The organism is Amycolatopsis sp. FU40, assembly GCF_021903635.1.
Taxonomy (GTDB): domain Bacteria; phylum Actinomycetota; class Actinomycetes; order Mycobacteriales; family Pseudonocardiaceae; genus Amycolatopsis; species Amycolatopsis dendrobii.
Window position 1 is genome coordinate 1,818,278 of the sequence record NZ_CP091381.1, and the last position, 115,343, is coordinate 1,933,620.

At 71.3% G+C, this 115,343-nt stretch carries 89 protein-coding genes (2 of these 89 running past the window's edge); 57 read left to right on the plus strand and 32 right to left on the minus strand.

The window, feature by feature from the left end; translation table 11 throughout:
• The 8 genes from L3Q65_RS09360 to L3Q65_RS09395 form a co-directional block, all read left to right on the plus strand.
• Positions 1–2,834, plus strand: the 3' portion of a protein-coding gene (locus tag L3Q65_RS09360; RefSeq protein WP_237599355.1) for a non-ribosomal peptide synthetase. The gene continues 5,167 nt to the left of window position 1, outside the view; 2,834 of the gene's 8,001 nt are visible here — the last part of the coding sequence; the start codon falls outside the window, past its left edge; the stop codon is at positions 2,832–2,834.
• Positions 2,831–4,384 (plus strand): formyltransferase family protein, encoded by a 1,554-nt coding sequence (locus L3Q65_RS09365; protein WP_237599356.1) that lies wholly within the window; start codon positions 2,831–2,833, stop codon positions 4,382–4,384. The genes L3Q65_RS09360 and L3Q65_RS09365 overlap by 4 nt, the downstream gene beginning before the upstream one ends.
• 20 nt (positions 4,385–4,404) lie before the next feature.
• A complete protein-coding gene (locus tag L3Q65_RS09370) occupies positions 4,405–4,647 on the plus strand; it encodes an MbtH family protein (protein ID WP_370648180.1) in 243 nt (80 codons plus the stop codon).
• Positions 4,648–4,660: 13 nt separating this feature from the next.
• Complete coding sequence (locus L3Q65_RS09375) at positions 4,661–10,957, plus strand: non-ribosomal peptide synthetase (protein ID WP_237599357.1); 6,297 nt, start codon at positions 4,661–4,663, stop codon at positions 10,955–10,957.
• A gap of 229 nt (positions 10,958–11,186) precedes the next feature.
• Positions 11,187–12,674 carry an MFS transporter gene (locus tag L3Q65_RS09380; protein WP_237599358.1) on the plus strand — a complete coding sequence of 496 codons (1,488 nt, stop codon included), beginning with the start codon at positions 11,187–11,189 and terminating at the stop codon, positions 12,672–12,674.
• Positions 12,671–13,498, plus strand: a complete 828-nt coding sequence (locus L3Q65_RS09385; protein ID WP_237599359.1) for an SDR family NAD(P)-dependent oxidoreductase — start codon at positions 12,671–12,673, stop codon at positions 13,496–13,498. The genes L3Q65_RS09380 and L3Q65_RS09385 overlap by 4 nt, the downstream gene beginning before the upstream one ends.
• Before the next feature lie 116 nt (positions 13,499–13,614).
• Complete coding sequence (locus tag L3Q65_RS09390) at positions 13,615–14,586, plus strand: 3-oxoacyl-ACP synthase III family protein (protein WP_182895166.1); 972 nt, start codon at positions 13,615–13,617, stop codon at positions 14,584–14,586.
• 34 nt (positions 14,587–14,620) lie between these two features.
• The gene (locus L3Q65_RS09395) at positions 14,621–15,046 is read left to right on the plus strand and encodes a gamma-glutamylcyclotransferase family protein (RefSeq protein ID WP_182895167.1); all 426 of its coding nucleotides are present in this window, start codon (positions 14,621–14,623) and stop codon (positions 15,044–15,046) included.
• A 336-nt stretch (positions 15,047–15,382) separates the two neighbouring features.
• Here the strand turns inward: L3Q65_RS09395 and L3Q65_RS09400 are convergent, their stop codons facing one another.
• Genes L3Q65_RS09400 through L3Q65_RS09410 form a run of 3 tightly spaced genes read right to left on the minus strand, consistent with a single transcriptional unit; the run spans position 15,383 to position 18,579 of the window.
• A complete protein-coding gene (locus tag L3Q65_RS09400; protein WP_182895168.1) occupies positions 15,383–16,234 on the minus strand; it encodes a fumarylacetoacetate hydrolase family protein in 852 nt (283 codons plus the stop codon).
• Entirely contained in the window at positions 16,231–17,118 is an 888-nt protein-coding gene (locus L3Q65_RS09405; protein ID WP_237599360.1) for a catechol 1,2-dioxygenase, read from the minus strand. Before L3Q65_RS09405 ends, L3Q65_RS09400 begins: the two co-directional genes overlap by 4 nt.
• Positions 17,119–18,579: an aldehyde dehydrogenase gene (locus L3Q65_RS09410; protein WP_182895170.1), complete on the minus strand. Its 1,461-nt coding sequence runs from the start codon at positions 18,577–18,579 to the stop codon at positions 17,119–17,121.
• 230 nt (positions 18,580–18,809) lie between these two features.
• On the opposite strand from L3Q65_RS09410, the gene L3Q65_RS09415 reads away from it, so the two are divergent.
• The 5 genes from L3Q65_RS09415 to L3Q65_RS09435 are packed head-to-tail and all read left to right on the plus strand — an operon-like array spanning position 18,810 to position 24,383.
• The gene (locus tag L3Q65_RS09415; protein ID WP_182895171.1) at positions 18,810–20,102 is read left to right on the plus strand and encodes a glutamine synthetase family protein; all 1,293 of its coding nucleotides are present in this window, start codon (positions 18,810–18,812) and stop codon (positions 20,100–20,102) included.
• A gap of 35 nt (positions 20,103–20,137) precedes the next feature.
• Complete coding sequence (locus L3Q65_RS09420) at positions 20,138–21,388, plus strand: cytochrome P450 (RefSeq protein ID WP_237599361.1); 1,251 nt, start codon at positions 20,138–20,140, stop codon at positions 21,386–21,388.
• 23 nt (positions 21,389–21,411) lie between these two features.
• Positions 21,412–22,782 (plus strand): aminotransferase class I/II-fold pyridoxal phosphate-dependent enzyme, encoded by a 1,371-nt coding sequence (locus L3Q65_RS09425; RefSeq protein ID WP_237600871.1) that lies wholly within the window; start codon positions 21,412–21,414, stop codon positions 22,780–22,782.
• A gap of 1 nt (position 22,783) precedes the next feature.
• Positions 22,784–23,992 carry a cytochrome P450 gene (locus tag L3Q65_RS09430; protein WP_237599362.1) on the plus strand — a complete coding sequence of 403 codons (1,209 nt, stop codon included), beginning with the start codon at positions 22,784–22,786 and terminating at the stop codon, positions 23,990–23,992.
• Positions 23,993–24,035: 43 nt separating this feature from the next.
• A complete protein-coding gene (locus tag L3Q65_RS09435) occupies positions 24,036–24,383 on the plus strand; it encodes a hypothetical protein (RefSeq protein ID WP_182895174.1) in 348 nt (115 codons plus the stop codon).
• Between the two features lie 129 nt (positions 24,384–24,512).
• Here L3Q65_RS09435 and L3Q65_RS09440 read toward each other — a convergent pair whose 3' ends face one another.
• The 7 genes from L3Q65_RS09440 to L3Q65_RS09470 all read right to left on the minus strand — a co-directional run bounded on the left by L3Q65_RS09440 (position 24,513) and on the right by L3Q65_RS09470 (position 32,911).
• Positions 24,513–24,758 (minus strand): acyl carrier protein, encoded by a 246-nt coding sequence (locus L3Q65_RS09440; RefSeq protein WP_182895175.1) that lies wholly within the window; start codon positions 24,756–24,758, stop codon positions 24,513–24,515.
• Positions 24,759–24,775: 17 nt separating this feature from the next.
• On the minus strand, positions 24,776–25,654 hold the full coding sequence (locus L3Q65_RS09445) for a 3-hydroxyacyl-CoA dehydrogenase family protein (RefSeq protein WP_237599363.1): 879 nt from the start codon (positions 25,652–25,654) through the stop codon (positions 24,776–24,778).
• 5 nt (positions 25,655–25,659) lie between these two features.
• The gene (locus tag L3Q65_RS09450) at positions 25,660–26,874 is read right to left on the minus strand and encodes a hypothetical protein (protein ID WP_182895177.1); all 1,215 of its coding nucleotides are present in this window, start codon (positions 26,872–26,874) and stop codon (positions 25,660–25,662) included.
• A gap of 23 nt (positions 26,875–26,897) precedes the next feature.
• Positions 26,898–28,055, minus strand: a complete 1,158-nt coding sequence (locus tag L3Q65_RS09455) for an acyl-CoA dehydrogenase family protein (RefSeq protein ID WP_182895178.1) — start codon at positions 28,053–28,055, stop codon at positions 26,898–26,900.
• A gap of 46 nt (positions 28,056–28,101) precedes the next feature.
• Positions 28,102–30,654 carry an aminopeptidase N gene (gene pepN, locus L3Q65_RS09460; protein WP_237599364.1) on the minus strand — a complete coding sequence of 851 codons (2,553 nt, stop codon included), beginning with the start codon at positions 30,652–30,654 and terminating at the stop codon, positions 28,102–28,104.
• Positions 30,655–30,877: 223 nt separating this feature from the next.
• Positions 30,878–31,798, minus strand: a complete 921-nt coding sequence (locus L3Q65_RS09465; RefSeq protein ID WP_182895180.1) for an ornithine cyclodeaminase family protein — start codon at positions 31,796–31,798, stop codon at positions 30,878–30,880.
• A 12-nt stretch (positions 31,799–31,810) separates the two neighbouring features.
• Positions 31,811–32,911, minus strand: coding sequence for a CaiB/BaiF CoA-transferase family protein (locus L3Q65_RS09470; RefSeq protein ID WP_182895181.1), 1,101 nt, complete (start codon positions 32,909–32,911; stop codon positions 31,811–31,813).
• A 448-nt stretch (positions 32,912–33,359) separates the two neighbouring features.
• Here L3Q65_RS09470 and L3Q65_RS09475 point away from each other — a divergent pair, with 448 nt between their 5' ends.
• Positions 33,360–34,289, plus strand: a complete 930-nt coding sequence (locus tag L3Q65_RS09475) for a ParB N-terminal domain-containing protein (RefSeq protein WP_237599365.1) — start codon at positions 33,360–33,362, stop codon at positions 34,287–34,289.
• A gap of 62 nt (positions 34,290–34,351) precedes the next feature.
• Positions 34,352–34,567 (plus strand): MbtH family protein, encoded by a 216-nt coding sequence (locus L3Q65_RS09480; protein ID WP_182895182.1) that lies wholly within the window; start codon positions 34,352–34,354, stop codon positions 34,565–34,567.
• Positions 34,568–34,620: 53 nt separating this feature from the next.
• Here L3Q65_RS09480 and L3Q65_RS09485 read toward each other — a convergent pair whose 3' ends face one another.
• Positions 34,621–35,232, minus strand: a complete 612-nt coding sequence (locus L3Q65_RS09485; protein ID WP_182895183.1) for a transglycosylase SLT domain-containing protein — start codon at positions 35,230–35,232, stop codon at positions 34,621–34,623.
• Positions 35,233–35,404: 172 nt separating this feature from the next.
• On the opposite strand from L3Q65_RS09485, the gene L3Q65_RS09490 reads away from it, so the two are divergent.
• The 15 genes from L3Q65_RS09490 (at position 35,405) to L3Q65_RS09560 (ending at position 53,600) form a co-directional block, all read left to right on the plus strand.
• Positions 35,405–36,436, plus strand: coding sequence for an LLM class flavin-dependent oxidoreductase (locus tag L3Q65_RS09490; protein ID WP_182895184.1), 1,032 nt, complete (start codon positions 35,405–35,407; stop codon positions 36,434–36,436).
• Positions 36,426–36,863 (plus strand): nuclear transport factor 2 family protein, encoded by a 438-nt coding sequence (locus tag L3Q65_RS09495; RefSeq protein WP_237599366.1) that lies wholly within the window; start codon positions 36,426–36,428, stop codon positions 36,861–36,863. The genes L3Q65_RS09490 and L3Q65_RS09495 overlap by 11 nt, the downstream gene beginning before the upstream one ends.
• Complete coding sequence (locus L3Q65_RS09500; RefSeq protein ID WP_237599367.1) at positions 36,860–37,678, plus strand: alpha/beta fold hydrolase; 819 nt, start codon at positions 36,860–36,862, stop codon at positions 37,676–37,678. Before L3Q65_RS09495 ends, L3Q65_RS09500 begins: the two co-directional genes overlap by 4 nt.
• Positions 37,675–38,613: a DUF1028 domain-containing protein gene (locus L3Q65_RS09505; protein ID WP_237599368.1), complete on the plus strand. Its 939-nt coding sequence runs from the start codon at positions 37,675–37,677 to the stop codon at positions 38,611–38,613. The genes L3Q65_RS09500 and L3Q65_RS09505 overlap by 4 nt, the downstream gene beginning before the upstream one ends.
• Positions 38,610–39,755 carry a M20 family metallopeptidase gene (locus tag L3Q65_RS09510; protein WP_182895187.1) on the plus strand — a complete coding sequence of 382 codons (1,146 nt, stop codon included), beginning with the start codon at positions 38,610–38,612 and terminating at the stop codon, positions 39,753–39,755. The genes L3Q65_RS09505 and L3Q65_RS09510 overlap by 4 nt, the downstream gene beginning before the upstream one ends.
• Positions 39,756–39,784: 29 nt before the next feature.
• Positions 39,785–40,849 (plus strand): DUF917 domain-containing protein, encoded by a 1,065-nt coding sequence (locus tag L3Q65_RS09515; RefSeq protein ID WP_237599369.1) that lies wholly within the window; start codon positions 39,785–39,787, stop codon positions 40,847–40,849.
• Positions 40,846–42,135, plus strand: a complete 1,290-nt coding sequence (locus tag L3Q65_RS09520; protein WP_237599370.1) for a hydantoinase/oxoprolinase N-terminal domain-containing protein — start codon at positions 40,846–40,848, stop codon at positions 42,133–42,135. The genes L3Q65_RS09515 and L3Q65_RS09520 overlap by 4 nt, the downstream gene beginning before the upstream one ends.
• A complete protein-coding gene (locus L3Q65_RS09525) occupies positions 42,132–43,715 on the plus strand; it encodes a PucR family transcriptional regulator (RefSeq protein ID WP_182895190.1) in 1,584 nt (527 codons plus the stop codon). The genes L3Q65_RS09520 and L3Q65_RS09525 overlap by 4 nt, the downstream gene beginning before the upstream one ends.
• A gap of 80 nt (positions 43,716–43,795) precedes the next feature.
• Positions 43,796–44,815 (plus strand): glucose-6-phosphate dehydrogenase (coenzyme-F420), encoded by a 1,020-nt coding sequence (gene fgd / locus L3Q65_RS09530; protein WP_237599371.1) that lies wholly within the window; start codon positions 43,796–43,798, stop codon positions 44,813–44,815.
• Positions 44,816–44,922: 107 nt separating this feature from the next.
• Positions 44,923–46,476, plus strand: a complete 1,554-nt coding sequence (locus L3Q65_RS09535; RefSeq protein WP_237599372.1) for a helix-turn-helix domain-containing protein — start codon at positions 44,923–44,925, stop codon at positions 46,474–46,476.
• 51 nt (positions 46,477–46,527) lie between these two features.
• Positions 46,528–47,781: an activator-dependent family glycosyltransferase gene (locus L3Q65_RS09540; RefSeq protein WP_182895193.1), complete on the plus strand. Its 1,254-nt coding sequence runs from the start codon at positions 46,528–46,530 to the stop codon at positions 47,779–47,781.
• A gap of 103 nt (positions 47,782–47,884) precedes the next feature.
• Positions 47,885–48,496 (plus strand): TetR/AcrR family transcriptional regulator, encoded by a 612-nt coding sequence (locus L3Q65_RS09545; RefSeq protein ID WP_182895194.1) that lies wholly within the window; start codon positions 47,885–47,887, stop codon positions 48,494–48,496.
• Positions 48,497–48,652: 156 nt separating this feature from the next.
• A complete protein-coding gene (locus L3Q65_RS09550; protein ID WP_182895195.1) occupies positions 48,653–49,831 on the plus strand; it encodes a macrolide family glycosyltransferase in 1,179 nt (392 codons plus the stop codon).
• Between the two features lie 294 nt (positions 49,832–50,125).
• The gene (locus tag L3Q65_RS09555; RefSeq protein ID WP_237599373.1) at positions 50,126–52,909 is read left to right on the plus strand and encodes a BTAD domain-containing putative transcriptional regulator; all 2,784 of its coding nucleotides are present in this window, start codon (positions 50,126–50,128) and stop codon (positions 52,907–52,909) included.
• 187 nt (positions 52,910–53,096) lie between these two features.
• A complete protein-coding gene (locus L3Q65_RS09560) occupies positions 53,097–53,600 on the plus strand; it encodes a hypothetical protein (protein WP_182895197.1) in 504 nt (167 codons plus the stop codon).
• A 64-nt stretch (positions 53,601–53,664) separates the two neighbouring features.
• Here L3Q65_RS09560 and L3Q65_RS09565 read toward each other — a convergent pair whose 3' ends face one another.
• Together L3Q65_RS09565 and L3Q65_RS09570 are read right to left on the minus strand one after the other, a co-directional pair.
• A complete protein-coding gene (locus L3Q65_RS09565) occupies positions 53,665–54,129 on the minus strand; it encodes a hypothetical protein (protein ID WP_237599374.1) in 465 nt (154 codons plus the stop codon).
• Between the two features lie 21 nt (positions 54,130–54,150).
• The gene (locus tag L3Q65_RS09570; protein WP_182895199.1) at positions 54,151–54,717 is read right to left on the minus strand and encodes a hypothetical protein; all 567 of its coding nucleotides are present in this window, start codon (positions 54,715–54,717) and stop codon (positions 54,151–54,153) included.
• 321 nt (positions 54,718–55,038) lie between these two features.
• Between L3Q65_RS09570 and L3Q65_RS09575 the strand changes: the two genes are divergently transcribed.
• On the plus strand, positions 55,039–57,129 hold the full coding sequence (locus tag L3Q65_RS09575) for an AfsR/SARP family transcriptional regulator (RefSeq protein ID WP_237599375.1): 2,091 nt from the start codon (positions 55,039–55,041) through the stop codon (positions 57,127–57,129).
• Positions 57,130–57,664: 535 nt separating this feature from the next.
• On the opposite strand, the gene L3Q65_RS09580 is transcribed toward L3Q65_RS09575, so the two are convergent.
• Positions 57,665–59,407 (minus strand): AMP-binding protein, encoded by a 1,743-nt coding sequence (locus tag L3Q65_RS09580; RefSeq protein ID WP_237599376.1) that lies wholly within the window; start codon positions 59,405–59,407, stop codon positions 57,665–57,667.
• A complete protein-coding gene (locus tag L3Q65_RS09585; RefSeq protein WP_237599377.1) occupies positions 59,394–61,193 on the minus strand; it encodes a prenyltransferase/squalene oxidase repeat-containing protein in 1,800 nt (599 codons plus the stop codon). The genes L3Q65_RS09580 and L3Q65_RS09585 overlap by 14 nt, the downstream gene beginning before the upstream one ends.
• A 225-nt stretch (positions 61,194–61,418) precedes the next feature.
• Between L3Q65_RS09585 and L3Q65_RS09590 the strand changes: the two genes are divergently transcribed.
• The 4 genes from L3Q65_RS09590 to L3Q65_RS09605 are packed head-to-tail and all read left to right on the plus strand — an operon-like array spanning position 61,419 to position 65,591.
• Positions 61,419–62,726 carry an NAD(P)/FAD-dependent oxidoreductase gene (locus tag L3Q65_RS09590; RefSeq protein ID WP_237599378.1) on the plus strand — a complete coding sequence of 436 codons (1,308 nt, stop codon included), beginning with the start codon at positions 61,419–61,421 and terminating at the stop codon, positions 62,724–62,726.
• Positions 62,727–62,769: 43 nt separating this feature from the next.
• Complete coding sequence (locus L3Q65_RS09595) at positions 62,770–63,699, plus strand: 4-hydroxy-3-methylbut-2-enyl diphosphate reductase (RefSeq protein ID WP_182895203.1); 930 nt, start codon at positions 62,770–62,772, stop codon at positions 63,697–63,699.
• 33 nt (positions 63,700–63,732) lie between these two features.
• The gene (locus L3Q65_RS47465; protein ID WP_304504553.1) at positions 63,733–64,935 is read left to right on the plus strand and encodes a sensor histidine kinase; all 1,203 of its coding nucleotides are present in this window, start codon (positions 63,733–63,735) and stop codon (positions 64,933–64,935) included.
• Positions 64,935–65,591: a response regulator gene (locus L3Q65_RS09605; protein ID WP_182895205.1), complete on the plus strand. Its 657-nt coding sequence runs from the start codon at positions 64,935–64,937 to the stop codon at positions 65,589–65,591. Before L3Q65_RS47465 ends, L3Q65_RS09605 begins: the two co-directional genes overlap by 1 nt.
• Positions 65,592–65,594: 3 nt before the next feature.
• On the opposite strand, the gene L3Q65_RS09610 is transcribed toward L3Q65_RS09605, so the two are convergent.
• The gene (locus L3Q65_RS09610) at positions 65,595–69,032 is read right to left on the minus strand and encodes an ABC transporter ATP-binding protein (RefSeq protein WP_237599379.1); all 3,438 of its coding nucleotides are present in this window, start codon (positions 69,030–69,032) and stop codon (positions 65,595–65,597) included.
• Positions 69,033–69,058: 26 nt separating this feature from the next.
• A complete protein-coding gene (locus L3Q65_RS09615; protein ID WP_237599380.1) occupies positions 69,059–71,080 on the minus strand; it encodes a hypothetical protein in 2,022 nt (673 codons plus the stop codon).
• Positions 71,081–71,660: 580 nt separating this feature from the next.
• On the opposite strand from L3Q65_RS09615, the gene L3Q65_RS09620 reads away from it, so the two are divergent.
• Positions 71,661–72,413 (plus strand): AfsR/SARP family transcriptional regulator, encoded by a 753-nt coding sequence (locus L3Q65_RS09620; RefSeq protein WP_182895208.1) that lies wholly within the window; start codon positions 71,661–71,663, stop codon positions 72,411–72,413.
• 5 nt (positions 72,414–72,418) lie between these two features.
• Here L3Q65_RS09620 and ispG read toward each other — a convergent pair whose 3' ends face one another.
• Positions 72,419–73,543, minus strand: coding sequence for a flavodoxin-dependent (E)-4-hydroxy-3-methylbut-2-enyl-diphosphate synthase (gene ispG, locus L3Q65_RS09625; protein ID WP_237600873.1), 1,125 nt, complete (start codon positions 73,541–73,543; stop codon positions 72,419–72,421).
• 14 nt (positions 73,544–73,557) lie between these two features.
• Positions 73,558–75,318 (minus strand): 1-deoxy-D-xylulose-5-phosphate synthase, encoded by a 1,761-nt coding sequence (locus tag L3Q65_RS09630; protein WP_237599381.1) that lies wholly within the window; start codon positions 75,316–75,318, stop codon positions 73,558–73,560.
• A gap of 216 nt (positions 75,319–75,534) precedes the next feature.
• Here L3Q65_RS09630 and L3Q65_RS09635 point away from each other — a divergent pair, with 216 nt between their 5' ends.
• Positions 75,535–76,572 (plus strand): polyprenyl synthetase family protein, encoded by a 1,038-nt coding sequence (locus L3Q65_RS09635; RefSeq protein ID WP_182894939.1) that lies wholly within the window; start codon positions 75,535–75,537, stop codon positions 76,570–76,572.
• On the plus strand, positions 76,563–79,037 hold the full coding sequence (locus L3Q65_RS09640) for a UbiA family prenyltransferase (RefSeq protein WP_237599382.1): 2,475 nt from the start codon (positions 76,563–76,565) through the stop codon (positions 79,035–79,037). Before L3Q65_RS09635 ends, L3Q65_RS09640 begins: the two co-directional genes overlap by 10 nt.
• 146 nt (positions 79,038–79,183) lie before the next feature.
• Here L3Q65_RS09640 and L3Q65_RS09645 read toward each other — a convergent pair whose 3' ends face one another.
• Positions 79,184–79,735 carry a hypothetical protein gene (locus L3Q65_RS09645; protein ID WP_182894937.1) on the minus strand — a complete coding sequence of 184 codons (552 nt, stop codon included), beginning with the start codon at positions 79,733–79,735 and terminating at the stop codon, positions 79,184–79,186.
• Positions 79,736–79,844: 109 nt separating this feature from the next.
• Positions 79,845–81,017, minus strand: coding sequence for a cytochrome P450 (locus tag L3Q65_RS09650; RefSeq protein ID WP_182894936.1), 1,173 nt, complete (start codon positions 81,015–81,017; stop codon positions 79,845–79,847).
• A gap of 213 nt (positions 81,018–81,230) precedes the next feature.
• Here L3Q65_RS09650 and L3Q65_RS09655 point away from each other — a divergent pair, with 213 nt between their 5' ends.
• From L3Q65_RS09655 to L3Q65_RS09665, 3 genes are all read left to right on the plus strand, one after another.
• On the plus strand, positions 81,231–82,253 hold the full coding sequence (locus L3Q65_RS09655; RefSeq protein ID WP_237599383.1) for a ketoacyl-ACP synthase III family protein: 1,023 nt from the start codon (positions 81,231–81,233) through the stop codon (positions 82,251–82,253).
• Between the two features lie 2 nt (positions 82,254–82,255).
• Positions 82,256–83,173, plus strand: a complete 918-nt coding sequence (locus L3Q65_RS09660) for a helix-turn-helix domain-containing protein (RefSeq protein ID WP_237599384.1) — start codon at positions 82,256–82,258, stop codon at positions 83,171–83,173.
• 132 nt (positions 83,174–83,305) lie between these two features.
• Complete coding sequence (locus tag L3Q65_RS09665) at positions 83,306–85,096, plus strand: dihydroxy-acid dehydratase (protein ID WP_237599385.1); 1,791 nt, start codon at positions 83,306–83,308, stop codon at positions 85,094–85,096.
• Between the two features lie 12 nt (positions 85,097–85,108).
• Here L3Q65_RS09665 and L3Q65_RS09670 read toward each other — a convergent pair whose 3' ends face one another.
• Positions 85,109–85,654, minus strand: a complete 546-nt coding sequence (locus tag L3Q65_RS09670; protein WP_237599386.1) for a DUF2165 domain-containing protein — start codon at positions 85,652–85,654, stop codon at positions 85,109–85,111.
• A 157-nt stretch (positions 85,655–85,811) separates the two neighbouring features.
• The gene (locus L3Q65_RS09675) at positions 85,812–86,573 is read right to left on the minus strand and encodes a hypothetical protein (RefSeq protein WP_237599387.1); all 762 of its coding nucleotides are present in this window, start codon (positions 86,571–86,573) and stop codon (positions 85,812–85,814) included.
• Positions 86,574–86,817: 244 nt separating this feature from the next.
• Here L3Q65_RS09675 and L3Q65_RS09680 point away from each other — a divergent pair, with 244 nt between their 5' ends.
• A complete protein-coding gene (locus L3Q65_RS09680; protein ID WP_237599388.1) occupies positions 86,818–87,582 on the plus strand; it encodes an alpha/beta fold hydrolase in 765 nt (254 codons plus the stop codon).
• A gap of 12 nt (positions 87,583–87,594) precedes the next feature.
• Here the strand turns inward: L3Q65_RS09680 and L3Q65_RS09685 are convergent, their stop codons facing one another.
• Complete coding sequence (locus tag L3Q65_RS09685) at positions 87,595–87,780, minus strand: hypothetical protein (RefSeq protein ID WP_237599389.1); 186 nt, start codon at positions 87,778–87,780, stop codon at positions 87,595–87,597.
• Positions 87,781–88,058: 278 nt separating this feature from the next.
• Between L3Q65_RS09685 and L3Q65_RS09690 the strand changes: the two genes are divergently transcribed.
• Complete coding sequence (locus L3Q65_RS09690; protein WP_370648181.1) at positions 88,059–89,513, plus strand: trypsin-like serine protease; 1,455 nt, start codon at positions 88,059–88,061, stop codon at positions 89,511–89,513.
• A gap of 48 nt (positions 89,514–89,561) precedes the next feature.
• Here the strand turns inward: L3Q65_RS09690 and L3Q65_RS09695 are convergent, their stop codons facing one another.
• Positions 89,562–91,097 (minus strand): S8 family serine peptidase, encoded by a 1,536-nt coding sequence (locus L3Q65_RS09695; RefSeq protein WP_182894932.1) that lies wholly within the window; start codon positions 91,095–91,097, stop codon positions 89,562–89,564.
• A 258-nt stretch (positions 91,098–91,355) separates the two neighbouring features.
• Here L3Q65_RS09695 and L3Q65_RS09700 point away from each other — a divergent pair, with 258 nt between their 5' ends.
• Positions 91,356–94,217 (plus strand): AAA family ATPase, encoded by a 2,862-nt coding sequence (locus tag L3Q65_RS09700; RefSeq protein ID WP_237599390.1) that lies wholly within the window; start codon positions 91,356–91,358, stop codon positions 94,215–94,217.
• Between the two features lie 163 nt (positions 94,218–94,380).
• Here the strand turns inward: L3Q65_RS09700 and L3Q65_RS09705 are convergent, their stop codons facing one another.
• Positions 94,381–94,776, minus strand: a complete 396-nt coding sequence (locus tag L3Q65_RS09705) for a peptidase inhibitor family I36 protein (protein ID WP_182894931.1) — start codon at positions 94,774–94,776, stop codon at positions 94,381–94,383.
• Positions 94,777–95,334: 558 nt separating this feature from the next.
• On the opposite strand from L3Q65_RS09705, the gene L3Q65_RS09710 reads away from it, so the two are divergent.
• Both L3Q65_RS09710 and L3Q65_RS09715 read left to right on the plus strand, forming a co-directional pair.
• Entirely contained in the window at positions 95,335–95,844 is a 510-nt protein-coding gene (locus L3Q65_RS09710) for a hypothetical protein (RefSeq protein WP_182894930.1), read from the plus strand.
• A gap of 18 nt (positions 95,845–95,862) precedes the next feature.
• Positions 95,863–96,900 carry a PQQ-binding-like beta-propeller repeat protein gene (locus L3Q65_RS09715; RefSeq protein ID WP_182894929.1) on the plus strand — a complete coding sequence of 346 codons (1,038 nt, stop codon included), beginning with the start codon at positions 95,863–95,865 and terminating at the stop codon, positions 96,898–96,900.
• Here the strand turns inward: L3Q65_RS09715 and L3Q65_RS09720 are convergent.
• Positions 96,833–98,023 carry a hypothetical protein gene (locus tag L3Q65_RS09720; RefSeq protein ID WP_182894928.1) on the minus strand — a complete coding sequence of 397 codons (1,191 nt, stop codon included), beginning with the start codon at positions 98,021–98,023 and terminating at the stop codon, positions 96,833–96,835. The two genes, L3Q65_RS09715 and L3Q65_RS09720, sit on opposite strands and share 68 nt — an antisense overlap.
• A 98-nt stretch (positions 98,024–98,121) precedes the next feature.
• Positions 98,122–98,607, minus strand: a complete 486-nt coding sequence (locus L3Q65_RS09725; protein WP_182894927.1) for a GbsR/MarR family transcriptional regulator — start codon at positions 98,605–98,607, stop codon at positions 98,122–98,124.
• A 104-nt stretch (positions 98,608–98,711) separates the two neighbouring features.
• Here L3Q65_RS09725 and L3Q65_RS09730 point away from each other — a divergent pair, with 104 nt between their 5' ends.
• Positions 98,712–100,265, plus strand: a complete 1,554-nt coding sequence (locus L3Q65_RS09730; protein WP_237599391.1) for a GMC family oxidoreductase — start codon at positions 98,712–98,714, stop codon at positions 100,263–100,265.
• Between the two features lie 12 nt (positions 100,266–100,277).
• The gene (locus L3Q65_RS09735; RefSeq protein WP_237599392.1) at positions 100,278–101,696 is read left to right on the plus strand and encodes an aldehyde dehydrogenase; all 1,419 of its coding nucleotides are present in this window, start codon (positions 100,278–100,280) and stop codon (positions 101,694–101,696) included.
• A 78-nt stretch (positions 101,697–101,774) separates the two neighbouring features.
• On the opposite strand, the gene L3Q65_RS09740 is transcribed toward L3Q65_RS09735, so the two are convergent.
• Positions 101,775–102,488, minus strand: a complete 714-nt coding sequence (locus tag L3Q65_RS09740; protein ID WP_237599393.1) for an ankyrin repeat domain-containing protein — start codon at positions 102,486–102,488, stop codon at positions 101,775–101,777.
• A gap of 396 nt (positions 102,489–102,884) precedes the next feature.
• On the opposite strand from L3Q65_RS09740, the gene L3Q65_RS09745 reads away from it, so the two are divergent.
• Both L3Q65_RS09745 and L3Q65_RS09750 read left to right on the plus strand, forming a co-directional pair.
• Complete coding sequence (locus tag L3Q65_RS09745) at positions 102,885–103,868, plus strand: S1 family peptidase (protein ID WP_182894924.1); 984 nt, start codon at positions 102,885–102,887, stop codon at positions 103,866–103,868.
• Between the two features lie 239 nt (positions 103,869–104,107).
• Positions 104,108–104,386, plus strand: a complete 279-nt coding sequence (locus tag L3Q65_RS09750) for a hypothetical protein (protein WP_237599394.1) — start codon at positions 104,108–104,110, stop codon at positions 104,384–104,386.
• Positions 104,387–104,500: 114 nt separating this feature from the next.
• Here L3Q65_RS09750 and L3Q65_RS09755 read toward each other — a convergent pair whose 3' ends face one another.
• Positions 104,501–105,520, minus strand: coding sequence for a LysR family transcriptional regulator (locus tag L3Q65_RS09755; protein WP_237599395.1), 1,020 nt, complete (start codon positions 105,518–105,520; stop codon positions 104,501–104,503).
• Here L3Q65_RS09755 and L3Q65_RS09760 point away from each other — a divergent pair.
• The 5 genes from L3Q65_RS09760 to L3Q65_RS09780 all read left to right on the plus strand — a co-directional run bounded on the left by L3Q65_RS09760 (position 105,519) and on the right by L3Q65_RS09780 (position 111,336).
• On the plus strand, positions 105,519–106,286 hold the full coding sequence (locus tag L3Q65_RS09760) for an enoyl-CoA hydratase/isomerase family protein (RefSeq protein ID WP_182894922.1): 768 nt from the start codon (positions 105,519–105,521) through the stop codon (positions 106,284–106,286). The two genes, L3Q65_RS09755 and L3Q65_RS09760, sit on opposite strands and share 2 nt — an antisense overlap.
• A 10-nt stretch (positions 106,287–106,296) precedes the next feature.
• Positions 106,297–107,850, plus strand: a complete 1,554-nt coding sequence (locus L3Q65_RS09765; protein ID WP_182894921.1) for an acyl-CoA synthetase — start codon at positions 106,297–106,299, stop codon at positions 107,848–107,850.
• A 13-nt stretch (positions 107,851–107,863) separates the two neighbouring features.
• The gene (locus tag L3Q65_RS09770; RefSeq protein WP_182894920.1) at positions 107,864–109,165 is read left to right on the plus strand and encodes an MFS transporter; all 1,302 of its coding nucleotides are present in this window, start codon (positions 107,864–107,866) and stop codon (positions 109,163–109,165) included.
• A 96-nt stretch (positions 109,166–109,261) separates the two neighbouring features.
• Positions 109,262–109,954 (plus strand): helix-turn-helix transcriptional regulator, encoded by a 693-nt coding sequence (locus L3Q65_RS09775; protein ID WP_182894919.1) that lies wholly within the window; start codon positions 109,262–109,264, stop codon positions 109,952–109,954.
• A 68-nt stretch (positions 109,955–110,022) separates the two neighbouring features.
• Positions 110,023–111,336, plus strand: a complete 1,314-nt coding sequence (locus tag L3Q65_RS09780; RefSeq protein ID WP_182894918.1) for an amidase family protein — start codon at positions 110,023–110,025, stop codon at positions 111,334–111,336.
• 12 nt (positions 111,337–111,348) lie between these two features.
• Here the strand turns inward: L3Q65_RS09780 and L3Q65_RS09785 are convergent, their stop codons facing one another.
• Positions 111,349–112,347, minus strand: a complete 999-nt coding sequence (locus tag L3Q65_RS09785; protein ID WP_237599396.1) for a serine hydrolase — start codon at positions 112,345–112,347, stop codon at positions 111,349–111,351.
• The gene (locus L3Q65_RS09790; protein WP_182894916.1) at positions 112,337–113,146 is read right to left on the minus strand and encodes an IclR family transcriptional regulator; all 810 of its coding nucleotides are present in this window, start codon (positions 113,144–113,146) and stop codon (positions 112,337–112,339) included. The genes L3Q65_RS09785 and L3Q65_RS09790 overlap by 11 nt, the downstream gene beginning before the upstream one ends.
• A 70-nt stretch (positions 113,147–113,216) precedes the next feature.
• Between L3Q65_RS09790 and L3Q65_RS09795 the strand changes: the two genes are divergently transcribed.
• Entirely contained in the window at positions 113,217–114,761 is a 1,545-nt protein-coding gene (locus tag L3Q65_RS09795) for an ABC transporter substrate-binding protein (protein WP_237599397.1), read from the plus strand.
• A protein-coding gene (locus tag L3Q65_RS09800; RefSeq protein WP_182894914.1) for an ABC transporter permease crosses the window boundary here: on the plus strand, positions 114,758–115,343 show its 5' portion. 386 nt of this gene lie beyond the right edge of the window; the window shows 586 of its 972 coding nt (coding positions 1–586); it begins with the start codon at positions 114,758–114,760; the stop codon falls past the right edge of the window. Before L3Q65_RS09795 ends, L3Q65_RS09800 begins: the two co-directional genes overlap by 4 nt.

A 115,343-nucleotide genomic window follows, 5' to 3' on the forward strand; every position in this document is an offset into this window, starting at 1 on the left:
CGGAGTTCTGGACCAGCGGCATCTGGGCCGGCGGCGACTTCGGCGAGGTGCTCGAACCGCTGCTGGACGACCCCGCGCAGGTGCTGGTGGTGGCGGGAGCCACCGCCTGGGCGCCGGGCTGGGAACAGCCGGCCGGAGAGCTGGTCGAGGTGCTGCCGCAGGATTCGGCCGACGCCGAGTACGACTTCGCCGCGGCACTGGGCAGGTTGTGGCTTTCCGGCGCGACAGTGCGCTGGAAGTCGTTGTTCGAAGGACAGCGGCGGAAGCGGCTGCTGCTGCCGGCCTATCCGTTCGAGCGGAGCCGGTACTGGCTGGAACCGCCCGCGGACGCGAAGCCGTCGGCGATCGCGGTCCCGGCCGGGGAACGGGCCGCCGATCCGGCGGACTGGTTCTACGCGCCCTCGTGGAAACGCGCCGCCCGCCCGGTCGCGGCCGGCGCCGGAGGCACCTGGCTGGTCGCCGGGACGGACACGATCGCCGGGGAGGTCGCCGAACTCGGCGCCAGCCGGGTCATCCCGGTCCACTGGGGACGGTCGTTCGCCGACCTCGGCGAGGACGGCTACCTCGTGGACCCGGAATCGCCGGCGGACTGGGAAAGCCTCGTCCAGGCACTGCGGGACGCGGGCGAAACGCCGGACCGCATCGTGCACGGCGCCGGGGCACTGGACGAGGACGCCGCTCCCGGCGGCTACGACTCCTTCCTCGCCGTGCTGTTCCACGCCAGGGCGCTCGCGAAGGCCGGAATCGCCGCGAACCTTTCCGTGCTCGCCGTTTCCGGGCTCGCCATCGCCGACGAACCGCGCGTGGCGCCCGAACGGGGCATGATCTCCGGACTGTTGCGCGTGGTCGCGCAGGAAGCGCCGGGCCTGCGCTGCCGGTTCGTCGATGCCGCCCCGGCAGGGACCGGCAAACGGCGTTCGCGGCTGCTGGGCAGGCTTTCCGCGGAAGTGCTCGCGGGCGAGGAGCCGTGCGTCGCCTACCGCGGCGAGCACCGCTGGGTGCCCGGATACGCGGCGATTCCCCTGCCGGAAGCCGGGTCCTCGATGCTGCGGCCCGACGGCTGCTACCTGATCGTCGGCGGGCTCGGCCGGATGGGCTCCGAAATCGCGCGGGAGCTCGCCGGGGCGCGGATCGGCCTGATCCGGCGTTCGGCCCCGACCGCCGACGAGACCCGCGCGATCCGGGAGCTGGAGTCCGCCGGTTCGGAGGTGGCCGCGATCGCCGCGGACGTCGCCGACGAGGCCGCGTTCGGCGAAGCGGTCGCCCGGCTGGAGGAGCGGCTCGGCCGGTTCGACGGCGTTTTCCACGCCGCCGGGGTGGTTTCCGGCGACCGGCTGGTCCCGGTGGCCGGCGCGACCGCCGAATCGGTCCGCGCCGATCTCGCCGCCAAAGCGGACGGCGCCGCGGTGCTGGCCAGGGTGTTCGCCGGGCGGGAGCTGGACTTCGTGTTCCTGTGCTCGTCGATCTCCTCGGTGCTCGGCGGGGCGGGTTTCGGCGCCTACGCGGCCGCGGCGGTGTACGCCGAACTGTTCGCCGCGCAGCAGTCGATCGCGGGAGAGACGCCGTGGCTCGCGGTCGCCTGGGACAGCTGGCGCGCCGGCGGGAAGCTCGGCCTGGACGGCGGGGAGGCGCGGGAGGTGCTGCGCCGGGTGCTCGCCGCCGATCCGCTGCCGCAGCTGGTCGTGTCCACCGGGAACCTGCCCGCGCGGATCGCCGAGGCCGCGGGCGGTCCGGAAACCGGTGCGGCGGAACGGGAAACCGGCGAGACCGTCTATCCCCGGCCGGACCTCGCGACCGAGTACCTCGCCCCGCGCGACGAAACCGAACGCCGGATCGCCGGGCTCTGGCAGGGCCTGCTCGGCATCGACCGGGTCGGCGTCCGGGACAATTTCTTCGAACTGGGCGGGCATTCCCTGCTGGCGGTCCGGCTGGTGAGCGCGCTGCAGGCGGAGTTCGGCGACACCACGGTCTCGCTGGCCACCGTGCTCAAGGCGACCACGGTGGAACTGCTCGCCGGAGCGGTCGCGGGCGCCTCGCCCGGCGGGGACGCCTCGTGCGTCGTCCCGGTGCACACCACCGCGGGCGCCCTGAAGCTGTTCCTGGTGCATCCGCTCGGCGGCACGGTCCTCTGCTACCACGCGCTGGCCGCCCAGCTGGCCCCCGGCTGGTCGCTGTACGGGCTGCAGTCGCCGTCGGTGTCCGGCGGGGACGGCCCGGCCACTGTGCCCGAACTGGCCGCCCGGTACGTCTCGGATCTGCGCGCCGAACAGCCCGAAGGCCCGTACCACCTCGGCGGCTGGTCGCTCGGCGGCGCCATCGCCTACGAGATGGCCCGGCAGCTCGCCGCGGCCGGGCAGCGGGTCGCCGAAGTGGTGATCATGGACGTCGAACCGCCGGATCCGGACCAGCCGGTGCGCACCACCGAGGCCGAGATCGTGCTCGCGCTGCTCGACGCCCGCGACCTCGCCGCGTCCGACCTGCCCGAGCCGGGCGCCGGCCCGGTGGCCGAGCGGATGCGCGCCTACGCGGACTGGGCCGGCGAACGCGGGCTCGTGAAGCCCGGTCCGGACACCGACCGGCTGGTGCGGTTGTTCGTGGCCGCGCACCGCAATCTGACCGCCTGGCAGTCGTACCGGCCCGAGCCCTACTCCGGGCGCGTGGTCTTCCTCCAGGCCGAGGAAAGCGGCGCGGACGGCACGGACTGCTACGGCTGGCGGTCCTACGCGAGCACCATCGAACGGCACCAGGTGCCCGGCGGCCACGAGACGATGCTGCGCGAACCGCACGTCGCCACCGTCGCCAAGGTGCTGTCGGGATCGCTGGTCGAACCGTGACGGCATACGACTGCCAGCTGATCGGCTGGGGCGCGCTGCTGGTGGAGAGCGCGGAACTGCTCGCCGCCCGCGGGCACCGGGTGACCGGCGTGGTCACCCGGTATCCGCCCGCGCTCGACTGGGCTCGGGAGCACGGCGTGCCGGCCGCTGCCCGGCTCGGCGACCTGCCCGGCCGGCCGGACTACCTGTTCAGCATCACCAACGACGTGCTGCTGCGGGCCGAGGACCTGGCGCGGCCCCGGCGGATGGCGATCAACCTGCACAGTTCGCTGCTGCCCCGGTACGCGGGCGTGCACCAGACGACGTGGGCGCTGCTGCACGGCGCGACCGAGCACGGCGTGACCTGGCACGAGATGGTCGCCGAGATCGACGCGGGCCGGGTGCTCAAGCAGTCCAGGTTCCCGGTCGGGCCCGGCGACACCACGCTCGCGCTGGACGTGCGCTGTCACGAGCACGGGCTGCGTTCGCTGAAGGAACTGCTGGACGACCTGGAGGCGGACGCGCTCGTCCCGGTCGCGCAGAATCCGGGCGAACGCACGTACTTCCCGGCCCGGCGGCTGTTCCCGGACGGCGGCCTGGTCACCGGCCGGCAGACGGCGGCGGAACTGGACCGCTGGCGCCGGGCAGGCGAGTTCGGCCGGTTCGACAACCGGTTCGGCCGCCCCCGGATCGTCGCCGGCGGCGAGGCTTTCCTCGTGACCGGCCTGCGCCCGCGGCCTGGCCCGGTCGAGGCCGAGCCGGGCACGGTGCTGACCGGCCCGCAGGTGCGCGTGGGCACCGTGGACGGTTCCGTCGAGCTGACCGCCCTGTCCACAGTGGATGGCGAGCCGGTTTCCCCGGACGCGGTCCTGGCCGCGGGCGACCGCCTCGGTGCGCCGGAGTTCACCGGCTGGTTCGGGAAATGGGCGCACCGCGAAGGCTTCTGGCTCGAGCGGCTCGCCGCCTGCGCCGCCGCCCCGGACCCGCTGGTTCGTCCATTGTGGACTCCTTCGCCGGTGACCCGCGGAACCACGCTGGTCCCGCGCGCGCTGGTGGACCGGCTGCGCGACCCGGCGGCCGAACTGCTGACCGCGTGGCTGGTCTGCCTCGGCTCCCGGTACGGCACCGTCCGCTACAGCGACGACGACCGGCGGGCGTCGGTGGCCGGGCTGGAAGCGCTGGTCGCGAGGGACGTGCCGCTCCCGGTCGAACTGCCGCCGGAACTCGGCTTCGCGGGCGCGACCGCCGCGGTTTCGCGAGAGCTGGCCGGGCTGCGCGGCAGCTACCTGCGCGACCTTCCCGCGCGCTATCCCTTGCACGGCCTGGCGAACCGTCCGATGCCGGTCGCCCTCGCCGTGACCGAAACCGGGGCCCGGCTCGATCCGGCGCCCGGCACGGCCGCGGTGCTGGCGATCGACACGGCGACCCCGGCGTTCCACTGCGCGGCGACCGGGCATCTGGGCCCGCCGCGCGAGACGGTCCGGGAGTTCGCCGGGCTGGCGAAATCAGTGCTGACCCTGATCGAGGCGGTCGTGGAACGACCCGCCGTCCCGCTCGCCGCCGTGCGGTGAGCGGTTTATCCCGAGGAGAGATGGACATGGCTTTCGAGGACGACGATTCCGCTGCTGTTTACACGGTGGTGGTGAATGGCGAGGAGCAGTATTCGATCTGGCCGCGTGAGCGTGCTCTTCCCGCAGGTTGGCGGGACGCGGGTTTCCACGGCCCGAAGGCGGAGTGCCTTGCGCATGTCGAGAGCGTCTGGACCGACATGCGTCCGTTGAGCGTCCGGCGCCAGATGGACGGCGCGGCCTGGCTGACCGGTCTTCCCGAGTGAGGAGTGCCTTGCGATGAACCTGTCCTTCGGCCAGGAGCGCCTGTGGTTCACCCACCAGCTCGACGCCACCGGGCACGCGCAGAACGTGCCGGTGGCGGTGCGGGTCCGCGGCGAACTGGACGTCGCGGCGCTGGCCGCGGCGTGGGCCGAGGTGGTGGCCAGGCACGAGGTGCTGCGCACGGTCGTGCACGCGGAGCACGGCGATCCTCGTCCGGTCCTGCTGGACACGGCCGAGGTCGCCGCTGTCCGGATCGGCGATCCGGCGCGGGCGGAGGAGGAACTGCGCGCCGAGGCGGAGCACCGCTTCGACCTGGCGGCGGGACCGCTGGTGCGGGTGACCGTCTGGCGGCTGGGGGAGCGGGACCACCTGATCGGCGTCGTCCTGCACCACCTGGTGTGCGACGCGCACTCGCTGTCTTTGCTCTTCGACGACTGGGCCCGTGCCTACCGCGGCGAGGAACTGCCGCCGTCCGACACCGGGTACGCGGATTTCGCGGCCAGGCAACGAAAAGACGACGCGTTCGCGGAACAGCTGGAGTACTGGGCGGCGAACCTCGCGGACTCGCCGGCGGACACCGGGCTCCGGCCGGACCGGCGGCGCACCGGAGCGCCGTCCTTCCGCGGCGCGCAGCACCGCTTCACCGTGCCCGGCAAGGCGGCCGGGCGGGTGAAGGACCTCGCGCGCGCCCACCGGTGCACCCCGTTCATCGTGCTGCTGGCCGCTTTCCAAGCGACGCTGGGCGCGCGTACCGGCGTCGACGACGTAGTCGCGGGCACTCCGATGGCGGCTCGCTCCGATCCGGATTTCGAGCGGGTCGCGGGCTATTTCCTGAACACCCTGCCGATCCGGGTTTCGTTGGCGGGCGATCCGGATTTCGCCACCCTGCTCGGCCGTGTCCGCGAAGCCTGCTTCGGCGCTTACCGCCACCAGGACGTGCCGTTCGAGAAGCTGGTCGACCGGCTCCGGCCGGATCGCGCGCTCGGCGCGAACCCGTTCTTCCGCGCCATGCTCGTGGTCCGGGGCGAAGACGCCGAGCTGGCGCTGCCCGGAGCCGAGACCGAGGTTTCGTTCGTCCCGAACGGCACCGCCAAACTCGACCTGACCCTCTATCTGTCCGAAAAGGACGGTGAACTCGCCGGAGAACTCGAATACGACACCGATCTCTACGACGAGGCGACCGTGCGCGCCTTCGCGGCGCACTTCGGCAGGCTGCTCGACACGGTGACGGCGCACCCGGACGGCAGGCTCTCGGCAGTACCGGTGCTCGACGCCGCCGAAGCCCGGCAGGTGCTCGATTGGGGCACGGGTGAGCGGACCGATCCGGGTGCTGCCACGCTCGTCGAACGGTTCGCCGAAGCGGTGCGCCGCCAGCCCGACGCGATCGCGGTGGTCTCCGGCGAAAAACGGCTCACCTACGCCGAACTGGACCGGCGCGCGGACCGGGTGGCGAGCGTGCTGTCCGCCCGCGCGAGCGGCTCGGTGGTGGCCGTCGCGCTGCCGCGGTCGCCGGAGCTGATGGCCTCGCTCTGGGGCGTGCTGAAGGCGGGCCTCGCGTACCTGCCGGTGGATCCCGAACTCCCGGCCGAGCGGATCGCCGCCATGCTCGCCGACGCCGGCGCGGAGACCGGCCTGACCCTCGCGAAGCTCCGCGACGGCTTGCCCGGCGACGGCTGGCTCGCGGCCGACGACCTGCCCGAGGACGCGGCCGCCGCGGGCGGACGCCGGGACCGCGCGCTGTACGTCATGTTCACCTCCGGCTCGACGGGACGGCCGAAGGGCGTGGTCGTCGAGGAGCCCGGGGTGGTCAACCGCCTCGACTGGATGCAGCGCGCGTTCGAGCTGACCGCGGGCGACGTCGTGCTGCAGAAGACGCCGATCGGCTTCGACGTTTCGGTGTGGGAGCTGTTCTGGCCGCTGATCACCGGCGCCCGGCTGGTGCTGGCCGAACCCGGCGGGCACCGCGATCCCCGGTACCTCGCCGGGCTCATCCGGGCCGAAGGCGTTTCGGTGCTGCACTTCGTGCCGTCGATGCTGGGCGCGTTCGCCGAGGAACCGTCGGCCGCGGGCTGCACGAGCGTGCGCGACATCGTGTGCAGCGGCGAGGTCCTGCCGGGTGCGCTGCGGGACCGGGTGGCCGAGGTGCTGCCGGATGCCCGCCTGCACAACCTGTACGGGCCCACCGAAGCGTCGGTCGACGTCACCTGGTGGCCGTGCGACCGCGAGCGCGAACCCGACGTGCCGATCGGCTTCGCCGCGCCCAACACCCTGCTCTACGTCACCGACGCCGGGGGACGCCTGCTCCCGCCGGGCGTCGACGGCGAACTGTGGATCGGCGGGGTGCAGGTCGCCCGCGGCTACGCCGGACGGCCGGACCTGACCGCCGAGCGGTTCGCGCCGGACCCCTTCGGCCCGCCCGGAAGCCGGATGTACCGCACCGGCGACCGGTGCCGCTGGCGCGCGGACGGCAGCCTCGCCTACATCGGCCGCGGCGACCGGCAGGTGAAGATCCGCGGCCTGCGCGTCGAGCCCGGCGAGATCGAGGCGGTGCTGCGGGCCCATCCGTCGGTGCGCCAGGCCGTGGTGCTCGCCCGCGACGACGGGCAGGGTTCCCTGCGCCTGGACGCCTACGTGGTGCCCTCGGCCCCGGCCGGACTGCGCGAGTTCGCGCGTTCACGGCTGCCGGAGCAACTGGTGCCCGCGACCTGGACGCCGGTGGAAACCGTGCCGGTCACGGCGAACGGCAAGCTCGACGTCTCGGCGCTGCCCGGCCCGCGGCCGCCGGAGCCGGCTGCCGCGACCGGCGCGGCGACCCCGCTGCAGGAGACCCTGTGCGGCATTTTCGCCGGCGTGCTCGGGGTGCCCGAGGTGGGCGTGCACGACGACTTCTTCGCCCTCGGCGGGCATTCGCTGCTGGCCACCAAGCTGGTCAGCCGGATCCGTCCGGTGCTCGGCGCGGACGTGCCGATCCGGGCGCTGTTCGAAGCCCCGACGGTCGCCGCGCTCGCCCCGCGCATCGCCGAGCACCGCACGGAAGAGACCGGGCTGACCGCCCGGCCGCGACCGGGCCGCGTGCCGCTTTCCTCGGCGCAGCGCCGATTGTGGTTCCTGCACCACGCGTCCGGACCGAGCGCCGCCTACCACATGCCGCTCGCTTTCCGGCTCCGCGGCGAACTGGACACCGGCGCGCTGGAACAGGCATTGGCCGACCTCGCCGAACGGCACGAAAGCCTGCGCACGGTCTTCCCGGACACCGACGGGGAACCGGAACAACTCGTGCTCCCCGGCGCCCGGCCCCGGCTGCGCACGGCCGAGGTCGGCCCCGCCGACCTGACCGCGGCACTGGAAACCGCCGCCCGCGAGGGTTTCGACCTGGCGACCGAACCGCCACTGCGCGCCTACCTGTTCACCACCGCCCCCGGCGAGCACGCGTTGTTGCTGTCGCTGCACCACATCGCCGGAGACGGCTGGTCGCTCGCGCCGCTGAGCCGCGACCTGGCCACCGCCTACCGCGCGCGGCTCGACGGCCGGGCACCGGACTGGGAACCGCTCCCGGTGCAGTACGCCGACTACACGCTCTGGCAGACCGAACGGCTCGAGCGCGACGCGTCAGCCGAGGCGGAGATCGCGTACTGGCGCGAACGGCTGGCGGGCGCTCCCGAGCAGCTGACCCTGCCGATGGCCCGGCCGCGACCGGAACGGGCGAGCCAGCGCGGGCAGACCGTCGAATTCGCTTGGGACGCCGAACTGCACGCCGCGCTGGCGCGGGTGGCGCGGCAGCACCGGTGCACCATGTTCATGGTCCTGCACGCCGGGCTCGCCGCCCTGCTCACCCGGCTCGGCGCGGGAACCGACGTGCCGCTGGGCAGCCCGATCGCCGGCCGGACCGACGAGGTGCTCGACGAGCTGATCGGCTTCTTCGTCAACACCCTGGTCCTGCGCACCGACACCGCGGGCGACCCGACCTTCGCCGAACTGCTGGACCGGGTCCGCGAAACCGACCTCGCCGCTTACGAGCACCAGCGGGTGCCGTTCGAGCGGCTGGTCGAGGAGCTGAACCCGGTGCGCTCGACCGGGCACCACCCGCTGTTCCAGATCATGTTCGTGCTGCAGAACGCGGGCAGCCCGGAGCTTTCCCTGTCCGATGCGGACAGCGAGCCGATCGCCGTGGCCACCGGGACCTCCCGGTTCGACCTGGTGGTGAGCCTGACCGAACGGCCGGGCGAGGGCGGGATCGAGGGCGACATCGAGTTCAGCACGGACCTGTTCGACGACGAGGACATCGACCTGCTGATCCGGCGCTGGCGACGGCTGCTGAGCGCGCTGGCCGCCGACCCGGCGCAACGCATCGGCGCCCCGGACGTGCTGTCCGAGGAAGAACGACACCGGCTGCTCGTCGAATTCAACGACGTGGGCCGGGAAGCGACCACGGCGAGCGTCGCCGAGCTGTTCGAGGAACGGGCCGCCGCGTCTCCCGAGGCCACGGCGCTGATCCAAGACGACGCCTCGATGACCTTCGCCGGGCTCGAACGGACCGCGAACCGGTTCGCCCGCCACCTGATCGGGCAAGGGGTCGGCACCGAAGAGGTGGTGGCACTGCTGCTGCCGCGGTCCTTCGCACTGGTCGCCGGAATCCTGGGGGTGCTCAAAGCGGGCGCGGCCTACCTGCCCATCGACCCGGAATACCCGGCCGACCGCGTCCGCTACATGATCGCCGACAGCAAGCCCCGGCTGGTGCTGACCGCGCCCGGGCTGGAACACCTGGTGCCGGAAGGCGCTCCGCGGCTGGTGGTGACCGGAACGGAAACGCTCGACGCGCTGTCCGCAGCGGACACCGCGCCGACCGACGCGGACCGCGTGCGCCCGGCGCTGCCGGGCAACCCGGCTTACGTCATCTACACGTCGGGTTCCACCGGCAGGCCCAAGGGCGTGGTGATGCCGACCTCGGGCATCGTCAACGTGCTGGACTGGCACCGCGCGACCCTGCGCGGCGGCCCCGGCTGGCGGACCGCGCAGTTCACCGCGATCAGCTTCGACTTCTCGGTCCAGGAAACCCTGGTCACCCTGCTGATGGGCAAGGCGCTGGCGATTCCGGGGGAGCGGGTGCGCCGGGACCCGGACGAACTGGTCCGCTGGATCGACCGGCACCGGGTGAACGAGCTTTTCGCGCCGCGGCTGGCGATCGAGGCGATGATCGAGGCCGCGACCGCACAGGGCAGCGGACTGGACTCGCTGACCGACGTGCTCCAGGGCGGCGAGGCGTTCATGGTCACCGACGCGATCCGCGAGTTCTTCCTCGCCCGCCCCGACCGCCGCGCGTACAACTTCTACGGCCCCACCGAAACGCACGCCGCGACCGCGCACCTGCTGGACCCCGCGCCCGGCAGCTGGCCGCACCGCGTGCCGATCGGCCGGGGACTGGGCAACATGCGCATGTACGTGCTCGACACCGGGCTCCAGCTGACACCGCCCGGCGTGCCCGGCGAGCTGTTCATCGCCGGACCGCAGGTCGCGCGCGGCTACTTCGGCAGGCCGGCGCTGACCGGCGACCGGTTCGTGCCCGACCCGTTCGGCCCGCCCGGCTCCCGGATGTACCGCAGCGGCGACCTCGTGCGCTGGAGCGCGGACGGGTTCCTCGAATACCTCGACCGCATCGACGACCAGGTCAAGATCCGCGGCTTCCGGGTGGAGCTCGGCGAAATCCAGGCCGCGCTGACCTCGCACCCCGACGTCGGCGAAGCGGCGGTCACCGTGCACACCGACGAAGGCGGCACCAGGCTGGCGGGATTCGTGGTGCCCCGCAACGGAACCGCCGACCTGCCCGCGGTCCGCGCTTTCCTCGGCGAGCGCCTGCCGGAGTACATGGTGCCCGCGGTGCTGACCGAGGTGCCGTCCCTGCCGCGCACGCCGAGCGGAAAACTCGACCGCCGCGCACTGCCCGTGCCCGACCGCGCCCGCCCCGGCGGCGACAGCGGATACGTCGCGCCGGCCGACCGGCTGGAGCGGACGGTGAGCGAGGTGTGGGGCGACCTGCTCGGCATCGAACGCGTCGGCGTGCGCGACAACTTCTTCGACCTGGGCGGGCATTCGGTGGTGCTGCTGAAACTGCAGAGCCGCCTGAGCGCGGCCACCGGCGTCCGGCTCGGGGTGGTGGACCTGTTCCGGCACACGACGGTCGCCGCGCAGGCGCGGGCCATCGCTGCCGCCGGGCAGGAGGCCGAGCCCGCCGACTCCGGGCGGACGGCGGCGGATCTGGGCGCTCGGGCAGCGGCAGGGCGCGCCCGGCTGGCGCGGCGCCGGAGCCGGGCATGAGGACGGGCGGCGAGTCCTTGGCCGTCGGAGGGCGTTCGGTGGTGCCGGCGAAGGACTCCGGGCCGAGGAGCACGGCTGCCGAACCGAGTGCCCGCGCGACGGCGAACCCGGGCAGGCACGGCGATTTCCCCGGCCTCGGCGGGTATTCGGCTGTGCTGCTGAAGAACTGTCTCGACGCGGCGCCCCGCCAAGCCCCCGAAACCGCCCGTCCGCGGCGACGGAGCCGGCCATGACCCCCGCCGGACCCCGGCGCTGGTGGGTGCTGTCCGCCCTGTGCCTGACGCTCTTCATGACCGTGCTGGACAACACGGTGGTCAACGTCGCGATCCCGTCGATCGTCGAGCAACTCGGCGCGACCACGGCGGACGTCCAGTGGATGGTGAACGCCTACACCGTCGCGGTCGGCTCGCTGGCGGTGGCCGCGGGCGGGATCGGCGACCGGGTCGGCTACCGGGCGATGTGGCTGGCCGGGCTGGCGCTCTTCGCCGGGTTTTCCGTGCTCGCGGTGACCGCGGGCGAGCCGGTGCAGCTGATCGTGGCCAGGGCGGGCATGGGCGTCGGCGGCGCGTGCGTCGTCCCGGCCACGCTCGCCGTGCTCACCCGGGTGTTCTCCGAACGGGACCGGCCGCGCGCGATCGGGATCTGGACCGCGGTGGCGGCGGGCGGGCAGGCGCTCGGGCCGCTGCTCGGCGGCGCGCTGCTGGCGCGGTTCCCGTGGCAGGCGGTGTTCGCGCTGAACATCCCGATCGCGGTGCTGTGCCTGGTCTTCGCCCGCGCCTGGGTGCCCGAGTTCCGCGGGCCGGGCGGACGGCCCGACGTGGCGGGGGCGCTGCTTTCGGCCGCGGCCATGGTCGGGATCGGCTGGGCGGTCATCGCCGCGCCCGGCCGGGGCTGGACCGCCCCGGAGGTGCCGGCCTCGCTGGTGCTCGGGGCGGCGCTGCTCGCCGCCTTCGTCCGCCAGGAGAAACGCGCCCGGGAACCGATGCTGGACATGGCGTTGTTCCGGGTGCCCGCGTTCCGGCTGTCGGTGGTCACCAGCCTGCTCGCGGCCTTCGGGCTGGCCGGGTCGATCTTCCTGCTCACCCAGCATCTGCAGTTCGACTTCGGCTACTCGCCGCTGGACGCGGGGGTGCGCACGCTGCCGATGGCCGCCGGGCTGCTGGTCTGCGGCAGCCTCGTCAGCGCCCGCGTCGGCGCGCGGCTCGGGGCCGCGCGCGGGATCACCGCCGGGATGACGCTCGCCGCCGCCGGCCTGGCCGCCATCGCGCTGGTGCCCCTGTCGGCGGGTTATCCGGCGCTGGCTCCCGGGCTGCTCGCGGCGGGGTGCGGTCTCGGCATCGCCGGGCCGCTCGTGGCGAACGCGCTGCTCGGCTCGGTGCCGCCGGAGCAGACGGGGGCGGCGTCGGGAACCCAGGGCATGTTGCACGAAACGGGGGCGTCGCTCGGGGTGGCGGTGCTCGGCGCGGTGAGCGCGGCGCTGTTCACCGCGCGTCTCCCCGGCGACCTCGAGGCCGGCTCGCTGGCCGAGGCGCTCGCCCGCGCGCGGTCCGGCGGGCAGGCGGAGCACGCGCGCTCGGCTTTCGCCGGGGCGATCTCGGCGGCTCAGCTCACCGGGGCCGGGCTGGTGCTGCTCTGCGGAGCGGTGGCCTGGTTCCTGCCCCGGACCGAACCGGCCGTCGCGGCCGGGCAGACGACGAACACCGGAGGACAGCAGTGAGCACACCACTGGCGGGCAGGGCCGCGATCGTGTCGGGGTCCAGCCGGGGCATCGGCCGCGGCGTCGCGGAACGGCTGGCGGCCGAAGGAGCCGCGGTCGTGGTCAACGGCATGGACAAGCGGGCGGTGGACGACACCGTGGCCGCGATCGCCGCGGCGGGCGGCGCCGCGGCGGCGTGCGTCGGCGACGTGACCGCGGACGGGTTCGCGGAGCACTTCGTGCAGACCGCCGTCCGCGAGTTCGGCGGCCTCGACATCGTGGTGAACAACGCCGGGTTCCCGTGGGACAACGTGATCCAGAAAACCACCGACGAACAGTGGGACACGGTGCTCGACACGCACCTGAAAGCGCCGTTCCGCATTCTGCGCGCCGCCCAGCCGGTGCTGCGGGACCAAGCCCGCGCGGACGAGGAAAAAGGCCGCCGGGTGCACCGGAAAGTCGTGAACGTCTCCTCGATCGCCGGTGTTTTCGGCAATGTCGGGCAGGCCGGGTACGCCTCGGCCAAGGCGGGCGTCTTCGGGCTGACCAAAACGCTGGCCAAGGAATGGGGCCGCTATCGCGTGAACGTGAACTCGGTGGCGTTCGGGCTGATCGACACCCGGCTGATCCGCGCGGTCGGCGACAACGAGACGATCACCGTCGGCTCGCGGGAAATCCCCATCGGCATCAACGAAGATGTGCTCGAACGGATCCGCGCGACGGTGCCGCTGGGCCGCTTCGGCACGGTGGCCGAGGCCGCCGGCTCGATCTACCTTTTCTGCGGACCGGATTCCGATTACGTCACCGGGGAAGTGCTGACCTGCGGCGGCGGAGTCACCATTTGAAACACCCGATTACCGTCGTCGTGCGCGCATTTCCTTGAACCGTTCGCCGACCGGCTGGTAATTTTCCGGCTGAACCGGCCTATTCCCTCGCTCGCCTTGCCAGAAGGAGCTTCGCCATGTCCACAGGAATTCTCGGCGCCGCCGGCTACCTGCCGCCCCGGGTGGTCGGCAACGACCAGGTGGGCGCCTGGGTCGGGCAGGAGCCGGACTGGATCCTCGAACGCACCGGAGTCGTCGAACGGCACTACGCCGCAGACGACGTGTCCACTTCGGACATGGCGTGCATCGCGGTGGAGAAACTGTACGCGGACTGCCCGGAAAAGCGCGCCAGCGTCGGCGCGGTCATCCTCGGCACCAGCACGCCGGACCACAGCTTCCCGTCCACCGCGGCGATCGTGCAGGGCCGGATGGGACTGGGCCGGGCGTTCGCGTTCGACCTGAGCGCCGCCTGCTCCGGGTACGTGTTCTCGTTCGTGATGGCGCACTCGCTGCTTTCCGCCGACCCGAACCTCGACGAGGTGCTGGTGATCGGGTCGGACACCATCTCGAAGGTGCTCTACAAGCCCGACCGCAAGACCGTCACCGTGTTCGGCGACGGCGCGGCGGCCACCCGGGTCGGCCGCGTCCCCGACGGCTACGGCCTGCTCGCGCACACCCTGATCACCGACGGGTGCCACGCCGGTTTCGTCGGCCAGCCCGCCGGCGGGAGCCGCCGTCCGCTCGACGCGGAGACGGTGGACTCGCGCGAGCGGTACATGGTGATGAACGGGCGCCCGGTGCGGGAGTACTTCGAGGACGTGGTGCCGAAGCTGGTGCACGAGGTGGCCGAGCAGGCCGGGGTTTCCCTGGAGCAGATCGACCATTTCGTCTTCCACCAGGCCAATCCGCAGATGCTGGCCGACTGCGTCGAGACCATGGGGCTGGACCCGGCGAAGTGCCCGGTCCCCGGTGTCTACAGCGGCAACACCGGTTCGGCGTCGATCCCGCTGGTGCTCAGCGGCCTGGAGGCGAAGCGCGGCGACCTGGTGATGATGGCGGCGATCGGCTCCGGGATGACCGCGGGCGCGGCCGTGCTGCGCTGGTACTGACCGGGCGGGAACGGAGAGAAGGGCGGTGGCCGGGATGGAACAGCTTCCGGTGTTCGTGTACGGGACCCTGCGCAGCGGGCAGCGCAACCACGGGCTGATCGGCGACCGGGTGGCGCAGCGGTTCCCCGCCAGAGCGGCCGGGCTCGGCCTGTTCGGCGACCGGATCCCGTTCGCGCTGGACCGCCCGGGGCAGCAGGTGGTCGGCGAGCTGATGGTGCTCGCCGAGGCGCAGTACGAAGCGGCGATGGCCGACCTGGACCGGCTGGAGAAGTACCATCCGGACCGCCCCGGCGACTGCCTCTACCTCCGGGTGCGCAGGCCGGTCGACTACCTGGCCGAGAACGGGGAATGGGCCGAGACCCCCGCCTGGCTGTACCTGACCGGGCAGGCCGCGCGCGGGCGCTACGACGAGAACGTGCCGATTCTGGGCGGCGACTGGGTGGCTGTGCAGACGGGCTGAGAACCGGGCGAGGCGAAGGCGGCCGGCGAGACGATGAGGTCTCGCCGGCCGCCTTCGCGTCGGAGGTGTGCGCGGGGAGCCCCCGCGCACTCAGAGTCAATGTCAGGAACTCAAGGCTGTGGCTTGGACGTGCTTCCGGGGTGCTGCAGGCAGCGGAAGCCGGGTTGTGGTCCGTGAGGGACTCCTTGAGGGAATCAGATTCCCTCAAGGAGTCCCTCACGGACTTCAAGACACGGTCGCCTGGCGATAAATCGGGCAGTTCGGCACAGCTTGAGTCCTTTGTGGACGGTTAGTCTGCCGTGTTCCCCTCGCGTACGTTCGCCCGCGGCCCCGGAGTCAGGCGGGGTGCGGGGCCCGGATGCCGCGGAATTCCCAGTCTCCGCCCAGCGCGGTCGAAAGGACCTGCTCGGATTCCGTGGGCTGGGCCCCGATCGGGCCGGTCGCCGGGGTCGGGCCGGTCACCACGGTGTTGCGCAGCACGCCGAGGCCGTCCGCCTCGACCTCGACGGTGTCGCCCGGCTGGATCGGGCGGGAGTTCGCCGGGGTCCCGGTGAGCAGGACGTCCCCGGGATGCAGGGTGATCAGCCGCGCGATGTCGGCCACCAGGTAGTGCGCGTCCCAGGTCATCTCGTCCGTGCTGCCCTCCTGGACCACCTCGCCGTTCACCCGCGTCCGCAGCACGCGCCCGCGCGGATCCCAGCCCTCCACGATGCCCGGGCCCAGCGGGCACAGGGTGTCCGCTCCCTTGACCCGCAGCATCGAGCCTTCGTCGGTGTCGCGGAAATCGTGCAGCCCCAGGTCGTTGGCGAGCGTGTAGCCGCGGATGTGCGCGGGAGCCTCGCCGACGCTGATGTTGCGGGCGGTGCGGCCGATGACGACGGCGATCTCGCCCTCGTAGTTCAGCCATTTGCAGCCCTCCGGCCGCACCACGTGTCCCTGGTGCCCGGTCAAAGCGGACACCGGTTTGTGGAAGTAGGTGGGAGCCGAACGCGGTTTCGCGCGGAACTCCTCGAACCGGCTCCGGTGGTTGAGGTGCACGGCGATGATCTTGCTCGGCGTGACCGGCGGCAGGTGCACGGCGTCGTCCGCCGCGATCGTCCGGCCGTCCGGCGCGAGCAGGGTGTCCCCGTCGCGGCGGACCTCGACGGCGGCTCCGTCGAGCAGGATCCTGCGGTATTCGGTGGTCATCGGTTCGCTCCCGTCCATCCGCCGGCCGGCCGGTCGAACCACAGGTGGATCTGCCCGGTGCCGATCGCGTTCTCGTATTCGCTGCAGCGCCGCGCGGGGGCGGCGCAGTCCTGTCCGCCGAGCGCGCCGGCCAGCATCAGGTAGTGCGCGAAGCCGGCTTCCGGCTTGAACTGGCGGAAGTCCGCCATCGTGGCCAGCACCTTCGCGTGGTCCCCGGATTCGAGCCAGCCGATGCGCTCGGCGTCGGCGGTCACCGCCTCCTGGCTGAAAATGTGCTCTGCTCCCGCCGATTCGTGGGCGCGCAACGCGCGCAGCGAATGGAATCGGTGGCTGAGCGCGCCGGAGGCGATCAGCAGCACCCGGCGGTCGGCGGAGGCGATCGCGTCGGCGAGCGCGCGGCCGAGCCGGAGGTGGTCCTCGTCGTCGCCGGTCTGGCAGACGCTGACGCTGAGCCACCGCTTGCCCGGAACTCCGAGATAGGTCCACAGGTTCACGGTGGCGTACGAAACCGGCAGGCACGGGTCGTCGATCGGGGTGATCCACGTGCCGTGCGCCTCGGCGCGGTCCGCCAGCGCGTGCGCCAGCTCCGGGTCGCCGGGGAAGTCGTACGGGATGCGGCTCATCCCGCGCGGGAGTTCGTCCGAAGTGAACAACCCGGCGCGGCAGGCGTGCGAGGCGACCACGAATTCCACCGTGGTCGCCCAGTGCGAATCGAAGACGACGACCGTGTCGTAGTCGGCGGTGTCGAACACCTCCTCGCGCAGCCTGCGCAGTCCGGTGACCAAAGTGGACTCTTCGCCGTGGTTCAGTTCCCGCCGCGTCGCCTCCGGCAGCATGATCGTCGGCACGTGGGACAGCAGCCCGCCGCCGGCCGTCTCGCCCATCTACATCCATCCTTTCGGGCTGGTCACGGTGTTCTTGACGTCGCAGAAGAAGTCGAAGCTCCAGGTGCCGCCCTCCCGGCCGACGCCGGAGCGGCGGGACCCGCCGAACGGCGCGCGCAGGTCGCGCACGAAGAAGCAGTTCACCCAGACCGTGCCCGCGGTGAGCGCGGCGGACACCCGTTCCGCCCTGGCCGGGTCGCCGGTGACCACGGTCGCCGCCAAGCCGAACCGGGTGTTGTCGGCGAGTGCGACGCCCTCGTCCTCCGAGCCGAATTCCTCGAGCGTCAGCACCGGGCCGAATACTTCCTCGCGCAGGATTTCCGCGCCCGCGGGCGCGTTGGCGAGCAGCGTCGGCCGGTAGTAGGTCCCGCCGAGGTCGGCGTTCGGCCCGCCGCCTTCGAGAACCTCGGCGCCCTCGGCGACCGCTCGCCGGACGAAACCGTCGACCCGCGCGACGTGGTCGGGGTGGATGTTCGGGCCGAGGCCGGTCTCCGGCTGCCGGGGGTCGCCTTGGCGCAAGCCGCGGACGGCCGCCCGCAGCCGCTCGGTGAACTCCGCCGCGACGGGGGAGTGGACCAGGATCCGGGTGGCGGCCAGGCAGACCTGTCCCGCGTTGTCGAACTGCTCCGCGGCCAGGTCGACGGCGAGGTCGAGGTCGGCGTCGGAGAAGACCAGCAGCGGCGACTTCCCGCCCAGTTCCATCGACACCGGCGTGAGATTCCCGGCCGCGGCCGCCGCGATGCGCCGGGCGGTCGGCTCGGACCCGGTGAAGCTGATCCGCCGGACGTCCGGATGCGCGCACAGCGCCGCGCCCGCCTCGGGGCCGAGCCCCTGCACCACGTTGAAGACGCCGTCGGGCAATCCGGCCCCGGCGGTGATGTCGGCCAGCAGGGACGCGGTCATCGGCGACCACTCCGCCGGCTTCAGCACCACGGTGTTGCCCGCGGCGAGCGCCGGGGCGATCTTCCAGGACGCCAGCATCAGCGGCGCGTTCCACGGGGTGATCAGCGCGCAGACCCCGGCGGGGTCCCACGACACGCGGTTGCGGTGGCCGCGGGTGTCGAACTCGGGGTGGCGCAGTTCTCCGGTGAGCCAGTCGGCGAAGAACCGGAAATTGTGCGCCACCCGCGGCATCACGCCGCGCAGGTGCGAACGCAGCAGAGCGCCGTTGTCCTCGGTTTCGACCGCCGCGAGCTCCGGCGTCCGGCGTTCCACTTCGTCGGCGATCCGGTGCAGCAGCTCGGCCCGGCGCGCCGGGCTGGTGCGCCGCCACTGTCCGAACGCGGCGGCCGCGGCCCGCACCGCGCTGTCCGCTTCGGCCGGGCCGCCGCGGCAGAACTCGCCGAGCGCGCGTCCGTCGATCGGAGAGAACGACGTGAAGCGCCCGGCGGATTCGACTCGTTCACCGCCGATCCAGTGCCCGGTGTCGACCGGGGTCCCGGAAACTGTCGCAACGGGCATGCGGCTCCCTCGAGAGAATTGTGCGTGGACGTCCGCGACGGTAACCGGCGGATCCGCAGGGCGGCAATAAAGCGCGCGACCGCGCTCGCCATTCGAGACACCGGGGCGCCATCAGAGACAGTTTTTCCCATGGCTACGCGACTTCCCGGTCGCTACGCTGAACCGAGAGCGCAGGCGGCGCGGCTGTTTCTGTTCGTGTTTCCCCTTTCCCGGAAAGGCGATGGTTCATCGTGGAGAACGCCGGAACGGTGCGGATCCAGTATCCCGACCTGATCGGCACCGAACGCGGCCGCGATCTGCCCTCGGACGTATTCGCTTCCCTTTCCGGCGGGCTGCATTTCTGCCGCGCGGTCTACTACACCACCACCCAGGGCGAAACGCTCGACGGCGAGCATTCGCTGTCCGACGGCCTTCCGGACGTGCTGTTCCGGCCGGACCGCGCGACGCTGGCCCCGATGCCGTGGGAACCCGGCTACCAGTCCTGCCTCGGCGACATGCTCGACCCGGCGACCGGGCTGGCGATCGGGGAATGCCCGCGCGGTGCGGCGAAAGCGGCGGTCCACCGGCTGGCCGCGCTCGGCAGCCGCGCGGTGGTCGGGCCGGAACTGGAGTTCTTCCTGCTGTCCGAACGGGACGGAGCCTGGGCCCGGTACGGGGATTCTCCGGGCAACGTCTACCGCGTGGGCCGTCGCGGCGACCCGGACGGGCTCGCCCCGGCGCTGCTGGCGATGCTGCGCTCGGCCGAACTGGGCGTCACCGCGGTCAACCACGAGTTCGCCGCCGGGCAGTTCGAGGTGAACCTCGGCCACTCGGCCGCGCTCGACGCCGCCGACCGCGCGTTCCGGTTCAAGCACGCGGTGCGCGAGTTCGCCGCCCAGCGCGGCCTGAGCGCCACCTTCGTCGGCAAGCCGTTCAACGAGGAAGCCGGATCGGGCTTCCACCTGCACCTGTCCCTGCTCGACGAGAACGGCCGCAACCAGTTCGCCGCCGACGGCGCGCCCGCCGGACTCTCGGCCACCGCGCGGCACGCCGTCGGCGGCATCCTCCGCCACGCCCGCGCGCTGTGCGCGCTGCTGGCTCCGACGGTGAACGCCTACCGCAGGCTCGGCCCGGACACGCTCGCTCCCGCGCTGGCCGACTGGGGCCTGGACAACCGCTCCACCATGGTGCGGGTGCCGCCCGAACGCGGCGAGGCGACCCGGCTGGAGGTGCGCCTCGGCGACGCCGCGGCGAGCCCGTACCTGGCCGTGACCGGGGTGCTGGCGGCGGTGGCGCTGGGCATCGAGGGCCGGATCGAGCCGCCGGACCCGGTCCGCGGCTACGGCTACGACGGCGCCCGCGCACCGGCACTGCCGGAAACGCTCGACGCCGCCCTCGACGCGCTGGCCGCCGACGACGAGTTCGCCGACGCGGCGGGCAAGGACCTGGTGGCCGCCTTCGACCGGGTCAAACGCGACGAGACCGCCCGCTTCCGGCGCTGGGTGACCGACTGGGAGCTGCGCGAGTACCTGCCGCACCTGTGACGCCCTCCCGAGACCGAGCCGAACGAGGATTCCCGATGCGCCTGGACGAAGTGGACCTGTCCGACGTCGACCGGTTCCTGGACCCCGAGACCCCGTGGCGGATGTTCGACGTCCTGCGCGAGCGCAGCCCGGTGCACTGGCAGCCCGAGGCCGCGCCGAACAGCGGGTTCTGGGCCGTCACCCGGCACCGCGACCTGGTCGCGGTCAACCGCGATCCGGACACGTTCACCTCCGAGCAGTTCACCAACCTGGAGGAGGTCACCGACCCCGGGTTGCGGGACCGCAGGCGCTCGCTGATGGAGACCGACGGCGAACGGCACCGGGCGATGCGGCTGCTGCTCAGCCGGGAGTTCAGCCCGAAGCTGGTCTCCCGGTACGCGGTGTTCCTGCGCGGGCTGACCGCGTCCACTTTGGACACAGCGCTGGCCGAGGAATCGTTCGACCTGGTCGCCGGGATCGCCGCCGAGCTGCCGATCATGGTGCTGGCCCGGCTGATGCTCGACGTGCCCGCCGCCGACACCGGCAAGCTGATCGCCTGGGGCAACCGGATCATCGGCAACAACGACCCCGACTGCGCGGACGTGCTGCTGGAGAGCGCGGACAGCGAGCGCTACAAGCACGTCCCGTTCCGCAGCCTGGCCGCGCTGGAGATCTTCGAGTACGGCAGGGAACTGGCGGAAAAACGCCGCGGCGGCACCGGGACCGACCTGGTCAGCAGGCTGGTGAACACCGTGCCCCGGGACGGGGTCCCGCTCACGCCCACCGACTTCGACAACTACTTCCTGCTGCTGGTGGTCGCGGGCAACGAAACCACCCGGCACGCCATCTCGGCCGCGGTGCACGCGCTCGCGCGGAATCCGGCGCAATGGTGGCGGCTGAAGGAAAACCCGGCGCTCATCGGCACGGCGGTGGAGGAGTTCCTGCGCTGGGCGTCGCCGGTCTACCACTTCCGGCGCACCGCCACCCGGGACACCGAGATCAGCGGCCAGCGCGTGCGCGAGGGCGACAAGGTGGTGCTGTGGTTCGCCTCGGGCAACCGCGACGAGGCCGCCTTCGAGAAGCCGTACGAGTTCGACGTGGGCCGCGAACCCAACGACCACCTCGCTTTCGGGCTCGGCGGCCCGCACTTCTGCCTCGGCGCCGCGCTGGCCCGCCTCGAACTGCGGATCCTGTTCGAGGAATTGCTGGCCAGAGCGGAGCAGATCCGGCTCGCGGGCCCGGTGACCCGGCTGCGGTCCAACTTCGTCAACGGGATCAAGACGCTGCCGGTGACCGTCACCAGGTGAAGCTTCGCGAAAGGCTGGACACGGTGGATCTTCCCTACTGGATCGCGCGTGCGGTCGAAGGGCACGGGCAGTGGACGTCGACCTTCGCGCCGTACGAGCGGCATCCCTCGCTGGAGATCAGCGACGACCGCTTCGCGACGGTCTTCGAGAACTACGAGAAGCTGCTGCACGGCAACTACCCGTTCTTCCACCCGCGCTACATCGGGCAGATGCTCAAGCCGCCGCACGAGGCCGCCGTGGTCGCCTACCTCAGCGCGATGCTGATCAATCCCAACAACCATTCCTCCGACGGCGGCCCGGTCACCGACCGGATGGAGCGGGAGGTGATCGACCAGCTCGCCGCGATGTTCGGGTTCGGCAGCCACCTCGGGCACCTCACCTCGAGCGGCACGATGGCGAACCTGGAGGCGCTCTACGTCGCCCGCTGCCTGCACCCGGGCCGCGGCGTGGCCTACAGCTCGGCCAGCCACTACACGCACGAGCGGATGACCCGGCTGCTGGGCATGGACTCCCGCGCGGTGCCCGCCGACCGGTACGGCCGGATGGACCTGGACGCGCTGGAAGACGTGCTGCGCACCGGGAAAGTCGGCACCGTCGTGTTCACCCTCGGCACCACCGGCGTCGGCGCGCTCGACCCGCTGGCCGAGGCGATGGCACTGCGCGAACGCTACGACGTCCGGTTCCACGTCGACGCCGCCTACGGCGGGTTCTACTCGGTGCTCGCCGGCACGCTCGGGCTGGACCCCGCGCCGTGGCGGGCGGTCCGCGACTGCGATTCGGTGGTGGTCGACCCGCACAAGCAGGGCCTGCAGCCCTACGGCTGCGGTTCGGTGCTCTTCGCCGATCCGTCGGTGGCGAAGTTCTACGTGCACGATTCGCCCTACACCTACTTCACCCCGGCGGACCTGCACCTCGGCGAGATCAGCCTGGAGTGCTCGCGGGCCGGGGCCACCGCCGCCGCGCTGTGGTTCACCTTCCAGCTGCTGGCCCCGACCGCCGACGGGCTCGGCGAGGTGCTCGCGGCCAACCGGCGGGCCGCGCTGCGCCTCGCCGCGCTGACGGCGGACTCGGACCGGCTTCGGCTGCACCAGGAACCCGACCTGGACATCGTGACCTACTTCCCGCGCCGCGCGGGGGATTCGCTGTCCGGGATCGGCCGCGCGTGCGCGGCGATGCTGGAGGAGGGCATGCACGACGGGGCCGACCCGGTGTTCCTCAGCCTGATGCGGATCGAGCGCGACGCCTTCGCGCAGCTGCACCCGGACGTCCGGACGGACGCGGACTCGACCCGGATCCTGCGCAGCGTGCTGATGAAACCCGAATCCGAGACCTATGTGGACGAACTGCACCAGCGGCTGGAGCGGCTGAGTGCGAGCCAGGGGAAAGAGGGCTGAGATGACCGAAACCACAGCGGCCGCCACGCGGCCGGGGCCGCCCCCGCCGCTGACCGACGGCGGTGCGGCGCAACTGGAATGGCTGCGGCGGATGCGCGCCGAGGAACCGGTGCACCGCGACGAGCACGGCGTGTTCCACATCTTCCGGTACGACGACGTGCGGCGGGTGGCGAGCGATCCCGGGGTGTTCTCCTCCGGCCTCAACCGGGACGTGCTCGGCGCGGAGGACATCACCCGCGGCAACCCGGCGTGGACCGACCCGCCCGAGCACCGCAGGCTGCGCGCGCTGGTCGGGCAGGCGTTCACCAGGACCAATGTGCGCGAGTACGAACGGCGCACCTACGACCTCGGCAACGCGCTGCTCGACGAGGTCGACGGGCAGGACCGGTTCGACCTGGTGGAGAAGTTCGTCTGGCCGCTGCCGGCGATGCTGATCGCGGAACTGCTCGGCGTGCCGGTGTCGGACCGCCAGCTGTTCCTGAGCTACGCGGACAAGCTCGCGTCGCTGCAGGTCGGCGATCCGACCGATGACGAAGAGGGCTACGGCGGGATGATGAGCCGGGTCACCGGCGAGATCCGCGGCTACCTGACCGAGCAGTACCGGAGCAGGCTCGCCGCCCCCGCCGACGACCTGATCAGCAAGCTCGCCGCCGCCGAGGACGACGGAAGCGGGCTGGACGAGGACGAGGTCGTCAACATCTGCCTGGCGCTGCTGTTCGTCGGGCACTTCAGCACCAACGGGCTGATCGGCAACCTGCTGCTGTGCCTCGACGAGCACCCCGGGGTCGCCGCCCGGCTGCGCGCCGACCGGAGCCTGATCCCGGCCGCGGTCGAGGAAGTGCTGCGCTACCGGCCCTCGGGCACCCGGTTCATGCGGGTGACCAGCCAGGACACCGAGGTGGCCGGCACCCCGATCCCGGCGCGCTCGCTGGTGATGCTGTGGTTCTCCTCGGCCAACCGCGACGAGCGGCGCTTCCCGCGGCCCGACGAGTTCGACATCGGCCGCACGCCCAACGGGCACGTCAGTTTCGGGCACGGCATCCACTTCTGCGTGGGAGCCCCGCTGTCCCGGATGGAGGCGGCGGTCTCGGCGAACCTGCTGTTCGACCGCTTCGCCGACCTCCGCATCGAAAGCGAGGGCCCGCTGCCCTTCTACGAACAGGGCATGTGGGCGCCGCGGCGGATCCCGGTGGCGGTGCGCCGGGCTTGACGGGGCCGCGAGGGCGGCCCGGAAACCCAAGGAGAGGAAGAACATGGCCGAGACCGAAGAGAAGAAGCCCGCCGAGGGCAACTTCATCAAGAACTACATCAACGACATCCTCGACAGCACCAAGACCCTGGTCGAACGGGACAAGAACACGATTTTCCTGTACCTGGCCAGCATCGTGCGCAGCACCGAGGGCGTGATCGACCGCGTGCTGCGGGAGGTCGAACACGCCGAGAACGACATCTGGGGCTCGATCAAGGCTCCGGTCAGCAGCGGGGACAACACCTCGCACCTCAACGAGCTGACCGAGCTGAAGGCGTCGCTCGACGACCTGAACGCGAAGATCGACAAGCTTTCGTCGGCGAAGATGTACACCGACCGCGAGGCGAGCTGACCCGTTTTCCGCGCCAGGGCCCCGATCCCGAGCCTGGGATCGGGGCCCTTCGCTGTGCAAAAGGACTGCCTGGCGCCACGAAAAAAGCCCCCGCTTCCCAGGAAGCGGGGGCTTTGCGGCCGGACAGGCTCAGCCGACCGGCGCGTTGTTCGCCTCGACGAACGCGGCGATGGCCCCGATGGACCGGAAGTTGTCCAGCGTCAGGTCGCCGCCGCGGACGGCGATGCCGAACTCCTTTTCCAGCCACACCACGATCTGCACGGCGAACAGCGAGTTCAGGTGCCCGCCCGCGAACAGGTCCTCGTCGTCGGGCAGGGTCTTGCCGCCGAGGTGCGAGGTGATGTATTCACGCACCGTCGCCAGGTGGTTTTCCATGGATGGCAACCTTTCGCTCAGTCGTATGCGTAGAAACCGCGGCCGGTCTTCACCCCGTGCAGGCCGGCGTCGACCAGCCGGGTCAGCAGCGGGCACGGCCGGTACTTGCTGTCGCGCAGGCTGTCGTGGATCACCTCCAGCGACAGCAGGACGGTGTCGAGGCCGATCAGGTCGGCGGTGGCCAGCGGCCCCATCCGGTGCCCGAAGCAGTCCTTGAACAGCCGGTCGACGTCGGCGGCCGAATCGGCGACGCCCTCGTGCAGCAGGAAGATCGCCTCGTTGACGGTCAGCATCATCACGCGGTTGGTGACGAAGCCCGGCGCGTCGTTGACGACGATGCTGTCGCGGCCCGCCGAGCGGAACAGCGCCTGCGTGCGTTCCACGGTGGCGGCCGAGGTGTGCGTCCCGCGGATCACCTCGACCAGCGGCTTGAGCGGCGCGGGGTTCATGACGTGCGTGCCGATCACCCGGTCGGCCCGGCCGGTGCGCCCGGCCAGCCGGGTGATCGAGACGGCCGAGGTGTTCACGCCGAACACGCAGTGCGGCGGGCAGATCTCGTCCAGCAGCGGGTACAGCTCCTCCTTGAGCTCCCGTTTCTCGGTGACGTTCTCCACCACGAAGTCGCTGGTCTTCAGGTCCCCGTGGTCGGCGGAGAACACGATGCGGCCGGTCACCTCCGCCGGGTCCAGCCTCGGCAGCGAGGCGTCGACCAGCGGGTAGAACGCCACGTTGCGCTCGATCAGCCCGCGGGACTTCTCCAGCGCGGCTTCGGCGGTGTCGACCAGCACGACCTCGTGCCCCGCCGCGGCGAACAAGTGCGCCACCCCGGTGCCCATCGTGCCGGCGCCGACGACGCCGATCGTTTCCTTGTCCCGCGTCCCAGCCGTCTCGGCCATCCCGGTCATCCCAGCCTCGCCCTCGGATCGGTCTCGATGCGCACGTCCTGCGGCCAGCCGGCCGGGTCGGCGCCGTGGCGGCACAGGAACGCGTAGGTGAAGCGCTCCAGTCCGATGCCCGCGCAGCCGGTGATGACCGGCCCGGGCCCGCCGTCGTGCGGCCGGATGCCGAACGACCGGCCGAAGAAATCGTCGTGGAAGTTGAACGAGGCCGCGGCGAGGGTCTTTTCCGGGCCGATCGGCAGCCGCAGTTCGTACTTGAGCTCCAGCAGCCGCTGCGACCACGCCCGCTGCGGCGATTCGACGCTGCCGAAGAACGGGTCGTTGCCGACCTCGCAGTGCCCGCCCAGGCCCAGTTCCGCGGCGAACGCGGTGGTCAGCTCCAGCATCCGGCGGCGCTGGTCGAGCACCTCTTCCCGGCCGCCGAGGAAGACGATCTCGCGGATGGTGAAGTCCCACAGGCGTTCCAGCGACCGCCAGTACCGCGATTCGTGCCGGAAGGACTTGCCGCGCGCGGTGATCACCAGGCCCGGCGAAGGCAGCGGCTGGTCCTGCAGATGCCGGTAGGTGTGGTAGCACATGGTCGGCGGCAGGCAGTGCGAAGTGTCCCCGCAGTAGTCCAGCAGGCCGGGCAGCCCGCCGTCGGAGGCCTCGACGTCGGCGAGGAAGCCGCGGTAGTTGTCCGCGTCCGCGTGCAGCCGGGTGACCAGCATCAGGAAGTGCGGGAACGAGGAGAAGTACCCGCACCGGCGCATCGTCTCGGTCGCGATCAGCGTCGGGTACCGGTACTGCCGCGCGCCGAACTCGGCGGCGACCATGCCGGTCAGGCGCCGGTCGAAGTACTCCATCAGCGCGGTGACGGCCGGGCCGAGGGCGAACTGCCCCGGTCCCATGTGCACGAGTTCGCCCGAGCCGAGCAGTTCTCCGGCCACGTCGTGCACCTCGCCGGAGTGGGGCGAGGTCCAGACGATCTTCGGCGGCCCGGCGCGCTGCGGCCGGACCTCCTCGTCGGCCATCCGGTTGACCTTGGCCGCCAGGTCGGCGGCGTCGCCGGGGCTGCCGGGACCGTCGGTGCGGAGCACCACCTCGGTCAGCTCGCCGTCGCCGCCGGGCAGCGTGAAGTCCACAATGGACTCGGAAAGGAAGTAGATGCGCTGGGCCAGTTCGCCCGCCAGCTCGGCGGGGAGCGGTTCGGTCAGCGCGATGCGGTGCTGCGCCATGGTTGCCTCCTCGGCGGGTGCGCTCAGCTGGGGACGCCCAGCAGGCTGGCGACGATGTCGCGCTGGATTTCCGAGGTACCGCCGTAGATCGTGCCGCCGAGCGCGTCGCGCAGCTCGCGTTCGACGCCGAACTCGGCGAGGTACCCGCGGGCCCCGTGCAATTGGACCGCGTCGAGCATGGAGCTGAGGTGGCTCTCGCTGATCGCCAGCTTCGCGATCGCGGAGTCGAGCGGGGCCAGCTGGCCCTCGCGTTTGCGCCAGGCCGCCTTGTACAGGGCCAGCCGCGCGAGTTCCAGGCGGACCTTCATGTCGGCGATGCGGTGCCGCACCGCCTGGTTGACCCCGATCGGCCTGCCGAACTGCACGCGGTCGCGGGCGTGCGCGACGCAGTCGTCGAGCACCCGGTCCATCACCCCGATCTGGCTGGCGAACAGCAGGCTGCGCTCCCAGTCGATGGAGCTGGTGAACAGGTTGAACCCGTTGCCCTCCGCGCCGAGCAGGCAGGACGCGGGCACCCGGCAGCCCTCGAATTCGACCTGCCCCATCTCGGTCGAGCGCAGCCCGGCTTTGTCCCAGCTGCGGCTCACCGAAACCCCGGGCAGGTCCCGGGACACCACGAACGCGGTCAGGGCCGCGGCCGCCGGCGCGTCCGGGCCGCCGGTGCGGGCGAAGGTCAGGAACACGTCGGCGACCGGTGCGTTCGAGATGAAGGTTTTGGTGCCGTGCAGCACGTACTCGTCGCCCTCGCGGACCGCGGCGGTGCGCATGCCCAGCACGTCCGAGCCGGATCCGGGTTCGGTCAGCGCGTGCGCCCCGATCAGCGAACCGTCGGCCAGCCCGGGGAGGAAGCGCTGCTTCTGGTCTTCGGTGCCGTGCTCGACCAGGTAGACCGCGCACGCCCAGAGGTGGTTGTTGAGCGCGAACACCAGGCCGTTGTCCCGGCAGCCGTATCCGAGCGCCTCCAGGCCGACGGCGATGGTGACCGGGTCGAACCCGGAGCCGCCGTAGGCGGTCGGGACCGGCCAGCCGGTGATGCCGAGGCCGGCGCACTTCTTCCACGATTCCCGGTCGAGCCGGGCCAGCCGGTCGCTTTCGGCCGCCGCGTCGTTCAGTTCGGTCCTGGCGAACCGGATGACCGACCGGCGCAGCGCCGCTTGCTCGGCAGTGATGCTGAAGTCCACCGAAGGATGCCCTCTCGTCCGCAGGTTTCCGGGTAGTCAGGGGGAGTCACGCCGCTTCGCGGTCGCGTTCGCGGGCGGCGAGCGGCCGCGCCAGCATTTCCGTCCGCAGTTCGAGGATCAGGCGGTGCAGCGCGGGCGGACGCGTCCCGGCGAGCCAGCCGTCCGCGGCGGCCAGGTTTTCCGGGGTCAGCTCCCAGCCGGGGAAGAGATGGACCACCGCGGGCAGCGCGCGCTCGCTGGAGCGCCGTTCCCAGACCTCGCCGATTTCTGCGAAGTAGCGGGCGCCGTACCCGGTCAGCAGTTCGTGCTGCGCGGGGTGGCGGAAGCCGCTGACGATCGCGTCGCTGACCGCGTTGGGCAGCTCGTCGTCGGTCAGCGCTCGGCGCCACGCCTCGGCTTTAGCTTCCGGATCGGGCAGCAGAGCACGGGCTTTCTCGGCCTGACGACGGCCCGCGGCGGTGTCGTCGAGCTGGAGCGCTTCGCCGATTTCCTTTTCGCCGCGGCGGCCGTGGGCGACCAGGGCTTGCAGCAGCCGCCAGCGCAGATCGGTGTCCACGGTCAGCCCGGCCAGCGGCGCGGTCCCGTCCAGCCAGCCGGTCAGGAGGTCGAGCAGCGCGTCCTCCAGCGGAGCGGCGGCCAGCGCGTTGACGAAGGTGAGCTGGCGGTCCGAGCCGGGCTCGGCGCCGTCGGCCAGTTTCCGGAGCACACCGGCGAATTCCGGCCATCCTCGCTGCTGTGCCCATGCGGGGTCGGCGTAGGAGCCGAGCGCGGTCCGCGCCTGGGCGAGCAGGGTTTCCACCACGCTCAGCTCGGTTTCGGCGGCGATGCCCCCGGCCACCAGCTTGACGTAGTCCCTCGCGCGGAACTCGGCCGCGCGCGTCATCTCCCAGGCGGCCGACCAGCAAAGACTGCGGGGGAGCGGGTCGGCGAGGTCGGCGATGCGGTCGATCAGCGCGGTCAGCGAGCGCGGGTCCAGGCGCAGTCCGCAGTAGGTCAGGTCGTCGTCGTTGACCAGCACCAGGTCGCCCGCGGCCTGCCCCGCCAGCTCCGGGACCTCGGTGCGTTCGCCGCTGACGTCCAGTTCGATCCGCTTGGCGCGCACCAGTTTCCCGGCGTCGTCGGACCGGTAGACGCCGACGGCGATCCGGTGCGTCCGGTGCTCGCCCGCCCCGGGTTCGGCACCGCTCTGCTCGACGGCGAAGCTGGTGAACCGGCCCTCGCCGTCGACCTCGTATCGCGGCCGCAGGGTGTTCAGGCCGGTGGTTTCCAGCCATTCGGCACTCCACCGCGACAGGTCGCGGCCGGACGCTTCTTCCAGCGCCGCAAGCAGGTCGGCGAGGGTGGCGTTGCCCCACGCGTGCCTGGCGAAGTACCGGCGGAGGCCGTCGAGGAAATCGTCCTGGCCGACATAGGCGACCAGTTGCTTGAGCACGCTGGCGCCCTTGGCGTAGGTGATGCCGTCGAAGTTGACCTCGACCGCGTGCAGGTCCGCGATGTCCGCGGCGATCGGGTGCGTCGACGGCAGTTGGTCCTGCTGGTACGCCCAGGCCTTTTCGACATTGGCGAAGCTGGTCCACGCGTTCTTGTACTCGGTCGCCTCGGTCAGGGCGAACACGCTGGCGAAGGTCGCGAACGACTCGTTCAGCCACAGGTCGTCCCACCAGCGCATGGTGACCAGGTCGCCGAACCACATGTGCGCCATCTCGTGCAGGAGTGTTTCGGCGCGCCTTTCGTAGGCGTAGTGCGTGACGCGCGAGCGGAATACGAAATCTTCGAGGAAGGTGACCGCGCCGGCGTTCTCCATCGCGCCCGCGTTGAACTCCGGCACGAACAGCTGGTCGTACTTGGAGAACGGGTACGGGGTGCCGAATTTCTCGTGGTAGAAGGCGAAACCCTGTTTGGTCTCGGTGAACAGCCGCTCGGCGTCGAGGTGCTCGGCGAGCGAGGCGCGGCAGTAGAGGCCGAGCGGGATCTCTCCGTGCTGGTCGCGGTAAGTGTCGTGCCACGAGGCGAACGGACCCGCGACGAGCGCGACGAGGTAGGTCGGGAGGCGGCTGGTCGGGGTGAACACCGTGGTGACCGCGCCGTCCCCGGCTTCACGCGTGGTCGCGGGCCGGGTGTTGCCGATGACCGACCATTCGGCGGGCGCGGTCACTTCGAGGGTGAAGCTCGCCTTCAGATCAGGCTGGTCGAAGCACGCGAAGACGCGCTTGGCGTCGGCGGTTTCGAACTGGGTGTAGAGGTAGCCGGCGTCGTCGACCGGGTCGACGAACCGGTGCAGGCCCTCGCCGGTGTTCGTGTACCGGCATTCGGCGTGCACCACGAGCTCGTTGGCCTCCGCCAGTTCGGGCAGCGCGATGCCGTCCTCTTCGCGGTACCCGGACACATCGAGCGCGACGCCGTTGAGCGTGGCCGAACACACCCGGTCGGCGACCAGGTCGATCCAGGTCGGCTCGCGCCGCGCGCCGGAGAACCGGACCGTGGTGACCGACGAGAACGTCCCGCTCCCGGTCAAGTCGAGCACGACCCGGTAGGACTCGACGGCGAGCAAAGCCGCCCGCTGTTCGGCGGCGGCGCGGGACAGGTTGGGACTGGCCACGAAAACCCCTCGCTCGTGCGGTACCGGCACTCGTCAAACTAGCGAGGGAAATGCGTCCGGAAAACGGTTTCGATTGAACGCCAAATGAGACGCGGAAAACTGATAAGAATGCGAATCGGCGGCTTTTGCCCAGCGGGCTCGCTGTGTTGTCCGCCAAGCAGCACGGCAGCCAGGGGAGAGTCCCACGGGTCCGGCAACGCGGTGCCCGCTCGGCGGGTTTTGCTCAGTGGCGGGCGTGCTGTGCGAGCAACCGCGCGATGGCCCAGTCTTGTGCGGCGACGCCGACCGATTTGAACACCGTCCGCCCAGTCGCCTCCGGCGGCTCCGCCAGCGCGTTCCCGAGGTCGAGCACCCCTGAGCGTTCCAGCAACCCACGGTCCAGCGCATGCCGGATCTCCCCGGCGTCAGCGGCCGCGGCGAACTGGTCGACCAGCACCGTCGAAGCGGTGGCGAGCAATTCGGCGGGAAGTTCGCGCATGGACGCGCGGAACGAGCCGATCGCGTTGACGTGCACGCGTTCCGGCAACGCCGACAGCTCGAACAGCGGCTCCTCAGCCGACGTCGCGCAGCACACCACGTCGGCGCCCGCCACCGCCTCGGCCGCGCTCCCGGCCGCACGCACGCGCAGCCCCGGGAATTCGGCGGACAGCTCGTCCAGCAACGGCCCCACCCGCCGCGCGGTCCGGTTCCACACGGTCAGCTCGCTGATCTTCCGGACCGCCAGCACCGCGCGGACCTGGTCGGCTGCCTGGGCTCCGGCGCCCAGCAGGGCGAGCCGGTTCGCGTCCGGGGCGGCCAGCAGGTCGGTCGCGACCCCCGCCGCGGCGCCGGTGCGCAAGGCGGTGACCGCGCCCGCTTCGGCGGTGAGCTGGCCGCCGTCGTCGGTCCACACGAGAGTGGCGAGGATGGCGGGATCGCGGCCGAGCACCACGCCCGCGGTTTTCACCACGGCCGCGCCGCTGGGGCCGTGGTGCGCGGTCATCACCATGACCGCCTGGTCGTCGGTGCCGAGGACGAGCCGGGGCGGTTGCGAGAAATGCCCGGCGGCCAGCCCGGCGAACGCCTCGCGCACCGCGCTCACGGCCGCGGGCATGCCGACCGCCGCGCGGACGTCGGCGGCGCTGTAGTTCCCCAGTGCGGGCATGGAATTCCTCTTTCAGACGGCCCAGTCGCGCAGCACGGCTTCGTGATGCGCGCCGGGCGGCGGGGGCGCGGCGGGAGTGGCGGCGGCGGTCCGGGAGAACTCCGGAGCGGGCGAGGGCTGCCGGATCCCGTCGCGGGTGAAGAACCGGCCCCTGGCCCGGTGGTGCGGATGCGCGGCGACCTCGTCGAGCGAGAGGACCGGGCTGACGCACGCGTCGGTGCCCTCGAAGACCTCGGCCCAGTGGTCGCGCGGGTGTGCGGCGAACACGCCGGCGAACCGCGCGCGCAGCACCGGCCAGCCGTCCCGGTCCTGTTGCGCTGGCAGGTCTTCGCCGTCGAGGCCGAGTCCTTCGAGCAGCGCGCGGTAGAACTGTGCTTCGATGGCGCCGACGGCGACCCAGCGGCCGTCGCGGCAGGTGTAGGTGTCGTAGAAGGGCGCGCCGCCGTCGAGCAGGTTGGCCGCGCGTTCGTCCTGCCACGAGCCGTAGCCGCGCAGCATCCAGATCATCTGCATCAGCAGCCCGGTCCCGTCGATCATCGCCGCGTCGACCACCTGGCCGAGCCCCGAGCGCTCCCGTTCCCACAGCGCCGCGAGCACCCCGGCGACCAGGAACAGCGAGCCGCCGCCGAAATCGCCGATCAGGTTGAGCGGGGGCGCGGGGCGGTCGCCGGTGCCGATCGCGTGCAGCGCGCCGGTGAGCGCGAGATAGTTGATGTCGTGGCCGGCCCGGTCGGCGAGCGGGCCGGTGCGGCCCCAGCCGGTGACGCGGCCGTAGACCAGCCGGGGGTTGCGGGCGAGGCAGTCGTGCGGGCCGATGCCGAGGCGTTCGGCCACGCCCGGCCGGAACCCTTCGAGGAGCACGTCCGCGCGTTCGGCGAGACGACGCGCCAGTGCGAGCCCCGCTTCCGACTTCAGGTCCGCGACCAGTGCCCGCCTGCCGCGCAGCAGGTGGTCCGGTTGCCCGCCGGCGAGGTCGAAACCGCCGCCGGGCCGGTCGATCCGGACCACGTCGGCCCCGAGATCGGCCAGCAGCATCGCGGCGTGCGGCGCGGGCCCGAGCCCGGCCAGTTCGAGGACCCGGAGCCCGGCCAGCGGGCCGGTCGGTGCGGTCACGGCGGATCCTCCTCGGTCCGGTCGATCATCCTCCCGTTCCTAGCCGAGCCCGCGCGTCGTGTCCAGGGTGGACTGATCGCGACGGCGATTGTCGTTTCGCCGCAACGCGAATCACTCGGACAGCCTAGTCGGTTCGCCGCTCCGGCGACGCTGCGTGGAGGGGGCGACCGTTGTTGCGGGGGCGGGAATCCCGTTGCTAGTCTCGGATTGTGAGCATGCCTTGACATGGCGGGGCCCGGGGGCTCGGGGGGACATGGCTTGGTCTGGGGCCTGGGGGCCGTTCGCCGGGAGCGTGCCGGCGCCGCGTCCGCCGGATTCCTCGAACCACGAGTTTTCCCTTCTAGTTCCGGGAACCGACGAGTCCTGTGGGGTGCCGATGATGCGGGCGGATGGCGGTGCGTCGGGAGGCTGCGCGGACTGGGTCCGGGCCGAGCTCGACGGATGCCCGGTGGAACCGGTGGCGGTCGCGGACCTGTCGGCCGCGGGTTCGCCGCGGCGGGCGGGCGAGGACGAAGCGCACGTGGAGGCGCTGGCCGAGGCGGACGGAGAGCTGCCGCCGATCCTGGTGCACGTCCCCTCGATGCGCGTGATCGACGGCGCGCACCGGGTGCGCGCGGCGCGGGCACGCGGGAACACGCACGTCGCGGCGCGCTGCTACCGCGGCAGCGAGGCGGACGCGTTCGTGCTGTCGGTGTGCCTCAACACCGCGCACGGGCTGCCGCTGACCCGGGCGGACCGGCGGGCGGCCGCGCAGCGCATCCTCGCCTCGCACGCGCAGTGGTCGAACCGGCGGATCGCCGCGGCGGCCGGACTGGCCGCGGGCACCGTCGCGGCGCTGCGCGAGCGTTCGACCGACGAGGATCGGCAGTCGAACAAGCGGGAGGGCCGCGACGGCCGCCGCAGGCCGGTCGACGCGGCGGCGGGCCGCAGGCTGGCCGGGAAGCTGCTGGCGGAAGACCCGCAGGCCTCGCTGCGCTCGATCGCGCGCCGGGCCGGGGTTTCGCCCGCGACCGTGCAGGACGTGCGGCGCCGGCTGGCGGCCGGGGACGACCCGGTGCCCGCGCAGCGGAGGGCCCGCGAGCGGCCCGCCGCCGAGAGCCGGGCGTGGCAGGTGTCGGCGGAGGAACTGCGGCAGTCGCTGGAACAGATGAAGCGGGACCCGGCGCTGCGCTTCAGCGAAACCGGCCGCGGCCTGCTGCGGTGGCTCGACCGGCATGCCGGGGGCATGGGCGAGTGGGCGGAGCACGCTCGTTCGGTGCCGAGCCACAGTGCGTCGCCGGTGGCGAATTTCGCGCGGATGTATGCGGCGGCGTGGTCGGATCTGGCGGCGTTGCTGGAGGACGATTCCCCGGTTGACTGGGAAGCGGCGCGGTGCTGAACGCTGGCTGCCGTCCGCGGTGCTCCGCTAGAAAGGGCGCAACCGCGAGAAAGGCGCTGGCGATGAGCGACCCGTTCGATCAGGAAGACGGCGTGTTCCTGGTGCTGGCCAACGACGAGGGGCAGCATTCGCTGTGGCCCGCTTCGGCGGCCGTGCCCAGCGGCTGGACGAAGGTCCACGGCGAGGCGAGCCGCCAGGACTGCCTGGACTACGTCGAGGAGCACTGGACCGATCTGCGGCCGAAGTCGCTGGCCGAGGAGATGAACCGCGTCCGGTGACGCCGGTCCGGGCCGGGGCCGGACGTCCGTCTTCCGGCGAGGCGTGAAGCCGTTCACGGCTCGCCGAGTGCCTTGCCCGCCTTGGCCCAGTTCTCGCGCAGATTGTCCAAATAGGACTGAGCCTGCGCGCCCGGCTTGGTCCCGCGCGCGAAGCTCTTCATCGCGGCCGGCCCCGCGTTGTAGCCGAGCGCGAGCAGTTCGTCGGGGGTGATCGAGCCGGACCGGTGTGCGGGCAGTTGCCCGGCCAGGTCGTGCAGGTACCAGGATTCCGCCTGGATCGCCAGGTCCGGGTCGTCCGGCAGCTGGTCCCACGAGCGTCCCGCGAACGCGCGGCCCTTCTTCGTCGCGTTGAAGGTCGCCTCGTGCATGTTCGCCACCCCGAACGCGGCACCCGGTTTCAGCCGCTGCCAGGCGCGTTCGAGAGCCGGATCGTGCGGTTTGTACGACTCGTTGAAGAGAATCGCCATGACCAGCCGAGGGGATGCTCCCGCCTCCTTCGCCCGGGTCCAGACGATGGGGGCGAACCGCGCCGGGTCGTAACTCCCGCTGGGGGCGGAGGTGGTCGGGGGCGCGGGTTCCGGCCGGCTTACGGGGCTGGTGCAGGCGGCGAGACACAGCCCCAGCATCGCCGCTGACAGCCAGGTCCGCCAATGTCGCTCGCGCATCGTCTCCGCCTTCCTGCTGCTTCCACCTTGGCAGAAAACCGGCGCGTCGGTGGTGCACCGTGCACTGTCGCGTTTCGGCCGTTTCGTCGCCGTGCCCGAAGCGCCGGGACCGGTGCGGTTCCTAACGTCGAGCCCAACGTTGTGATCCAGCCCGCACGACAGGAGCCCGCCGATGACCCACCCTTCCCGCAGCCGGCTGGGAGTGCTGCTCGGCAGCACCACTCCGCCCGAACAGATCGGCGCACAGGCCGCGGCCGCGGAAGCCGCCGGTTTCGGGGAATTGTGGCTGCCGGAGGACTACTTCTTCCTCGGCGGCATCGCGGGCGCGGCGCTCGCGCTCGGAGCGACGTCGCGGGTCCCGGTCGGGATCGGGGTCGTGTCGTCGGTCGTCCGGCATCCGGCGTTGCTGGCCATGGAAATCAGCACGCTGGCCCGCGCATACCCGGGCAGGCTGATGCCCGGGATCGGGCACGGCGTCCCGGCCTGGACCGCGCAGATGGGCCTGACCCAGCGGTCGCCGATGAGCGCCCTGCGCGAAACCCTCACCGCCGTCCGAGGGCTGTTGCACGGCGAGACGATCAACGAGGAGGGCCGGTTCGCCGCCTTCCGCGAGGTCGCGCTCACGCATCCGGTCGCCGGGCCGGTGCCGCTGTTCACCGGGGTGCTCGGGGACAAGGGGCTCGACCTGACCGGCCGGCTGGCGGACGGCCTGCTCGTCAGCGCGCTCGCACCGGTCGAGTACGTGCGGAGCGCGCGGCGCAAGCTGGACGAGGCCGCGCGCGCAGCCGGGCGGGACGAGCGCATCACGATCACCGTCCTCGCCGCGGCCAACGTGACGCGGGATCCGGGACAGGCGGCTGCCACGAGGGAAGCGCTCAAGGCGGTTCTCGCCTTTTACCTCGCCGCAACGGGCCCGGGGCCGTTGTTCGGTGCGGTCGGCGCCAACGAGCAGCTCGCGGACCTGCTTTCCCGCGGCGGTCCCGAGACGGTCGCGGCGGAGATGCCGGACGAGTGGCTCGACGTCTTCGGCGTCGTGGGCGGGCAGGACACCGCGCGGGCCCGCCTCAAGGAATACCTCGACGCGGGCGCGGACAACGTCGCCATCGCGACCGTCGTCGCCGACGGCGCGGAAGAAACTCTCGCCGCGGTCGGAGAACTGACCGGCGAATTCACCCACGGAAAGGGCACGACCCATGAGCACTGACCTCGAGCGGATCCTCGAAGTGCACCAAGGCTGGTACGAGGCGAACATCGGCCTCGTCGCCGACCGGATGCTGCGGTACTTCCCGGAGGGCGACGGCTACCACCAGTTCAACCTCAACGGCCACACCTACCACGGCGTGCTGGACAAGCACCGCCTGTGGGTCAACGCCGCGAAGATCGGGCTGAGCATCACCGCGATCAAGGACACCGTCGGCCCGGACGTCCAGGTTTTCGGCGACGTCGCGCTGCTCACCGCGGAAGGAACCGCGGACGTGCTGGCTCCCGGCCGGCAGGACGCGGTCCCGACCCCGTTCCGCACCACCGAGTTCTTCCGCCGCGACGACGGCAAGGGCGGTCCGGACTGGCGGATCTGGCACATGCACGTCAGCGTCCAGGACCCGCAGATGCCCAAGCACGGTACGGAATGAGCAGGGTCTTGCATCGCGTCAGCGTCGAGGGGCCGACCGGCCGGCTGTCAGTGCTGCGCACGGCGGACGACCGGCCGGGCGTCCCGCTCGTGCTCCTGCATCCGATCAACTCCGCGGCTGTCGTCTGGGAGGACGTCGCCGCCCGGCTCGACCGGCCCGTCGTGGCTCCGGACCTGCGCGGGCACGGGAACTCCGGGCGGACCGGACCGTTCACCGTCGAAGACGGCTACGTGCCGGACGTCCTGGCGGTCCTCGACGCTCTCGGCCTCAACGAGGCGCATCTGGCCGGCGGGTCGCTCGGCGGCACGATCGGCGTCGCGCTGGCCGCCCTGCACCCCCGGCGGGTGCGCAGCGTCGCGACCTTCGGTTCGACGCTGGGCACCGGCGTTCCGGCCGAAGCGATCGCCGCGATGGTGGGCGAACTCGAGGCAGCCGGGACCGCCGGGTATTTCGCCGGTCAGGTGCCCGAGATCGTCGGCCGGGAACACCGCTACTCGGCGAGAGTCCGGGAGGTGATGGCGGAAGCCGTCGGCACCCGGCCGACGAGCGTGGTCGCGGAAATCCTTTATGGAGCGTTCGGCGCGGACATCCGGCACCTGGCGGGAAAGGTTGCCACGGCGGGGATTCCGGTGCTGGCGGTGGCCGGAACCGAGGATCCGACGTGCCCGCCCGCGATGTCGCGCGAACTGGCCGAAGCCACCGGCGGCGCCGCGAAGGAGCTGGAAGGAACGGGTCACCTGCCGATGCTCGAGGAAACCGGCCAGGTGGCAGACCTCCTCCGGGACCACCTCGCGCGGGCGGACGGAAATTCATGACGTACTCGATCGTCGCGCGCGATCCGGTCACCGGATGTCTCGGGGTCGGGGCCCAGACCCATTTCTTCGGCGTCGGCACGTTGCTGCCGTGGGCCGAGGCGGGCGTCGGCGCGGTGGCCACCCAGGCGTTCGTCAATGTCGATTATGGACCTCGCGGCCTGGAGTTGCTGCGCGCAGGCGTACCCGCACCGTCCACTGTGGATATCCTGGTGGCCGAGGACCCGGATTCCGCATACCGCCAGCTGGGAATCGTCGACGCGCGAGGCTTGGTGGGGGCCCACACCGGCGAGTCGTGCGCGCCGCACACCGGTTCCGCGCGCGGGCATCAGGTTACGGTGCAAGGGAATATGCTGGCCGCTCCAGGCGTGTGCCAGGCCGCGCTCTCCGCCTTCGAGACCGCGGACGGCGACCTCGCCGACCGTATCCTCGCCGGGCTTCAGGCCGCGGACGGCGCCGGGGGAGACGTGCGAGGCGCCCAATCGGCGGCACTGCTGGTCGTGTCCGGCCGACGCGGTCCGACGCCGTGGAACGAGGTGGTCGTCGATCTCCGCGTCGACGACCACCCGGACCCGCTCGCCGAACTGTCCCGGCTGCTTCCGCGTTCGCGGGCCTTCGGCGCGGTCGGCGAAGTGATGTTCGCGCGCGGCTTGACGCTCGGTCCGTTCGAGGGCGTCGCCCCGGACGAGCTGGACGCACGGCTGAGCGGCCTCGCTTCAGCGGCGGAGGTCATCGGGCCGGACAACCGCGAGGCCGACTTCTGGCGCGCGATTCTGCTCGCCCGCGCCGGACGGCGCCGGGAGGCCGCCGGCCTCTTCGCGGAGGTGGCGGCGTTCCGGCCCGCGTTGCTGGGATTCGCGAAAGGCCTTGCCCCGCTGGGTTTTCTCGACGCCGAAGCCCTCGCCGCGATGACCGCACACCTCGAGGAGCCCGCATGAACGCCGCAGCCGCCGTCCGAGCCGCGCGGGTGACCGAACTGGCCGCGGACCTGATCCGGTGCGACACGCAGAACCCGCCGGGCGGGGAACGGCCGGCAGCCGAACCGCTGTGCCGGGTCTTGGCGGAGCTGGGCGCCGAGGTCGAGATTTTCGAGCCCGAACCGGGCCGTCCGTCGATCCTGGGCCGCATCGGGTCCGGCGACGGCCCCACGCTGCTGGTCAACGGGCACGTGGACGTCGTTCCAGTGTCCGAAGAGGACTGGTCGGCGCCGCCGTTCGGCGGGCTGGTGCGCGACGGGCTGCTCTACGGCCGTGGCGCCTGCGACATGAAGGGCGGGATCGCCGCGGCGCTCGAAGGGATGCGCGCCTGCCGCGACGCCGGAATCGTGCCGCCCGCGAATGTCGTCTTCCACCTCGTGGCGGACGAGGAGACCGGCGGCCGGGCCGGAACCGAGGCGCTGGTCGCGGCCGGGCTGGTGCACGCCGACGCGGCCGTCGTGCCCGAACCCAGCGAACTGCGGGTCGGGGTGGCCGAGCGCGGCTCGCTGATGGTGGAGATCGTGGTGCGCGGCCGGGCCGGGCACGGCAGCGATCCGGCGGCCGGGCACTCCGCCGTCGCCGACGCCGCGCGGATCGTCTCGGCGCTCCACCTCGCCGACTTCGGCGACCGGGCGCATCCGCTCCTGGGCACGCCCACCGCGAACGCGGGAACCATCGCGGGCGGCACCGCGGTCAACATCGTGGCCGCCGAATGCCGGCTGCGGATCGACCGGCGGGTGCTGCCCGGCCAGACCCGGAACGAGGCGCTGGCCACCGTGACCGGGCTGATCGACGCCGCGGGCGAATTCGACTACGACGCGGACGTGCTCGCCTTCGCCGAGGGCTCCGAACTGGACCCGGAACACCCGTTCGTCGCCGAGGTCCGGCGGGCAGCGGACGACGCGCCGGTGCGCGGGCTGAAACTCGGCACGGACGCCCGGTTCCTGCGCAATCGGCTCGGCATCCCGACGGTCGTGTACGGGCCTGGGTCGATGACGGTCGCGCACACCGCCGACGAGTACGTGCCGGTCGCCGAACTGACCGCCGCCGCCCGCGCGTTCGCCCGGCTGTATGCCGGTTTCCGGGGTGTCGCGACCGCCTGAGCAGCCACGACGCCGGTTAAGGTTGGCACATGGAGCACGTCGCCGAGTCCGCGATCGACGACGTGGTGCGCGGAGCCGTGCACTTCGGGAGCGGAGGCGGCGGCGACCCGTACCTGGCGCAGCAGCTCCTGGTCGCGGCCGTCCGGCGGCATGGGCCGATCCCGCTCGGCACGGCAGGCGAACTGGACCCGGACGCCCTCGTCCTCCCCGTGGTGTCCGGCGGAACCCCACACACGCTCGTCGAGAAGGCGCACAGCACCGCCGAGGCGGATACGCTCCGGAAAGCCGTCGAAGCACGCGCCGGGCGCGAGTGCGCGGCGGTCCTGCCGATCCAGCTCGGCAGCGTGAACGTGGCCGTCCCGCTGACAGTCGCGGCCGGACTCGGGCTGCCGTGCCTCGACCTCGACCTGATGCGCCGCACGCTGCCCTCGATCGACCTGACGCTGCTGCGGCTGGCCGGGTTCTCTGCCTCGCCGATCACCGTCGTCGGCGGCTCGGGCATCGTCGCCGAGTTCAGCCAAGGCACCGACGCGGTGCTCGGCGAGCTGGTGCGGGCCGTGCTGCCGCCGCTGGGGCTCGTGGCGCTGATCAGCGCGTATCGGGTGACCGCGGGGGACTGCGCGCGGCTCGGCGCCGTCGGGTCGATCAGCGAATGCGCCAGGATCGGAGCGGCGCTCGCCGAGGCCGGAACCGACGCGTACCTGCGCGCCTGCGGCGGGCGCCTCGTGTGCACCGGGACCGTCGCCGAGGTCCTGCAGCATTCCTCGGACGGCTGGCCGCGCGGCGTCGTTTCCCTCGACACCCCGGCGGGTTTCGTGCGGATCGACTTCCAGAACGAGAACCTGATCGTCAGCCGGGAAGGCACGGTGCTGGCCACGGTCCCGGACCTGATCGGCGTCGCGGACGCGGACACGGGCGCGCTGACGCAGACCGTCGACCTGGTCGCGGGCCAGGAAGTGCATGTGATCGCCAGCCCGGTCGACGACCGGTGGCACACGCCAGAAGGGCACGCGGCGGCCGGGCCGCGCGCGTTCGGCTACGCCGTCGACCCGGTGCGGTTCGACGGTTCGACGCCCTTGGCCGGTGTCCGATGAGCCGGTTGCGAGTGGGCATTGACGCCGTCGCCGCCCGCGCCGTGGCGCTGGACGAAGCGGGCCGGATCGTGGCGTCCCACCGAGGAATTCCCGGAACCGGCTCGCCGCCGGGATTGCTCGACGCGCTCCTCGCGGAGGTCGAGGCCGAAGCGGTCGACCGGGTCGTGGCGATCCTGCCGGAGCCCGTGCCCGCCGAGGCGGCATCTCGCGTCGGCGTCCTGCGCATCGGCGGCGCGACCGCGCTGCCGCCGCTCGTGGGCTGGCCGGTCGAGCTGTCCGGCGCGCTCGCGGGACCGGTCGCGATGGTGCGGGGCGGGCACGAATACGACGGCACGGCATCGGCTCCGCTGGATCTCGCCGCGGTGACCGAATTCGCCCGCCGGTGCGCCGGAACCGTCCGCGCGGTCGCGGTCGCCGGAGTCCACGGGCTGGAGAATCCCGACCACGAACAGCGGGCCGCGGCCGTCCTCGCCGACGTGCTCGGGCCGGACGTCCCGGTGCTCAAAGGCAGCGAGACCGAGGCGATCGGGCTGCTGGAGCGGGAGAACACCGCCGTGCTCGACGCGGCCCTGGCCGAGTCCGCCCGCGCCCGGATCGGCGAACTGGGCGCCGCGGTTCGGAACCACAATCCCGCGGCGGAGCTGTATTTGGTGCGCGGCAACGGAACCGTGCTGCCCGAGCCGGCCGCGCAGCGGCACGCGACGGCCTGCCTCGGAGCAGCCCAAGCGGCGTTGCTGCACGGTGCCGCCCGGCTGGCCGGAGTGCCCGCGGCCGTGGTGGCGGACGCGACCGGCGACCAGACCGTCGTCGGGACGACCCGCGGTGGTTTGCTCCCCGAATCGAGCGCACACCGGGAATTCGGCGGCGTCCGGATCGGCTCGCGGCTTCCGCGGCTGACGGTGGCGGATCGCTCGATGTCCGTCGCCGCGGCGGTCGCCCGCGCGCGGTACGGATCCGCCGATCTCCCCGTCGTTCTCGTCGGAGACCGGTCCCTGCCCGACGCGATCCGGCCGCCGGACGGCGATCTCGCGGCCGCCGCGGGCGCGGCTGGCGCGGAAGCGGCGGGCTCGGTCGACCGGATCTTCTGGCAGGGCGCCGGCGGACGCGAAGATTCGGCGGCCCGCGCCCGCCAGCTGGCCCGAGATGCCGCCGTCCGCGCCGGCGCCGATCCCCGCTCCCTGCGGGAAACCCCGGTGAAGGAGGCGCTGATGACCTACGTTCCGGTGCCGGCCGCGCGCCTCCAGACGACCGCGGTGGGGCCGATCCTGGAACCGGCAGCGCCATGACGGTGACCCTCGCCCAGCTGCTGGACCTGGACCTGATCGGGCACTGCGAGGTGCTCGCGGGCGAGACCGGGCTGAAGAGGCCGGTCGGGGCGGTCGTCGCGGGTTCCGCGGTGCACGAGATCGCCGAACTCGCGCCGCGCAGCGTCGCCGTGTTCGGCCGGGAACAGCTCGTTCTCGACGATCTCGCCGCGGACCTCGCGATCCGGCTGGCGGGCAGCGCGGGCCTGTCCGGGATCATCGCGGCCCGCCCGCACCGGCCGGTGCCGTTCGCGACCCGCAGGCTCGCCGACCGCTTGGCGCTCCCGCTCATCGGCGTCGAGGACATGACCCCGACCGGGGTGATCACCGCGTTCGAGCCCTACGTCAGCGCCCCGGAAATCGCGGGCCTGCGCGTGCTCGGCGACGCGTCCCGCCGGTTCCAGCGCCCGCCCGCCGACGCGCACGCGCTCACCACGCAACTCTCGGCGACGCTCGGCGAACCGGTCGCGCTCGTCGATGCCGAAGCCCGTTTCGTGGCCGGTGCTCCGGAGGCACACGCGCTGCTCGTCAGCTGTGCCGACCCCGCCTTGCTGGCCGATTCGCGGCCGGTCGCCCTGACCGTCGGGACCGACGGCGAGCTGATGCTGCACCCGGTCCAGGTCGTCACGACCGGACCCGCGGTCTACTGGATCGCGGTGCGACGGCCCCGGTTCGCCGCCGGAGTGCTGCTCGAACCGGTCCGGCGCGCGATCGCGATCGCGGCGCTGTCGTTCGCGGTGCACGTGGCCGGGGAGGCGGTCCGGGACGAACGCGAACACCGGCGCCGTTCGCTCCTGCTCAGCGAAATCCTCGAACAGCCCGGCGAACCGGGACGCCGCACCGTCGAACGGGCCACCGCACTCGGCTGGCGGCTGGCCGGACGGCACACCGCGGTCCAGGTGCAGGCGGCGGCTGTGCCGTCCGCGCTCCGGATGTCCGCGCTGGGCACGGAATTGGAGGCACAACTGGCCGAGCACGGCGTCGCCGCCACGCTGGTCGAACGCGCCGAAGGATGGCTGTTCTGGCTGACTTCGGACGCGCGGGCCGAGGATCCCGGCCCGTTGCTCGACCGGCTCGCCAGGACGCTCGCCGCCGTCGAAGCGGAGCATCCGGGCTTGCGGCTGTGCGCCGGGGTGGGCCGGGCGCACACCGGAGCGGCGGGCATCGGCCGCTCCGCCGAACAGGCGCGCCGCGCGGCGTTGCTGGCCCACACCTCGCACCGCCGGGCGGTCGTCGAGCACATCGACGCCGGAAGCGCCCGGAAACTGATCGCAGGCTGGTACGGCTCGGCCCCCTTGCGCGGTGCGGCAGCCGACTTGCTCGCTCCCCTGGAAGAGGCGGATCCTTCTGGCGGTCTGGTTCGGACGTTGCGCTGTTACCTGGATTTCCAGTCTTCGGCGAAGGCCGCTGGGGCCGCGCTCGGGGTTCATCGGAACACGGTGATGCAGCGGATGGAGCGGATCTCCGAGCTGCTGCCGGTCGATCTGGGTGATCCGGACGACCGGCTGGCGGTGCATTTGGCGACGCGCGCGGCGGGCATCGATTGGGACGAACCCGGCTGACGTCGAGCACAAGACAGCGAACCGCCCTTCGTCCGCCGTGCACGATGACCTCGTGCCGCCAACCGGGTTGAGTGTCCGGAATGGACACACGCACCGCGGGAATCACCGTCGGCTACAAGGCATCCGCCGAGCAGTTCGGGCCGCGTCACCTGGTGGACCTGGCCGTCCTCGCCGAAGAGCGGGGTTTCGACTCGGCCCTGGTGAGCGACCACTACCAGCCCTGGCGGCACCGGCACGGGCACGCGCCGTTCTCGATGGCCTGGCTCGCCGCGGCGGGGGAGCGGACCGAGCGGGTCCGGCTCGGCACCAGCGTGCTGACCGCGACCTTCCGCTACCACCCGGCCGTGGTGGCGCAGGCCTTCGGCACGCTCGGCGCGCTCTTTCCCGGACGCGTCCTGCTCGGCCTCGGCACCGGCGAAGCGCTCAACGAGGTCGCGGTCGCCCGCATGGAATGGCCCGGCTTCAAGGAACGTTTCGCCCGCCTGCGCGAGGCGATCGACCTCATCCGTCGCTTGTGGACAGAGGAGCGGGTGAGTTTCGACGGCGAGTACTACCGAACCGAAAACGCGACCGTCTACGACCGTCCGCCACACCCGGTGCCCGTCTACGTCGCGGCAGGCGGTCCGGTGGTGGCGAAATACGCCGGACGGACGGCGGACGGCTTCATCTGCACCAGCGGCAAGGGCATGGAGCTCTACACGGAGAAGCTCCAGCCCGCTGTCGACGCCGGAGCCGAACAGTCCGGCCGCGCACCCGCGGACGTCGCGCGCTCGATCGAGATCAAGCTGTCCTACGACACCGATGCCGAGACGGCCGTCGCGAATACCAGGTTCTGGGCACCGCTGTCGCTGACCGCCGAACAGAAGCACGGCATTTCCGACCCTGTCGGCATGGAACGCGTCGCCGACGAACTCCCGATGTCCCAGATCGCGTCCCGGTGGATCGTCTCCTCGGATCCGGACGAGGTCGTCGAACGGATCCGCCCGTACGTCGACGCGGGCTTCACCGACCTGGTGCTGCACGCGCCCGGCGACGATCAAGCCCGTTTCCTCGACCTGGCCCGGCAGGATCTCCTGCCTCGGTTGCGCGGGCTGGGCTGAGAGCCCTGCCGAGCGGTCTTCGCAGTGCGGTGAGCCCACTGACGGCGCTCCGGCCGCTGCTTAGCCTTCCCCCGACGCAGCGTGGCGCGGACGGAAGGAGCGGCCCGATGACGGCAGTCGGCACCCGGCCAGGAGAACCGATCGCCGCCGATCTCCCTCCGCCGGACGGGATGATCCGGCTGCCGCTCCTGGTCAGCGCGCGACGCGGCTGGTTCAGCGTGGCGGCGCCGGCGTCGGGCCTGGACCGTCCGCTGGCCGGGGCGATCCCGTGGGACCCGGCCCGGCTGCCGGGCCGTCATCAGCTGGTGCTGATGACGAAACCCCGCCTGGCCGCCGACGACCTGGCGCAAGCCCTGACCGCTGCTGGTCGGGCGGGATCCGCAGCTCTCGTCGTACGCGAGGGCGCCCTGCCGGCGGAAGCCGACCTCGCGACCGCCGCCGTGCCGGTTCTCGTGGCGGCGGAACAGATCGAATGGGCGGAGATCGGCACGGTAGTGCGATCCTTGCTGTCCGGTGCCAGGTTCGGCGGCGTGACGCCGACCGCGGCCGGTCTTTGCGATCTCGCCGAAAGCGCGGCTCTCGCACTCGGCGGTGCGGTCGTGGTCACCGACGCGGCCTTCCGCGTACTCGCGTTCGGTTGCGGCGAATCCGTGGACGCGCTCACCAGCGAAATGGTGCTCGCCCGGCGTGTTCCGGCGGAGTTGCGGAAGCGCCTCGCTCAGGTGCGAAGCGTCGCGCGCCTCGACCTCCCGGACGCGGGCCCGCGCTGGGCCGCTCCGATCCGCTCCGGCACAACGATCGGCGGCTATGTCCTGTGCGCGCCGCGGGGGGAGACGTCCGTGGCGCAGGTGCTGAGCGACCTGTCGGCGGCAGCCGCTGCCTGGTTCATCGACGAACCCGCCGGGCGAGACGACGAGGACGCCATCCGCGCCGAACTCCTGCGCGGACTGCTGACCGGTCCGGGATCGCTCGAAGCGCTGACCGAACGACTCGGCACTTCGCGGCGATGGCGGCTCGCCGCCCTCGGCGAGATCACTCCCGATCGCGAGGGTGCGCTGGCCCGCTGCGCACGGATGCTGAACCCGAACGCGGCGACGGCGACACTGGGTTCCCTCCTGTTCGTCCTGTTCCCCTCGACGCCTGATCCGGGACCCGCCGATTTCGCCGAACGCCTGCGACGGCGCGCGTCGACGACCACGCCGCTGGTTGCGTGCCTCGGCCGCCCCTGCGCCACCGCCGCCGAAATCCGCGCCGAACTAGATCCGCTCCGGCACGCTTCGCGCGTCCTGACCGCACCAGCCACCGCCCATCTGACGGACCTGCTCCCGCACGTCCTGATCTCCGAACTCGCGGAACTCGCCGCCGAACGCCCAGCCCTGCTCGACGGCTCCCTCGACGTCCTCCGCCGCGACTCCTCCCCGCGCGGCGCCGAGTACCTGAACACACTCCGCTGCTGGTTCGACGCCGGCGGCGACGCCACCCGCGCCGCAGCCGCCCTTCGCATACACCGCAACACTTTCCGCTACCGGCTGCACCGCATCGAAGAACTGTGCGCGGTCGACCTCGACGACCCCGTGCAGCGCTTCACGATCGAACTGCAGACGCGGCTTTTGGCGTCGCCCCTAGCCAGCCGGCTAGGGGTGGAGGCGAAATCGGACTGATCGGTATGTTTTGCCGCGTTCCGGATCGCACCGCCCGCGGGGGAGAGTGGCATGAAGGTTCTGTTCACGACGTTCGCGGCGAACGCGCACCTGTACAACCTGGTGCCGATGGCGTGGGCGCTGCGCGCGGCCGGGCACGACGTCCGGGTCGCCGCGCAGCCGGACCTGGCCGACGCGATCGTCGCGACCGGACTGCCCGCCGTCGCGGTCGGCCCGGTGCTGAACCTGGGCGGACGGAGCGGCAACGACCAGGAACGGCCCGCCGGAAAGACCGTCTTCGACTGGGAATTCGACATCACCGAGACCCGGGAGGACCGGCTCACCCTGGACTACGTCCGCGGCGTGTTCACGACGTGGTGCTCGATCGCGCTGGACGAACTCTCCAGCGACGCGGCGCTCGACGACCTGGTCGGGTTCGCCCGGTCCTGGCAGCCGGACCTGGTCGTCTGGGACGCCTTGACGTACATGGGCCCGATCGCCGCGCGAGTCACCGGCGCCGCGCACGTCCGGATGCTCTTCGGCCTCGACCACTGGGCCCGCATGCGCGCCCTTTTCGCCGGCCTGGGCGGCGCCGGGGGAGCCGACCCGATGGCGGAATGGCTGTCGGGCAAGCTGGAACGGCACGGCTGCGCGTTCGACGAGGAACTCGTCCTCGGCCAGCGCACCCTGGACCCGCTCCCGCCGTGGACCCGGTTCCCGACCGGCGCGGACTACCTCCCCGTGCGGCACGTCCCCTACAACGGCCCCTCGGCGGTGCCGTCGTGGCTGTCCGAACCGCCCGCCCGGCGCCGGGTCTGCGTCACCCTGGGCATGTCCCGCCGCGACCTGTGGGGCGACGACCAATTCTCGGCCGGCGACCTCTTCGCCGCGGTGGCCGGCCTGGACGTCGAGGTGATCGCGACGTTGACCGCCCGGCAAGCCGGATCGGCGTCGGCAGTGCCGGACAACGTGCGGCTGTTCGACTTCGTCCCGCTGGACGCCCTCCTCCCGACCTGCACCGCGGTGCTCCACCACGGCGGCGCGGGCACGATCGGAAACGCCGTGGTGCACGGGGTGCCGCAACTGGTGATCCCGGGAAACATGTGGGACAAGGCGGGGTTGGCCGACCTGCTGGCCGGTCAAGGGGCAGGATTGGTGCTGGAACATGATCAGGTGACTGCCGGGCAGCTGCGGGCGCAGTTGTCGCGGTTGCTTGACGAGCCTTCGTTTGCCGCGTCTGCGGAGAAGGTGCGTGCGGAGGTGCTGGAAATCCCTGCGCCCGCGCAGATCGTGCCGGAGCTGGAACGGCTGGCGGGCGCCCGGTAGTGACGGTCGCTGGTTGGCGGCGGACATTCTGCGGCACCGAGGGGCACCGCCCGGTGATCTCCATGTCCCGGGACGCCGGGGCTGGACGTGGCAGAATCGGCCCATGTCCGGAGACCTGCCCCATGGCCTGCGCGAACGCAAGAAGGCGCGCACTCGCAAGACGATCCGGACCGAAGCGTTCCGCCTCTTTCGCGAGAAGGGCTACCCGCACACGACCGTCGAGCAGATCGCGGCCGCGGCGGAGGTCTCGCCGAGCACGTTCTTCCGGTACTTCCCGACCAAAGAAGACCTGGTGCTGGCGGACGACCTGGATCCGGCCCTGATCGAGGCGTTCCAGGCGCAACCGCCCGAGCTTTCCGCGCTGACCGCCTTCCTGCGCGCCGGCGAGGCGGTGGTGGCGACGTTGCCCGCCGAGGAACGGCAGTTCGAAAGGGAGCGCAGGCTGCTGCTGCGCACCGACCCCGAACTGCGCGGCGCGATGATGGTCGAACTGGGACGCAGCGTGGACCTGCTGGCCGGTCTGCTGGCGGGGCGGCTCGGTCGATCGACCGAGGATTTCGAAGTGCGCGTGACGGCAGGCGCCTGCGTCGGCGCGTTCTATCTCGGCATCGCCGAATCGGGCGAGGACCCGCGGGCGAGCGCCAGGGTCGTCGAGTTGCTGGAATCCGGCATGCCCGGCTGCGCCGGTGTGCCGGCGCACGGCAGCGGCCGCTGAGCGGCTTGCCCTCCCGCGCCTCCTGACAAGCCGAGCAACTCCCTAGCTGCTCCTTGCCGGCAATAAAATGGAACTCACTCTTTTTTGACAGTGACTTCCACTTTTTTGGTACTGTCGTTGTGACCGCGTGGGGGGGGGCAAGTCAGGAGGGGGACTATGGGGAAGCACTACGGTTTCGTGAGCGTGGCCGCGCACGGGCACGTCAACCCGACCTTGCCGCTGGTCGCGGAACTGGTCCGGCGCGGCAACCGCGTCAGCTATGCCACCGCGGAGCCGTTCCACGCCGCGGTGCGCGCGGCCGGAGCCGAGCCGGCCGCTGTGCCGTTCGAAGTGTCGAGGATGCCGTCGATCCGCAACGGCCAGCCAGATTCCGCGGCCATCGCAGCCAAGCGGGAGAGCGCGCTGGCGAGCATGACGCGGAGTTTCGACGTGCTGTGCGACCGGTTCGCGGGGCAACGACTCGACGCGATCTGCGGGGACGTCATGGCACCGGTCGGTGCCATGGTCGCGGAGCAGCTCGGTGTGCCGTTCGCGGCGCTGTGCCCCACCTACGCGAGCAATGAGACTTTTTCCTTGCGCACGGCCATGATTGGCGGCGCGGCCGCGGAATCCCCGGTCGCACACCTCGACGAGCGGCTGCAGGAGTTCGCCGGACAGCGGGGCCTGACCGGACGGTACCGCATGGTTTTGGACGAACCGGCTCCGCTGAATCTTGTCTTTCTGCCGAGGGAATTCCAGCCGCACGCGGAATCCTTCGACGAGCGGTACGCGTTCCTCGGCCCCTCGATCACCCGGCGAGCGGATTCCGGGCAGTGGCGGCCTCAGGGGCAGCCCCTGCTGTTCGTTTCGCTCGGCACGCTGTTCAACCAGCAGGCCGGTTTCTTCCGGCAGTGCATCGAGGCTTTCACGGACAGCGACTGGCAGGTCGCCATGTCCGTCGGCCGGGACATCGATGCCGCGGACCTCGGCCCGGTCCCGGCGAACTTCGAGATCCGGCCGCATTTCCCTCAGTTGGACGTGCTCCGGGCAGCGACGGCGTTCGTCTCGCACGCCGGCATGAACTCGACGCTGGAATCCCTCTATTTCGGCGTTCCGCTGATCGCGGTCCCGCACATGCCGGAACAGGAGATGACCGCGCGGCAGGTGGAGGAACTGGGAGTCGGCAGGCGCCTCGATCCAGCCCTGACCACGGCGGACCTCCTGCGCGCCACCGTGGACCAGGTAGCCGCCGACGAACAGATCCTGTCCACCGCGAACCGGATGGGCGTCAGCCTGCGGGAACGGAAAAGCGGCGCCGAGCGGGGAGCCGACCTGGTCGAAAAGCTGAGCTCGTAATTCATCCGCCGCGTTTTCCAGCAGTACCAGGAAGCCTGCTTCGACGGTGATCCGTCGAGATTGTCCGGCATCCGCCGGAACCCGCGAGAGCGCGCACTGCCATCGGTGTTCGCGCGCGAGAACGTCACCGTCACCCCGTACCTTCGCCCGCAACACCCAGTCACCGCCGGACTTCACCCGAACGGACCCGTATCTGGGCGCCGTCCCGCCGCTCCTGCTGGAGGTCGGTTCCGGCGCGGAGTCGCCGGTCCGGTTCGGCGGCCTTGTCGGAAAGGCCGGGCGCGAGGGGGACCGTTGGGCGTTGCCGATCGTCTCGAGTTCCGGCTGCTGGGACCGGTGGAGGTCTGGCGCGGCCCGGACCGGCTGGCGGTCTCCGGCCGGCATCAGCTGTCCGTGCTGGCTGCTCTGGCGTTGTGCCCGGGGCGGGCGGTGTCCGTCGGCGCGCTCGTCGACGCGGTGTGGGAAGGGGATCCGCCGACGTCGGCGCGCCGGCAGGTGATCAAGCTGGTGTCCCGGCTCCGCGGCGCGCTCGGCGAGGTGATCGCCACCTGTCCGGGCGGCTACCTCCTGGACGCCGAGGCGGACCAGGTCGACGTCGGCGTCTTCGACTCGTCGATCGCGAGCGCGCGCCGGCTCTCGGCGACGGATCCGGCCGGCGCGGCGGAAGCGGTGCGGGAGGCGCTTCGGCTGTGGCGGGGCCCGGCGCTGAGCGGAGTCACGCCCTGCCTGACGGCGCAGGCGACGCGCTTGGCGGAAAGCCGTCTGGCCGCGGTCGAGGACGGCATCGAATGGGGCCTGGCGGCGGGCGGGCACGCGGCGTTGGTCGCCGAGCTGGCGCCTCTGGTCACTGAACATCCGTTGCGGGAAAGACTTGTCGGCCAACTGATGCTGGCTCTGCACCGTTCGGGGCGGTCGACCGAGGCGCTGGAGGTTTACCGGCGCATCCGGGAACAGCTGGCCGACGATCTCGCGTTGGAGCCCGGTGCGCAGCTGCAACGCTTGCACTTGGCGATCCTGCGCAACGATTCCGCCGCGGCCGCACCGGTCCCGCAGCCCGAGGCAAGTCCTGGGGGCGCGGTGCCCCGGCAGCTGCCTTGTGCGGTGGCGGGTTTCACCGGCCGGGCATCGCAGCTGAAGGAACTCACCGGGTTGCTCGACCGCGAAGGCGTCGTGGTGATCTCGGCGATCAACGGCACCGCGGGCGTCGGCAAGACGGCGCTGGCCGTGCACTGGTCGCACCAGGTCGCGGACCGGTTCCCCGACGGGCAGCTCTACGTGAACCTCCGGGGTTTCGATCCCGGCGGCCCGCCGGTCCGGCCCGCCGAGGCGATCCGGGGGTTCCTCGACGCGCTCGAAGTGCCAGCCCAGCGGATCCCGGCCGGACTGGCCGAACAGGCGGCGCTGTACCGGTCCCAGCTCGCCGGGCGGCGGATGCTGGTGGTGCTGGACAACGCGCGCGACGCAGGCCAGGTCCGGCCGCTGCTGCCGGGCTCGGCGCGGTGCTTGACCGTCGTCACCAGCCGCGACCGGCTCGGCGGTTTGGTCGTCAGCGAAGGGGCGCGGGCGGTCCCGCTGGACCTGATGACCGCCGCCGAAGCCCGTGACTTGCTGGCGAGCCGGCTAGGCCCGGAACGGCTGGCCGCCGAGCCGCACGCGGTGCACGACCTGATCGAGCTGTCCGCGCATCTGCCGCTGGCGCTGAGCATCACGGCCGCCCGCGCCGCGCTCGCCCCCGCGTTGTCCTTGGCCGAGCTGGCGAAGCAGTTGCACGACGTCCGCGATCGGCTGCGCGGCCTGGACGCCGGCGACGCCAGTGTCGATCTCGGCGCGGTGTTCTCCTGGTCCTATCGGACGCTCGGCGCCGCGGCGGCGCGCATGTTCCGGCTGCTGGCCTTGCATCCCGGCCCGGAGATCTCGCTCGCCGCGGCCGCCAGCCTGGCCGGAACCGAGCGCCAGCACGCCCGCGCCGCCTTGTCCGAGCTGACCCGGGCGCAACTGCTCACCGAACCCGGCGCCAACCGGTTCGCTTACCACGATCTGCTGCGGGCGTACTCGGGGGAAACGGCGCACCACGAAGACAACGAGCAGACGCGCCGCGCGGCCGTGCACCGCATGCTCGACCACTACCTGCACACCGCGCACGCCGCGGCCCTGCTGATCAACCCGCCCAACGACCGGCTGCCTCTCGCCGAACCCCAGCCGGGCGCCGTCGTGGAAGAGCTCGCCGACGACGAGCAAGCCTGGCAGTGGCTGACCGCCGAGCGTCCGGTGTTTCCCGCTGTCGCCGAATGCGCTGCCGGAGCCGGTTTCGGTTGCCACGCTTGGCAGTTCGCCGGGAGTGTGGCCAGTTTCTGCATTCGTGCCGGGCATTGGGCGCAGATGGAGGCCACGCAGCAGGTCGCCGTCGCCGCGGCGGAACACGCGGGCGATCTGCGCGGGAAAGCCTGGTCGCTGCGCGAACTGGGCCGCGCCCGCATCCGGCTTCGCCGTTACCGGGAAGCCAGGGCCAGCCTGTGCCGCGCGCTGGAACTGGACCGGCGGCTCGGCGATCTCGTCGGCCAGGCGCGCAGCTTGAACAACCTCGGCATCGTGTCGTACGCGGAAGGCTCGTACCCGGAAGCACTGGAACAGGGCAATGCCGCCTACGCGTTGTTCCGCGCGGCAGGCCACCGGGCGGGCCAAGCGGAAGCGCTGAACGCGATCGGCTGGATGCGGACCCAGCTGGGCCAGCACGCCGAAGCGCTGCGCTCCTGCGTCCGGGCGCTCGAACTGCACCGAGCGGTCGGCAGCAGGCATGGCGAAGCGGATACCTGGGACAGCCTCGGCGTCGCCCACCACAACCTCGGCGAACACCGCCGAGCCGTCGCCTGCTACGAGAACGCCCTTGCCCTGTACCGGAAACTGGGCAGTCGTCATCCGCGGGCCGACACGCTCGTCCGCCTCGGCGACACCCACCAGGCCGCGGGCGACGTCCGCGCCGCACATCGCTGCTGGCGAGAGGCCGTGCTGATCCTCGACGAACTGCACCACCCCGACGCCGACCTCCTCCGCACCCGGCTGGCCGCGCCGACCCGGTGAGCCGGCGGGGTACCGGCTGGGTACCGCAAGGGAACCGGGCGCCGACAGGCTGACTGACGTCGGCCGACACCGAAGCGGTCGCGATCGCGGCGGAGGCGGCGGGGGCGCTCCGCCCGAAGACGACCGACGAGGACTGAGGAATGCCCGGTCCTCTCCGTGAAGCTGTCTCGAAAAATTTGGGGAGTCCATGAAGAACGTTTCTCTGTTCGCTCGCCGGGCCGCTGCCGCTGTCGGCATCGCGGCGGTCGCCACGGCTGTCGCCGCGGTCGGGGACGTGGCCGCGGCGAACGCAGCCGTGCCGCACGCTGACGGCGCGGTGCTCGTCAAGAAAGTCACCTCGGCCCGCGGAACGCTCGAGATCTTCGAGGGGGCCGCACCGGGCAGTGTCGTGACACCGCATTCGTCCTACGGCTGCGCCGGTTCCGACCCCAGTGTGTGCCTCGACATCGAAGGTTCCGGGCTCTACGTCGACCACATGCAGAACGACACCTACGTCCGGCGTTCCGGCGGGATGGACCTGCAGATCAACGGGCCCGGCGGCATCATCGTCGACAGCGGCTGGTTCACCGCGTACCCGGGCCACCACTACGCGTACTGGTGGCCGCGCGGCTACGTCGCTCGCGGGTACTACTGCGCCACCGCTTATGTCGGCGGCGGGCACGAAGGCGCCTGCAACACGGTCCACAACTGAACAAGCGCGACAAGACCCCTGGCCGGGCAACCCCGGCCAGGGGCCGTTCTGTGCGGAGGAAAGGTCAGCCCTGGTGGTGCACCAGGGTGGCGCCCGTCCGGAAATCCTCGAGGAACGCGGTGATCGACCGGTGGAGGAGCACGCACGTGTAACCGGGATCGTGCGTGATCTTCACCTCGACGGGAAACTGGGCGACCCCCGCGACGACGCCGTTCTTGACCGGGTAGTCCTTCGCGATCAGGCCGGTCGCGGACGCGCGGATGTCGAGAGCCGATTCGCCCTTCGTGCAGATCGCCTTGACCTCGGCGGTCAATTTGGCGGAAATCGTCGTGGCGCCTTTCACCGCCACATCCACCTCCCGGAACGAGACGGTCGCGACGACGCCGTCCCAGCCGACCTCGGTGGCCTCCGGCACGAAATGCGCCCCGTCCGCCCACGCGGAGTGGGCGCCGGCGGCAAGGATCGCCGCGGTCGTCGCGACGGTCGCGGCGCAGTTGCCGAGCAGAGTCCGAGCTTTCTCGAAGAACATGCCGACTCCTGGGAACTCCGGTCAGACCTGCTGGAAGTCCACCGGGACGTCGTTGTTGTTCTGGTCCTTGGCCCCGCCGGACGCTCCGTTGACGACCGTGAAGTCCTTGGTCTGCCCGTCGAGCTGCAGCCGCAGCGTCTCGAAACCGATCCGCAGGCTGGACACGCCCCGCAGGTTGGCCGCCGAGACGCGGAACTTGACGTCGATGTTGACGTCGATCAGCTGCTCGCTGTGGAAGACCTCCTTGAGGACGCTCCGGCTGCTGTCGTGCTTGAAGCTGACGACCCAGATCTTCCAGCTGTCCGACGACGGCAGGTTGTAGACCTGCCACAGGCTCTTGAAGTTGAACGTCCGGAGCCTGCCGTGGATCTCGCCTTCGAGATCGAAGCCGTGGGACTGGACCACGAGGTTCTGCAAGGTGCTGAACCCGTGGAACGCGGTGACGTCGCCGTCGAGCGGGGCGGCGGGTCTGGCGACCGGGTCGAACCGGCTGTGGACCGCGTCGAGCGCGGACCCGCCGGCCGGGCTCGCGGAAGCCGCCGCCGCTCCGGCGGTCAGCGCCAGGACGCCGACTGCGATCGCCACCACTGCGCGGGAGCATGCCTTCCAGGCACGATTTTTCATTTCCGTCTCTTTTCCTGTCCGATTCGGGGCACGTTTTCGGGAATGGTGGATTCGACGACGCGAGTCGTCTGCGAATACCTCATCAGGAGTTGTTGGACGGCTGCTGGACGGCGATTGGACGGCGTGCCGTTACCGGTGAACCCGTGTACCCGCAACATGATTCGGGAAACTCGGCGGCGTGCCCCCGGCTGTCGTCGGCATTTTAGCCCGTGCGGAGCCACTTTCTTGTGTTCCGGTTGCCAGGCCCATTACTTTGGGTCCGGCAACCGATAGCTGGGGGCCGCGGTGGCGACGAGATCGGTACGCATCCAGGTGCTGGGATCGCTGCGGGCGTGGCACGACGGCACCGAACTCGCGCTCGGCCCGCCCGGCAGGCGCGCGGTGCTCGGACTGCTCGCGCTCGCCGGCGGGGACACCGTCGCGCGTCGGGACCTCGTGGACGCGCTGTGGGGCGACCGGCCGCCGCCGAGCGCGGTGAACGTGGTCCAGACCCATGTGAAGCACCTGCGGCGGCTGCTGGAACCCGGGCGCGCGCCGCGAGCGGGCAGCGGGGTGCTGCCGCATGTCAGCGGCGGTTACGCGGTGCGGCAGGACGCCGTCGACGTCGATCTGTGGCGATTCCGCGAACTCCTCGCCGAGGCGAACGACGCGCACCGCGACGCCGACGCCGCCCGCGTCGTGGCCTCGCTCCGCGAGGCGCTCCGGCTGTGGCACGGCAGGCCGCTGGCCGACCTGCCGCCGCTCACCGGCCACCCGAAGGTCGTTTCGCTGCTCACCGAACGCCGGGAAGCGTTTTGCCGGTACGCCAAGGCGATGATCGACACCGGGGCCGCCGCGGAGGTCCTGCCCGGCATCGCCGAAGCCGCCGCGGAGCAACCTCTCGACGAGGCAGCGCAGGCTCTCCTGATCCGGGCCCACCACGCGCTCGGGCAGCGAGGCGAGGCGTTCCGGCTCTACGGGCTGATCCGGACACGGCTCGTGGACGAGCTCGGGATCGACCCGGGGCCCGAACTGCGGGCCGCGCATGCGGCCGTGCTGTGCGACCCGGTGGCCGCGGTGTCCGCTGAACCCCTTCCGGCGCACGGGGTTCCGAAGCAGTTGCCGGCCGAAACACGCGGGTTCGTCGGCCGGGCAGCGGAACTGTCGCTTTTGGACGGTCTGTTGTCCGGCGGCATCGCCGCGGTCTCCGGCACGGCGGGCGTCGGCAAGACAGCGCTGGCCGTGTGCTGGGCCCACCGCGTCCGGGCCCGCTTCCCGGACGGGCAGTTGTACGCGAACCTGCGCGGGCACGCACCGGGCGCCCCGGCCGCGCCGGTCGAAATCCTCGCGCAATTCCTGGCCGCGCTGGGGATTCCGCCGGATCGCGTACCTCCCGACGCGGAGACCGCGGCGGCTCTCTACCGGACCCTGACGGCCGACCGCCGGATCCTGGTCCTGCTGGACAACGCCGTGAACCCGGACCAGGTCCGGCCGCTGCTGCCCGCCGGACCCGGGTGCGCGACGGTGGTGACCGGGCGCGACCGCCTGACGGGTCTCGTCGCGGTGAACGGCGCGTGCCGGCTCACGATCGACGTGCTCAGCCCCGGCGAATCCGTCGAACTGCTCGAAGGCGTCCTCGGCCCCGGGCGCGTTCGGGCCGAACCGGCGGCGGCCGCCGAGTTCGCCGAGGTGTGCGTCCACCTCCCGCTCGCGCTGCGGATCGCCGCGGCCAACCTCGCCGACCGGCCCGGCTCCGGCATCGGGGAGTACGTCGCGGAACTGCGCGAGGACAACCTGCTCGCCGCCCTCGCGGTGCCGGGCGACGAGCAGACCGCGGTGCGGGCCGCCTTCGACCTGTCCTACGCCGCCCTGCCCGCCGACGCCCGGCGGGTGTTCCGGTTGCTGAGTTTGGTTCCCGGCACGGACTTCGGCGCCGAGGCCGTGGCCGCGCTGGCCGGAGTCGAGACGCCGCGCGCGCTCGCCCTGCTGGACCGGCTCGCCGCCGCGCACCTGGTTGAACACGTGCCGGGCCGATACCGCTTCCACGACCTTCTTCGCCGCTACGCCGCCGAGCAAGCCGGCCGGCGCGAATCCGCCGCGGACCGCGAGCGGGCGCTTCGCCGCTTGCACGACTGGTACCTGGCAGCGGTGGACGGTGCCGCCCGCCTCCTTTACCCGCATCTGCTGCGATTGCCGGCTTCCGGTGCCTCGGCCGAATTCGCCGGGCTGGGCGAGGCGTCGGCGTGGTTGGACGCCGAACGCGGCAACCTCGCCGCCGCTGTGCGGTTCGCCGACGGCCGCGGCCCATGGCGTGGCGGCTCTCCGGCGCGTTGCGCGGGTACTTCCGGATGTGCATGCGCCGGGTCGAACGGCTCGCGGTCGCCGGAGCCTGCCTGAACGCGGCAGGCTGGACCGAGGCGCGGGCCGCGGTGCTCGGCAACCTCGGATTCGTCCGCTGGGAAAGGGCAAGCTCGCCGAGTGACTACACCCAGGCGCTCCTCCGGCGCCGCCGGATCGGGTTCCGGCACGGCGAAGCAGCAACCTCGCCGGCCTGAGCCGGAACCGGCACGCCCGCGGCCGGAGCGCCCTGGCAGCCGTGCAGGCTTCCGCGCTCGCCGAGCGGGCTCTCGAGTGTTGCAGGGAAAGGCTCCGACGACGTTGGCTGGTGCTTTGCTCGCCTGCGGGAGTCGGGGAGCGCGGCCGAGCATGCCCGGAGCGCGCTCGCCGTACATCGGGAGATGAGCACTTGCCGGAGGGAACGCGGACGCTGGCACTCCTTTCCCGGTTGCGCTGGGGTGAGCACAACCGAGCCGTCTGTGCGGGGAACCCTGGGGAAATCTGAGTCCGTCAGGGTTCCCCTCACGGACTCAGATTCCCGGCGGCCGGGCTGTGAAGCGGACGGCCAGGTCGGGCTTGTGAGGTCTTCGGCTTCTCAACGCAGCCGTGCCGCCAGTTGTGTGCGGTCGAGTTTCCCGTGGGGGTTCAACGGAAGCGCATCGGCCGCGAAGATCCGTTCCGGGACCATGTAACCCGGCAGGCTGCGGCCCAGCGACAGGCGCAGAGCGGCCTCGTCGACAGTCCCGGTCTCGACGAACAAAGCCAGGACGGTGTCGCCGCGGACGCCGGGCACGGGAGTCGCGGCGGTGCGCACGCCGAGAAGACCTGTCGCGACGTGTTCGATCTCGGCGAGTTCGACGCGGTGGCCGCGGATCTTGACCTGTCCGTCCAACCGGCCGCGGTGGTGGAGAAGACCGTCGTGCCATTCCGCCAGGTCGCCGGTGCGATAGCGCCTCCGGCCGTCCCGGGTGATCAGTTTCTCCTGGTCCAGCGACGGGTCCGAGTAGCCCGCGAAAACCTGCGCGCCCGCGACGAGCAGTTCGCCGTCGTCGTCGATGCTCAGGTCGGCGCCGGGCGTGGGGGTGCCGATGGGCAGGATCGCGTGGCCGGGGACCGGGTCGGCGGGAGCCAGCCGGTAGGTGCTGACCCAGACTGTCGTCTCGGTCGGTCCGTAGACGTTGTCGATGACCGCCTCCGGCGCGGCGGCGCGGGCGAGCGCGACGGTCTCGCGCCGGAGCGGTTCGCCGCCGATCACGACATGCCGCAGTCCGGACAGCGACCCTGGCGCCAGGTTGCCCGCCGCGGCGGCTGCTTCGAGCAGGCTCGGCGTGCAGGCCCACACGGTGACGCCGTGCCGGGCGATCGTCCCCGCTGGGTTGAGCGCGTGCACGCGGGGCACGGCGGCGAGCGCGCTGCCGCTGCCCCACGCGCCCCACATCTCGAACACCGAGAAGTCGAACGTCAGCCCGTGGCACTGGGAGAAGACTTCCCCCGGACCGGTCTTGAACGACGGCAGCGCGGCGGCCAGGAACGCTTCCACGTTCCCGTGGGTGATCCGCACCCCCTTCGGCCGCCCGGTCGAGCCGGAGGTGAACAGCACATACGCGGGGCTGTCGCCGGTGACCGGAGCCGCGGCCCGTGCGGCGGGGCTCGGATTCGCCGCGCCGTGGATGTCCACCACGGGGATCCCGGCCATCGCGGACAGCTGCGCCTCCAACGGTTCTTCGCCGCGCAGATCGGTGTGCACGACGCAGCGCGCGCCGGCCTGACGGACGATGTCGGCGTTGCGTTCCGGCGGAAAGTCCATCGACAGCGGCACAATCGTCGCGCCCGCGTAGAGGACGCCGAGGTAGGCGCAGTACGTCGCGATCTCGCGTTCGCCGAGTACGGCGACCACGCCGCCCGCGCCGATGGTCTCGGCGAGTGCGGCGGCGTGGGCCGCGGTTTCCGCGTACGTCAGCACACCGGCGTTGTCGACCAGGCACGGCTCGTCGGCGAACCGTGCGGCTGTCTCGGCGAAACGCGCGGCCAGTCCCTGCGCGGGTGCGCGCCAGACACCTCGGGCGGCTCCGTCCGCGGGGACGTCCGAGGTGCCTTCGACGAGTTTCCACAGCGAACGCGGCGTACGGAACGCGCGCTCGTCGAAAGCGGGCAGCTCGATGCCGTACCGCGTAACCAGTTTGCTGCTCAACGCCAACGTGCTCAGCGACGTGAGCCCGTAGTGCAGCAACGGAGTATCGGGTTCGAGCGAAGACGTTTCGTCGCACAGGGCCAGTTCGCTGCGGAGCAGTTCCTCGAACTCCGCGCTCCACGGCTTGACCTGCTCAGTGGCTTCCATGCGGCACCGCCCAACGCGGCTGGTCGAACGTTCCCGGCGCGGTCGCGGTGCCCTCGCGCAATGCTTCGCGATAACGCGCGAGTGCTTGCAGGGCATAGCCGTTCGCGGTGTGGTCGTGCCGGTACAGCAGTTCGAGGAAGTAGACGCCGAGCAAACTGGGTTGCCACAGACCGTCCGCGTCGCGATGGTCGACGAGCCAGCGTGCGCCGCGGGCCGCCATCGGCGCGGTCGGTGTCACGCCCGCGGCGCACAGGCCCAGCAAGGCCATCGCCGTCTCCTCGACCGTCGAGCGGCCCCGGCCGAGCGCGTCGCCCCAGCCGCCGTCTTCGTTCTGGTTGAGCCGCAACCACGAGACGCAGCGCCGCGCGACCGCGCTCGAACCCAGGCCGGCGTCGCCCAGCGCGCGAAGCACGGAGCCCGTTCCGCACACTTGCCCGACGTACCACTTGTTCTCGATGGCGCCGTCCGCACGTTGCACCTTCGCGAACCATGCGTACGCCTTGCGCAGCGGCTCGTCGTCCGGGCGGCAGCGTCCGGACAACGCGAGTGCGGAGAACGCTTCGGCGGACATCACCGCGCAGGGTCCGTACAGCACCTTCGGCGACCGCGCCTTGCCGACCATGGCGAAGGACGGGTCCATGCTCGCGATCCGGCCGACTTGCGCGAAGCAGCTCCACGAGCCGTCGTAGTTTTGCTGGCGGAGCAGCCATTCAGTGCCGCGCCGCACTTGGGGGTCGCTGACGTCCGCGCCGTCGCCGGACAGCGCGATCACCGCGTCTCCGGTGTTGCCGCTGTTCGGCCAGCCGGACGGCAGCCCCCAGCCCCAGCCGCCGGGCGGCGCGCCGGTCCAGATGAAGTCCTCGTCCCGTTGCGCGGAACGGATCCAGCCGACCGCCTTGGTCACCCGCGCGTCGTCGCCGAGTCCGGCGTGCTGCAGGCCGGTGGTGATGAAGTTGGTCGCGTCGACCTCGAGGTCGCGGGTGACCGCCCAGCCGCCTTCCGGCTTGATGGTGGCGCGGAAGTAGTCGAGGCAGTGCCGCACGATGTCCGGGCGCTGTTTCGCGATGGTGAGCCCGATGCAGACGTTGGCCGACATCATCGGCGATTCGACGAAACCGCCTTCCGGGCCTTCGAACCCGACCAGCCCTTCGAGGTATTCGATGGCCTTCGGCGTCGCGGCTTTGTTGAGCGCGGTGCGCACGCGGCCGCCGGGCATCAGTTCGGCGCACATCAGGCCCCACGACAGCGCGGTGGGCATCGCGAAGGTCAGCTTGCGGCGCAACGGGGCGGGCAGCAGGGCCAGTTCGATCGGGCAGCGCAGCAGGCCTTCGTCGCTCATCAGCCCGGCCAGCACCAGGTAGAAGTGCACCAGGACAGTCAGCGAGCACTGTTCCACGTCCCGGATCGCCGCCGTGCCGCCGAATTCCCCGACGCGCGCCCAGCCGCGGCGGATCTGCTCGGCGGCCTCGTCCGGGATGACCAAAGCGAGCGCGGCCACCGAAAGCGCGGTGCCGTTCAGCGTCGGCTCGGTGTCCACGTCGTCGCCCCAGCCGCCGTCCGGGCCCTGGTTGGCCAGCAGGAAATCCAGGCCCCGGCGGATCAGGTCCCGGCAGCCCGCGGGATCCGCCAGGTGCATGGCGATCACCACGTCGGCGGTGGAACCCGGGCTGGCCGACAGCCTGCCTTCCCAGCTGCCGTCGGAGCGCTGGAGAGCGAACAGCGCGTCGGCGGTGCGGGCCAGCGCGTGGTCCAGCTCCCCGGGAGGGAGAATGGGGTCGAGGCTCATGGTCGCTCGCTTTCGGACCTGGCGGGAAAGGGAATCGCGGCCGGAACGCCCGGAAAAGGACACAGGCGTGGCGCGATCAGTGTGACACGGCCGAGTTCGCGCGGTCAACCGAGCCGGCGGCCGCGTTGACGGTTTCGCGGGCCCGTGTCACGCTGTTCGCGGGGGATTCTTCTGTGCACTCGCGGTGCGATTTCGCGCGTCTTCCGGAGCAGAACGGTAAATGGTGTGAGCGATTACGACATTGTCATATGCGGGGCCGGGGCCGGCGGGCTGACCGCCGCGATTCTTCTCGGCGGGCAGGGACGCCGGGTGCTGCTGGCCGACAAACTCACCGACACGGTGGAAACGTTCAAGGGCGAACTCCTCCAGCCCGGTTCGCTGGCCACATTGGACTCGATCGGCGCGCTGGAAACCCTGCGCGGCGCGGGCGGGCGGCGGATCGACCGGCTGGTCTGCGCGGGCGACGACGGCGCGGAACTGTGCGCGATGGACTACCGATGGCTGCCGAGCGCCTACGACCACTGTCTCACCCACACCTACAAAGGCATTCTGGACAACCTGATCCAGGCGCTGCCCGCCGGCGTCGAATTCCGCCGCGGGGTCTCGGTCGACCGCGCGGTGCGGGACGGATCCGGCCGGGTCGCCGGGGTCGTGCTGCGCGAGCGCGGCGCCCGCGCCGAGGTGTCCGCGGACCTGGTCGTCGCGGCCGACGGGCACGCGTCCAAGCTGCGCGCCCAGGTCGGGATCGAAGTGGACACCACGCCGTACGACCACCAGGTGGTCGCGATCGACCTGGCCGGCGTTCCGGAACTGGCGCACCAGGCGACCACCACGATCACCCGCGAGGGGATGCGGGTGATGTACCCGATGCCCGGCGGCGGCGGACGGCTGTACTTGCAGGTCGCGCGCGGGCTGGTGAACCGGATCGGCAAGGCCGGGCTGGCCGGGTGGGTGGACGAGGCGGTCGCCGCGTGCCCGAGCGCGGCCCCGATCGCGGAGTCCGTGCGCGCCGGGGTGCCGACCTGCCGGGTGCTGTCCGCGCGGCGGTTCGTCGCGCCGGTCTTCCACGGCGCGGGGATGCCGCTGATCGGCGACGCGGCGCACGCTGTGCACCCGATGGCCGGACAGGGCATGAACGCGGCGATCGCGGACGCGGTGCGGCTGGCCGGGGCGTTCCGGGACGTGCCCACCTCCGGAGCCGGCGCGGTCGACGCCGCGCTGGCCGAATACGACCGGGTGCGCCGCCCGGAGCTCAAAACCATTTCCGAATTCAGCCACCGGTTCGCGGAAATGTTCACCACCGCGGTCGGGAATTTCGGGTACGCGCGCAGCAAGTACATTCTTTCCTGCCACGGCCGGAATCGCCGGTTGTGCTACAAGATCATGCACAACATCTCCGGTCTCGGCTATCAGAAATTCTCCGTTCTCGACCGGTTGCAGCAACTCGGCTGGCCGGACCGCGCGGCCGATCGGTTGCCTCCGCGTCGAGCGGGCGTGGACGGCGCTGTTGAGGCCACCTTGGACCCGCGTTGAGGAATCTCGTGCGGTCCGCCGTGCCCCGCTTACGGTCGCGGCCATGAAACAGGTCTTGCTGGCGAGCCCGCGCGGGTACTGCGCCGGGGTGGATCGCGCCGTACGCGCCGTGGAGGCCGCACTGGAGCGCAACGGCGCGCCGGTCTACGTACGCAAGCAAATCGTGCATAACACGCATGTTGTGCGCCGTCTGGAGCGGCTGGGCGCGGTGTTCGTCGACGAGGTGAGCGAAGTGCCGCCTGGCTCGGTCACGGTGTTCTCGGCGCACGGCGTCGCGCCCGCGGTGCACGAAGCCGCAGCGGGGCGGTCGTTGCGCACTATCGACGCGACGTGCCCGCTGGTGACGAAGGTGCACCGCGAAGCGGTGCGTGCGGCTGCGCGCGGCGACCAGATCCTGTTGATCGGCCACCACGGGCACGAAGAGGTCGAAGGCACGAGCGGCGAGGCTCCCGCGGACACCATCGTGGTGGACGGCCCGGAAGCAGTGGCCGGCCTGGAAGTGCGCGATCCGGCGAAAGTGACCTGGTTGTCCCAAACGACCCTTTCGGTCGCGGAGACCGAACAGACCGTCCGCCGGCTGCGCGAACGGTTCCCGCTGCTGTCCGACCCGCCGAGCGACGACATCTGCTACGCCACCCAGAACCGGCAGGAAGCGGTCGCGGAGCTGGCGTCCCGGGCCGGGCTGGTGCTTGTCGTCGGTTCCGCCAATTCGTCCAATTCGGTGCGGCTGGTGGAAGTCGCGCTGGACGGCGGCGCATCCGCGGCGTACTTGGTCGAGGACGCCGCCGCGGTCGATCCCGCGTGGCTGGAGGGCGTGCCGACGGTCGGGGTCACCAGCGGCGCGTCCGTTCCCGAGGATCTGGTCGAGCAGGTGCTCGAACTGCTCGCCGGACACGGTTTCGGCGACGTGCGCGAGGTGCGCACCGCGGAAGAGAAGCTGAGTTTCGCCCCACCGCGCGAGTTGCGGTCGTAACGACCGGCCGCGGCTGCGGTTAACCTGCCAGGCATGGACGAGGCGAGGAGGACCGTACGGGCCGCGGTGTCCGGCGAAGGACGGTCCGAAGCGCTCGCCGCTGCCGTGCGCTGGGCGGTGCGCGTGGGCCTGATGGTGGTGCTGGCCTACACCGTCGCGGTGACCCCGCCGGGGATCGGCGCGCACGGGCTGCCCGGGCTGAACCTGCTCGGCCTGCTCGTCGGCGCGGCGGGCTGGCTCGGCTGGGGCCTGCTGCGCGACCGGGAAGGCCTGCTGCGGCTGATCGCGCTGCCGGTCGGGGTGGCGGGCGGCGCGCTGCTCGTGCCCGGCACTTCCGGTTCGGACGTCGGCGTGATCCTGGTCTGCCTGATGGTGCTGGCCGCCGCCAGCGTGCTGGAGCCGGGTCCGGCCGGGGTGCTCGCGGTCTTCGCGATGGCCGCGGCCGGGATCGCCGAGCGGTTCTGGGAGAACCTGCTGCCCGGCGGGTTCGCGGTGCTCGCCGTCGCGGCCTCCTATCTGGCCGGGATCGTGCGCCGCCAGCGCACGCTGCACGTCGCGCAGACGGAGCTGCTGCTGGTGGAAACCCAGGTGGCGAAGGAGGAACAGGCCCGTTCCGCGGCGCTGGCCGAGCGGGCCCGGATCGCCCGTGAGATCCACGACGTGCTGGCGCATGCGATGGGCGGCTTGATCGTGCAGCTGGAGGCCGCGGACGCGCTGCTGGAGACGGTGCCGGGCGCGGACCGGGCGCGGGCCTGCGTGATCCGCGCGCGCGGGCTGGCCGGGGAAGGCCTGACCGAGACCCGCCGCGCGATCGGCGCGCTGCGCGGGGACAAACGCTCGCTGCCGGAATTCCTGAGCACGCTGGTGGAGGACTACCGCGCCGACTATCCCGACGTGCCGGTGTCTTTCGAGCAGCCCGCCGAACAGCCGGAATTGCGCCCGGAGGTCACGCTGGCGCTGCAGCGCCTCGGCCAGGAAGCGCTGACGAACGTGCGCCGGCACGCCCCGGGCGCGCCCGTGACCGTCTCGCTGGCGGTGGATGCGGAGCGGGTCGAACTGGTCGTGCGCAACGGCGCGCCGGGCGAAGCCGAGCGCGGCACGACCGGCGGCGGGTACGGGCTCATCGGCATGCGGGAACGGATCGAGCAATTGGAAGGCACGCTGGACGCGGCGGCCGAAGGACCGGGCTGGACCGTGCGGGCGCGGGTGCCGCGGCCGCGAACCGAGGGGGACTGATGGACGGGCCGTTGCGGGTGCTGGTCGCCGACGACCAGACGGCGGTGCGCGAGGGACTGGTGACCCTGCTGGAGACTTTCCCCGGGACGACGGTGGTCGGCGCCGCCGCGAACGGGGACGCGGTGCTGGAGATGGTCGCCGCCGATCCGCCGGACGTGGTCCTGATGGACCTGCGGATGCCGGTCCGGGACGGGGTCAGCACCACCGCCCGGCTGCGCGACGAGTATCCGGCGGTGAAAGTCGTCGTGCTGACCACGTACGCCGACGACAGTTCGGTGCGGGACGCGTTGCGGGCCGGCGCCTTGGGATTTCTCACCAAGGACGCCGGCCGCGCGGACATCGCCCGCGCGCTGGCCGCGGCCGCGTCCGGCCAGTCGGTGATGGACGCCGAGGTGCAGCGGCGTCTGCTCGCCGGGATGGACTCGCCGGAGGAGCCACCGGCGCGGACCGCGGCGCACGAGGTGTTGAGCGGCCGCGAGGTCGAGGTGCTGCGGCTGGTCGCCGGCGGGTTGTCCAATCGCGAGATCGCCGGTCGGCTGTTCATCGGCGAGGCGACGGTGAAGAGCCACATCAACCGTATTTTCGCGAAGATCGGCGTGCGGGACCGGGCGCAGGCGGTGCGGTACGCGTTTCGGCACGGGCTTACGAGCGAGTGAGGTTCATCTGGGCGTGGTTTCGGGGGAGCCCCAGAGCTTCGTGTAGTGACCGTGGGCAGCCAGAAGTTCGGCGTGGGTGCCAACCTCGGCCAGCCGCCCACCCTCCAGCACCGCGATGCGGTCGGCCCGCGCGGCGGTGTGCAGGCGGTGCGCGACGAGGATCACCGTGCGTCCGGCGCACGCCGCGGCCGTCGCGGCCTGGCATCGTGCTTCGGTCCGCGGGTCCAGATTCGCGGTGGCTTCGTCAAGGACAAGGATGGCGGGTGCCAGAAGCCGGGCCCTGGCGAGCGAAACGAGCTGACGTTGGCCTGCCGACAGCGCGGAGCCGCCGACGCCGACCGTAGTGGCGTAGCCGTCCGGCAACGCCTCGAACACTTCATGCGCGCCCACCGCACGCGCTGCGGCGACGGCATCGCGCGGGCTGGCATCTGGGCAGCCGTAACGGATGTTGTCGAGCACGCTGCGCCCGAAGAGGTACGGTTCCTGCGGCACGAACCCGATCTGCCTGCGCAGCAACCGTACGTCGTAGCTGCGCAGGTCGACGCCGTCCACCAGAACTTGCCCCTCGCACGGATCGTGAAACCGGAGAAGCAGCTTCAGCAGCGTGGACTTCCCCGCGCCACTGGCACCGACCACGGCCAGCGTGCTGCCCGCCGGCACGTCGAGAGAAACGTCCGACAGGGCGTCGCGCTGGGTGCCGGGGTAGCGCATGCGTACCTGGTTGAACCGAACCGCGCCTAGGTGCTGGGACGGCGTAAGAGGCTGTCGCGGAGACGGTACGGCCGGTTCAGTACGGAGGAAGGCGCGAAGCCGTCGTACGGCGACAGCGGCCTGCGCGTAACCGTCGTAAGCCTGGGCGAACTGTTGCACGGGCGCGAAAAGCGAGTCGAGGTACAGCACGAAGGCGACCAGTACGCCCGCGGTGAGAGTGCCGTCTTCGATGCGCGCTGCTCCGGCCGCAAGCACTACGGCGGCTGTCACGGCACCCACCAACTCGACGAACGGGAAGTACAGCGCGGTCAACAGATGCGTGCGTACGCGGGCGTCGCGGTACCGGCGGTCGTGCGCGCCCAGTTCGGTGACGCTGTCGTGCCGGCGGCCGTGAAGCTGCACCACGGTGAGCCTGCTGATGGTTTCGCGAAGTGCGGTGGTGAAGGTGGCCAGGCTCTCCCGCGCGAGGGTGTAAAGCGGGGTGGAGCGGCGTCGGAACCACACCGTGGCCAGCAGCACCAATGGAACTCCGGCGAGCGCGAGCAGCGCCAGTCCGCCGTCCATTAAGGACAGTGCGGTGATCGCGCCGATGGTGCTGACCGCGCTGACCAACGCGCCGGGCAGATCGTTGCGCAAGAAATGGGACAGTGCCTCGACATCGGCGGTGAGCAGGGTGATCAACCGGCCGCGGTCCCGTTCCGCGGGGCCGAGCGCGAGTGCGTGCTGTGCGGTGCGGCGGCGCAAGCCGAACAGCACCCGCTCGCAGGTGCGGCCGGTCACCACGGTTTCGCCCGCGGTGCTCAGCGCGTTGAGCGCGACCAAGCCCGCACCGGCGGCGACCCATGCCAGCAGTATGCCGAGTTGCCCGGCATTCACGCCCGAGTCCACGCCGCGGCCCACGGCCAGCGGTAGCAGCACGTCGGTGGCAGTACCAGCGGCGAGCAGCGACAAACCGGCGAGGAATCCCTTGCGGTGCGCGCGGAACAGCCCGGATCGGCGGGGCGGGACGACGGCGGGTGCCGTAAGCAGGCGCGAGAAGGCGGGTTCCTGCGGCGGTGCCGTGGGCACCGCGTCGCCGAGGAGTGCGCGGTAGCCGGAGGAGCGCGCCTGAAGCTCCTCGTGGGTTCCGATGTCCGCGACGCGGCCGGATTCCAGCAGCACCACCCGATCGGCGGTACGGAGGAGGTCCGGGCGGCTGGTCGCCACAACCCGGGTGGTGGCCAGGCCGCGCAGGTGACGGTGGATGGCGCGCTCGGTCACCGCGTCCACCGCCGTCGTCGGGTCGTCGAGCAGCAGCAGCTTCGGCTCCGGGAGCAACGCCCGGGCGAGCGCGATGCGTTGTCTCTGCCCACCGGACAGTTCGCCGTCGCTGATCCTGGTCTGATAGCCGGCCGGGCTCGCCACGATGAAGTCGTGCACCCCGGCCGCACGGGCCGCCGCGACGATTCGTGCGTGGTCGGCGTCTGGCGCGCCGTAGGCGATGTTCGTCTGGAAGGAGCCTGGCATCAGCTGTGGTACTTCGGTGAGCACCCCTACCGCTCGATGCAACGCTTCACCGTTCAGCGCGCGTACGTCCACACCGCCGACGCGTACGCAGCCAGCGGTCGCGTCGTAGCGGCGACACAACAGGCGTAGCAGGGTCGACTTCCCGGAACCCGGCGGCCCGGCAACCGCGACGTACTCGCCTGGCGCGATCGTGAGCGACACGTCGCGGAGCACCGGCTCGGCGTCGTAGCAGAAGTGCACGTTGCGCAGTGCGACGCCGAGCGCTTGATCGGGGAGCCCGTGCGGACCGTCCTGCAGTCTCGGCTGGACGTCGATGAGCGCGAAGCAGCGCTCCAGCCCCGCGCGTGCTTCCTGTGCGTACCCGACCAAACCGGCCAGGGCGCGCACCGGACCGACCAACTGCGCAAGGTAGCTCACGAAGGCGACGAAGGTGCCGAGGCTGATGTCGTGCCGCAGCGCGAGCCAGCCGCCGATGCCCAGCACCCCGACTTGTCCGGCCAACGGCACGGCGCTCATCAACGGCAGGATCGCCGCGGAGACCCGAGCGGTGCGGATCCGCGCGGTGCGCACCGCCGCGGCGTGCCGTTCGATGGCGGCCAGTTCGTGGTCCTGACGGCCGAACGCGGTCACCACGTGCAGTCCGTCCAGCACCTCGGACACCCGGCCGGTCAGCTCCGCCGACCGTTGCTGCGCGGCGAGTCCCGCCGGGAAGATCCGGCTGCGGGCCAGGTGGACGGCCAGCACCAGCAGCGGGCACACCGCCAGCACCAGCCCGGTCAGCACGGGGGAGAGCAGCACCATCGCGGTCGCCGACGCGGCCAGCAGCGCGAGGTTGCCGATCGCGGCGGGCAGCGGGTCGAGCAGGCCCTGTGCGTAGCAGACGTCGCCGGTCGCGCGGCCGAGCAGTTGCCCAGCGCCGAATCCGACGCGCTGGCTCTCGTCGAGGCGATGCACCGCGGCGACCACGTCGGCGCGTAGTTCGCGTTGTACGTCCAGGGCTGTCCGGCCGCCCCAGTACTGCCGGACGGCGGTGGCCGCGAACCGGCCGAGCGCGAAAGCCAGCAATACCACCAGATACGGTGCGATCGGATCGGCGTGCGTGACGACAGTGCGGTCGATCAGCCGTTGCTGCACCAGCGGCAGCGCCGCGGCGAACCCGGTGGCGGCCAACGCGGCCGCTGTCGCCAGCACGCACGCGCCGCGATGCCCGCGCAGATGACGCACCAGCCTCCGCAGAGCCGGTGGTGCCATCACATCACGCCGGTGGGTGCGGCCAGCGCCGCCGTCCGCGGCTGCCCGGCCGGAGCCGGGTGCAGGACGTCGCGCGCCATGGCCAGCCAGCGCACCGCGAACGCGTCGTGCACGAATCCCGCGCCCAGCAGCAAATCCACGTGCGTGTCGTGCGCGACGACGGTGGCCGGGAACCCGTGCCCGGCGGCAGTGGGCTCGGCGGTGTGCACGGCAGCCTGCCCGGGATCGAACGCGAGCCAGCACTGGCTCGCCCCGCTTTTCCAGCCGCGCCAGAGTTCCCCGCCGATCGCGCTGACCGCCTCCCGGCCGCCGAGCAGCGCCTCCAGGTAGTCGGGCACGATCAGGTTCTCGATCCGCCGCCCCGGCGTCGCGGTGTGGATGCAGGCCAGCAGCGCCGGGACGCCGTGCCGGAGCGCGTACCGGCGCACCTCGGTGGCGGAGCCGTCTTCCGGGCGAAGGTCGACCGCCACCGCGGACGAGTCCTGCGCGGACACCCACGGGATCCAGGCGCGGTGCGCGGTCTCGCGGTCGGCCAGCGCGCCGGGATGCGCGGCGGGCACCTCCATGTAGCGGTGCAGTTCCTCCTGGAAGTTCCAGTGGTCGGCCGGATTCCCGGCGATCAGCGCCGGACCGTCCTCGCCGGAACCGCGCGGGCGGCGGTGCGCGAGCAGGGTCACCCGTGCGCCCTCCCTCGGCGAAACCAGGCACCACACGTCGTCGCTCACCAGGATGAGTTCCCCGTCGCCGTCGCGGTCGATGTCGTGCAGCCCGGCGGAAGGCGCGTAGCGGCCGCCCGCCGCCCAGCGGGCCGCGGACAGCAGCGGCCGGGCCAGCCGCGCGTGCGACGCGGTGGCGCGCACCCACGGGGCCAGCGCCCGGCCCTGCCCGTCCTCCGCGCGGTCGTGCCAGCCCAGTTCGTGCTGGCCCAGCAGGAGCATCCGCTCGGCGACCGCCCGCAGCCGCGGTTCGACGGCGCTGCCCGCCTCCCGGATCTCGTGTTCGACGGAGGCGAGCAATTCCCCGTAGGACCACCATTCCTGGGTGTCGGTCCAGCCGCGGTACGACGGCCCGGCCGACCAGTCCACCTCCAGTTCGTAGTAGGTCCCCGCCGGCACGTCGGCGGGTGCGGCCCGCGGGCGTCCGTCCAGCCAGGAATCGAGGCAGACCGGTTCGGCCGCCCCGGATTCGGCCAGGAACCGCAGCAGGCGCTCGTAGCGTTCCAGCGCGGGTTCCCAGCCGCCGACGCCGGCCGCGCGTTCCATGTCGTCGGCGTACACGAGGATTTCCTCGCCGGTCTGCCGCTCCCCGACATCGGCGAGGAACGCCTCCAGGAAGTGCAGGTGCGCGTCCGTCCGGGGCGGGAACAGGTACCGCAGGTAGGAACAGATCGGCAGCACGGTCAGGTCGCCGGTCGCCGCGCGCGGGCGCAGCAGGCGCAGATCGGCGAGGCCCGGGCGGAACGGCGGCGGCCGCTCGGCGTCCCAGTGGAACGGTCCGTGCAGGTCGGCGTGCGCGCGGGAGTCCGCGGGATAGCCGTCCTCGGGGACCGGCTTCGCGAGCAGCCGGTCGTCCACCAGGACCCGGCGGATCCCGGCCTCGGCCAGCACCCCGGCCAGCTCCGGCGCCCACACCCGCTCCGGCAGCCAGGCGGTCGGCGGCTGGCCCTCGGGCAGGTCGAAGTGCCGCCGGTGCAGGTCCGCGGCGGCGGCCAGCTGGCGGCGGTTCGACCACTCCGAGCACGCGGGCATGATCGGCTCGGAGTAGGTGCCGCCGAGCAGCGAGACGGTGCCGTCGGCGATCCGTTCGCGCACCAGGCCGACGAATCCCGGACGGTGCCACAGGGCGGCTTCGAGCAGCGTGCCGGACAGGTGCAGCCCGGTCGGGATCCGGTAGCGGCGGTGCAGGTCGAGCACCGCGGCGTAGCCGTCGCAGATCCGCCCGATGCCGTCCCGGTTGTCGTAGCCGTCGGTGATGTTCAGCTGGTTCGCGTGGTGCACGAAGGCGAGTGGCGCGCCCGACATGACAATCCTCCCGGCTCCGGTGGCTGTCGCGCGGGACCCCGCGACGACCGCTGCCGCCGACGGTAGGAGCGCGGCCCGTCCGGCGTCGTCCACCGCTGGTTGGGTTCGCGGGTGGGTTCGCCGGGTCCACCCGTGGGTGGAAGGCGCGGGATCAACGCGGGCTCAACAGCCGCGCAATCCGGGGCCCGCGGCGGACGGGCGCCGGGAATATCCGCTTTCCGCGCCGGACGGAAAGTAAATACAGATTAAATAGCGATATCCATATTTTGCCCGACCCTGACTTTCGCGCGGGTGTGCCGGGTTGTTTCCTTGTATCGGGCAAGCATTGCGCGGTCCGCGGGGTTGCTCATTGCCCCGATCGGCCGCGGTGTCGGTGGACAGTGCCGAACCCGATATGGCAAGCTGCGCCCAGCGGCACTGGCGGGAGAAAAAGAAATGCCGCGCGACGCGGTCCGGGAACTCCGGATTCCGGCGGCGTGCGACCCCGCGCAGCGCCGTTACTGGGTGCGGTAAAAACTGGCTGGTGCGGAGAGGGCGGGTCGCCCGGGCCTCTTCGTGCGGTGATTCCTGGGGGAAAGCCGTGGATTTCAAGCTTTTGGGCCCGTTGCGGGTCGAATGCGGGGACGCCGAGGTAAGCATGCCGAAGGCGCCGAAGGTCCGGCAGCTGCTGGCGTTGTTGTTGTTCTACCACAACCAGATCGTGAGCACTGACCAGATTGTGGACGAACTGTGGGGCGAGGAGTCGCCGCGCCAGGCCGCGCTGACCGTGCGCACGTATGTCTGCCACATCCGGAAAGCGATGGGCGAGCCCGGCGGCGGGCACGGCTTGCGCACGGTCTCCTCCGGCTACCTGCTTTCGCTGGGCACCGGCCAGCTCGACGTCAGCCGGTTTTCCTCGTTTTACCACTCGGGCCGCGCGCATTACGAGGCCGGTGAACATGAAAAGGCCTCGGAAAGTTTCCGGCGCGCGTTGGAGGTTTTCCGCGGCCGGGTCCTCGCCGACGTGGAGACCGGGGCGATTCTGCGCCCGTTCAAGGCCCGGCTCGAAGAAGAACGCACCGCGGCGCAGGCGCTGCGGATCCAGACCGACCTCGCGCTGGGCCGGTACCTGCAGCTGATCGGGGAACTGCGTTCGCTGACCATCAGCCAGCCGCTGAACGAATGGGCGCACGCCCGGCTGATGGAGGCGCTGACGCATTCCGGCCGCCGCAGCGACGCGCTGAACGTGTACCGCACGCTGCGGCGCACGCTCGACCAGGAACTGGGCATCGCGCCCGCGCCGGAGCTGCAGCGGCTGCTGCAACGGATCCTCGCCATCGGCCAGCCCACCTGATCGCCTCAGCCCACCGTCACAGTGGGTGTGCCCGGAGTGTCGACGGTGTCCGCGATGCGCATGGCCTCTTCGATCAGGGTCTCCACGATCGCGTGCTCGGGCACGGTTTTGATGACTTCGCCCTTGACGAAGATCTGGCCCTTGCCGTTGCCGGACGCGACGCCGAGGTCGGCTTCGCGGGCTTCGCCGGGGCCGTTGACGACGCAGCCCATGACCGCGACGCGGAGCGGGATTTCCATGCCTTCCAGGCCGGCGGTGACCTGGTCGGCGAGGGTGTAGACGTCCACCTGCGCGCGTCCGCAGGACGGGCAGGACACGATCTCGAGTTTGCGGGGCCGCAGGTTGAGCGACTGCAGGATCTGGGTGCCGACCTTGACTTCTTCCACCGGCGGCGCGGACAGGGACACGCGGATGGTGTCGCCGATGCCCTGGCGCAGCAGCGCGCCGAACGCGACGGCGGATTTGATGGTGCCCTGGAACGCGGGCCCGGCCTCGGTGACGCCGAGGTGCAGCGGGTAGTCGCACTGCTGCGCGAGGATCTCGTAGGCCCGGACCATCACGACCGGGTCGTTGTGCTTGACCGAGATCTTGATGTCGTGGAAGTCGTGCTCGGCGAACAGCGACGCCTCCCACATCGCCGATTCGGCGAGCGCTTCCGGGGTGGCCTTGCCGTATTTCTCCAGCAGCCGCTTGTCCAGCGACCCGGCGTTGACGCCGATCCGGATCGGGGTGCGGTGATCGGAGGCGATCGCAGCGATTTCTTTGACCTGGTCGTCGAACTTGCGGATGTTGCCCGGGTTCACCCGCACCGCGGCGCAGCCGGCCTCGATCGCGGCGAACACGTATTTGGGCTGGAAGTGGATGTCGGCGATCACCGGGATCTGCGATTTCTTCGCGATCGCGGGCAGCGCCTCGGCGTCGTCGGCCGACGGGCACGCGACGCGCACGATGTCGCAGCCCGCCGCGGTCAATTCGGCGATCTGCTGCAGGGTGGCGTTGACGTCGGAGGTCAGCGTCGTGGTCATCGACTGCACCGAGATCGGGTGGTCGCTGCCGACTCCCACCGACCCCACCATCAGCTGGCGGGTCTTGCGACGCTCGGCGAGAACGGGCGGGGGCAGAGCGGGCATGCCCAATGCGACGGTCACTCGGACAGTCCTTTCTCGACAGTGCGGCGGCATGCCTCGACGATGGCATCCGCGGTGAGCCCCAGCGCGGTCAGCAGCCGGGTCCGTTTGGCGGGTTCGAGGAACTGCTGGGGAATCCCCAGCCCGGTCACCGGAACATCCGAACCGGCGTCCTGAAGTGCCTGTGCCAGCAGGGTTCCCGGCCCGCCCGCGCGACCGCAGTCCGCGGCCACCACGACCGCGCGATGCGCCCGCGCCAGCGCGACCAGGGCCTCGGGCACCGGCTGGATCCAGCGCGGATCCGCCACGGTCGCGCCGATGCCGAGCTCGGCCAGCCGCGCCCCGGCCTCCACCGCGGGCCCGGCGAGCGGGCCGATGCCGACCACCAGCACGTCCTCGCGGACGCCGCGGCTGAGCACGTCGACCGGCCCGTGCCGTTCGATCGCCTCGATGTCCGGGCCCACCGCGCCCTTCGGGAACCGCACCACGGTCGGCGCGTCCGCCACCTCGATCGCCTCCCGCAGCTGGGTGCGCAGCTGCGCGGCGTCCCGGGGAGCGGCCACCCGGAGACCGGGAACCGCTTGCAGCAGCGTCAAATCCCACATGCCGTTGTGGCTCGCCCCGTCGTCGCCGGTCAGCCCCGCGCGGTCCAGCACGAAGGTAACGCCCGCGCCGTGCAGGGCGACGTCCATCAGCACCTGGTCGAAACAGCGGTTCAGGAACGTGGCGTACACCGCCACCACCGGATGCAGGCCGCCGTAAGCCAGCCCGGCCGCTGCCGCCGCCGCGTGCTGCTCGGCGATCCCGACGTCGAAGCACCGGCCGGGGTATTGCTCGGCGAAGGGAGCGAGCCCGGTCGGCCCCCGCATGGCGGCGGTGACGGCGACGACGTCCTCGCGCTCGTTGCCCACTTTGATCATTTCGTCGCTGAACACCGAGGTCCACGACGGGGGAGAGGCGGGAGCCGCCCCGGTGCCGGGATCGAACGGCCCGATCGCGTGGTGCCGGTCGACCGGGTCCTTTTCGGACGGTGCGTACCCGGCGCCCTTGCGGGTCACGCAATGCACCACCACCGGCCGGTTCCGGGCCCGGGCTTCCCGCAACGCGGTCTCCGTCGCGGCGATGTCGTGCCCGTCCACCGGGCCGAGATAGTCCATGCCCAGCGCGGAGAAAACGCCGCCGTCGCCGGGATCGCGCCGCAATGCCGCGAGATGCCGGCCGAGCCCGCCGACGGTCGGGTCGTACGCGCGGCCGTTGTCGTTCAGCACCACCACGACCGGTCGCTGGGCGCCGGCGATGTTGTTCAGCGCTTCCCAGGCCATTCCGCCGGTCAACGCGCCGTCGCCGACCACGGCGACCACGGCGCGATCCGCGATGTGCCTTACCTCGTAAGCCCTGGCGAGACCGTCCGCCCAGGAAAGCGCGGCGGACGCGTGGGAATTCTCGATGACGTCGTGGCCGGATTCGCGGCGGCTCGGATAGCCGGACAGCCCGCCCTCGGCCCGCAGCCCGGCGAATCCGTCCTGACGGCCGGTGAGCATTTTGTGCACGTAGCACTGGTGCCCGACGTCCCACAGCAGCGTGTCGCACGGCGAATCGAAAACCCGGTGCAGGGCGAGCGTCAGTTCGACGACCCCGAGATTGGGCCCGAGATGCCCGCCGGTCCTGGCGACCGCGGAGACCAGGAACTCGCGGATTTCCCCGGCGAGCGCGCCGAGTTCCGTTCCGGACAGCCCGTCGAGATCGCGCGGTCCCCGAATTCTCTCCAGCAAAGCCATGCGTCGTCCTCCTCGAGACGACCGGCAACGTACGGCGCCGTCCCGGCGGGCGACAAGGCTCCGGAGAGGCCCGCTCAACGTATCCGCAACACCGTTCCGCCGCGCTGTTGAAGCCTTGTTGATCCGGCATTGAGGACGGCCCCGAGGCCTTGTCCGCGGGCGCGCGGGCTCCCTACCGTCGGCGGGCACGGGGGAAATCGTCGGAATGGGACGGTCATGGAAAGCACATACAGCACCGGGAAACGGGATTTCGGCACGGCCATCCTGGACCGTTCCGACCGCATCGACCACCTGGTTTCGCTGGTCGGCAAACAACTGGAGAACAGCTGGGACGCCGAAGGCGCGCATCTCGCCCGGATCTGCCACTACGCCTTGGTGCCCGGCGGGAAACTGTTCCGGCCGCTGCTGCTGCTCGAATCGGCGGGTGCGGTCGGCGCGGACGTCGAGCAGGTGGTGCCCGCGGCGGCAGGCGCGGAAGCGGGCCACGTGGCGAGCCTGATCCACGACGACATCATCGACGGCGACGCGATGCGCCGCGGCCGCCCGTCGGTGCACGCGGCTTACGGCCGCGACGACGCGATCGTGGCCGGCGACGCGCTGATCTTCTATTTGTTCGCCGCACTCGGCGAATGCGGGCAGCGCGGGGTGCCGGACGAACGCGTCGCGCGCGCGATGACCGCGGTGGCCGCGGCCGGGATCGACCTGTGCCGCGGGCAGAGCATGGAAGCCGAGCTGTGCGAGGGCTACGTCTGCGACGTACCGTCCTATTTGGAAATGATCCGGCTGAAGACGTCGGCGTTGTTCCGCGCGGCGTGTGCCAGCGGCGCGATCCTCGGCGGCGGCCCGCCGGAATGGTGCACCGCGCTCGCCGGCTACGGCGAACTGCTCGGCTCGGCTTTCCAGATCCACGACGACCTCCTCGCCTACACGAGCGACGGCGACGCCATGGGCAAAGCGGTCACCAGCGACATCGCCAATCAGCGCTTGACCCTGCCGTTCCTGCTCGCCCGCGAACTCGGCGGCGAGGCAGTGTCCGCGGAACTCGACCGCCAGCTGCGCGGCACCGGCGACCCGGCCGCGCGCCTGGCCGCGGTTTCCGCGCTGGTGCGCGAAGCGGGCGGAGTGGAGGCGGCTGCCGACGCCGCCCGCGGATATGCCGTCCGCGCCACCGAAGTCCTCGACGTGCTGCCCGGCACTCCGAGCAAGGAGACGCTGTCCTACTTCGCCCAGGCGACTGTGAACCGATGCGGCTGAAAGAGATTCTCTTCGCGCACGTCGAGACGTGGCGGCCGTACACCGCTTGTTACGTCGGCCTGGTGGGACTGGCCGGCGCCGCACTGGCCGATCCGGGCGCGCCGCCGGTGCGGTTGCTGTGCGCCTGGGCGGTGCCGACAGTGGGCTGGCTGGCCGGGCTGTACGGCGGCGACTACTTCGACCGGAACCTGGACGCGACCGCGAAACCGCATCGGCCCATCCCGTCCGGCCGGATGCGCCCCGGCACCGCGCTGGGCATGCTGATCGGGCTGACCGCCGCGGGCGGGATCATCGGGCTCGCGGTGAACTGGCGGACGCTAGGCCTGGTCCTCGTCGCGTTGCTGCTCGGCATCGCCTACAGCAGCTTCTTCAAAGGCCGCGGACTGGCCGGAAACGCGGTGCGAGGGCTCATTTCGGCCTTCGCCTGCCTGTTCGGGGCAATGACCGTAGCCGACCTCCCAGCGGCGGCGGCCCTCCCGCTGGCGGCGGCTTTCTGGTTGCACGACACCGGATCCAACCTGGTCGGCGCGCTGCGCGACGTCGACGGCGACCGCGAAGGCGGCTACGCGACCCTGCCGGTCCGGCACGGGCTGACCGTCGGCGTCCGGGTAGCCACCGGCACGATCCTGGTCGCTTATCTGTGTGCGGTCGCGCAGTTCGCGGTCTCGTCCGTGACTGTTGCCGCGCTCGTCGTGTTCGCCGCGGCCGCCGCAGCCGCGGTATCCGCTCTCGCTCCATTGTGGACCCGAGAGGTGACCCGGCTGCGGGCGTACCGGGCGCATACCGTGCTGGTGCTCGAACGGGTCCTGCTGGCGGGCGCGTTCGTGACACTGGGCTGCGGTCTCGCGGTCGGTGTCCCGATCACCTTGGTCGCACTGGGCTGCGCCTGGGGCAGTCAGCGGATTCTGCGGGCGCGGCACGAACTGGGCAGCGCCTCGGAGTCCACTGTGGACGCAGAAGCGGTATTGGCTTTCGTGGACCAGCAGTTGGCCGAGCTGACCGCCCGCGGAACTGGAATGCGCGCACTGAACGGCTGGGCGCGGCTGATCGAGGTGCGGCTGTCCGAACCGGACCTCGTGATCGTGTTGTGCACTGCGGACAACGCCGTACGACGGCTCTGCACCGACGAGTCCGAGCCGGAGCTGCCCCGGCTGACGATCACCACCACCGGTGCCGTGTTCGCGGCGATTTTCCTCGACGGAACCAGCAATCCCCGACGCGCGTACCTGACCCGTGCGTTGCGGATGGACGCGCCAGCCCGCGACATGATGCTGCTCAACCAGCTGTTCAACGAATTCCGCGGACCGCGCGGGCGAGCCGTCGCCGTGCCGCGGGAACCGCTGCGCACCGGACGGCTGCCGGAGCGCGTGGTCGTCAGCGACACCACGCTGCGCGACGGCGAGCAGATGCCCGGGGTGGCGTTCCGCCCGGACCAGAAACTCGAACTGGCCAGCCGGCTGGCGGCACTGGGCATCCCGATGATCGAAGCGGGCTTCCCGGTGGTGTCCGAAGAGGAGAGTGCCGCGATCCGCGCCATCGTGGACGCCGAGCTGGACACCGTGATCCAGGTGATCGCCCGCCCCGCCGACGCCGACGTGGACGCCGCGCTGCACAGCGGGGCACACAGCGTCGCGGTCTTCATCGGCACGTCGGAATCGCATTTGCGGCACAAACTGCGCATCGACCTGGACGAGCTGAAACGGCGGGTGGACCGCGCGGTGCGCCGGGTCAAGGCGGCCGGACGGCAGGCGGTGTTCGCCGCCGAAGACGCCACCCGCACTGACCCGGACGTCCTCACCGCGGTGTACGAGGCGGCCGCCGACGCCGGCGCGGACGCGCTGGGTCTCGCGGACACGGCGGGCATCGCGCAGCCGTGGACGATGCGGGAGCTGGTCGAACGGGTCGGCGAGAGCTGCCCGCTGCCGCTGGCCGTGCACTGTCACAACGACCTCGGCCTGGCCACCGCGAACTCGCTCGCGGGCCTGCTCGGCGGCGCGTCCGGGGTGCAGTGCTCGGTGCTGGGCATCGGCGAACGGGCCGGGAACGCCCCGCTGGAACAGGTCGTCATGGCGCTGGAAGCGGCGATGGGGCACTCGACCGGCCTGGACCTCCCGCTGCTGGAACCGCTGGCGCGGCACGTCGCCGGGCTGATCGGCGACCGCGTGCCCGCGTACGCCCCGGTCGTCGGCGCGCACGCGTTCGTGCACGAAAGCGGCCTCCACGTGGACGGAATCTCCCGCGACCCCAGCACTTACGAGCCGTACCCGCCGGAACTGGTGGGCAGGCAGCGCCGGATCGTGCTGGGCAAGCACTCCGGCCGCTCGGCCGTGACGGCGGTCGCCGCCGAACGCGGCCTCGCGGTCGACGCCGCCGACATCGACGCGGTGCTGGCGGAACTCAAACGCGGCGCGGTCGGCACGGACCGGGTGGCCGAGCTGCTTGCCCGCGCCCGCCCAGTGGCCTGAGGCCAACCCGCCGCGAGCTCGCCGTCGCGCCGCGGCGCGGAGCGAAAAATTAGTGAGGGCTGAGGGAATCAGATTCGCTCAGCCCTCACGTACGTCACCCGGAACCACGTGGCTGGGGCCGGGTGCCGAGCCAGGAGTTCCCGCGCTCAGCCAGCGTGCCGGACCCGGTCGGAAGACTTGCCCTTCTTGGCGTCCTTCTTCGGCGACAGGCTCAGGTTGAGCCCCATCCGGCGGGCGCGGGGGAGGACCACCGAGGCCTCGCCGAGGAAGGTGAGGCCGAGCAGGATGCCCACCAGGTCGGTGCCGCCCGCGATGTCCGCGTGCCAGTGCTGGGCCAGCAGGACCATGCCGACGCGCAGCGGGATCAGCGAAAGCCAGATGGTCACGGTGAGCCAGTTGTACTTCTGGTGCGGGAGGCCGTCCTGCTCGTAGAGCCGGATGGTGGCGCCGCGGCCAAGGCCCTCGCCGTAGGAGGCGAGCACGAAGACGCCGAACAGCTCCCAGTCCAGCGTGCTCGCCTTGGCGACGTCGCCCGCGGCCATGTAGATGCCGATCGCGAAGCAGACCACCGGGAGGATCAGCAGCCGTTTCGTGGACATCGGCGTCCCGCGCAGCCTGCGGATGATCGACCAGACGATGTAGGCGCCGCCGGCCACGAGGGCCACGATGTTCGAGATCTTGTCCAACGTTTCCCACATCGCGCAATCCGTTCCTCGGGGTGGGCACCACGGTAGGCAGCGCACCCGCGGGCGGGCATCCACCCGGGGGTGCAAAGGAGGGTGGAATCCTCGGGTCGGCCGGCTCGGCTCACCAGCCGACGGCGAGTTCGGTCACCCCGCCGGTGACCGAGTCGGCGCGGCGCCGCGGCGCGTCCCCGTCCTCGGCGAGGTGCAGTCCGGGAAACCGTTTCGCCAGCGCGCCGAACACGGCCCGCAGCTCGATCCGGGCGAGCGTGTTGCCCACGCAGTAGCGCATCCCGTGCCCGAAGCCGAGGTGCGGATTGGGCGAGCGGGCGATGTCGAATTCGTCCGGCCGCTCGAACACCCGCGGATCCCGGTTCGCCGCGTGGTAGGCGAGCAGCACCGCGTCGCCGGAGGCGATGGTCGCGCCGCCCGCCGTCAGGTCCTCGGCCGCGTACCGCACCGAGCCCCCGGTGTCCTGGATGTTCGTCACGACCATCCGCAGGACCTCTTCCACCGCTCCGGCGACCAGCCCGGGATCGGCGGTCAGCTTCGCCCACTGCGCGGGGTTGCGGGCGAACAGCACGGTGCCGAGGTCGATCCGGCTCATCGTGGTCTCGTACCCGGCGAACAGCAGCGCGGCCGCGAGCCGGGCCGCCTCCGGCAGCTCCACCCCGCCGGCCGCGGCCAGGTCGGAGAAGACGTCCTCGCTCGGCTCGCGCTTCTTCCGCTCCAGCAGTTCGGCCATGTAGACGCCGAACTCGATCTGCGCCGCGCGGCCCGCTTCCGGATCGCCGGTGCCCGACAGCCGCGACGTCCACGACCGGAACAGCTCGTAATCCTCGTGCGGCGCCCCGACCAGCGTGCAGATGACCATCGCGGGCAGCCGCTGGGACAGCCCGGCGTGCAGGTCGGCGGGCGGCCCGGGGAGTTCGTCCAGCAGCGCGTCGACCCGTTCCTCGACGCTTTCCTGAAGGGCCAGCATCCGCTTCGCGGAAAACGCGGGCGTGAGCAGCTTGCGCATGCGGCGGTGCCGCTCCAGTTCGCCGTCGAACTCCTCGGTCGGACCGCCCTGCACCACCGAATCGTTGATCCGCGCGGCCGATTCGGGCGTCCGGTGGCCGCGCCGCAGCACCGTGCTGGAGGCGAGGTCCCGCACGAGGTCGTATCCGCACACGAGCCAGGCCTCGTCCCCGGCGGGCGTGCGGACCTTCGTCAGCGGCTCTTCCTCGAGCAGGCGGTAGTACCGCGGGGCCAGCCTGGACAGGTCCTCGCTCGGCGGAAACGGCAATTCGTACACGGAACCTCCCGGTCGCCCACGGCAGTGGGAACTGCGGACGGGCCCGGAAATCCGGCCCCGTGCTCCCTCCTACCAGCCGGTCCGCCCGGCGCACAGCCACCGCGGCCGGAGCGTCCACACTGGCTCAACGCCGCCCCAATCACCGCGCCGTACGGTCGGTTCGTCCAAGCGTGGCGCGGGGTCCGGCCCTGCGCCGGGGAAGGGAGCGACCCGGTGATTTCGTGCCCCCTGTACGTCGCGGGCGTCGGCACCTGCCTGCCGGACCGCGAAACGGCCGAGGAGGCCGTCGCGGCGAACCGGTACGACGCCGAGTCGGCACAGACGGACGGCGTGCTCTCCGCGTGCGTCGAAACCGAGCGGTACCCGGCGGAAATGGCCGCGATCGCCGGACGGGGCGCGCTGGCCATGGCAGCCGGCCGCGACTTCGGCACCGTCCGCGCGGTGTTCCACTCCTACGTCGACTACCAAGGCGCGCACTACTGGCAGGCCGCGCCGTATGTCGCCCTGCACACCGTCGGCCGGGACGTCCCGTCGTTCGACGTGGTCCAGGAATGCAACGGCGCGATGGGCGCGCTCGAACTGGGCCGCCGCTTCGTGACCGGCCCGGACGACGCGGTGCTGGTGACCACCGGCGACCGTTTCGACAGCCCGTGGGTCCGCCGCTGGTACGGCGACCAGTCAGTGCTCGCCGACGGCGGAAGCGCCCTGCTGCTGAGCGGTTCCGGCGGATTCGCCCGGATCCTGTCGCTCTCGACGATGGCCGACAACTCCCTCGAAGGCGAAGCCCGCGGCGGCGGATTCGCCGGCGCGCAGCAACCGCCGGTCGACTTCGACGCGATGCGCAAACAGTTCCACGCCAAGGACTTGCCGATGCTGGAGCACTACGGCCGGATGGCCAAGCTGTTCGGCGCGTCCCTGCATCGCGTCCTCGACGAGGCAGGCGTCACCGCGGCGGACTTGGCGTTCGCGATCCCGGTGGTGACCACCGCCGCCCGCGCCGCCGACATCGCCGACCGGTTCCTCGGCATCCCGCTGGACCGCACCAACTGGGAGTTCGGCCGCACCACCGGCCACCTCGGCACCGGCGACCAGTTCGCCGGCCTGCACCACCTGATCAGCACCGGCCGGGCCCGCAAAGGCGACCGCATCCTCCTCCTCGGCGGCGGGACCGGCTACACCATCACCTCGGCTGTCCTGGAGATGCTGGAAGACAGCCCGGACCCCGAACGGGCCTGACCATGCCCGACGAGTCCCGGCTGCTGGGCACGGCTCGCTGCGCGGGAGAGCCGCGTGGTCCGGCCGACGCCGGCCGCCCGGCCGAGCCGACCCGTGACGCCAGCAGGGTCCGCTCGGCTTCCGGAAGCCGCCCGGACGACCGGATCCGCCGGTCCGGCGGGGGTCGCTCAGCAGTCTCGGCCCGCCCGGCTGCTCCGGCCCGTCCTGCTGAGCCGAACCGCCCGTCCGATCGGACCGACCCGGTCAGCGCAGGACTGACCGCGCTTCCCCTGCTCTACTCCCGCTGCGAGGCCGCCCTGCAGCCCGGGCGGACCGGCGGGGCGGTGCGCGAGCATCCCGGCCGGCGGGGGACCGGCCTTCCGTTCCGGGAGGCCGCCTTCGACGCCCGCTCCCGGATTCTCGGGGTGCTCGCCTCCTGGGCGGGACTGGTGGCCGCCGAACGGCACGTCCCGGCGCCTCGGCGGAACGTGCCGGAGCTGGTGCGGTTTCTCGCCGCGCACCGGGACTGGCTGGCCGGGCATCCAGGCGGCGCGGACTTCCTCGACGAGCTCTCCGACCTCGTCTCCTCCGCGACCGCGGCCCTGGACGACCCGCGCCCCGCCGTCCCGGTCGGGAGCTGCCCGGTCGGCGGCTGCCGCGCCCCGGTGCACCTGCGGCCCGCCACCGCCACGGTCGCCTGCGAGGCCGGGCACGACCTGCCCCCGGCGGACTGGCTGGACGTCCGCACCCGCGACGACCGCCGGCGCCGCACCGTCCCCACCAAGGAAGCCGCGCTCGCCGTCGGAGTGCCCGAGGCGACCGTCCGGCAGTGGGCCCGCCGGGGCAAACTGACCCGCTACGGCTCCGCCCGCCGCGCGGAGTACTGCCTCGACGAACTGACTTCTCTCCGTGCGGGACAGGCCCGCTCGGACGCGGGCTGACCAGCTGCCTGCCGCGACGTCCGACCGGCCCTTGCGGTCGAAGCCGTCCATTCCGTTCCGCTGGCCGTCCGCGTGCCCGTCGCCCCGCCCGAGCTGCGCGCCCGGCCGGATCTGCGACGATGGGGGCCGATCGTGTCGACGACGGGAGCGCTGATGGACGAGTCGAGCCGCCGGGATGTGTGGCGTCCGGGCCAGGACTGCCAGGCGGTGGCCACGGCCCGGTCGCTGGGCCAGGACGTGGACAAGATCCACGGGGACGCCTGGGGCGTCGTGGGCACCCTGGGCGACAGCGTCTGCTACATCGGCGTCGCGGACAAGGTCGAGGCGATCCACGATGCACTGGGGCGCCGGATCCGCGAGCGCGACCTGCCCGTCCGGCTGCTGGCCCCGAACTATTCGGGCGGGATCTCGGACGGCCAGCGCAACGGCACGCCGCAGATGCGGTATTCGCTGATCGGCCGCGAGACGACGAACGACGGGCTGTCGCTGCATTTCGAGGGCAGCGAGATCCGGGGAGCCGTCGCCGTGGTGGCGTGCGACAAGCCCCCGGTCGGGGCCACCGCGGCGATCCTGGAGCGCGACGTGCCCGCAGTGGTGCTTTCCGACGGGTCGATCCGGCCGGGCACGGACCCCGAAACCGGGGAGCGGATCGACCTGGTCAGCTGCTTCCAGGTCGCCGGGGACCCGGACGCGGCCAAACGCGAGCGGTGGGCGCGCAACGCGTGTCCCGGGCACGGCAGCTGCGGCGGGATCTTCACCTACAACACGATGCAGTCCTTCATCGCCGTGCTGGGGCTGGAGCCGCTGCACATGGTGTCGCCCGCGTCCGAGGATCCGCGCCGGACCGAGGAATTCCCGGAGCAGATCGTGGACTGCCTGGAAATCATGACGCAGCGCGGAATAACGCCGCGCCGGCTCGCCGCCCCGGCTGCCTTCCGCAACGCCGCGGTCGTGGCGATCGCGCTGGGCGGCTCGACGAACGTGGTCCTGCACGCACCGGAGATCGCCCGCGCGGCCGGCCTCGACTTCTGGTCCGACGTCATGACGCAGGAGGAGTTCAACCGCCTCTCCCGGAACGTCCCGGTGCTCGTCGACGCCCGCCCGTTCGGGCAGTACAGCATGGTGGACATCGACGACGCCGGCGGCCTCCAGGCCGTGGTGGCGGAACTGCTCCGGCACGACCTGCTCGACGGCTCCGCGCTGACCTGCACCGGCGAGACGCTCAGCGAACAGGTCGAACGGCTCGCCCCGCCCGCCCCGGACGGCCGGGTGATCTTCCCCGTCGCGGAGCCGTTCAAGCCCACCGGCGGCCTGCGGCTGCTGTCGGGCAACCTCGCCCCCGACGGCGGCGCGGTCATCAAGCTGGCCGGGGTCGAAACCGGCGTCGTCGACGGCCGGTTCGAGGGACGGGCGCGCGTGTTCGACAGCGAGCAGTCCCTGCTGCGGGCGCTCGTCGAGACGCCGGACGAGTTCGCGGACCGGGACATGGTCGTGATCCGCTACGAGGGCCCGCGGGGCGCGCCGGGCATGCCCGAAATGCTCGACCCGACCTCCCGCATCACCGCGCTGTGCCGTCGGAAAGGCATCTCCATCGCCTTGATGACCGACGCGCGGTTCTCCGGCGGATCCGTCGGATTGGTCATCGGGCACGTCGGCCCGGAAGCCGCGCTCGGCGGCCCCATCGCCCTCGTCGAAGACGGCGACACGATCACCGTCGACCTGAACACCGACACTCTCGAATGCGCCGAACTGGCCGACCCTGGTGTCCGGCAGGCTCGCCTGGAGACGTGGCGGCAAGCGGCCGAGTCGAACGGCGGTGTCCACCCGCTGGTCCGGCCGGTGACGTCCCGGCTGCTCCGCCGCATGCGCGCATTGGCTGCCTCCGCGATCGACGGCGGCGGAATGTCGGAGGTCGTTTCCTGAGTCTCGCGTTCGTCAACTGGAACTGTCATCCGGTACGTCCGCCGCGCGCAGTGAACCTTTCGCGGCGAGATGGGTGAGCACGAGGCCGAACGAGGCGATAATGAGGTTGTGCACGGCGGGCTGCAGCCCGTTCCACTTGCTCGATTGCCACATTTGAAACCATTCTCCGCCGATCGCGATGAAACCGACCCCGAAAAGCGTCAACTGCATCACCCAGCCGACGTTGGACAGCTGTTTCGCCGTTGTCGGCGGTCGACCGGCCAGGTGAGCCCGCATCCATGCGGCGAACCCGGCGACGAGCGCCAATGCGGTGAGCAGTTCCCATGCGATGATGGCAATATAGGCGGCGTCAGCCAGGCCGGGGCTGGTGATGGCGCGCCACATCATGTTCGGCGACTGAAATGTAGTGTCCATTGCGAGTACGTGCCGGACGAATTCCTGATTTGTCGCGAAGTCCGTGATGTTGCCTATGCCGACAAGGGTCATCTGCAGGGCTGTCATTCCGGTGAGAACCGTGGCCGCCGCGGCAACCGTTCCGATCCTGCTGAAAAATCTCATACCCGGATATTACTCTGATTAGCATGAATTGTTCAGGCGTTTTAGCGAAGCGCGAAGTGCGGTCGCGAAGGCCCCTGCCGCGAAAACGAAAGCCTCCTTGCTCGCAACGGCAAGGAGGCCTTCATCCGTCCACTGGGGACTCAGGTTGCGCGAGACGTCAGCGGCATTTCAGGACGCCGTCGGAGATCGCCACGCCGCCGACAGTGCCGTTGGCGGCAGGGGTGAACTCGAATCGCCAGCCCGGCTTCTCCGCGATGGGCAGCTCGAACCGCCCGGCCTCGCCGAGCTTCAGGCCGCGCGCGTCGTACGCCTTGTGCAGATCCGCCAGCGACGATCCGACGCCGATGCCCTCCGCGGTCTTGGCGTCGGGCGGCGCGCCCAGTTCGTGCAAGCCGTTCTTGCCGAACGAGGCGCCACCGGCCGCGGCGAACGCCTTGTCGCGCTCTTCCCGCTTGCCCGCCAGCGCGACGCTCGCCTGCGCGGAGTCGGCCGCCAGCTGGGCCGCCTCCGCGTCCTTGGCGGCCGCTTTGGCCAACTCCGCGGCGGATCGGCCCGTGTTCTGCTTCGCGTCGTGGTCCGCCGCGTCGGACTTGGCGTAGAGATCGTCGGCCTTCCGCTGTGCCTCGGCCTCGGCCGCGAGTCTGGCCTGGTCCGGCGCGGGACCGCCCTGCCAGCTCAGGACCGTGCAGCCGTCCAGCATCGACACCGGCGCGTTCGCGAGCTTCCCGGTGGCGAGCGCCGCTTCCTTGGCCATCCCCGGAGCGATGCCGCGATAGCCGGCCGCGCCGAAGACCTCGGCGCGCGCTGCGGTGGTTTCCGACGGAGCCGCGGCCGGCTGCGACGAACACGCCGCCAACCCGCCGACAGCGGCGAGCGCCGCGGCTGTGCGGCAGGCGGACAGGACAACACCCTTGTGCATCTGATTCCCCTCGTACCGGACCCGCTCTTTGGGGGTCGTCGTTCCCGGTGCACCGAGATATCCGACAACCTACCGGAACCGGACGACGCCTCCCATCGATTACCGGACGAGGCGACGGATGCGCTGCTCGGCCTGGGGACCGGTCCCGCGCCAGCGCGCTAGCCTGCGAACCGCAACGATTTGATCTCGCCGCGGCGAAAACGAATTTCCGAGAGCATTAACGCGACGCATTTCGTACAGCTTCTTGCGGTCCTCTGCCGCCACCGACAAACGAAGGCCCCATCATGACCACATTCGTTCTCGTGCACGGCTCCTGGCACGATGGTCTGCCTGGGACGCAGTCGTTCCCCGGCTGAAAGAACTCGGTCACGTCGCCTATAACCCCACTGTCGCCGGTCACGGCAAGGGCGCGGACAAAGCAGTCAGCCACGACGACTGCGTCCGGTCCGTCCAACGGTTCATTGTGGACAATGAACTCGCGGACGTCGTGCTGGTCGGCCACAGCTTCGGCGGAACCGTGATCGCGCGAGTCGCCGAAGAGATCCCGGAACGACTGCGCCGCCTGGTCTTCTGGAACGCGTTCGTGCCGCTGCCGGGCACCCGCGTCGAGGAAGATCTCCCGCCGCGCTACCGCGAATTGTTCGCCCGCCTGGCCCGCGAGTCGGGCGACAACACCGTGACGTTGCCGTTCCCGATCTGGCGGGAGGCGTTCATCCAGGACGCCGACCTCGACACCGCGACGGCCGCCTACCAGCACCTGTCGCCGACGCCGTACCAGCCTTTCCTCGACCGCCTTGAGCTGCCGAGATTCGCCGGGCTGGAGATCCCCAAGAGCTACCTGAACGGCACCGACGACACCGCGCTCCCGCCCGGCGATTGGGGCTGGCACCCGCGGATGTCCGGACGGCTCGGCCTCCACCGGCTGGTGCGATTGCCCGGCAGTCACGAGGCGGTCTTCACCAATCCCCGGCTGCTGGCCGAAAAGCTCGTCCACGCCGGGAGGGACTGACGCGCGCAGCCGTCAGCTCCACGGCTGGCTGAAGAACACGTACCCACGCTGGGCGCCTCCCGGCCGGACCGCGCCCCGCTTGCCCCGGCGGGCGGCGGTCGGCTGCCCCTTGCGGCCGACATCCTTGGCGGCCGCGATCAGCCCCGCCGCGAGCAGAACGATGACGACCCCGCCCAGAATGACGAATGCTTCCAGCATGATTTCCCCCTCTGCCGATTGTTCTCCCTCATGGTCCGATCCCGTTACTCTATGCCGCCCGGGAGCCGACGGCCGAAAACTTGAGGATTGCTTAGGCTCGGTTGAGCGGGATTTAGGGTCCGCCAGGAATATTCCGGGGGGTCGGCTGCCCGGCGTCGCGCTGCCGATCACCGCACCGCGCCGAGATAGATCCGTACCCATACGGTCCGGTTCCCGGATTGCTACCGCCTGCCCGGCCGTCGGAAGGTGACTTTCCCGTCCCAGGAAAGGAAACCTCCGTGAATAGACCCCACCGGACGCTGGGCTTGCTGGCCGCCGGGCTGGCCGTCCTCTCCGCCCCGCTCCTCCACGGAACAGCACGGGCAGCGGCCCCGGACGCCACCGCGGTGGCCCCGACCGGCGACACGCACATCCCGCCCGCCATGCGGCCGCAGTTCTACCACGGGCAGGACAGCTCGGTCGCGGAGTTCCCGTTCATCATCGCGGGCCTGCGCGAGGGCGGCACGCGTCCGCAGGGCCAGACCTGCACCGGCTCGGTCGTCGCGCCGCGCAAGATCCTCATCGCGGCGCACTGCAAGGCCGCCGAGGGGAAGAAGACGTTCCTGTACGGCCTCGACGACCTGAACGCGAGCGGCGGGACCCGGCTCGGCGTCGTCAGCTACGAGACCCACCCCAAATACGTGAACTTCGACCAGGGCTACGACGTCGCGATCGTCACGACGGACGCGGACATCCCGGTGCCGAACGGCCAGTACGCCAAGGTGGCCACCTCCGCCGACACCGAACTCAGCAAACCCGGCAAGAACGGCGTCGGCGTGGGGTACGGCAAGAAGGACTTCAACGACGACTCGCGGGACGTCACCGTCGACAAAGCCACCCTGCCGATCCGCGAGGGCTCGAACTGCCAGGGCGTCGGAGCCGGTTTCCAGGACGCCACGATGATCTGCGCCGGCTACTCCAACGGCGACCCGACGATCCTGCCCGGCGACAGCGGCGGCCCGCTGATCGTGGACGGCAAGGTGGCCGGCGTCGCGTCGTGGAGCCGCAGCGACTTCAAGTGGTACAGCGTCTACGGCAGGCTCGACAACGACATGGGGGACTGGGTCGCCGAGCAGATCGGGAACGTCGGCAACGACAGCTTCTCCCTCGGCGTCAGCCCCGGTTCGGTCCAGGTCGATCCGGGCAAGTACATCTCGACCACAGTCACCAGCCAAGCAGGAAAGAACGGCGCCGAGAAGGTCGATCTCACCGCGTCCGGGCTCCCCAGCGGCGCGAAAGCCACCTTCCAGCCCGCCAGCATCACTTCGGGCGACGCTGCCAAGCTGACCATCGAAACCGCGGCCAGCACTCCCGAAGGTTCTTACCCCGTAACGATTTCCGGCAAGGGCGCCACGGACACCGCCACCGCGAAGCTCACGCTGACCGTCGGCAAGGGCGCCCCGACCGGTGACGTCAAGGTCACCGTGACGCCCGGAAGCGGCTCGGCCGGAGCGGGTTCGTTCAGCAACGTGACCGTGTCGGCGACCGGCGGGACGGGCTCGCTCAAACTGTCCGCGTCCGGTTCGGGGCTGCCGATCGCCCCGTTCTTCACCCCGCAGACCGTCTCCTCCGGCGGCAGTTCGACGATGCAGGTGCTCGCCCCGTTCCAGGCGGGCACGTACCCGATCACCGTTACCGCCACCGACGCGAACGGCAAGACCGGCAACGCCACTTACACCCTCACGGTCCGGTGACCGCACGGTGCGCCGCGGCCAGCAGGACCGCGGCGCACCGTTTTCCGGTCAGAAGGTGATCGAGAATCCTTCGATCGAACCGGTGTCGAACCGGTTGACGTCCTTGACGCTCAGCTTCCACGTGCCGTTCGCCGTTTCCGCGGAGGCGTCCACGGTGTAGGTGGCGTGCACGCCGGTCGCCTCGCCGATTCCGCCGGATTTGCGCAGCGAGTACACCTTTCCGCTCGGGCCGACGAGGTCCACCGCGAGGTCCGCGGTGTAGGTGTGGGCGATGTCGACCTTCACCGGAAGCGTCGCCGCCGCCTTGCCGTCGCAGCTGTCCTGGGTCACCGAACTGGTCACCGCGGCACCGGCGTCCGGAATGGCCACCGGGGCGGTGTTCGACTTGACGCCGCACTTCGGGGCGGGCCCGGTGCCGCCGATGAACGAGACGTTCAGCAGTTTGTTCGGCGAACCGCTGCCCGCGTTCTTGACCATGCCGTCGACCGCGCCGGACACCAGGGCGTCCTGCGTCTGCTGCGCGGTGGCGCCCGGGTTGGCGGCGAGGTAGAGCGCCGCCGCGCCGGTGACGTGCGGCGTGGCCATCGACGTCCCGCTCATGTTCGCCGTGCTGCCGCTCGACAGCCCGAGGGACGTGATGTTGTTGCCCGGCGCGAAAATGTCAGTGCAGGAGCCGTAGTTCGAGAACGACGCCCGGTTGTCGTTCTCGTCGGAGGCGTTCACCGTGATCGCCTCCGGCACGCGCGCCGGGCTGGTGTTGCACGCGTCGGTCGAGGAGTTCCCGGCGGCGACGGAGTAGACGACGCCGGAGGCGATGGACTTCTTGATCGCGTCGTCGCCGACCCCGACCTGGTCCATGGTCAGGCTCATGTTCGCCACGGCGGGCTTGGCCGCGTTCGCGGTGACCCACTCCATCGCGTCCACCGCCGCGGAGTCCGGGCCGTTGCCGGAACAGTCGTTGCCGAGCACCTTGAGCGCGACGATCTTCACCTTCTTCGCCACGCCGTAGGTCTTGCTGCCGATCGTGCCCGCGGTGTGCGAACCGTGCCCGTTGCAGTCGATGCCGTCGCCGCCGACGAAGTCCTTGCCGACGCTCGCGCGCCCCTCGTACTCCGGGTTGTCCGGCTTGATCCCGGTGTCGAGGTCGTAAGCGGTGACGCCCTCGCCTGCGTTGGGGTAGGCGTACGCGTGGTCGAGCGGCAGGTTTTTCTGGTCGATCCGGTCGAGTCCCCAGGTCGGGTTCTGCTGGCTGCCCGCGATCCTGGCCGTGCCGTCCTCGTAGACGGTGCGCACGGCCGGATCGGCGGCGAGCCGGCGCGCCTGCTGGTCGGTCATCCCGCGCACGGAGAACCCGCGGAGCGCGACCGAATAGGTCGAGCGGACCTCACCGCCGTAACGCTGCGTGAGCGAAGCCGCCGAGGACTGCCCGCCGTAAGCGTCCTTGAGCACCACGATGTACTGGTCGCCGTAGTGCTGTTTGGCCGCTGCCACGGTACCCTCGGCCGCCTGTGCCGCGCCCGCCGTGCCCAGCGCCGCCGCGCCGAACACGGCGAGCGCCAAGGCCGTCGTTGCCTTTCCGCGCATCTGGAACTCACCCCGAAACGTCTCGATTTCCTGTGACGGAGAGCCACAGCGCCACCACTCTTCGGCTGCCCGCCCGCTCCGAACAAGCGAGGCTGCGGTCCGTAGGACTACGTAACTATTGGCCTGCCGCCGCCCGTCCTACGAAAGTCCGGTAACCGGCCGTGCGGGTTCCGTGAGCACCCGCCGCGACCTAAACTCCGTTCACACGACAGGACGATTTGGGTGCTGTGCCGCTTTTTCCGGAATCGGGAGGCCATGGTGCGCGACGACGCCGCGGCGGACGCCACCGTGCTCGTCGGCCGGGCCGAGGAACTGCGCTCGCTGGTCGCGGCCGGCCTCCGGCCGCCGTCGATCGTGCTGGTCGAGGGCGAGGCAGGCGTCGGAAAGACCCGGCTGGTCACGGAATTGCTCCGGCACGACGAGCTGACCGGACGCCGGGTCCTCACCGGGTGCGGGCAGGCGATGCGCGAGCCGTTCCCGTACGGCGCGGTGCTCGAAGCCCTGCGCGACGCCGGCCGCTACCTGCCCGACGCGCGCCCGCTCAACGGAGTCACCGGCGCACTCCGCCCGTACCTGCCCGAACTCGGCGCATACCTGCCCGCTGCACCTCCCTCGCTGGGCGACCGCCGAGCCGACCAGCATCGGCTCTTCCGTGCGGTCCGCGAAGTGCTCGACGCCCTCGGACCGGTGCTGCTGGTCGTCGAAGACCTGCACTGGTGTGACGACGGATCGCGCCGGCTGCTGCGGTTTCTCCTGGCCGAGCCGCCTCGGAAGACCAGCCTGCTGCTCACCTGCCGCGGAGCGGAGGCACCGGGCGGCCTCCCGCTCGGCAGCGCCTTCCGTCCCGCGCCCGCCGCGACGAACCTGGTCCTGGAACTGCGACCCCTCGACACCGAACAGACCGGGTTGCTCGCCAGCGACCTGCTCGGCGCCAGTGTGTCCGCCGAGTTCACCGCGGAGCTGCGTGAACGCACCGCCGGCATCCCGTTCGTCATCGAGGAAACCGTGCGCACGCTGGACCCGCAGTCGGCCGCGAACGCCGACCGCATGACCGCGCGCCGCGTCCTCGACAGCGTCGCCGTGCCCGCGCGCCTCCGCGAAGCCGCGCTCGAACAGCTTTCCGCTCTTCCGGTGCCCGCGAGACGGATCACGGAGACCGCCGCAGTGCTCGGCGTGCCCGCGTCCGCGCGCCTCCTCGGCGCGTTGGCCGGGCTGCCGCCACCGCGGGCGAGACAAGCTCTCGTGCTCGCCCTTGAACGCCAGGCACTGGTCGAACTGGCGGACTTCCACTACGGCTTCCGGCACACCCTTGCGCGACAAGCGGTGTACGACGCCATCCCAGGCCCACACAGGCAAGAACTGCACAGACGCGCCCTTTCCCTGCTCCGCGACGAGATCCCGGTGCAGTACGCCCAGCTGGCTCAGCACAGCCGAAAGGCAGGCGCGCCAGCCGACGCGCGACGCTACGGCGAGGCCGCCGCAGCCGCCGCGACCTCGGCCGGCGACCTCTCCACCGCGACAGACCTGCTGTGCACCCTGCTCTCGGAACCGGGCCTCGATTCGTCCGATGTAGACCGAATGGCCGTGAAACTGAGCGAACTGGCCAATTACGGCACCGCCCAACACGAGGTAGCAGGCGCACTGGAACGCCTGCTGTCCGACGACCGGCTGTCCCGCACACACCGCGGCCAGATCCGCCTCAGCCGCGGCCTGCTGCTGATCCGCCAGGCCGGCAGCATCGAAGCGGCGCGCACCCAGATCGAACTCGCCGTGCACGACCTCGGCCACCGCCCCGATCTAGCCGGCCGCGGCGTCGCGGTGCTGGGCCAGCCGTGGTTCGGCGCCACCCCGGTCGCCGAGCACCTGCGCTGGCTGGACCGGGCGGACGAGGTCATCGCGAACACGACCGACCGCACCCTCGTCCTGACCCTCCTGGCAAGCTGCCTCCCGTCCCGGCTCCAGCTCGGCGACCCCGGCGCCTTGGCAGCGATGGATTCCGTCCCGACCGCGGTCTCGTCGCCCGAACAGCAACGCCAACTGGCCCGGCTGCACGCCAACGTCGCCGACGCGTGCGCGTGGATCGGCCACCACCGACGCGCGGGCAGCCTGGTGCGCAGCGCGATCGAACTCGCCTCGAACTGCGCCGCGCCCTACCTGATCGGCATCGCACGCTCCACCGGCGTCCACGCGGACTGGCTCACCGGCAAATGGGCCGGCCTCGACGACAAGGCCCGCTCGCTGCTGGCCGAATACCGGCAACTGCTTCCGATGAGCGGCGAACTCTCCCTGGTGCTGGGCCTGCTGGCGACCGCCAGGGGAGAATGGGACCGAGCCACCGCCCATTTCGCCGCGGTCGGCCCCGACGAACCGGAAAACGCGGTGACCCCGGTAGTGCTCGCCGCACACGCCGGAATCGCGAGCATGCTGCTGTCGCACTCCGACGACGAAGCAGCCGCAGCCCGCGCCGGCCTCGGACTGGACTTGTTGCGCGCCAAGGGAGCCTGGTCCTGGTCCGGCGAACTGCTGCCGGTCGCCGTCGAGTCCTGCTGCCGCATCGGCCGCACCGGAGCCGCCGCCGCACTGATCGGCGAGGCCGCCCAGAAGATCCGCGACCTCGATGCCCCGCTGGCAGCCGTCTCGCTGCTCTTTTGCCAAGGCGTCCTTTCCCTGCACCGCCACGACCACTCTTGCGCAGCGAAATTCTTCCACGAAGCAGCCGACGGCTACGACCGCCTGCCCGCCCCGTATCCCGCTGCTTTGGCCAGAGAACAGCAAGCGCGAAGCAAACTAGCGATGGGCGAACCGGGTGCCGCGGATGCTTTCCCAGCGCTGGCAGAGGAATTCGCGGATCTAGGCGCGACCCGGGCCGCCGCCCGCTGCCGCCACACGCACCGTGCGACCGGCGCAGTAGCCCCGTCCCGGCGCGGCAGACGCGGTTATGGCAACGAGCTGTCCCCTCGAGAGCAGGACGTCGCGCGTTTGCTGGCGGATGGTCATACGAACCGGGAGATCGCCGAGGTGCTGTTCCTTTCGCGCCGCACGGTGGAGCAACACGTTGCCAGCGTGCTGCGGAAGCTGAAGGTCGCTTCGCGGGGTGAGCTGACTACTGCTGCCCGGTGACCCTTCGCCCGGCTCGGGTCCGGCTAGCCGAATGCTGCGCAACCGTAGCCAGGTCCCGGAATTCGCAGCCTTTGCGAAGCGAGAAAATGCATTTTTCACGAATTCCGGAACGGGCCGGTCGGCCGGAGTCCGACTCGCAACCAACCGGCTCGTTCGGGTGATCTCAGAACTTTATCGAACGTATTTGATAGGAACCCTGAAGATTGCCGCCGTGCCCGGGTTTGGTGCTGCCGACCCGATGGTGGTAGTTGGTTCCGGTGTAGTAGGTCGCCTTCTTGCCGTTGCCGTTCCAGACCGAGAGCACGTTCTTGCCCTGCCGGATGAACGAGCAGCGGTCGGCTGTGTTCGGCGTGTTGTCCCGGTACTGGCAGCGTGCTCCGCCGCCGTTCCAGCCGCTGTACATGCAGAAATACCCGGCGGAGCAGTTGTAGGCGGCGATTTCCGCGCCCGGGGCGGAGCTTTCCTGTGCGGCGGACGCGGGAATCGCGGCGCCGAGCGCCGCGACGAGTCCCATGGCTCCGAGCATGGCCGGTGCTGCGACCCGGAAAATGTTGCGCATCGCTTTAGCTTCCTTTCTTGGAGCTATCACGGATTAGGGATGGCGTTGTGAAGTGAACTGTCGAACGAGAACGCTGTCTCGATTATGGTCGGTTTTCGCTTCGCGGCAAAGCGGCATTCCAGTACGTCGTGCCTTGGCGGCGAGGGGTGCAGTTCCGGAAACAATCGACGACCATGCGCGGAGTGCGTCTGCGCACTCCGCCGGAATACTCCGGTCGAGCGCGTCAAGCGTCGAGACGGGGGTTCTGGTCGTGAGTGGTCGCCTCGCAGGAGATGAGAACGGCAGAATGGCGCGGCTCGCGGTGTCAGCGGCGGCTGCCCGGCCGGAATCGATCCGCCGTCATGGCGTTCAGGTGCGCTGAGATTGGAGCGAAGGCGATCACGGACGCGGAGATCTGAGGGATTCCGCGTCCGCGCTGCCCTGGAGCGGGGCAGGGGAGGCGCCGATGACGATTCCGTGCACCGCGGCGCTGGGCGGCGGGCATCTCTTGTCGCTGTGGCGAAGCGTCCTGCGAACCCGGTCCCAGGGCGTCTTCGTCTGCGGCCGACACCGTGGAGGGTGGCCTGGCTCGCGGTGGGGGCATTCGCCGGGCCGTTGAACGCTCTGGGAGGCGGTCCCGGGGAAACACCACCACTGGAGCCGGAGCATGAGCGAGCAAGCTGTCGGAGGCAGATCGAGGCATTCCGCCAGTCGGACGAACTCTTGGCCTGGTCCGTGGACCTTCCCTCCGGGGCCAGCCATCACACCCTGGAGACCGTGCTCGGCATGGACGATTTGTCCATGCCGGAGGGCTATCCGATCTCGGTGAGACAGGTTCGCGCGGTTTTGGACTACTTCGACGCACTGGCAGACACCGCTGGTCCGCTGGACGACGGCAACTTCGGTTACTTCATCAGCGCTTTCGCCGACCAGGGTTCGACGAAGCCGGATTCAAGCCCGTCGGCGCAGCGCAACGCGACCGACGGGTGCAACCACTCTCCAGAAGGGTTCATGCTCCACCCGAGACGGCTGGCTGCCACGGAAACCTGGTCCGCGGCGCGACGAATGCGGTTGCCGGCCGCCACGTGATCGTGATGGTCTGACGCTGTGATCGAAATCGGATGGGAACGACCGCTGCACCAACGCGGCGTTGCCTCGGGCCTCGCGGTGACAAGCGGCGAGGTCATCGTCCACGAGCGCAGCACCAGGCTCGTGAGCCTCGACCCAGCAGCCGGCTCGGTACGGTGGGATGTCCCCGTCGGCACGCGGCCGCGTGCGGTCGTCATCGCCGGTGATCGTTGCCTGGCGATCCCGCAGGACCACCCTCGACTGTCCTGTTTGGACCTCGCGACCGGCAGGCGGATCTGGTCCGCGGACATCCCCGCTTTCTCCGGACATCTGGTCGTTTCGGCGAACGTCGTGCTCGTCGGCGGCTGGCGCGGCTACACGCCGCTCCGTGCGTTCGATCTCGCGACGGGGCAGCTCCGCTGGGGGACCGAGCGGCGAATCCGCACCGTGCTGCCCGTGCCCGCTGGCAACGGGTTCCTGATCGGCCAGCCACAAGACACCCGGGTCCGCTTGATCGATCGGCACGACGGCCGGGAACTGTCCGCGTGGCGGCTGCCGGAGCCGCTCGCGGACAACGACGCCGGATCCGTTGTCGCAGAGGCCGGGCCCGGCCGTTTCCTGCTTCGCTGCGGCCGACGCGCACTGGCTGAGATCGTCCTGTCGGCCGATCAAGTCCGGGAGTTCGCACGGGCCGAGACCGACCTCGCGGCTGCGGCACCGGAACAAGCAGCAGGGTTGCTGTGGCTGCCCGAGCTCCGCGGCGGCTACACCGTGGTGGACTCCGCCGTGGGACGTCCGCAGTGGCGGGTCGATGTCGGGGAGAGGCTCGTCGGCCGGGTCGTCCCGACAGCCGACGGCTGCCTGGCGGCCAGCAATTCCGGGATGCTGTTCCACCTGGCTTCCGACGGACGGCTCACCGAGCGCACCAGCGTGGCACGACGAATCTGGGCGCTGCGCAACGCCGCGGCTGATCAGCTGTTCGCGGTGGCCAAGGGCAGCCTGCTCGCCATCAGCGCCCGCCGCTGTCCAGCTCGTGCAGCTGGCGATCGGACGACTGGAAGATCAGCACGTTGTTGATGTTCACCGTCCACTCGTTGACGAACCTGTCCGGACGGAAGAAGGGCAGCCGGATCTCCTGCATCCTCGCGGCGAGCATGCCGCTGGCGACGCCGGTGAACGCGGGCTGTCCGGGCATCACCTCCGCCATCGCCTCGTCCGCAAGGACCAGCCCGGGCCGCAACGACACGATCAGGGCCGGGGACACGGGAAAGTCCGACCGGACAAGCACTTCCACTTCGAACCCGGGCGGCCGCTCCGGCGGCCCGGTCCGCGCGAGCTTGGCGGCGACCAAGGCGGACGCGGCATCGGGCGGGGCCGGCGACCGCACGCCGGGAACCGGGGTGGGCTCGCCGAAGGCGACCGTCAGCGGGCCGAACCGCAGCGGTCCGGGTCCGGTCGGCCGGACGACCACCTGCGCGGTGCTCGCCAGCCGGTCGTCGTCTTCGTACCCCGCGGGCAGGAGCAGGTCCACGTCGATTTCCGGCCCGAGGTCCTGGCCGAGCCCGCGCGCCAGGGCCTCGGATTCGGCGAGGAGGTTGAGGGCGAGGTCCACCACGCCGTCGACCGCGTCGACGATATCGCTGCCCAGCGTGTCGATCCGTTCCTCGCGCCTGCCCCGCAGGCCCAGCCGCGGGACCTGTTCCCGGGCCTTCTCATAGGCTCGGGGTCCGAAGAGCGGAAGAGCCTCGGTCAGCGCCCGGAACGCCGCCTCGTTCACCGTGTCCAGCGCCGCGGGCACGGTGTCGGGTCGGCCCGCGGAGAGGGAGCACAGCGCCACATACCGCTCGGCCACCGCGATCTGCAGCGGGGACTTGGCGGAAGCGGCAGCGGCGGCCTCGCGGAACAAGTCACGGGCACGGGCCAGTTCGGCGGCCCGGGACGTCGGCTCGGGTGCGGTGCTCGCGTCGCGCAATGCCCGCTGACCGGCGCCCAACGCGATCGTGTACCGCTGGTCCAGCAACTCTTCCAGCTGGCGGTCGATCCCGGCCAGCTGCTCGCTGAGGCGGTCTTCGCTGGCCACCAGTTCGCCCAGCAGCTCCGAGGCCAGGCCGCTGAGCTCGTCGTTCCCGGTGAGCGCCCGGATCAGCTGGGAAGCGCCGTACTTCGCGGCGATCGTGGCGATCGCGGTCAATGGCTCCACCCGTCACACCTTAAGCCCAGGACGGTGCGAGCCGCCCCGGAACGGGACATCCGGCCGCAGGGCTTCGACGCGGTGCGGCAGGAGGGGCGCTGACCAGGTCAGGCGCCGGTCTCGGTTCGACGGGCGTACTCGGCCAGGAGCGCTTCGAGCTGTTCGGTCATGAAGACGTAGTAGTCGCGCATCTGCCGCAGCCGGCCGCGTTGCCCGGCTGCCAGGTGCTTCCCGCGTTCCTGCGCGTTCTCGGCCAGTTCGAGCAGTTCGCGGGTCGCGGTCACCTGGTGCTGCAGGCAGCCGAGCCAGGCGTCGTCGCGCCAGCGGTAGACGAACTGGCGGCTCCCGGGGTTCTTGGCCCGCTCGACGACGCCGTTGACCATGAGCAGCCGCGTCATCTCGGACACCGACCCCTTGCTCGCGTCGAGCGCGTCCTGGAGTTCGCCGAGGGTCAGGGGTTTCTCGCTGAGCATCAGCACGCCGCTCGTGCGGCCTGCCATCGGCGGCCAGCCCATCGCCCGGCCGATGCGCAGGCCGAAGTCCTCGACGAGCGCGTTCTCGACGGGCCGGTCGTCGCCTGCGGGCACGGTCATCGGCACCTCACTGTAGCTCAGGAAAAACTGAACGTTCACTCTTGACTGAACGTAGCACCGGGCAGCATCCTAGCCGCCACGAAGACCGGCGAAGGAGCAGGCACATGGCGGACAGCGGCTGGGACCTCATCGTGGTCGGCGCCGGATCCTCGGGAGCGGCACTGGCGGTGCGCTCGGCGGAGCGCGGCAAGCGGGTCCTGCTGCTGGAGGCCGGCCCGGACTACCGCTCCGCGGAGATGCCCGAGGCGTGGCGCTCGCCCAACCCGATCGTCGCGCTGCTGCACCCGACGGCGGCCGAACGCATGGTGTGGCAGGGCCTGGACTCTACTCGGACGGACAAGCAGCCGCCGGCGCTGTACTGGCGCGGCCGGGGCGTGGGCGGCAGCTCGTCGATCAACGGCCAGATCGCGATCCGCCCGCCGATGGCGGACTTCGCCGACTGGGCGCTGCCCGGCTGGGGGCCGAGCGAGGTGTTGCCGTACTTCGCGAAGCTGGAGGACGACGAGCTCTTCGGCGACGAGCCCTACCACGGCCGCGGCGGCCCGACTCCGATTTATCGCACACCACAAGAGAATTGGGGTGCGGTCGACGCCGCGCTGCACCGCTCGGCGACCGCGGCGGGATACGGCTGGGCGCCTGACGTGAACGCCCCGGAGGCCACCGGCGTCTCGCCGTATCCGATCAATTCCCGTGCCGGGCGGCGCGTTTCGGTCAACGACGCCTACCTCGAACCTGCCCGGGCGCTGCCGGACCTGACCATCCGCGGGGACGCGCTCGTCGACCGGGTGCTCTTCGACGGCAGCCGCGCGATCGGCGTCCGCGCAGTCCTCGGCGGGACAGCCACGACGGAACTCGCCGACACGGTCGTGCTGAGCGCGGGCGCCATCCACACGCCGGCGATCCTCCAGCGCTCCGGCGTGGGACCCGCGGGCCTGCTGCGGTCGCTCGGCATCGACGTCCGCGCGGACCTGCCGGCCGGCCGCGGTCTGCAGGACCATCCGATCGCGATGCTCCAGCTCCCGCTGACCGAGGCGGCGGCGATCAAGACGCCGGACGACCGGCACACCAACGTCTGCGTCCGCTTCACCAGCGCTGCCGGCTCGCCCGAGGGCGACCTGATGTTCGTCTCGATGAACCAGAGCGTGCTCGCCATGGCGTTCGCGGACACCGGGGCCGGTGCGGGCGCGTACGGGGTCTGGCTCAACCAGAACTTTTCGCGCGGCGAGGTCAGCCTCGTCTCCGCCGACCCGGACGCGCAACCGTTGGTGCGCCAGCGAATGCTCTCCGACGAGCGTGACCTGCCGCGGCTGCGCGCCGGCGTGCGGGCGCTGGTCGAACTGGCCCGCGCCGACGAAACCGCGCCGATCCTCAGCGGTTCGCTGGAGAGCGCGAACAAGGAGCTGTTCGCCGCGCTGGACAACGACAGCGAGCTCGACGACCACCTGCTCGCCACCGCGGGCGACTCGCAGCACGCCACCAGCACGTGCCGGATGGGCGACCCCGGGCACCGCGACACCGTGGTCGATCCCGACTGCCGGGTGCTCGGCTTCGACCGCCTGCGCGTGGTCGACGCGTCGATCTTCCCCTCCGTTCCCCGGGCCAACACCAACCTCGCCGCGATCATGGCCGGCGAGCTGATGGCCGACCGGCTCGACTGACCGAGGAATCCCATGCGGACACTGCGGAACTTCATCGACGGCACCTGGGCGGACTCGCGTGGCGACGTCCTCCTCGACCTGGTCAATCCGGCGACCGAGGAAGTCATCGCCCGTCATCCGGCCGGGTCTGCCGAGGACGTCGGCGCCGCCGTCGCCGCGGCGGTCGCGGCGCACCCCGCCTGGGCGGCGATGCCGGTCGGCGAACGGGTCGCGCGGATCACCGCCTGGGCCGACGCCATCGCCGCGCACGCCGACGAACTGGCCGAACTCGAATGCCGGGAGATGGGCAAACCCTTGGGCATCGGGCGGACCTTCCTCGACGGCGCGGCAGCGGGCTTGCGCGCCGCCGCCGAAGAAGCGCTTTCCTACGACTTCGAGGTACTCGTCGAGCACCCGGACGGCGGCCGCACGCGGATCCTGCGCCATCCGCTCGGCGCGACCGCGGTCATCACGCCGTGGAACTTCCCCGTCACGGCCGTGCTCACCGCTATCGGCCCGCTGCTGGCCGCGGGGAACACCGTCGTGCTCAAACCGTCCGAACGCGGGCCGCTTTCGGTGGTGCGCCTGCTCGAACTGGCCGAACTGCCGCCGGGCGTGGTGAACCTGGTGCTCGGCGACGCTCGCGCCGGGATCCCGCTCGCCGGGCACGAGCAGATCCAGCTGGTGCACTTCACCGGTTCGGTCGCCACCGGCAAACGCGTCGGCGCGGCGGCGGGGGAGCGGCTGCACCGCGCGGTCCTGGAACTGGGCGGCAAGGACCCGGTCGTGGTCGACGCCGGTGTCGATCCGGTCGCCACCGCCCAAGCCGTCGCGTTCGGCGCGTTCATCAACACCGGCCAGATTTGCACGTCCATGGAACGGATCTACGTGCATCGTGACGTCGCCGAACCGTTCGTCGAGGCGCTCGTCGCCGCGGCCGAAAGCTTCCCCGTCGGCAACGGTCTCGACGAGGGCGTCGTGCTCGGCCCGCTGGTCGACCAGCGGCAGCGGGACATCGTCGTCCGGCACGTCGAGGACGCGGTGCGGAAGGGCGCGAAGGTCCGCACCGGCGGGATTGTCCCCGCTGGCAAGGGTTTCTGCTACCCGCCGACCGTGCTCACCGAGGTCGACGACTCGATGCTGGTCCTGACCGAGGAAACCTTCGGCCCGGTCGCCCCGGTCGTCGTCGTGGACTCGTTCGAGGAAGGACTCGAACGCGCTTCCCAGTCGGAATACGGCCTCGCGGCGACGGTCTACACCGACGACCCGGACCACATCGCCGCCGCCGCGCGCATCCCGGCCGGTGTCACCTGGGTCAACCAATGGCAGGGCGGCGGCCCCGAGCGGCTTTACGAGCCCGCGCGCGACAGCGGCATGGGCGCGACCGGCGCGCGCGCCGCATACGACGCCGCGACGCGACCGTCCTCAGTGCACATCGCGGCGGCTTCGTGAAGAGGCGACTGAAGAACGGCGAGTCGCGCGTTTAACGTTCTTTCGGTCAAGTGCCAGGCGGTCCGGCTAGCCCGGGAGTCAGTCCACGGTGTCGGCGGAGGCGCGCAAACCCAGTCCGGTCAGCCACTCGATCAGGTTCGCGCGTTGAGTGCCGTCGCTTGCAGCCGCGTCGATCAGGGTGCCGCGGCCGTATTCGGGCGTGCACGTCACGTCGGCGCCGAGTCCGATCAGGCGTTCGGCTGCTCGTCGCTGTCCGCCCGCGCAGGCGTGCCACAACGCCTGATCGAGCGCCTCCTGCGCCGGTGCGCTGTCGGCAACCAGCTCTTCCATCCGGTCGAGCAAGCCGAGCGCGGCCGCGTGCCAGAGCTTCTCGACCCGCGCGCCCCGTTCCACGAGCAGGCGTGCGACATTCCAGCAGGCGTAGCCGATCGCGTTGTCGAGCGGCGTGCCGATCGATCCGCCGGGCGCCTCGATGTCCGCGCCCGCGTCGATCAGCACCCGGGCGACGGCGGCGTCGTCGCTGCTGGCCGTCCAGTGCAGCGGAGACTCCCCGCCGTCCGGACGCGCGTCGACGTCGGCTCCCGAGGCGATCAACAGTTCGGCGACGAGCGGCCCGTTGGGGAAGTAGCCCGGCCAGTCGCTGACGACGTGCAGCGGCGTGCGCCCGCGGGCCGGGCCGCCCAGCCGGCAGGTGGCCAGTTCGGGATCCGCCCGCAGCAACTCTGACAGCCGGTCTGCGGCACCTTCCCGGATGGCGACGTAGGTGCTGAGCTGGTCCTCGTCTGTCGGCATCGCGATTCCTCTCGACGGCCGTGCGCCGGCGCAGCCTACCCGAGTGTCCCAAGTGGACACTCGGGTAGGCTGCCGGCCGAGCACGGCGGCAGCTGCCGGGCTGCGCTCGTCACCGTCGCTCCGCCGTTCGGGTGCGGGATTGCGGCAAACGTGAACCTACCTTCGTCGGTGTCGCGCCGCCCTGAAGCTGTTCGAGAATCACAAACCTGAGGTTGATCACGTTCCGTTTCAACGAAGAGACGGTCCGGACCGCCCGAACTGGAGGCTCATGGTCCCGATCCGGTCACCCGACGCGCCAGGGAGGAGATGCCTCCGCAGTCAGCCGAGCACAGCACCGAATCCGGGCTTCCCGTTCGGTGCACGTCCTTTCTCCCCCTTCCGCGCAGGAGGAAACACATGCGATCGACACGTTTCAGGCTGAGCGCTCTCGCCATCGGTTCGTTCGGCGCGCTGGCCCTTTCCGTGACCACCGTGCCCGCAGCGTCCGCGGCGGCGACACCGGCCGCGGTCATGAACAGCCTGGGCTCCGCCACCGGCGGGCACTACCTCGACGACAGCGGCGCTTCGGTCGTCACTGTGCTGAACAACGCCGACGCGGCCAAGGTGCGCGCGTCCGGCCTGAACGCGAAGGTGGTGAAGTACAGCCTGGGCCAGCTCGGCTCAGTCAAACAGCACCTGGACGCCACCGGCGGCGTGCCCAGCGCCGGCTGGGGCCTCGACCTCGCCCGGAACCAGGTCATCGTCGACGTTTACGACGCCACCCCGAAGGCGCAGAAGGACGCGCTGGTCGAGACCGCCCGCCAGTACGGCGACATGGTCCGCGTCGAACACCATCCCGGTGCGATGTCGTTGTTCATCAAGGGCGGCGACAAGATCAGCAACGGCCAAGCGTCCTGCTCCAACGGGTTCAACGTGGAGAAGGACGGCAAGAAGCTGCTCCTGTCCGCAGGCCACTGCGAGAAACTCGGCGGCGGCGGTCCGTGGAACGACGGCAAGACCGTCGACGCGGTGTTCCCCGACGAAGACAACATGCTCGTGGAGAACGCTTCGGGCGAGGGTCCGAGCGAGATCAACGACGGCACCAAGATCACCGAGTTCGCCGACGCGACGGTGGGCGAGCAGATGAAGCGCGCCGGGATCACCTCCGGCGTGACGGAAGGCAAGGTCACCAAGGTCGACTACACCTTCGAAGCCGAGGGTTACACGGTCTACCACGAGTTCTGCACGACCGCCCACTCCGACCACGGCGACTCCGGCGGCCCGGCCTACGACGGAGGCAAGGGCCTCGGCACCCTCTCCGGCGGAGACACCCAGACGTCGTGCTTCTTCCCGGCGACGCTGTCGGCCAAGAGGTATGGCGTGACGCTGCCCAAGTCCTGACCTGAGGCTGCCGTCGGGAGGTGCTGGAGACAGTCCTCCCGACGGCATTCCCGCGCGCTCCGCGTGCGGGGCGCTGATTCAGGTCCGGCTGGAAAACCGGTATTGCTGCGTATGCAGAGCGGTTTCCGTTGCTGGTCGCGGTTTGTCAAGCGTTAGCGCCGGTCAGGGTGCTCAGCCGAGGCAGGTGAATTTCTCCTGGTGCCGGTGGTCCGTCAGGGACTGCTGAGAGGAGATGCCTGATGTCGGTCCGCGATGCGGCGCTTCGGGAGCTGAACCGCCGAATCGCTGAAGCAGCGAACGTGCCCGCACGAATCCTCGACCCGGATGCGCTACTCGCGGCCAGCGCGCTGCTCGGCGCGACCGCTCCCTACCCCGACGCGAACGCGGCTATCGCCCTGGCCCGCCACCGGTGGGCATGCGCCACCGCGCTCACCGCCACGGCCACGCGGGACGGCCGCACGTTCGCAAGCCCTGCTCTGTCTCGCTGTGCACCCCGGCCGCTGAAGGATCGCCCATGATCGAAAGCTGCGGCATGCTGTGCGGTCAGTGCGCGCCGCGGAACCGCGTGACACCGATCGGGAATCACCGGCAGTTTTCCGCTGCCCCGCCCCTGAGCGGCACGCGCCCCCCCATCAGTCCACAATAGACAGAGTGTGCCCGGCAGTGCGAAGAGCTTCCTCCGCCGCCGCGGCGAATCCGGCGATGACGTCGTTCGCGCGCGTCGGCACCCACACGACCGAACTGGACCAGCGCAGCCGGTCCTCGTCGAGGGGGCGCCAGGTCAGCCCGGCGGGCAGCGGGTGCTCTTCGTTGAAGTGGACGCCCATTCCGGCGAGGACCAGCCCGTGGGTGAAGTTCGGGTTGCGCGCGTGCCGGATCGCGCCGGGGAGGAAGCCGTTGTCGCGGCAGATCGCGAGGATGTGATCGTAGAGCCGCGGCGCCATTTCGCGCCGGAAGACGACGAGCGGGACGCCGTGGAGATCGCGCAGCCGGACCAGTTCCGATCCGGCGAGCCGGTGTTCGGCCGGCAGCACCACTCCGAGCCGCCGCGACAGCACCGGCCCTGATTCCAGTCCGACCGTGTCGGACGGGTGCCGCACGATCCCGACGTCGAGCGTGCCCTCCCGCAGTTGCGCGATCTGTTCGTCGGTGCTGACTTCGTGCAGCTCCAGCAGCACGTCCGGGGCCTGTGCGGCGAAGCGGGCGGCGATCGTGCGCAGGACCTCCGGCGCGGTGTCCGGCGGGATTCCCGCGCGCAGCGTGCCCGCCGTGCCCGGGAGGATCCGGCGCATCGCCTCGCGCGCCCGGTCGACGCCGTCGAGCACCGGCCGCGTGTGTTCCAGCAGCAGAGCGCCCGCTTCGGTGAGCCGCACTCCGCCGCGCCCGCGGTGGAACAGTTCGACGCCCAGTTCCCGCTCGAGATCGCGGATGCGTTGGGACAGCGGCGGTTGCGCCATGTGCAGCCTGGCCGCGGCCCGGCCGAAGTGGAGTTCCTCGCTCAGGACGACGAAGTACCGCAGATGCCGCAGCTCCATCCGCGGCACCATATCAACCCGATATCGCGGGAGGTCGTACTTGGTGTTGGCCACCGCGGTCCGCCGCCTGTTCTTCTTGTCCGCGACGGGGACGACGAACGGAGGCACGCCGGACATGACCGAAACCGTATTGCTCGAGCGCAGGGACGAGATCGCCGTCCTGACGCTGAACCGGCCGGAGAAGCTCAACGCGTGGACCCACGCGATGCGGGAGCGGCTGATCGGGCTCTTGCGCGAGGCGGACCGGGACCCGGGCTGCCGCGGGGTGGTGCTCACCGGGGCCGGGCGGGCGTTCTGCGCGGGCCAGGACCTGGAGGAGACCGCCGCGATCGACCCCGGCGACCACGCCGCCGCGGAGGCCTGGATCGACGACTTCGACCGGTTGTTCCGCACGGTGCGGGAACTGCGCAAGCCGACCGTCGCCGCGGTCAACGGGGTCGTCGCCGGCTCCGGGTTCCAGTACGCGCTGCTCGCCGACCTGCGCATCGGGCACGCCGGGGTCACGATGGGGCAGCCCGAGGTCGCCTCCGGGATCCCCAGCATCACCGGGATCTGGGCGATGTGGGAGATCCTCGGCCGCGCGAAGACGACTGAACTCGTCCTGACCGCGCGGCTCGTCGACGCGGAAGAAGCGCAGCGCCTCGGCCTGCTCACCCGGCTGGTCCCCGAGGACGAGGTCCTGGACGCGGCCGTCGCCCAGGCGCGCGCGATCGCCGAGCTGCCGCCCGGCGCGGTCGCTCTGACGAAGGCCCGGCTTCGCGAGCTGGACGACGACGCGCTGGCCGAGGCGGTGATCGCGGCGAAGAAGATCCACGCGGACGCCTACGCGACGGGGGAGCCGCAGCGCGAAATGGCGCGTTTCCTGTCCGGCAAGCGGCGCTGAAGGCGGCGGGATGAGCTACGAGGAACTGTTCGAGGGGCAACGCTGGGACGTCCCGGACCGCTACAACATGGCCGCCGACGTGGCCGACCGGCACGACCGGGCCGCCGTGGCGCTGATCTTCGAGGACCACGCCGGCACGCACCGCGAGGTGGCGTGGGGCGAGGTGCAGGACCGCTCGCGCCGGATCGCCGCGCACCTGGGGAATCTCGGGGTGCGGCCAGGGGACCGGGTCGCGGTCCTGCTCCCGCAGCGGCCGGACACCCCGGCGGCTTACCTGGGCGTGCTGCGCACCGGCGCGATCCTGGTGACCATGTCCCTGCTGTGGGCGGACGACCCGATCCGCTACCGGCTGGCCGACTCGGGCGCGACCGTGCTGGTCACCGAGCGCGCCGAGCTGGGCCGGGCGGGCGAGTTCGCCGGGCACGTCGTGGACGTGGACGATCCGGCGATCGACGAGCTGCCGCCGGTCTTCGCCACGGCGGACACCGCGGCCGACGATCCGGCGCTGATCTTCTACACCTCGGGCACCACCGGCCAGGCCAAGGGGATCGTGCACGCCCACCGGACCTTGCTGGGGCACAACGAGTTCCGGTACTGCCACGACCTCCGTCCCGGCGATGTCTTCTACGGGGCGGGCGATTGGGCGTGGTCGATGGCGAAGCTGCTCGGCCCGCTGCGGGCGGGCGCGACGCATCTGGTCTACCGTCCGGCGAGCGGGTTCGACGCGGCCGGCCTGCTGGACGCCATGTCCCGCAACGCGGTCACGACCGCGCTGGTGAATCCGACGCTGCTGCGCAAGATGGCCGCCGACGTGCCGGACGCGGGCCTGCGCTACCCGCAGAAGCTGCGGGTGGCGTGCTCGTCGAACGAACCGCTGACCGCGGATCTCCTCGCGTGGTTCACCGAGCAGTTCGGCGTTCCGCTGCTGGACTACTACGGCTCGACCGAGTCGTATCCGCTGGTCGGCAATTTTCCCGGCGTGGCGGTGAAACCGGGTTCGATGGGCAGGCCGCTGCCGGGCTGGGACGTCGCCTTGCTCGACGCGGACGAACAGCCGGTGCCCGTCGGCGAGGCCGGCGAGATCTGCCTGCGCGCGCGGTCGAACCCGCAGTACCCGCTGGGGTACTGGAACCGGCCGGAGGACTCGGCGGCGGTGTTCGGCGGCCGCTGGTACCACACCAGCGACCAGGCGTTCGCCGACGAGGACGGCTACTTCTGGTTCCTCGGCCGCATCGACGACGTGATCAAGACGTCCGGCTACCGGGTCAGCCCGTTCGAGGTGGAGCACGCGTTGCGCGCGCATCCGGCGGTGGCCGACGCCGGAGTGGTCGGCGTGCCGGACCCGGTGCGCGGCCAGGCGGTCAAGGCGTGGGTGCAGACCGCGCCGGGGCACGAACCCGGCGACGCGCTCGCCGACGAACTCCGCGCCTTCGCCAAGGAACGCTATTCGCGGTTCGCCTACCCTCGCCACATCGAGTTCGTGGACGTGCTGCCCCGCTCCGCCACCGGCAAGATCCGCCGGGCCGATCTCCGGGGGCGCGACCGCGCTCCCGGCGCGCAGTGAGGAGGAGACGGCCATGACCGTCCGGACGGAACAGCCCGCGGCCGCTCGCGCCGGCAGGCGGAAAATCGTGCTCGCGTCGGCCATCGGCAATTTCACCGAATGGTTCGACTCCGCGGCCTACGCGACCATGTCCTCGACCATCGCCGCGGAGTTCTTCCCCCGGCACGACCAGACCGCGGCGCTGCTGGCGACGTGGGCGATCTTCGCGGGCGGATTCGTGGCGCGGCCGCTCGGCGCGGCGTTCTTCGGGCACTACGGCGACCGGATCGGCCGCAACCGGATGCTCGCGCTGAGCGTGCTGGTGATGAGCGGCGCGACGTTCCTGATGGGTGTCCTGCCGACGTACTCCGCGATCGGGGTGGCCGCGCCGATTCTGCTGTTCGCGTTGCGGACGGCGCAGGGATTTTCCACCGGCGGCGAGTACACCGGCGCGTCGGCGTTCATCATGGAGCACGCTCCCGACGGCCGGCGCGCCCGGTTCGCCAGCGCGGTGCCCGCGACCGTCGGCCTGGCCAGCGTCGCCGGCTCGGCCGTCGGCGTGCTGCTGACCTCGACGCTTTCGGCGGACGCGCTGCACACGTGGGGCTGGCGGGTGCCGTTCCTGCTGGCCGGCCCGCTCGGCTTGATCGGGCTGTACCTGCGGCGGAGGGTCGAGGACAGCCCGGTGTTCCGGGCACTGGCACGGGAGGAGTCCGTGCAGCGCAAGCCATTGCGCGACGCGGTCCGCTCGCACAAGCGCCAGATCTGCACGCTCTTCGGCTACAGCATCACCAACGCGATCGCGTACTACTTGATGAGCAGCTACCTGATCAGCTACATGGCCGACGAACTGCGTTACTCGCGCACGCAGGCGCTGACCGCCAGCGTGGTATCGATGGTCTGCTACAGCCTTGCCTGCCCTCTCATGGCTTCGGCGAGCGACCGGTTCGGACGCAAACGGATGCTGCTGGCGGCGTGCCTCGGATTCGTGGTCTGCACCCTTCCCGCGTTCGTGCTGATGCGTACCGGATTCGCCGGGGCGCTCGCGGGAACCACGGTGCTGGCGGTGCTGGTCGCGGTGATCGGGACGTCGAACGTGCCGGCGATGGTGGAGATGTTCCCGGGCCCGGTTCGCGCCAGCGGCTCGGCGATCGGCTACACCGCGGCGTACGTGCTCTTCGGCGGGACAGCCCCGTTCGCGGCCACCTGGCTGGTGTCTCTCACCGGCAGTTCGCTGGCTCCGGGCTGCTATCTGATGGCGATCGCGGTGGTTTCCGCGCTGGTGGTCAGGTTCGCGTTCCGGGAGACGAAGAACCTGGATCTGGCGAGGAGGTAGGGCGGCATCGGCGGCCCCGTACACTCTCGGGCGAGCAAGGAGCCGACGGAGCGGTGCCGGCGTCGCGCTCGCTACCCCGCACCGGAGCGAGGCAGTATGGGCCAGGAGTACGCACTGACGTGCGAAGCGATCGATGTCGTCCTCTCGGACTCGCCACAGAAGACGAAGCGCCTCCAGTTGGGCGAGGTCCTGCGCCGCATGCTGAGGGCGGACGTCTTCGCCTCCTTCGTCTGCGATGCGTCCGGGCCGTACGCCGACCCGGTTCAGCTTGACCTCGGCGACGACGCGCTTCGCGCCTACCACCGGCATTTCCGGCACGTTGACGACCTGACCCCGGGGCTTTTCGCGCGGGGGAGCGCTTCGCGAGTCAGTCCGGGCACCGGGGTCTGCGCGGAGTTCGTCCAGGACTTCCTGCATCGCGGCGGCATGTACCACGGCATGAACTACTTCCCGGCCGGCGCCGGTCCCGGTTCGGTGGATCTGCGGGTGTGGCGGGGACGTGACGGCCGCGCGTTCACCGAGGCGGACGCGCGGGTGTTCCGGTCTTTCGGGGACCTGGTCGCCCGGGTCTGGCCCCGGGAGGCTCCGTCCGGGCAGAAGCCGCTGTCCCGGCGCGAAGCCCAGGTGGCTGCGCTGGTCGCGGACGGGTACAGCGACAAGCAGATCGCCGCGGCTCTCGGCATCGCGCCGCCGACCTTGCGGACGCACCTGAGCAACGCGTTCGCCAAGACCGGCGCGCCCAACCGCGCTGCGCTGGCGGCGTATCACCTCCGCCATCATCAGAATTGACGATGGCGGCGAACACCCGGCGGGCCGAGACTTCCGGACAAGCCTCATTCGCCGCAAAGGAGCCCCGGATGCCGCTTTCCGCCGCCCTCGCCCGCGCTTCCGTCCTGGACCCGGTCGAACGACCGGAACCAGGGGAGTGGACGCAAACCTGCACTGCCGAGGAAATCGCCGCCCAGTCGCCGTTGGCGGGCGGGAAGCCGTATCCGCTCGCGGTGAAAGCGAATATCGCGGTGCGCGGACTGCGCCGGTCTGCGGGGTGCGAGCTGCTGGACCTCGGGCCGGAGGAGGCGGACGCCCCAGTTGTCGCGCTGCTGCGCCGCTCCGGCGCGGTGGTCGTAGGCATGGCGAACATGCACGAACTCGCCTTCGGGATCACTTCCCGGAACGCGTCTTATGGCGCGGTGCGCTTGCCCGGCCGTCCGGATCGTCTGGCAGGGGGTTCCTCGGGCGGCAGCGCCGCGGTCGTCGCGCGCGGCCATGCCGAGGTCGCGCTGGGCACGGACACCGGGGGCTCGATCTCGATCCCGGCCAGTCTGTGCGGGGTCGCCGGGTTCCGTCCCAGCACCGGACGCTGGCCGACCGCGGGCATCGTCGGCCTGTCGTGGACGCGGGACGCCCCCGGGGTCTTCGCGCGGTCGGTGCGGCGCCTCGCCGAGCTCGACCTGGCGATGCTCGGCGGAGCGACGGCCGAGGACGCTTCGCGGCCGCGGATCGGAGTGCCCGCGGAACTGGTCCGCGAGCTGCACCCCAGTACGCAAGCGGCGGTCGATTCGGCCTTGGACGCGCTCGCGGACACTGTCGAGCTGGTGCCGGTGACGCTTTCGGAGGTGTGGGAGCTGACCCGTGCGGCGGCTATGCCGATCGTCTGCTGGGAAGCCCGCCGGCTGCTCGGCGACGTCGCCGCCCGGGCCCTGGGCCTGAACGCGGAGCAGGCGTTCGCCCGGCTGGCCGCGGAGGTGCGCAGTCCTGATGTCCGGCAGATCCTGGAAGCGGAGCTGGAGTCCCCGGTGCCGCCCGACGCGTACGCGATAGCCCAGCAGCAAACCGAGCAAGCGCGAGCGTGCTACGCGGAACTGCTGCGCAAGCACGCACTCGACGCGCTCGCATTTCCCGCCACGCCCGCGCCAGCACCGCCCGCCGACAGCGACGGGCCGGTGGAGCATCTGGGCAGCCGCATCGACGCTTTCGAGCTGTACACCCGGAACACAACGCCGGGCGCGATGCTCGGGGCGCCCATGGTCACCTTCCCGCTGGCCATCCCCGCGGAAGGTCTTCCGGTCGGGCTGACCGTCCAAGGAGCACGGTTCGACGACCGCCGGGCACTGCGCCTCGCCGAACGCATGGCGGAAACGCTGGCGAACACCGACGACCCGGCCGGTTGACTGGGTTCCGCTCTACAGCCGCACAGCCGCGGAGTGGAATTCTCGGCGCACGATTTCGATTCCGGGCGTCGTGCGGGTGGGGTGGACCCGGTTGGTGAGGAGCACGTAGTACCGGCCCCGGCCGGGTTCGAACCACACACTGGTTCCGGTGAATCCCGTGTGCCCGTACGAATCCCGTGCCAGCTCGGTGCCCACCGGGGAGCCGGGCACGTCCAGGCACTGCCAGGCGAGACCGCGGCGCGGGTTCAGCCCGGGGGTCTGGCAGGCGATCATTTCCGCGTGCGTCCCGGGTTTGAGCAGGGGAGCGGCGCCCGCGGCGAGAAGCTGTGCCCAGCGCTCCATATCGGACAGGGTGGAGAACAGCCCGGCGTGGCCGCAGATTCCGCCCAGCACCACGGCGTTCTCGTCGTGCACCTCGCCGCGGACGACGTGGCCGCGCCACGGGCAGTCCTCCGTAGCGACAGCGTCCGGCACCGGCCCGAAGCCGGTCGCCGCGAGGCCGGCCGGCTTGCTGACCAGGTCGGCGACGAGCTGGTCCAGCGGTGCGCGTCCGGCGGCTTCGGCGACCAGGCCGAGCAGGATGAAGCCCTGCGACGAGTATTCGACCTGGCCGTCCGTGCGGCGCGGTCCGACGCGGATGGCTTCGAGCAGGTCCGAACGGGTGGAATGGGTGCGCCACAACGGAGTTCCGCCCGGAAGCCCGGACGTGTGCGTCAGCAGCTGCCGGACCGTGATCTCGGCGGGGTACGACGGCAGGTGCCGGGAAACGGGATCGTCGAAGGACAACGAGCCGCGGTCGGCGAGCGCGCCGACGACCATCCCGATGACCGGTTTGGTCACCGAAGCCAGATCCCATCGGCTGTTCTCGGCGACCGCGGGGCCGTCCCGCCAGAGCGTGCCGAGCAGACCCCGGTCGAGCACGCCGTCCGCGGTGCCGACCGACCACGCGGCGGCGGAATAGACGCGATTCTCCCGGCCGCGCGCCAAGATCTCCGCCAGCTCAGTCCTCATCGGGCGCCAGCCGGACCGGCGCACTGCTCAGCGCCGCCGAAACCCGGTTCGCCGCCTCGGCGACGAGCGGACCGAGCGTCGGGAAACTGTCGGGCGGCAAGGTGAACGTCAACCCGGCCACGCTGACCGCACCCGCCACCTGTCCGTCCGCGGCCAGCACGGGAGCGGCGACACAACGGACGTGCTGTTCGTGCTGCTCGTCGTCGACGACGTAGCCAAGAGTGTCCACAGTGGTCAGAGACGCCCGGATTTCCGCCGGGTCCGTGATTGTCTTAGGCGTGCGGGCGCGCAGCGGCGCGGCGTCGAGCACGGCCGCGACTTCCGGCGGCGACAGCCGGGAAAGGATCGCGCGGCCGACACCGGTGCAGTAGAGGGGAACCTCGCCGCCAGGACGGGTGTTGAGCCGGTACGCCTGGTCCGGTTCGAGCTTGTCCACGTACACCGCGCGGTCCGCGTGCCGTACCGCGTAGTGGACGGTGTGCCCGGTCCGCCGCCGCAGGTCGGCGAGGATCGGCCGGATCGCCGGACGCGCCGCGAGCACCGCCGCCGACATCCCCAGCAGCCGCGGTCCGACGGTGTACCGGCCGCCGCCGAGCCCGGCCGCGAAGCCGGCTTCGGCGAACGTCTGCAGCATCCGGTGCGTGGTCGGTTTCGGCAGGTCGCAGGCCTCGGCGAGGTCGGCGAGCCGGTGCGGCCCGCCCGGTCGCGACAGCGCGGCGAGGACCTCCAGGGCCTTGTCGACGGCACCGCGGGGCTCGGCCCGTCCGGTGCCGGACGAACCGTTGACAGCGTTCTTCACGCCGCCTACCTTAGCGCAATCCCGTTCCATCTGACGGAATGAGATGTCACCCCACGGAAAGGAAGATCCCGTGGCCCCACCTCCCCGCCTGTCCCGCCGCACGGCGCTCCGGCTGGCCGGGCTGACGCTGCCCGCAGTCGCCCTGCCCGCCGCGCTCACCGCGTGCGGCACCGCGACGGGCAGTCCCGGCCGCGTGCTGCGCGTCGCCCAGACCGCCGACCCGAAGACGCTGGACCCGCAGAAACAGGGCGATCTGACCTCGATGAACGTGCTGGTCAACCTGTTCGACACGCTCACCACGCGCGGGCCGGGCAACCAGCTCGCCCCCGGCCTCGCGCTGTCCTGGTCCCCGCTCGACCGGCTGACCTGGCGGTTCCGGCTGCGGCCCGGCGTGCGCTTCCACAACGGCGAGCCCTGCGACGCGCACGCGGTCGCGTTCAGCGTGCAGCGGCTGCTGGACCCGGCGACGAAATCGCCGATCGTCGAGCTGCGCTACGTCAAGAAAGCGACAGTCGCCGACGACCTGACCGTCGACCTGCACCTCAGCGAACCGGACCCGATCCTGCCGGCGAAGGTCTCGCTGTTCGGCGGGGTCGTGGTGCCCCCGGGCTACCTCCGGCAGGTCGGCAACGCCGGCTTCGCGAAGCATCCGGTCGGCACCGGGCCGTTCACGTTCGTCGAGTTCCAGCGCGACCACCAGACGCGGATGCGCGCGAATCCCGCGTACTGGGACGGGAAACCGGCGTTCGACGAGCTGGTCTTCCTGCCGATGCCGGATCCGTCGTCGGCGCTGGCGTCGCTGCAGAGCGACCAGGTCGACATCGTCGCGAACCTGACCCCGGATGCCGCCTTGCAGATCCAGGGATACCGCGGCGTCGAGATCCGGCACTGCCCGGGCATCCGCACGTCGTACCTGTCGCTCGACACCACCGCCGGCCCGCTGCGCGACGTGCGCGTGCGCCGGGCGCTCAACCACGCCGTCGACGTGCCGCTGCTGATCAAAGCGGTGCTCGACGGCAAGGCCCGCGAGGTGCCGACGATGTTCCCGCGCGAAGCGTTCGGCTTCGACCCGTCGATCCGGCCGTACTCCCGCGACGTCGGCCTCGCGAAACGGCTCCTCGCCGAGGCCGGTTTCCCGAACGGCTTCGACACCACGCTCACCGCGCAGACCGCCGACGCCAACACCGCCGAGGCGATCTCCGGCCTGCTCGCCCGCGCCGGGGTGCGCGCCCGGGTGGAACTGGTCGACCCCGGCACCTACAGCAGCCGGCTGACCTCGAACAACCGCGGCGCGCTCGGCCCGATCTACCTCGCCGCCAGCACCGGCTGGACGCTCGACGCGGAAAGCCTCGTGCAGTCCAACGTCCGCCACGACCGCAGGCAGAGCCGGTGGCGCAACGCCGAAGCCGACCGGCTCGTGGACGTCGAGGAGCAGTCGCTCGTGCCCGCCGACCGGCAGCGCGCGTTCACCGGCCTCCAGCATCTGCTGAACCAGGAGGCTCCGTTCGTGTTCCTCTACCAGATCGACACGATCTACGCGGTCAACACGCGACCGCGGTGGCAGCCGGGCGTCGTCGGCCTGCTCGCCATGGCCCGGGCGCAGGTGGCCTCGTGACCGCCCCGGCCGTCCCCGTCTCCCGTCCGGCCGCGGCCGGGACCGGCGTGCTGCGCGCGGTCGCGACCAAGGTGGCGACCGCCGTCGTCGTGCTGTTTTTCGTGGCCACCGCGGCGTTTTTCCTCGTCCGGCTCTCCGGCGACCCGGTGAAGCTGATCCTGCCGCCGGACGCGACCGCGCACCAGGAAGCGACCCTGCGGGCGAGCCTCGGCCTGGACCGGCCGCTGCTCGCGCAATACCTCGACTACCTCGGCGGGCTGCCGCGCCTGCGGCTGGGCACGTCGCTGGTGTACGACCAGCCGGTCTCGGAGGTCCTGTTCTCCCGCGTGCCGGCGACGCTCGAACTCGCCGGGGCCGCGCTGCTGGTCGCGCTGGCGATCGCTGTTCCGGCGGGCACCTACGCGGCGACGAGGCGGGGCCGCGCGGGCGATTCCGGCGTGATGACGGGCGTCCTCATCGGACAGTCGACGCCCGCGTTCTGGGTCGGCATCCTGCTGATCCTGGTGTTCGCCGTGCAGTGGCAGGTGCTGCCCGCGTCCGGGTACGGCGGGCTGGAGCACCTGATCCTGCCCGCGGTCACGC

Coding starts and splice junctions, on each gene's coding strand:
- L3Q65_RS09370 (WP_370648180.1), top strand. CDS start 4,405: ATGGACATGGCTTTCGAGGACGACGATTCCGCTGCTGTTTACACGGTG.
- L3Q65_RS09375 (WP_237599357.1), top strand. CDS start 4,661: ATGAACCTGTCCTTCGGCCAGGAGCGCCTGTGGTTCACCCACCAGCTC.
- L3Q65_RS09380 (WP_237599358.1), top strand. CDS start 11,187: ATGACCCCCGCCGGACCCCGGCGCTGGTGGGTGCTGTCCGCCCTGTGC.
- L3Q65_RS09390 (WP_182895166.1), top strand. CDS start 13,615: ATGTCCACAGGAATTCTCGGCGCCGCCGGCTACCTGCCGCCCCGGGTG.
- L3Q65_RS09395 (WP_182895167.1), top strand. CDS start 14,621: ATGGAACAGCTTCCGGTGTTCGTGTACGGGACCCTGCGCAGCGGGCAG.
- L3Q65_RS09400 (WP_182895168.1), bottom strand. CDS start 16,234: ATGACCACCGAATACCGCAGGATCCTGCTCGACGGAGCCGCCGTCGAG.
- L3Q65_RS09405 (WP_237599360.1), bottom strand. CDS start 17,118: ATGGGCGAGACGGCCGGCGGCGGGCTGCTGTCCCACGTGCCGACGATC.
- L3Q65_RS09410 (WP_182895170.1), bottom strand. CDS start 18,579: ATGCCCGTTGCGACAGTTTCCGGGACCCCGGTCGACACCGGGCACTGG.
- L3Q65_RS09420 (WP_237599361.1), top strand. CDS start 20,138: ATGCGCCTGGACGAAGTGGACCTGTCCGACGTCGACCGGTTCCTGGAC.
- L3Q65_RS09430 (WP_237599362.1), top strand. CDS start 22,784: ATGACCGAAACCACAGCGGCCGCCACGCGGCCGGGGCCGCCCCCGCCG.
- L3Q65_RS09435 (WP_182895174.1), top strand. CDS start 24,036: ATGGCCGAGACCGAAGAGAAGAAGCCCGCCGAGGGCAACTTCATCAAG.
- L3Q65_RS09440 (WP_182895175.1), bottom strand. CDS start 24,758: ATGGAAAACCACCTGGCGACGGTGCGTGAATACATCACCTCGCACCTC.
- L3Q65_RS09445 (WP_237599363.1), bottom strand. CDS start 25,654: ATGGCCGAGACGGCTGGGACGCGGGACAAGGAAACGATCGGCGTCGTC.
- L3Q65_RS09450 (WP_182895177.1), bottom strand. CDS start 26,874: ATGGCGCAGCACCGCATCGCGCTGACCGAACCGCTCCCCGCCGAGCTG.
- L3Q65_RS09465 (WP_182895180.1), bottom strand. CDS start 31,798: ATGCCCGCACTGGGGAACTACAGCGCCGCCGACGTCCGCGCGGCGGTC.
- L3Q65_RS09480 (WP_182895182.1), top strand. CDS start 34,352: ATGAGCGACCCGTTCGATCAGGAAGACGGCGTGTTCCTGGTGCTGGCC.
- L3Q65_RS09485 (WP_182895183.1), bottom strand. CDS start 35,232: ATGCGCGAGCGACATTGGCGGACCTGGCTGTCAGCGGCGATGCTGGGG.
- L3Q65_RS09490 (WP_182895184.1), top strand. CDS start 35,405: ATGACCCACCCTTCCCGCAGCCGGCTGGGAGTGCTGCTCGGCAGCACC.
- L3Q65_RS09495 (WP_237599366.1), top strand. CDS start 36,426: ATGAGCACTGACCTCGAGCGGATCCTCGAAGTGCACCAAGGCTGGTAC.
- L3Q65_RS09500 (WP_237599367.1), top strand. CDS start 36,860: ATGAGCAGGGTCTTGCATCGCGTCAGCGTCGAGGGGCCGACCGGCCGG.
- L3Q65_RS09505 (WP_237599368.1), top strand. CDS start 37,675: ATGACGTACTCGATCGTCGCGCGCGATCCGGTCACCGGATGTCTCGGG.
- L3Q65_RS09510 (WP_182895187.1), top strand. CDS start 38,610: ATGAACGCCGCAGCCGCCGTCCGAGCCGCGCGGGTGACCGAACTGGCC.
- L3Q65_RS09515 (WP_237599369.1), top strand. CDS start 39,785: ATGGAGCACGTCGCCGAGTCCGCGATCGACGACGTGGTGCGCGGAGCC.
- L3Q65_RS09520 (WP_237599370.1), top strand. CDS start 40,846: ATGAGCCGGTTGCGAGTGGGCATTGACGCCGTCGCCGCCCGCGCCGTG.
- L3Q65_RS09525 (WP_182895190.1), top strand. CDS start 42,132: ATGACGGTGACCCTCGCCCAGCTGCTGGACCTGGACCTGATCGGGCAC.
- fgd (WP_237599371.1), top strand. CDS start 43,796: ATGGACACACGCACCGCGGGAATCACCGTCGGCTACAAGGCATCCGCC.
- L3Q65_RS09535 (WP_237599372.1), top strand. CDS start 44,923: ATGACGGCAGTCGGCACCCGGCCAGGAGAACCGATCGCCGCCGATCTC.
- L3Q65_RS09540 (WP_182895193.1), top strand. CDS start 46,528: ATGAAGGTTCTGTTCACGACGTTCGCGGCGAACGCGCACCTGTACAAC.
- L3Q65_RS09545 (WP_182895194.1), top strand. CDS start 47,885: ATGTCCGGAGACCTGCCCCATGGCCTGCGCGAACGCAAGAAGGCGCGC.
- L3Q65_RS09550 (WP_182895195.1), top strand. CDS start 48,653: ATGGGGAAGCACTACGGTTTCGTGAGCGTGGCCGCGCACGGGCACGTC.
- L3Q65_RS09560 (WP_182895197.1), top strand. CDS start 53,097: ATGAAGAACGTTTCTCTGTTCGCTCGCCGGGCCGCTGCCGCTGTCGGC.
- L3Q65_RS09565 (WP_237599374.1), bottom strand. CDS start 54,129: ATGTTCTTCGAGAAAGCTCGGACTCTGCTCGGCAACTGCGCCGCGACC.
- L3Q65_RS09580 (WP_237599376.1), bottom strand. CDS start 59,407: ATGGAAGCCACTGAGCAGGTCAAGCCGTGGAGCGCGGAGTTCGAGGAA.
- L3Q65_RS09585 (WP_237599377.1), bottom strand. CDS start 61,193: ATGAGCCTCGACCCCATTCTCCCTCCCGGGGAGCTGGACCACGCGCTG.
- L3Q65_RS09595 (WP_182895203.1), top strand. CDS start 62,770: ATGAAACAGGTCTTGCTGGCGAGCCCGCGCGGGTACTGCGCCGGGGTG.
- L3Q65_RS47465 (WP_304504553.1), top strand. CDS start 63,733: ATGGACGAGGCGAGGAGGACCGTACGGGCCGCGGTGTCCGGCGAAGGA.
- L3Q65_RS09605 (WP_182895205.1), top strand. CDS start 64,935: ATGGACGGGCCGTTGCGGGTGCTGGTCGCCGACGACCAGACGGCGGTG.
- L3Q65_RS09615 (WP_237599380.1), bottom strand. CDS start 71,080: ATGTCGGGCGCGCCACTCGCCTTCGTGCACCACGCGAACCAGCTGAAC.
- ispG (WP_237600873.1), bottom strand. CDS start 73,543: ATGCCCGCTCTGCCCCCGCCCGTTCTCGCCGAGCGTCGCAAGACCCGC.
- L3Q65_RS09630 (WP_237599381.1), bottom strand. CDS start 75,318: ATGGCTTTGCTGGAGAGAATTCGGGGACCGCGCGATCTCGACGGGCTG.
- L3Q65_RS09635 (WP_182894939.1), top strand. CDS start 75,535: ATGGAAAGCACATACAGCACCGGGAAACGGGATTTCGGCACGGCCATC.
- L3Q65_RS09640 (WP_237599382.1), top strand. CDS start 76,563: ATGCGGCTGAAAGAGATTCTCTTCGCGCACGTCGAGACGTGGCGGCCG.
- L3Q65_RS09645 (WP_182894937.1), bottom strand. CDS start 79,735: ATGTGGGAAACGTTGGACAAGATCTCGAACATCGTGGCCCTCGTGGCC.
- L3Q65_RS09660 (WP_237599384.1), top strand. CDS start 82,256: ATGCCCGACGAGTCCCGGCTGCTGGGCACGGCTCGCTGCGCGGGAGAG.
- L3Q65_RS09670 (WP_237599386.1), bottom strand. CDS start 85,654: ATGAGATTTTTCAGCAGGATCGGAACGGTTGCCGCGGCGGCCACGGTT.
- L3Q65_RS09675 (WP_237599387.1), bottom strand. CDS start 86,573: ATGCACAAGGGTGTTGTCCTGTCCGCCTGCCGCACAGCCGCGGCGCTC.
- L3Q65_RS09685 (WP_237599389.1), bottom strand. CDS start 87,780: ATGCTGGAAGCATTCGTCATTCTGGGCGGGGTCGTCATCGTTCTGCTC.
- L3Q65_RS09695 (WP_182894932.1), bottom strand. CDS start 91,097: ATGCGCGGAAAGGCAACGACGGCCTTGGCGCTCGCCGTGTTCGGCGCG.
- L3Q65_RS09705 (WP_182894931.1), bottom strand. CDS start 94,776: ATGCGCAACATTTTCCGGGTCGCAGCACCGGCCATGCTCGGAGCCATG.
- L3Q65_RS09725 (WP_182894927.1), bottom strand. CDS start 98,607: ATGACCGTGCCCGCAGGCGACGACCGGCCCGTCGAGAACGCGCTCGTC.
- L3Q65_RS09730 (WP_237599391.1), top strand. CDS start 98,712: ATGGCGGACAGCGGCTGGGACCTCATCGTGGTCGGCGCCGGATCCTCG.
- L3Q65_RS09735 (WP_237599392.1), top strand. CDS start 100,278: ATGCGGACACTGCGGAACTTCATCGACGGCACCTGGGCGGACTCGCGT.
- L3Q65_RS09740 (WP_237599393.1), bottom strand. CDS start 102,488: ATGCCGACAGACGAGGACCAGCTCAGCACCTACGTCGCCATCCGGGAA.
- L3Q65_RS09745 (WP_182894924.1), top strand. CDS start 102,885: ATGCGATCGACACGTTTCAGGCTGAGCGCTCTCGCCATCGGTTCGTTC.
- L3Q65_RS09750 (WP_237599394.1), top strand. CDS start 104,108: ATGTCGGTCCGCGATGCGGCGCTTCGGGAGCTGAACCGCCGAATCGCT.
- L3Q65_RS09760 (WP_182894922.1), top strand. CDS start 105,519: ATGACCGAAACCGTATTGCTCGAGCGCAGGGACGAGATCGCCGTCCTG.
- L3Q65_RS09755 (WP_237599395.1), bottom strand. CDS start 105,520: ATGTCCGGCGTGCCTCCGTTCGTCGTCCCCGTCGCGGACAAGAAGAAC.
- L3Q65_RS09765 (WP_182894921.1), top strand. CDS start 106,297: ATGAGCTACGAGGAACTGTTCGAGGGGCAACGCTGGGACGTCCCGGAC.
- L3Q65_RS09770 (WP_182894920.1), top strand. CDS start 107,864: ATGACCGTCCGGACGGAACAGCCCGCGGCCGCTCGCGCCGGCAGGCGG.
- L3Q65_RS09775 (WP_182894919.1), top strand. CDS start 109,262: ATGGGCCAGGAGTACGCACTGACGTGCGAAGCGATCGATGTCGTCCTC.
- L3Q65_RS09780 (WP_182894918.1), top strand. CDS start 110,023: ATGCCGCTTTCCGCCGCCCTCGCCCGCGCTTCCGTCCTGGACCCGGTC.
- L3Q65_RS09785 (WP_237599396.1), bottom strand. CDS start 112,347: ATGAGGACTGAGCTGGCGGAGATCTTGGCGCGCGGCCGGGAGAATCGC.